The organism is Mucilaginibacter sp. SG538B, assembly GCF_013376065.1.
Taxonomy (GTDB): domain Bacteria; phylum Bacteroidota; class Bacteroidia; order Sphingobacteriales; family Sphingobacteriaceae; genus Mucilaginibacter; species Mucilaginibacter rubeus.
The window spans coordinates 115,344-230,686 of sequence record NZ_JABMJI010000005.1; the positions used below are offsets into that span (position 1 = coordinate 115,344).

At 45.3% G+C, this 115,343-nt stretch carries 111 protein-coding genes and 2 pseudogenes (2 of these 113 cut by a window edge); 49 read left to right on the forward strand and 64 right to left on the reverse strand.

Annotated features, from left to right (window positions below; all coding sequences use genetic code 11):
- Nucleotides 1–52: the end of a retron system putative HNH endonuclease gene (locus FHW88_RS23990; RefSeq protein WP_176628190.1), read on the forward strand. Its footprint begins 815 nt before the window's first position; only the last 52 of its 867 coding nucleotides appear in the window; its start codon lies off the left edge, out of view; it ends in the stop codon at nt 50–52.
- Between the two features lie 438 nt (nt 53–490).
- On the opposite strand, the gene FHW88_RS23995 is transcribed toward FHW88_RS23990, so the two are convergent.
- Nucleotides 491–1,936 carry a hypothetical protein gene (locus tag FHW88_RS23995; protein ID WP_176628191.1) on the reverse strand — a complete coding sequence of 482 codons (1,446 nt, stop codon included), beginning with the start codon at nt 1,934–1,936 and terminating at the stop codon, nt 491–493.
- 11 nt (nt 1,937–1,947) lie between these two features.
- Entirely contained in the window at nt 1,948–3,003 is a 1,056-nt protein-coding gene (locus tag FHW88_RS24000) for a nucleoid-associated protein (protein WP_176628192.1), read from the reverse strand.
- A 200-nt stretch (nt 3,004–3,203) separates the two neighbouring features.
- On the opposite strand from FHW88_RS24000, the gene FHW88_RS24005 reads away from it, so the two are divergent.
- Complete coding sequence (locus FHW88_RS24005) at nt 3,204–5,393, forward strand: hypothetical protein (RefSeq protein ID WP_176628193.1); 2,190 nt, start codon at nt 3,204–3,206, stop codon at nt 5,391–5,393.
- Nucleotides 5,394–5,781: 388 nt separating this feature from the next.
- Here FHW88_RS24005 and FHW88_RS24010 read toward each other — a convergent pair whose 3' ends face one another.
- Complete coding sequence (locus FHW88_RS24010; protein ID WP_176628194.1) at nt 5,782–6,378, reverse strand: helix-turn-helix transcriptional regulator; 597 nt, start codon at nt 6,376–6,378, stop codon at nt 5,782–5,784.
- A gap of 664 nt (nt 6,379–7,042) precedes the next feature.
- Between FHW88_RS24010 and FHW88_RS24015 the strand changes: the two genes are divergently transcribed.
- Genes FHW88_RS24015 through FHW88_RS24030 form a run of 4 tightly spaced genes read left to right on the forward strand, consistent with a single transcriptional unit; the run spans nt 7,043 to nt 13,476 of the window.
- Nucleotides 7,043–7,378 (forward strand): hypothetical protein, encoded by a 336-nt coding sequence (locus tag FHW88_RS24015; protein WP_176628195.1) that lies wholly within the window; start codon nt 7,043–7,045, stop codon nt 7,376–7,378.
- Between the two features lie 60 nt (nt 7,379–7,438).
- The gene (locus FHW88_RS24020; protein WP_176628196.1) at nt 7,439–8,761 is read left to right on the forward strand and encodes a TlpA family protein disulfide reductase; all 1,323 of its coding nucleotides are present in this window, start codon (nt 7,439–7,441) and stop codon (nt 8,759–8,761) included.
- 25 nt (nt 8,762–8,786) lie between these two features.
- On the forward strand, nt 8,787–12,065 hold the full coding sequence (locus FHW88_RS24025; protein WP_176628197.1) for a SusC/RagA family TonB-linked outer membrane protein: 3,279 nt from the start codon (nt 8,787–8,789) through the stop codon (nt 12,063–12,065).
- A gap of 28 nt (nt 12,066–12,093) precedes the next feature.
- Nucleotides 12,094–13,476: a RagB/SusD family nutrient uptake outer membrane protein gene (locus FHW88_RS24030; protein WP_176628198.1), complete on the forward strand. Its 1,383-nt coding sequence runs from the start codon at nt 12,094–12,096 to the stop codon at nt 13,474–13,476.
- A gap of 37 nt (nt 13,477–13,513) precedes the next feature.
- Here the strand turns inward: FHW88_RS24030 and FHW88_RS24035 are convergent, their stop codons facing one another.
- The gene (locus tag FHW88_RS24035) at nt 13,514–13,762 is read right to left on the reverse strand and encodes a DUF6520 family protein (protein WP_176628199.1); all 249 of its coding nucleotides are present in this window, start codon (nt 13,760–13,762) and stop codon (nt 13,514–13,516) included.
- 102 nt (nt 13,763–13,864) lie between these two features.
- Nucleotides 13,865–14,299 (reverse strand): MauE/DoxX family redox-associated membrane protein, encoded by a 435-nt coding sequence (locus tag FHW88_RS24040; protein WP_176628200.1) that lies wholly within the window; start codon nt 14,297–14,299, stop codon nt 13,865–13,867.
- 107 nt (nt 14,300–14,406) lie between these two features.
- Here FHW88_RS24040 and FHW88_RS24045 point away from each other — a divergent pair, with 107 nt between their 5' ends.
- Nucleotides 14,407–17,334, forward strand: a complete 2,928-nt coding sequence (locus FHW88_RS24045; protein WP_176628201.1) for a lantibiotic dehydratase — start codon at nt 14,407–14,409, stop codon at nt 17,332–17,334.
- On the opposite strand, the gene FHW88_RS24050 is transcribed toward FHW88_RS24045, so the two are convergent.
- Together FHW88_RS24050 and FHW88_RS24055 are read right to left on the reverse strand one after the other, a co-directional pair.
- Nucleotides 17,318–18,022 (reverse strand): LytR/AlgR family response regulator transcription factor, encoded by a 705-nt coding sequence (locus tag FHW88_RS24050; protein ID WP_176628202.1) that lies wholly within the window; start codon nt 18,020–18,022, stop codon nt 17,318–17,320. The two genes, FHW88_RS24045 and FHW88_RS24050, sit on opposite strands and share 17 nt — an antisense overlap.
- Nucleotides 18,019–19,092: a sensor histidine kinase gene (locus FHW88_RS24055; protein ID WP_176628203.1), complete on the reverse strand. Its 1,074-nt coding sequence runs from the start codon at nt 19,090–19,092 to the stop codon at nt 18,019–18,021. The genes FHW88_RS24050 and FHW88_RS24055 overlap by 4 nt, the downstream gene beginning before the upstream one ends.
- Before the next feature lie 257 nt (nt 19,093–19,349).
- On the opposite strand from FHW88_RS24055, the gene FHW88_RS24060 reads away from it, so the two are divergent.
- Complete coding sequence (locus tag FHW88_RS24060; RefSeq protein WP_176628204.1) at nt 19,350–20,444, forward strand: hypothetical protein; 1,095 nt, start codon at nt 19,350–19,352, stop codon at nt 20,442–20,444.
- Here FHW88_RS24060 and FHW88_RS24065 read toward each other — a convergent pair.
- Nucleotides 20,419–20,655, reverse strand: a complete 237-nt coding sequence (locus FHW88_RS24065; RefSeq protein WP_176628205.1) for a hypothetical protein — start codon at nt 20,653–20,655, stop codon at nt 20,419–20,421. The genes FHW88_RS24060 and FHW88_RS24065 overlap by 26 nt on opposite strands.
- Before the next feature lie 111 nt (nt 20,656–20,766).
- Here FHW88_RS24065 and FHW88_RS24070 point away from each other — a divergent pair, with 111 nt between their 5' ends.
- The 3 genes and pseudogenes from FHW88_RS24070 to FHW88_RS24080 all read left to right on the forward strand — a co-directional run.
- Nucleotides 20,767–21,036 carry a helix-turn-helix domain-containing protein gene (locus FHW88_RS24070; RefSeq protein WP_176628206.1) on the forward strand — a complete coding sequence of 90 codons (270 nt, stop codon included), beginning with the start codon at nt 20,767–20,769 and terminating at the stop codon, nt 21,034–21,036.
- A 294-nt stretch (nt 21,037–21,330) separates the two neighbouring features.
- A complete protein-coding gene (locus FHW88_RS24075) occupies nt 21,331–21,480 on the forward strand; it encodes a hypothetical protein (RefSeq protein ID WP_176628207.1) in 150 nt (49 codons plus the stop codon).
- A gap of 352 nt (nt 21,481–21,832) precedes the next feature.
- Nucleotides 21,833–22,024 (forward strand): annotated as a pseudogene (locus tag FHW88_RS24080) (helix-turn-helix domain-containing protein); the annotation flags it as partial.
- A gap of 42 nt (nt 22,025–22,066) precedes the next feature.
- On the opposite strand, the gene FHW88_RS24085 reads toward FHW88_RS24080, so the two are convergent.
- The 7 genes from FHW88_RS24085 to FHW88_RS24115 all read right to left on the reverse strand — a co-directional run bounded on the left by FHW88_RS24085 (nt 22,067) and on the right by FHW88_RS24115 (nt 25,811).
- Nucleotides 22,067–22,642 (reverse strand): Crp/Fnr family transcriptional regulator, encoded by a 576-nt coding sequence (locus FHW88_RS24085; protein WP_176628208.1) that lies wholly within the window; start codon nt 22,640–22,642, stop codon nt 22,067–22,069.
- A gap of 16 nt (nt 22,643–22,658) precedes the next feature.
- Complete coding sequence (locus tag FHW88_RS24090) at nt 22,659–23,015, reverse strand: DUF1330 domain-containing protein (RefSeq protein WP_176628209.1); 357 nt, start codon at nt 23,013–23,015, stop codon at nt 22,659–22,661.
- Nucleotides 23,016–23,077: 62 nt separating this feature from the next.
- Nucleotides 23,078–23,986 (reverse strand): helix-turn-helix domain-containing protein, encoded by a 909-nt coding sequence (locus FHW88_RS24095; RefSeq protein ID WP_176628210.1) that lies wholly within the window; start codon nt 23,984–23,986, stop codon nt 23,078–23,080.
- 13 nt (nt 23,987–23,999) lie between these two features.
- The gene (locus FHW88_RS24100; RefSeq protein WP_176628211.1) at nt 24,000–24,353 is read right to left on the reverse strand and encodes a hypothetical protein; all 354 of its coding nucleotides are present in this window, start codon (nt 24,351–24,353) and stop codon (nt 24,000–24,002) included.
- A 2-nt stretch (nt 24,354–24,355) separates the two neighbouring features.
- On the reverse strand, nt 24,356–24,556 hold the full coding sequence (locus FHW88_RS24105) for a hypothetical protein (RefSeq protein ID WP_176628212.1): 201 nt from the start codon (nt 24,554–24,556) through the stop codon (nt 24,356–24,358).
- A gap of 20 nt (nt 24,557–24,576) precedes the next feature.
- The gene (locus tag FHW88_RS24110; protein WP_176628213.1) at nt 24,577–25,011 is read right to left on the reverse strand and encodes a DUF2147 domain-containing protein; all 435 of its coding nucleotides are present in this window, start codon (nt 25,009–25,011) and stop codon (nt 24,577–24,579) included.
- The gene (locus FHW88_RS24115) at nt 25,008–25,811 is read right to left on the reverse strand and encodes an SDR family oxidoreductase (RefSeq protein ID WP_176628214.1); all 804 of its coding nucleotides are present in this window, start codon (nt 25,809–25,811) and stop codon (nt 25,008–25,010) included. The genes FHW88_RS24110 and FHW88_RS24115 overlap by 4 nt, the downstream gene beginning before the upstream one ends.
- Nucleotides 25,812–26,232: 421 nt before the next feature.
- Here FHW88_RS24115 and FHW88_RS30450 point away from each other — a divergent pair, with 421 nt between their 5' ends.
- The 4 genes from FHW88_RS30450 (at nt 26,233) to FHW88_RS24135 (ending at nt 28,688) form a co-directional block, all read left to right on the forward strand.
- Complete coding sequence (locus tag FHW88_RS30450) at nt 26,233–26,490, forward strand: AraC family ligand binding domain-containing protein (protein WP_176628215.1); 258 nt, start codon at nt 26,233–26,235, stop codon at nt 26,488–26,490.
- 158 nt (nt 26,491–26,648) lie between these two features.
- Nucleotides 26,649–26,903: a hypothetical protein gene (locus FHW88_RS24125; protein ID WP_176628216.1), complete on the forward strand. Its 255-nt coding sequence runs from the start codon at nt 26,649–26,651 to the stop codon at nt 26,901–26,903.
- 277 nt (nt 26,904–27,180) lie between these two features.
- Nucleotides 27,181–27,750 (forward strand): Crp/Fnr family transcriptional regulator, encoded by a 570-nt coding sequence (locus FHW88_RS24130; RefSeq protein WP_176628217.1) that lies wholly within the window; start codon nt 27,181–27,183, stop codon nt 27,748–27,750.
- Nucleotides 27,751–27,827: 77 nt separating this feature from the next.
- Nucleotides 27,828–28,688, forward strand: coding sequence for an SDR family oxidoreductase (locus tag FHW88_RS24135; protein WP_176628218.1), 861 nt, complete (start codon nt 27,828–27,830; stop codon nt 28,686–28,688).
- Between the two features lie 135 nt (nt 28,689–28,823).
- On the opposite strand, the gene FHW88_RS24140 is transcribed toward FHW88_RS24135, so the two are convergent.
- A complete protein-coding gene (locus FHW88_RS24140) occupies nt 28,824–29,090 on the reverse strand; it encodes a hypothetical protein (protein WP_176628219.1) in 267 nt (88 codons plus the stop codon).
- Nucleotides 29,091–29,119: 29 nt separating this feature from the next.
- Entirely contained in the window at nt 29,120–29,671 is a 552-nt protein-coding gene (locus tag FHW88_RS24145) for a hypothetical protein (RefSeq protein WP_176628220.1), read from the reverse strand.
- A 187-nt stretch (nt 29,672–29,858) separates the two neighbouring features.
- Here FHW88_RS24145 and FHW88_RS24150 point away from each other — a divergent pair, with 187 nt between their 5' ends.
- The 4 genes from FHW88_RS24150 (at nt 29,859) to FHW88_RS24165 (ending at nt 33,686) form a co-directional block, all read left to right on the forward strand.
- Complete coding sequence (locus FHW88_RS24150) at nt 29,859–30,710, forward strand: helix-turn-helix domain-containing protein (protein WP_176628221.1); 852 nt, start codon at nt 29,859–29,861, stop codon at nt 30,708–30,710.
- Between the two features lie 63 nt (nt 30,711–30,773).
- Nucleotides 30,774–31,610: an NAD-dependent epimerase/dehydratase family protein gene (locus FHW88_RS24155; protein ID WP_176628222.1), complete on the forward strand. Its 837-nt coding sequence runs from the start codon at nt 30,774–30,776 to the stop codon at nt 31,608–31,610.
- A 175-nt stretch (nt 31,611–31,785) separates the two neighbouring features.
- A complete protein-coding gene (locus FHW88_RS24160; RefSeq protein ID WP_176628223.1) occupies nt 31,786–32,790 on the forward strand; it encodes an aldo/keto reductase in 1,005 nt (334 codons plus the stop codon).
- Nucleotides 32,791–32,798: 8 nt separating this feature from the next.
- Complete coding sequence (locus FHW88_RS24165; RefSeq protein WP_176628224.1) at nt 32,799–33,686, forward strand: helix-turn-helix domain-containing protein; 888 nt, start codon at nt 32,799–32,801, stop codon at nt 33,684–33,686.
- A 12-nt stretch (nt 33,687–33,698) separates the two neighbouring features.
- On the opposite strand, the gene FHW88_RS24170 is transcribed toward FHW88_RS24165, so the two are convergent.
- Both FHW88_RS24170 and FHW88_RS24175 read right to left on the reverse strand, forming a co-directional pair.
- Nucleotides 33,699–34,664 carry an alpha/beta hydrolase family esterase gene (locus FHW88_RS24170; RefSeq protein WP_176628225.1) on the reverse strand — a complete coding sequence of 322 codons (966 nt, stop codon included), beginning with the start codon at nt 34,662–34,664 and terminating at the stop codon, nt 33,699–33,701.
- A 338-nt stretch (nt 34,665–35,002) separates the two neighbouring features.
- Nucleotides 35,003–36,214, reverse strand: coding sequence for an epoxide hydrolase family protein (locus FHW88_RS24175; RefSeq protein ID WP_176628226.1), 1,212 nt, complete (start codon nt 36,212–36,214; stop codon nt 35,003–35,005).
- Between the two features lie 267 nt (nt 36,215–36,481).
- On the opposite strand from FHW88_RS24175, the gene FHW88_RS24180 reads away from it, so the two are divergent.
- Nucleotides 36,482–37,231 carry a sulfite exporter TauE/SafE family protein gene (locus tag FHW88_RS24180; RefSeq protein ID WP_317171383.1) on the forward strand — a complete coding sequence of 250 codons (750 nt, stop codon included), beginning with the start codon at nt 36,482–36,484 and terminating at the stop codon, nt 37,229–37,231.
- Between the two features lie 479 nt (nt 37,232–37,710).
- Nucleotides 37,711–38,196 (forward strand): DoxX family protein, encoded by a 486-nt coding sequence (locus FHW88_RS24185; protein WP_176628227.1) that lies wholly within the window; start codon nt 37,711–37,713, stop codon nt 38,194–38,196.
- A 256-nt stretch (nt 38,197–38,452) separates the two neighbouring features.
- On the opposite strand, the gene FHW88_RS24190 is transcribed toward FHW88_RS24185, so the two are convergent.
- Nucleotides 38,453–38,668, reverse strand: coding sequence for a hypothetical protein (locus tag FHW88_RS24190; RefSeq protein ID WP_176628228.1), 216 nt, complete (start codon nt 38,666–38,668; stop codon nt 38,453–38,455).
- A gap of 23 nt (nt 38,669–38,691) precedes the next feature.
- The gene (locus FHW88_RS24195; protein WP_176628229.1) at nt 38,692–39,339 is read right to left on the reverse strand and encodes an NAD(P)H-binding protein; all 648 of its coding nucleotides are present in this window, start codon (nt 39,337–39,339) and stop codon (nt 38,692–38,694) included.
- Between the two features lie 6 nt (nt 39,340–39,345).
- Between FHW88_RS24195 and FHW88_RS24200 the strand changes: the two genes are divergently transcribed.
- Both FHW88_RS24200 and FHW88_RS24205 read left to right on the forward strand, forming a co-directional pair.
- Nucleotides 39,346–39,798 (forward strand): winged helix-turn-helix transcriptional regulator, encoded by a 453-nt coding sequence (locus tag FHW88_RS24200; protein ID WP_218117290.1) that lies wholly within the window; start codon nt 39,346–39,348, stop codon nt 39,796–39,798.
- A gap of 205 nt (nt 39,799–40,003) precedes the next feature.
- Nucleotides 40,004–41,308 carry a spondin domain-containing protein gene (locus FHW88_RS24205; RefSeq protein ID WP_176628230.1) on the forward strand — a complete coding sequence of 435 codons (1,305 nt, stop codon included), beginning with the start codon at nt 40,004–40,006 and terminating at the stop codon, nt 41,306–41,308.
- Nucleotides 41,309–41,449: 141 nt separating this feature from the next.
- On the opposite strand, the gene FHW88_RS24210 is transcribed toward FHW88_RS24205, so the two are convergent.
- The gene (locus FHW88_RS24210; protein WP_176628231.1) at nt 41,450–41,743 is read right to left on the reverse strand and encodes a putative quinol monooxygenase; all 294 of its coding nucleotides are present in this window, start codon (nt 41,741–41,743) and stop codon (nt 41,450–41,452) included.
- A gap of 182 nt (nt 41,744–41,925) precedes the next feature.
- Here FHW88_RS24210 and FHW88_RS24215 point away from each other — a divergent pair, with 182 nt between their 5' ends.
- From FHW88_RS24215 to FHW88_RS24225, 3 genes are read left to right on the forward strand one after another with little or no spacing between them, the layout of a single operon-like run.
- A complete protein-coding gene (locus tag FHW88_RS24215) occupies nt 41,926–42,120 on the forward strand; it encodes a hypothetical protein (protein ID WP_176628232.1) in 195 nt (64 codons plus the stop codon).
- 60 nt (nt 42,121–42,180) lie between these two features.
- The gene (locus FHW88_RS24220) at nt 42,181–42,861 is read left to right on the forward strand and encodes a peroxiredoxin-like family protein (protein ID WP_176628233.1); all 681 of its coding nucleotides are present in this window, start codon (nt 42,181–42,183) and stop codon (nt 42,859–42,861) included.
- A complete protein-coding gene (locus tag FHW88_RS24225) occupies nt 42,842–43,303 on the forward strand; it encodes a thioredoxin family protein (RefSeq protein WP_176628234.1) in 462 nt (153 codons plus the stop codon). The genes FHW88_RS24220 and FHW88_RS24225 overlap by 20 nt, the downstream gene beginning before the upstream one ends.
- A 54-nt stretch (nt 43,304–43,357) precedes the next feature.
- On the opposite strand, the gene FHW88_RS24230 is transcribed toward FHW88_RS24225, so the two are convergent.
- Entirely contained in the window at nt 43,358–46,351 is a 2,994-nt protein-coding gene (locus FHW88_RS24230; RefSeq protein WP_176628235.1) for a glycosyl hydrolase 115 family protein, read from the reverse strand.
- Between the two features lie 852 nt (nt 46,352–47,203).
- Here FHW88_RS24230 and FHW88_RS24235 point away from each other — a divergent pair.
- Nucleotides 47,204–47,863 (forward strand): family 43 glycosylhydrolase, encoded by a 660-nt coding sequence (locus FHW88_RS24235; protein ID WP_176628236.1) that lies wholly within the window; start codon nt 47,204–47,206, stop codon nt 47,861–47,863.
- A gap of 831 nt (nt 47,864–48,694) precedes the next feature.
- Here the strand turns inward: FHW88_RS24235 and FHW88_RS24240 are convergent.
- Nucleotides 48,695–50,155, reverse strand: coding sequence for a sensor histidine kinase (locus FHW88_RS24240; protein ID WP_176628237.1), 1,461 nt, complete (start codon nt 50,153–50,155; stop codon nt 48,695–48,697).
- A 321-nt stretch (nt 50,156–50,476) separates the two neighbouring features.
- Here FHW88_RS24240 and FHW88_RS24245 point away from each other — a divergent pair, with 321 nt between their 5' ends.
- Nucleotides 50,477–50,758 carry a hypothetical protein gene (locus FHW88_RS24245; RefSeq protein WP_176628238.1) on the forward strand — a complete coding sequence of 94 codons (282 nt, stop codon included), beginning with the start codon at nt 50,477–50,479 and terminating at the stop codon, nt 50,756–50,758.
- Nucleotides 50,759–50,961: 203 nt separating this feature from the next.
- A complete protein-coding gene (locus FHW88_RS30455) occupies nt 50,962–51,069 on the forward strand; it encodes a hypothetical protein (RefSeq protein WP_410505726.1) in 108 nt (35 codons plus the stop codon).
- Nucleotides 51,070–51,521: 452 nt separating this feature from the next.
- On the opposite strand, the gene FHW88_RS24255 is transcribed toward FHW88_RS30455, so the two are convergent.
- The gene (locus FHW88_RS24255) at nt 51,522–51,806 is read right to left on the reverse strand and encodes a hypothetical protein (RefSeq protein ID WP_176628239.1); all 285 of its coding nucleotides are present in this window, start codon (nt 51,804–51,806) and stop codon (nt 51,522–51,524) included.
- A 934-nt stretch (nt 51,807–52,740) separates the two neighbouring features.
- Nucleotides 52,741–53,646 carry a helix-turn-helix domain-containing protein gene (locus tag FHW88_RS24260; RefSeq protein ID WP_176628240.1) on the reverse strand — a complete coding sequence of 302 codons (906 nt, stop codon included), beginning with the start codon at nt 53,644–53,646 and terminating at the stop codon, nt 52,741–52,743.
- Nucleotides 53,647–53,787: 141 nt separating this feature from the next.
- Here FHW88_RS24260 and FHW88_RS24265 point away from each other — a divergent pair, with 141 nt between their 5' ends.
- Complete coding sequence (locus FHW88_RS24265) at nt 53,788–55,350, forward strand: DHA2 family efflux MFS transporter permease subunit (protein ID WP_176628241.1); 1,563 nt, start codon at nt 53,788–53,790, stop codon at nt 55,348–55,350.
- A 477-nt stretch (nt 55,351–55,827) separates the two neighbouring features.
- Here the strand turns inward: FHW88_RS24265 and FHW88_RS30230 are convergent, their stop codons facing one another.
- The 7 genes from FHW88_RS30230 to FHW88_RS24295 form a co-directional block, all read right to left on the reverse strand.
- The gene (locus tag FHW88_RS30230) at nt 55,828–56,208 is read right to left on the reverse strand and encodes a LytR/AlgR family response regulator transcription factor (protein WP_255485419.1); all 381 of its coding nucleotides are present in this window, start codon (nt 56,206–56,208) and stop codon (nt 55,828–55,830) included.
- Nucleotides 56,209–56,278: 70 nt separating this feature from the next.
- Nucleotides 56,279–56,560 (reverse strand): LytR/AlgR family response regulator transcription factor, encoded by a 282-nt coding sequence (locus FHW88_RS30235; protein WP_255485420.1) that lies wholly within the window; start codon nt 56,558–56,560, stop codon nt 56,279–56,281.
- On the reverse strand, nt 56,523–56,900 hold the full coding sequence (locus tag FHW88_RS24275) for a hypothetical protein (RefSeq protein ID WP_176628242.1): 378 nt from the start codon (nt 56,898–56,900) through the stop codon (nt 56,523–56,525). Before FHW88_RS24275 ends, FHW88_RS30235 begins: the two co-directional genes overlap by 38 nt.
- 338 nt (nt 56,901–57,238) lie before the next feature.
- The gene (locus FHW88_RS24280) at nt 57,239–59,182 is read right to left on the reverse strand and encodes a hypothetical protein (protein WP_176628243.1); all 1,944 of its coding nucleotides are present in this window, start codon (nt 59,180–59,182) and stop codon (nt 57,239–57,241) included.
- An 11-nt stretch (nt 59,183–59,193) separates the two neighbouring features.
- Entirely contained in the window at nt 59,194–60,228 is a 1,035-nt protein-coding gene (locus FHW88_RS24285) for a S8/S53 family peptidase (protein ID WP_176628244.1), read from the reverse strand.
- A complete protein-coding gene (locus FHW88_RS24290) occupies nt 60,228–61,466 on the reverse strand; it encodes a hypothetical protein (RefSeq protein WP_176628245.1) in 1,239 nt (412 codons plus the stop codon). Before FHW88_RS24290 ends, FHW88_RS24285 begins: the two co-directional genes overlap by 1 nt.
- Nucleotides 61,467–61,511: 45 nt before the next feature.
- Nucleotides 61,512–62,531, reverse strand: coding sequence for a hypothetical protein (locus FHW88_RS24295; RefSeq protein ID WP_176628246.1), 1,020 nt, complete (start codon nt 62,529–62,531; stop codon nt 61,512–61,514).
- A 1,338-nt stretch (nt 62,532–63,869) separates the two neighbouring features.
- Here FHW88_RS24295 and FHW88_RS24300 point away from each other — a divergent pair.
- Together FHW88_RS24300 and FHW88_RS24305 are read left to right on the forward strand one after the other, a co-directional pair.
- On the forward strand, nt 63,870–64,322 hold the full coding sequence (locus FHW88_RS24300) for a DinB family protein (RefSeq protein WP_176628247.1): 453 nt from the start codon (nt 63,870–63,872) through the stop codon (nt 64,320–64,322).
- A 199-nt stretch (nt 64,323–64,521) separates the two neighbouring features.
- Nucleotides 64,522–64,677 carry a hypothetical protein gene (locus FHW88_RS24305; RefSeq protein WP_176628248.1) on the forward strand — a complete coding sequence of 52 codons (156 nt, stop codon included), beginning with the start codon at nt 64,522–64,524 and terminating at the stop codon, nt 64,675–64,677.
- A gap of 64 nt (nt 64,678–64,741) precedes the next feature.
- Here FHW88_RS24305 and FHW88_RS24310 read toward each other — a convergent pair whose 3' ends face one another.
- The 13 genes and pseudogenes from FHW88_RS24310 to FHW88_RS30345 form a co-directional block, all read right to left on the reverse strand.
- A complete protein-coding gene (locus tag FHW88_RS24310; RefSeq protein ID WP_176628249.1) occupies nt 64,742–65,062 on the reverse strand; it encodes a hypothetical protein in 321 nt (106 codons plus the stop codon).
- Nucleotides 65,063–65,075: 13 nt separating this feature from the next.
- Nucleotides 65,076–66,110, reverse strand: a complete 1,035-nt coding sequence (locus tag FHW88_RS24315) for a hypothetical protein (RefSeq protein WP_176628250.1) — start codon at nt 66,108–66,110, stop codon at nt 65,076–65,078.
- 316 nt (nt 66,111–66,426) lie between these two features.
- Nucleotides 66,427–67,026 carry a Crp/Fnr family transcriptional regulator gene (locus FHW88_RS24320; protein WP_255485421.1) on the reverse strand — a complete coding sequence of 200 codons (600 nt, stop codon included), beginning with the start codon at nt 67,024–67,026 and terminating at the stop codon, nt 66,427–66,429.
- A 219-nt stretch (nt 67,027–67,245) separates the two neighbouring features.
- Nucleotides 67,246–67,773, reverse strand: coding sequence for a GNAT family N-acetyltransferase (locus FHW88_RS24325; RefSeq protein ID WP_176628251.1), 528 nt, complete (start codon nt 67,771–67,773; stop codon nt 67,246–67,248).
- A gap of 15 nt (nt 67,774–67,788) precedes the next feature.
- Entirely contained in the window at nt 67,789–67,998 is a 210-nt protein-coding gene (locus FHW88_RS24330; RefSeq protein ID WP_176628252.1) for a hypothetical protein, read from the reverse strand.
- Between the two features lie 269 nt (nt 67,999–68,267).
- Nucleotides 68,268–68,957, reverse strand: a complete 690-nt coding sequence (locus tag FHW88_RS24335) for a hypothetical protein (protein WP_176628253.1) — start codon at nt 68,955–68,957, stop codon at nt 68,268–68,270.
- 319 nt (nt 68,958–69,276) lie between these two features.
- Entirely contained in the window at nt 69,277–69,519 is a 243-nt protein-coding gene (locus FHW88_RS24340; protein ID WP_176628254.1) for a hypothetical protein, read from the reverse strand.
- 112 nt (nt 69,520–69,631) lie between these two features.
- Entirely contained in the window at nt 69,632–69,775 is a 144-nt protein-coding gene (locus FHW88_RS30460; RefSeq protein WP_176628255.1) for a DUF1810 family protein, read from the reverse strand.
- A complete protein-coding gene (locus FHW88_RS24350) occupies nt 69,772–69,972 on the reverse strand; it encodes a hypothetical protein (protein WP_176628256.1) in 201 nt (66 codons plus the stop codon). Before FHW88_RS24350 ends, FHW88_RS30460 begins: the two co-directional genes overlap by 4 nt.
- Nucleotides 69,973–70,070: 98 nt before the next feature.
- A complete protein-coding gene (locus FHW88_RS30240) occupies nt 70,071–70,274 on the reverse strand; it encodes an HAD hydrolase-like protein (protein WP_255485422.1) in 204 nt (67 codons plus the stop codon).
- Nucleotides 70,258–70,851: a hypothetical protein gene (locus FHW88_RS24355; RefSeq protein WP_255485423.1), complete on the reverse strand. Its 594-nt coding sequence runs from the start codon at nt 70,849–70,851 to the stop codon at nt 70,258–70,260. Before FHW88_RS24355 ends, FHW88_RS30240 begins: the two co-directional genes overlap by 17 nt.
- Nucleotides 70,852–70,899: 48 nt before the next feature.
- Nucleotides 70,900–71,928, reverse strand: a complete 1,029-nt coding sequence (locus FHW88_RS24360) for an amidohydrolase family protein (RefSeq protein WP_218117291.1) — start codon at nt 71,926–71,928, stop codon at nt 70,900–70,902.
- Nucleotides 71,929–72,260: 332 nt separating this feature from the next.
- Nucleotides 72,261–72,356 (reverse strand): annotated as a pseudogene (locus FHW88_RS30345) (hypothetical protein); the annotation flags it as partial.
- 51 nt (nt 72,357–72,407) lie between these two features.
- Between FHW88_RS30345 and FHW88_RS24370 the strand changes: the two are divergent.
- Together FHW88_RS24370 and FHW88_RS24375 are read left to right on the forward strand one after the other, a co-directional pair.
- Nucleotides 72,408–72,647: a hypothetical protein gene (locus tag FHW88_RS24370; RefSeq protein ID WP_176628257.1), complete on the forward strand. Its 240-nt coding sequence runs from the start codon at nt 72,408–72,410 to the stop codon at nt 72,645–72,647.
- An 11-nt stretch (nt 72,648–72,658) separates the two neighbouring features.
- On the forward strand, nt 72,659–73,147 hold the full coding sequence (locus tag FHW88_RS24375; RefSeq protein ID WP_176628258.1) for a hypothetical protein: 489 nt from the start codon (nt 72,659–72,661) through the stop codon (nt 73,145–73,147).
- Nucleotides 73,148–73,216: 69 nt separating this feature from the next.
- On the opposite strand, the gene FHW88_RS24380 is transcribed toward FHW88_RS24375, so the two are convergent.
- Nucleotides 73,217–73,639 carry a hypothetical protein gene (locus FHW88_RS24380; protein ID WP_176628259.1) on the reverse strand — a complete coding sequence of 141 codons (423 nt, stop codon included), beginning with the start codon at nt 73,637–73,639 and terminating at the stop codon, nt 73,217–73,219.
- 102 nt (nt 73,640–73,741) lie between these two features.
- On the opposite strand from FHW88_RS24380, the gene FHW88_RS24385 reads away from it, so the two are divergent.
- Together FHW88_RS24385 and FHW88_RS24390 are read left to right on the forward strand one after the other, a co-directional pair.
- Complete coding sequence (locus FHW88_RS24385; RefSeq protein WP_176628260.1) at nt 73,742–74,338, forward strand: UPF0758 domain-containing protein; 597 nt, start codon at nt 73,742–73,744, stop codon at nt 74,336–74,338.
- 118 nt (nt 74,339–74,456) lie between these two features.
- Nucleotides 74,457–75,053, forward strand: a complete 597-nt coding sequence (locus tag FHW88_RS24390; protein ID WP_176628261.1) for a hypothetical protein — start codon at nt 74,457–74,459, stop codon at nt 75,051–75,053.
- A gap of 124 nt (nt 75,054–75,177) precedes the next feature.
- On the opposite strand, the gene FHW88_RS24395 is transcribed toward FHW88_RS24390, so the two are convergent.
- Nucleotides 75,178–75,447, reverse strand: a complete 270-nt coding sequence (locus tag FHW88_RS24395) for a hypothetical protein (RefSeq protein WP_176628262.1) — start codon at nt 75,445–75,447, stop codon at nt 75,178–75,180.
- Nucleotides 75,448–75,531: 84 nt separating this feature from the next.
- Here FHW88_RS24395 and FHW88_RS30350 point away from each other — a divergent pair, with 84 nt between their 5' ends.
- The 9 genes from FHW88_RS30350 (at nt 75,532) to FHW88_RS24440 (ending at nt 86,198) form a co-directional block, all read left to right on the forward strand.
- The gene (locus FHW88_RS30350) at nt 75,532–76,491 is read left to right on the forward strand and encodes a toprim domain-containing protein (protein WP_176628263.1); all 960 of its coding nucleotides are present in this window, start codon (nt 75,532–75,534) and stop codon (nt 76,489–76,491) included.
- 189 nt (nt 76,492–76,680) lie between these two features.
- A complete protein-coding gene (locus tag FHW88_RS24405; RefSeq protein ID WP_255485424.1) occupies nt 76,681–77,085 on the forward strand; it encodes a plasmid mobilization protein in 405 nt (134 codons plus the stop codon).
- 17 nt (nt 77,086–77,102) lie between these two features.
- Complete coding sequence (locus FHW88_RS24410; RefSeq protein ID WP_176628264.1) at nt 77,103–78,362, forward strand: relaxase/mobilization nuclease domain-containing protein; 1,260 nt, start codon at nt 77,103–77,105, stop codon at nt 78,360–78,362.
- A 118-nt stretch (nt 78,363–78,480) separates the two neighbouring features.
- Nucleotides 78,481–80,463 (forward strand): conjugal transfer protein MobC, encoded by a 1,983-nt coding sequence (mobC, locus tag FHW88_RS24415; RefSeq protein WP_176628265.1) that lies wholly within the window; start codon nt 78,481–78,483, stop codon nt 80,461–80,463.
- A gap of 178 nt (nt 80,464–80,641) precedes the next feature.
- Entirely contained in the window at nt 80,642–80,893 is a 252-nt protein-coding gene (locus tag FHW88_RS24420; protein ID WP_176628266.1) for a hypothetical protein, read from the forward strand.
- Nucleotides 80,894–81,347: 454 nt separating this feature from the next.
- Nucleotides 81,348–82,304 carry an MBL fold metallo-hydrolase gene (locus tag FHW88_RS24425; protein ID WP_176628267.1) on the forward strand — a complete coding sequence of 319 codons (957 nt, stop codon included), beginning with the start codon at nt 81,348–81,350 and terminating at the stop codon, nt 82,302–82,304.
- Between the two features lie 444 nt (nt 82,305–82,748).
- Nucleotides 82,749–83,111 (forward strand): hypothetical protein, encoded by a 363-nt coding sequence (locus tag FHW88_RS24430; RefSeq protein ID WP_176628268.1) that lies wholly within the window; start codon nt 82,749–82,751, stop codon nt 83,109–83,111.
- 570 nt (nt 83,112–83,681) lie between these two features.
- Complete coding sequence (locus FHW88_RS24435) at nt 83,682–84,449, forward strand: alpha/beta hydrolase (protein ID WP_176628269.1); 768 nt, start codon at nt 83,682–83,684, stop codon at nt 84,447–84,449.
- 297 nt (nt 84,450–84,746) lie between these two features.
- The gene (locus tag FHW88_RS24440) at nt 84,747–86,198 is read left to right on the forward strand and encodes a porin (RefSeq protein WP_176628270.1); all 1,452 of its coding nucleotides are present in this window, start codon (nt 84,747–84,749) and stop codon (nt 86,196–86,198) included.
- Nucleotides 86,199–86,868: 670 nt separating this feature from the next.
- Here the strand turns inward: FHW88_RS24440 and FHW88_RS24445 are convergent.
- Nucleotides 86,869–87,882, reverse strand: coding sequence for a sigma-54 interaction domain-containing protein (locus tag FHW88_RS24445; protein ID WP_176628271.1), 1,014 nt, complete (start codon nt 87,880–87,882; stop codon nt 86,869–86,871).
- Between the two features lie 501 nt (nt 87,883–88,383).
- Here FHW88_RS24445 and FHW88_RS24450 point away from each other — a divergent pair.
- The gene (locus tag FHW88_RS24450; protein WP_176628272.1) at nt 88,384–88,563 is read left to right on the forward strand and encodes a hypothetical protein; all 180 of its coding nucleotides are present in this window, start codon (nt 88,384–88,386) and stop codon (nt 88,561–88,563) included.
- Nucleotides 88,564–88,610: 47 nt separating this feature from the next.
- On the opposite strand, the gene FHW88_RS24455 is transcribed toward FHW88_RS24450, so the two are convergent.
- The 7 genes from FHW88_RS24455 to FHW88_RS24485 form a co-directional block, all read right to left on the reverse strand.
- Nucleotides 88,611–90,887 (reverse strand): sensor histidine kinase, encoded by a 2,277-nt coding sequence (locus tag FHW88_RS24455; protein WP_176628273.1) that lies wholly within the window; start codon nt 90,885–90,887, stop codon nt 88,611–88,613.
- Between the two features lie 1,361 nt (nt 90,888–92,248).
- On the reverse strand, nt 92,249–92,959 hold the full coding sequence (locus tag FHW88_RS24460) for a response regulator transcription factor (protein WP_176628274.1): 711 nt from the start codon (nt 92,957–92,959) through the stop codon (nt 92,249–92,251).
- A 272-nt stretch (nt 92,960–93,231) separates the two neighbouring features.
- Nucleotides 93,232–94,158 carry a LysR family transcriptional regulator gene (locus FHW88_RS24465; RefSeq protein WP_176628275.1) on the reverse strand — a complete coding sequence of 309 codons (927 nt, stop codon included), beginning with the start codon at nt 94,156–94,158 and terminating at the stop codon, nt 93,232–93,234.
- Between the two features lie 169 nt (nt 94,159–94,327).
- Complete coding sequence (locus FHW88_RS24470) at nt 94,328–94,579, reverse strand: hypothetical protein (protein ID WP_176628276.1); 252 nt, start codon at nt 94,577–94,579, stop codon at nt 94,328–94,330.
- Nucleotides 94,580–94,802: 223 nt separating this feature from the next.
- Nucleotides 94,803–96,755 carry a sigma 54-interacting response regulator gene (locus FHW88_RS24475; RefSeq protein ID WP_176628277.1) on the reverse strand — a complete coding sequence of 651 codons (1,953 nt, stop codon included), beginning with the start codon at nt 96,753–96,755 and terminating at the stop codon, nt 94,803–94,805.
- 40 nt (nt 96,756–96,795) lie between these two features.
- The gene (locus tag FHW88_RS24480) at nt 96,796–99,273 is read right to left on the reverse strand and encodes a histidine kinase dimerization/phosphoacceptor domain -containing protein (protein WP_176628278.1); all 2,478 of its coding nucleotides are present in this window, start codon (nt 99,271–99,273) and stop codon (nt 96,796–96,798) included.
- Between the two features lie 614 nt (nt 99,274–99,887).
- Nucleotides 99,888–100,631 carry an SDR family oxidoreductase gene (locus FHW88_RS24485; RefSeq protein ID WP_176628279.1) on the reverse strand — a complete coding sequence of 248 codons (744 nt, stop codon included), beginning with the start codon at nt 100,629–100,631 and terminating at the stop codon, nt 99,888–99,890.
- A gap of 323 nt (nt 100,632–100,954) precedes the next feature.
- Here FHW88_RS24485 and FHW88_RS24490 point away from each other — a divergent pair, with 323 nt between their 5' ends.
- Both FHW88_RS24490 and FHW88_RS24495 read left to right on the forward strand, forming a co-directional pair.
- Nucleotides 100,955–101,968, forward strand: a complete 1,014-nt coding sequence (locus FHW88_RS24490) for a proline iminopeptidase-family hydrolase (RefSeq protein WP_176628280.1) — start codon at nt 100,955–100,957, stop codon at nt 101,966–101,968.
- A gap of 426 nt (nt 101,969–102,394) precedes the next feature.
- Nucleotides 102,395–103,120, forward strand: a complete 726-nt coding sequence (locus tag FHW88_RS24495; protein WP_176628281.1) for an alpha/beta fold hydrolase — start codon at nt 102,395–102,397, stop codon at nt 103,118–103,120.
- 583 nt (nt 103,121–103,703) lie between these two features.
- Here the strand turns inward: FHW88_RS24495 and FHW88_RS24500 are convergent.
- The 8 genes from FHW88_RS24500 to FHW88_RS24535 form a co-directional block, all read right to left on the reverse strand.
- On the reverse strand, nt 103,704–104,753 hold the full coding sequence (locus tag FHW88_RS24500; RefSeq protein WP_176628282.1) for an aldo/keto reductase: 1,050 nt from the start codon (nt 104,751–104,753) through the stop codon (nt 103,704–103,706).
- 919 nt (nt 104,754–105,672) lie between these two features.
- Nucleotides 105,673–106,077, reverse strand: a complete 405-nt coding sequence (locus FHW88_RS24505) for a GlcG/HbpS family heme-binding protein (RefSeq protein WP_176628283.1) — start codon at nt 106,075–106,077, stop codon at nt 105,673–105,675.
- Between the two features lie 23 nt (nt 106,078–106,100).
- The gene (locus FHW88_RS24510) at nt 106,101–106,406 is read right to left on the reverse strand and encodes a putative quinol monooxygenase (RefSeq protein WP_176628284.1); all 306 of its coding nucleotides are present in this window, start codon (nt 106,404–106,406) and stop codon (nt 106,101–106,103) included.
- A 112-nt stretch (nt 106,407–106,518) separates the two neighbouring features.
- The gene (locus FHW88_RS24515; RefSeq protein ID WP_176628285.1) at nt 106,519–107,196 is read right to left on the reverse strand and encodes a type 1 glutamine amidotransferase domain-containing protein; all 678 of its coding nucleotides are present in this window, start codon (nt 107,194–107,196) and stop codon (nt 106,519–106,521) included.
- Nucleotides 107,197–107,339: 143 nt separating this feature from the next.
- Complete coding sequence (locus FHW88_RS24520; RefSeq protein WP_176628286.1) at nt 107,340–108,407, reverse strand: NADH:flavin oxidoreductase/NADH oxidase; 1,068 nt, start codon at nt 108,405–108,407, stop codon at nt 107,340–107,342.
- 628 nt (nt 108,408–109,035) lie between these two features.
- Nucleotides 109,036–111,534 carry a histidine kinase dimerization/phosphoacceptor domain -containing protein gene (locus tag FHW88_RS24525; RefSeq protein WP_176628287.1) on the reverse strand — a complete coding sequence of 833 codons (2,499 nt, stop codon included), beginning with the start codon at nt 111,532–111,534 and terminating at the stop codon, nt 109,036–109,038.
- A 389-nt stretch (nt 111,535–111,923) separates the two neighbouring features.
- Nucleotides 111,924–113,291 (reverse strand): NAD-dependent succinate-semialdehyde dehydrogenase, encoded by a 1,368-nt coding sequence (locus FHW88_RS24530; protein WP_176628288.1) that lies wholly within the window; start codon nt 113,289–113,291, stop codon nt 111,924–111,926.
- Between the two features lie 394 nt (nt 113,292–113,685).
- Nucleotides 113,686–113,988, reverse strand: coding sequence for a putative quinol monooxygenase (locus FHW88_RS24535; protein WP_176628289.1), 303 nt, complete (start codon nt 113,986–113,988; stop codon nt 113,686–113,688).
- Nucleotides 113,989–115,132: 1,144 nt separating this feature from the next.
- Here FHW88_RS24535 and moaA point away from each other — a divergent pair.
- Nucleotides 115,133–115,343, forward strand: partial view of a GTP 3',8-cyclase MoaA gene (gene moaA, locus FHW88_RS24540; RefSeq protein WP_176628495.1) — the 5' portion only. The gene runs 785 nt beyond the window's last position; only the first 211 of its 996 coding nucleotides appear in the window; the start codon lies at nt 115,133–115,135; its stop codon lies off the right edge, out of view.

Consider the following 115,343-nt stretch of genomic DNA (forward strand, 5'->3'; position numbering starts at 1 on the left):
CAGACAATTTATTGGCCCTTTCCTATTTAAAGTTATTGGTATTCGAGTTTAAAATTGTGACAGCTAACTATCATCATTTTGCACCGCGCATGGCGTTGCAGTTGCGGTTGTAATGCGTTCGCTAAAGTGCCTTTAACGACTTTGTTGCGCTATATTTTGCAGCCTACAAGTTTTGGGTGGGCTTAGCGATGTTCATCAAGGTGCTGAAGTGTAGGTCTTCGGTAGCCTGCCATTCGTCGGCACTGGTGTAATCGCTGTTATGCATACCCCCTTTGGCGAGACCGCAGAGACTGATTCCATAAAATTGGTTAGCTGCATGCAGATAGGTAACAACGCAAGCTTGATTTCGGGTTTGCGGTCATCTCCCAAGAAAAACAGCATGAGTCAATGTAACCAAAGTTTGATCATAGTGCGTCCATTTCCCTTTTTCGAAAGCTTGTCTATCAGTAGTTGCAGCAATGGCAACGATTGCTAAGAATATCGAGTTGTGTTACTTCTTGGGATTGAAAAGTAATAGAGAATCTATAACAGAAGGATACTTAAAACATAAGTATGCGATGGCAAAATAGCAAACCGCAATTAGTGGATAAATAATCCATATACTTGTCTTGCGCGCCTCAAGTGAGATTTTGTAATGCGTGTTGAATTCGTTTTCCGAAATTAGTTCTTTGGCCGCCTTTTTCCAATAGAGTAGCTCAGTGGTCGTAATACGCAAATCCGTGATATCTACTGCTGCCTGAAAAATGATCGACAAAATAAAATAGATGCCCAAGCCGTCGAATACATAGTAGAGCAACTGGTGTTTATCTAAACCGATGTTGTCTGTGAACTTGGTGAAGATGGTAAAACCAATAAGCACCAGCGTTGCGAGTAAATCCCGTAAAAAATTGCTAAGTAAGGTGCGGATTTTTGTTGAGTATAGATCGGACTGTGTGCGCAGATCTTTCAAGAGCTCTTTAAGCTCTTTTACATAGGCGTCTTTCCGGTCAAGAATGACAAAATTGTAACGCTCTTTGGCTTGTTCCCAAGCGCCGTCCGCATGCTGACGTAAAGCTTGAAGTAGCGTAACAGATTCATCAATTTCCAGCGTTAAGCGTTCATTAAACAGTTTTTTCCGGGTGTTAACACGATCTTCATATAACCAGGCCACCAAACGGATCATTTTATCGATGTGCGCATGATTGGTAGCTTGCAGCTGTTCTCCAACTTTAAGTGGCAAACGCTTCAAACCATTTAAAATAACTTTGTCAAAGCTGTAAAACTCATCGACGACGCTGACACTTAAACCAATTTCTGCCAGCTTGAGCAAGGACTCACCCAGAGGAGTAGTGTAAATGCCAGGCCCGAAAGCATACGCATTCGGATTGTAAGAAACCGGAAAATCCGCAATAAAGTGAATGCTTTCCTGCAATCTTCCAAACGTTGGCAGGCGTTCAGCGGAAGCTTGTAATTGTGTATTAGCAGCTAAGGGCCGTAATTGAAAGGTATCACTGCCCATTTGCTCCGTCAAATCATGAACGTAAATCACCAATGGTGAATACTTATTGATCGGATTTCGACCGTCCACTGGGTTCAGCCCATCGAGCCAATCTTTGCAAACAGCAGCAGTCAGAAAAAAATTATGATACTGCGCCTCGCGTTGAAAGTTACTTTCCAGAAAGCCCTGTTTATTAAACAACAAGGTCGACTGATAAAAAGAATTTGGACTTTGTTCGTAATCGTCAATATCCGCAACAGTGACCTCATCATTGTCTAAGAGAAGTCTTAAAAAATGAATTTGCCCCTGACCTGTCAATAAACCAGACAACTCGTGGTACAACTGAAATATAGAATGATCATACTGCCCCTTTAGCGAAAGACTAGCCCAGTCTTCCACGTAATGATCGGAGATGGCTTTGATCCCGACCAGCTTATCGATCAATTGCGCAGTGAACATTTGATTAAGATTTAACGATCTAAAACATCCAGTCGGCTGGTCCTTATTAAAATATGGAATAAATTATCGTTAGGATCTTTAGTATTGGGGATGCTGATTAAATTGTCCTCAGGATTACCTTCCCATTCAATTTTTACACCTTCGGCGGTCTGTCGCACGTTCTTTTTAACGTTCCGGGTCAAACTGTTCTTGTTGGGCTTAAAAGATTGGCCGGTCAACCCTTTTTCGTCACAGAAATCCTGCAGGAGTTGCGACAGTTTTTCCATACGCATTTCGTCATCATCTACAACGACCGAATTAATAAAATCCTCGGTCTTAAATGTAGGTGTTGCAGATAAATAAGCGATAGCCCGGTTTTTATAACTGGATATATCTTCGCCCGGGTCTAATTCAGCCTTGTTGGCAATCGCCCATTGACGCACCGTACTAACCGCCTTTTCTGTTAGCTTGGACGGGGTATCTTTTTCGACTACATCCAGAAATTTGGAAAAATACTCCCTGATCCCTTTTTGCAAACCGGGCGTCCGCTCTTTAGCGAGCACATCCCAGGCATAATAGTCCGAAATATCTATCAAGGCCGATTTTTGGATCGCCTTTTTATCTTCCACGAAGGTGTCCTTAATCTCTTCCAATGCGGCTTTAGATTTATTGATCTTGTATTGATAAACCTTACGGTTGTCCAATTTTAATAAGAATATGAGTTGCCGTGAACCTTCAACCTTAACTAAAGCAGTAATGAAAACGCCATCGGCGGTGCTTTTTGAATGTTCCCTTTTAAAGGACGCCGACAAGATTTTAGATATTCGAACAAACTGCCCGTTAGGATCATCCACCAATTGCTGGCAGTATTCTTTAAACTGTGAGTCAGCGCTGTTTTTAAATACGTGCTGGATTCCTTCCGAGATCTCCTTAAATCTAAATTGAAAAAACTTGATCTGTTCTTCGTTAAGCTCGACCTCATCGAGATAAATCGGCGCCGGATCGGATTGGATAATGATGTGGAAGATGAACCGCTCGATTTCAAACGACTCTTTTTCTGCAGCTGTTAAGACACTTTCTTTTGCCATTTGTGTAAAGTTAGGATGATTATAGGTTAAACCAAAGCTTAATGCTAATTATTTTAGTATTAAGCTTTGGCAAGCAATATAGGAATATTAAATCATTCGCGACGGCACAATAACGCATCCTTTCTTTTAGTTGACGGGAAAGAATTTTTATACTATTTCATAATTTTACTAATTTTAACAAAACCTTAACGCAATTTTTTATGCCGTCTTATGATTTTTCTACGCTTAGCAGTTCGGACCTGGAAATGTTGGTCTGCGATCTTTTAAACGCTGCACAGGATGATAGCGGCGTTCCATACTACCGGTTATTTAAAGACGGAAAGGACAAGGGTGTTGACTTTTTACGTTCGACAGATACCGTGCCTTATGCCGAGATTGGACAAGTCAAGCATTATTATCGTACTGGTTTTGACGGTTTGTTTCGTCACCTGCGTGTTTCTGAAAGGCCCAAAATCGTTAAACTTAACCCCGGAAAGTATCTGTTAGCTACCTCTGTTGACCTAACAGTTGGTCAAACACAGCAAATTCAAACTTTACTTGCGCCGCATTTGAAAGGCCTGCAGGATATTTACGGCAAACAAGGCATCAATCAATTGCTGACCATTCACGAAACTGTGTTAAGTAAACATTTTAAATTATGGTTTTCTGATACAGCTGTGCTGTCCAAAGTATTGGCGGCAGAGATGTATTATCGTACAGCAGACTTCGTCGAACATGAATTAACGCACAGACTGCGCCTTTTTGTGACCACACCCGTGTTAGAGGCGGCAAGGAGATGCCTGGAAGAGAATCTTTTCGTGATTATCACCGGAGACCCGGGTGTTGGTAAATCAACATTGGCTGAAATGCTAATTTATGAAAAATTAAAGGACGACTACGAACTGCTTTATATTCACGATAATATCCATGAGGCAGAAAAGTTTATTCGCCCCGATGATAGCAAGCAGCTTATTTACTTTGATGACTTCCTTGGTAGTAACTCAGAAGAGATTAATCGTGCGCAAGGTAGTGAATCAGCCTTAATATCGATTCTACGTCGAATTAAACATCGCCCGAATAAACGGTTGATTTTCACAACACGCATTCATATCTTAAATAAAGTTGTGGATGAGTCTGAAAAGCTGGAACGCTTTCATATAAGGGATGGTGAAACGGTCTTTAATTTGGAAGAATACGATTCCAGCATTAAGGAGCAACTATTGCGCAATCACGTAGACGAATCCGAATTGCCAGACGATTTGAAGTCAGTTTTCGAAGAACCCGATACGGTCGCCTTTGTAGTAAAACATCAGGGATTTAATCCCCGGTCGGTGGAATACATCACTACGGTTAAAAATATCGAGGCGACGACACCGGACGAATACCGGCAATTTATCATAGAAAACTTCAATGACCCCATCAAAATCTGGCGCAATGCCTATCGTCGACAGATCGGCGATGTTGAGCGATGGTTACTCAATACGTTGTTGACATTTGAGGGACCTGTGGAAATCAAAACCCTAGAGCAAGCCTTTAATCAACGTCTGGATCGGGAACCCGCCCAAGAAATTAATGCATTTAAAACGGCCTTGATCCGGCTTGATGGTGGCTTTATTACTGTTAAAGGCGGAAAAGTGAACCTGCGCAATCCCTCAATCAAGGATTTTCTCTTGCAATTTTTAGGTACCGACAAGCAGGAGATCAGCAGGATATTGAATGCCGTACGGTTCATTCAGCAAATCTCTACCTCACTGGAAACACTGGCGAATGGACAACAATTAGCAGTGCCACAAGAGATCGCAGGCGATATGATGATCAATTTCATGAATTATACCCGTGCAGGCTACCGCGACCATGATATTATTCGGTTGGCTTCTTTCGTTCAAAAGTATGTACAGGATAAAGATAAAGACGATTACCTGGTAGAAATGATCGACTCTATCAGTCATTGGGAATCACTATTCGACTATGCCCTTAATAAATCTTTTACTGAGTTCTTAGAGAGTACGCGTATGAACTACCGCGTTCAGGAAGCTTTGAATATCCGAACAACTGAGATCGTCGACGACTTGGTGCTGGGCGAGAATGACTTGTTTAAAGCTGTCGATCTGCTGGAGAAATTGGCCGGCCAATTTCAGCTTGATTTTAATACATATGATACAACAAAGACCACCGCTCATTTCGACGAATTATTTAGCGAACATATTTCCAATGAAGTTGACTGGTTGGAAGATTATGCCTTGGACCCCTATGAAATTTCGGAAAAAATCGATGAGGTCAATAAACTTGAGGAGCGTCTAGGCATAATCGGTTATGAGTATGAAGTAAGTAAAAGCGATTTCGAGAGCCGTGATTGGGATGAAATCACGCGTCACAATGAATTTAGACGTCAAATGGAGAAAGATGATTGATTATGAAAATTACAGCTGATCATTATCGGTTGCTTAAGCCTGTTACCACAACATTTTCTCGAGGACTTTCCGCCGGATTTGATCAATGATTATAGTAGTTTTACTCCGATTTCCAATTGGGTGGTTCTTATTCTAGTATCCAAATAGTAGAGGATTTCGCTGATATTGATATAGTCAATAATGGATAACTGAACATTATCATAAGTTTGAATTCATTAGAAGACATGGCAAGCATTTAATAAATTAGCGAACCAATAAAGGATAACTAATAATTATCAATGAGTGAACTAGCCTATAAAAATCATTTTATCGATAACGGAAATTCTGGTAGAAGTAGCGAAAATTTTCAAAATCAACCAACTTTGCAATTTCCGAAATTAAGCTGAGTTCAAATCTTCGGCTTCTCTTCAGCGTTTTTCGAAAAAAAAAGATCGACCTTTCTTGTCCCAAGCTCGCCATTTTTTTTCTTAATGAGGTCTCGGCTCTTTGATAACTTATTTTGTGATACCAAATAATTTAAAATTTTTGAAAGTTCATTGCTGTCAAATGGATCAATCTCGATGCCTTCATTTATTTTGTTTCGTATTTCCGATAAATATGCCGGCCTATTAAACGGAAAATTTGGAATCACTTTTTTCTCTATATATATTGATCTTTTGCGATTAATCAATGTATTGAGAAAATATTCTCGATTAAGTTTGTATTTGGTCTTGAAATTATTCAATTCTGACGCAGTTTTTATTCTTTCCGGTATTTTATAATTAAGGTTAAATAATTTTTCACCATCGAATTCCAATAATTCGCCAATCAACTTGGCAAGGGATAATGATAAGTTACGATTGCCGTTTAGAATTGCGTAAATATGTCCTTCTGATTGTCCAGTGAACTCTGCAAAACCCAATTCTTCTAAACCAATCATTTCTAATAATTCCTTTAATCTACGTTGTAGTAAAAGTTGATATTGGTAATCTTCGTTCTTACTCATCCCATAAAGGGAGGAAAGAATTTACGCTAAAAATTATTCATATTATTTGCATATTTATTTTTTAATATGTAGATTTACTTTATCAATGATTTATTAAAAACATTTTTATCAGAAATAAGAGTTTAAATTAAAATTTGTACTTCCAATAAGGAAGTGGCATTAATCGAGGAGTCTCGTCGCACCAAAGTTTGACAGCCAAGACGCGAGGCAGTAAGAATAAATGCCCATATCTCCTTAAGTGCTTAACTTTGCACTTGAGAATAGGAGTATGGGCCTTACTGTGCCATTGTCTTGGCTGTCAATCAAGGTGCAATGGCCATAAGGCCCTGCCTATTTTTAGAGATTCCTTAATTCATTAATGAATAATGAAAGTGAGGAAAGACGCGTATTTTAAGAAAGCTTTAATTGCATTTCACGGCGAAAAATCGTTTGTTCTGCTTTTGAATAGATATACCATTCCATACGCCGAGATCACTTACCCCCTTCAAAACCCCATCAAGAACGTCATTAAAAGCCCTACGTAAATATCGAAAACGGCAGCTACGTTAATAGTTAATTAAAACCGGCTGCCGTTTTCTTTCTTTTGCCTGACCGTGAAACCACTGGTTTTTCACCGGAAGGGTTGTGCTGTGTCGTTAGTTTATGATTTATTTTCTGGTCGTATATGGGTGCTATAGTAGTAGACCTGAATGATATGGGTGTTAGAACACCCGAGCAGGCCGTCCGCGTATTTTTTGAAAGTTTCGATCCTGAGGAAGTGAGGGTGGGGTTGTGGGAGGCCTTTCGCGGTTTTGCCCTGGCAACGGAGACCATAACGGACAAAGAGCTGCCTGATATCGGGGATGTAGCCAATCTTTTCGATGGCCTGATCAGCCTGGTCAATGGCATCTGCGAGCTGCAGATTAAGACAAACGGGCGCTGTGTCATCTGCGGGAGAAGCGATGATGCTTCCGGCAGGACCGGCGGCAACAATGATGACGACCTGGTTACCGCGGGTTAGTATTTCCGGCAGGTGCCGGGTTGTTCTGGTTCAATAATTTATTGTTTAATGTGATTTAAAATGAAGCGATTTTTTTGCTTCCTGGCTTTGCTTTGCTTTTTTTTCGGAGCGGGGGCACAGGAAAATACGGATATAAAGGCGGGTGTCGGTTCGGTAGTTCCGCTAAAGATAGGGGACAGGGTGCCGCCGGTGGTGCTGTCCGGTTTAATCAATGGTGCGGGCTTATCGGGGAAAGGTTTGTCTGTTTTCAAAAGTAAACTGCTGATCCTTGACTTTTGGGCCACCTGGTGTACACCCTGTGTGGAAATGATCCCGAAAATAAATGCCATACAAGAGACCTATAAGGGTAAAGTACAGATCGTTCCCGTTGCTTATCAGGGTACCAATGAAGTGGCGACTTTCCTCGCGCGCCTCGAAAAGGAGCGGGGTATTAAGGATAACCTGCCGATGGTGGTGGGGGATACGGAGCTCGGCAAACTTTTTCCGCATTCGGAACTGCCGCACCTGGTCTGGATCGGTCCGGATGGTATCGTAAAGGCTATCACGGACCAAAGGGCGTTCAGTAATGAGGTGATCGACCGTTTCTTGGCCGGACAGGATGCGGGTGTCAAATTGAAAAAGGACGAGATTAAAGTTTACGATCCTGAGCATAATCTTTTGATCAACCGCCAGGAGGATGATCCCGGTATCGCTTTCGCGGTAACAGGTTACCTGGAAGGTGTCGGCCGGGGGTATTACAATAACACGATGATCCCGGGAGAAGGGGAGGACCGTCGCATGACCGCCCGGAACCAGACGATCCCTGAACTCTATTTACTGGCTTACTCCAAATGGCCGAAAGAGGTGCTGATCGAAGCGGCCGATACTTCCGCGCTTACGGCAAGGAACCTGAACAGCGACGATTTCCGGGAATGGCTGAAACAGGGCCATGGCTATTGTATGGAGCTGATCATGCCCGACACCGCCAGGAACAGGGCCTATGCTATTTTGAAAGAAAAGCTCGGCGGATATTTTACGAAGTACCACGCTTCCCTCGAAATGCGGAAAGTGAAGTGCCTGGTATTGGTGCGGACTTCGGGGGCTGACAAGATCCGGTCGGCAGGGGAGACGCCCGCGGTGGAGCAGGATGCCTTCGGTGCCAGGTTTACCAATTGTTACCTGCGTGTTTTTATAAAACGGATGCAGCTGCCGCTGCAATATCATCCGCTTCCGCTCAAGGACGAAACGGGTTACGCCGGTAAAGCAGATCTGACATTAAAGGGTAACCTGACTGACCTCGCGGAGGTAAACCGGGAACTTGCCAGATATGACCTGCGTTTCGAGGAACGGCCCGCCGACATGGAGATGCTGGTGATCCGTGACGCGGTTGCCGCGAAACCTTAAGATTTTATCACCTAAACTATTGACTATGACTATCCGAATTTTACAAAATATCCAGGCAGACCGAAATTATCCCGGGCACATGGGGGGCTTTTACAAAATGGTCTGCTTATTTTTTTGGGGCATATGCCTGGTATTGTTGCCGCAAACCGGTTTTGGCCAGGAGGGGATCATCCGGGGGCATGTGACAACAGACGCCGGTTTACCATTACATGGGGCTACCGTGAGGGTCAAAGGCGGGGACAGGAGCACGCTGACCGATAGTGCCGGTAATTTCTCCGTCAGCATTTCCGGTAAGGTAACCTTAGAAATTACGTTTGTCGGGTATACGCCTTCGGAAATCAATGTTTTATCCCGCACCGGCACTGCTGTAAATATTGTATTGAATGCTATGGCGGCTGAATTGAAAGAGGTCGTTGTTTCTACGGGCTATCAGTCCATACCGGCAGAACGCGCCACGGGTTCCTTTGTACAGGTGGATAATAAGCTGCTTAACCGTCGTGTAAGCACAGGCGTATTGGACCGGCTGGAGGATGTGACACCCGGCCTGCTCTTTAACAAAGGCAAATCGGCCAATGCCAACCCGCTCAGTATCCGGGGGCAGAATACCATTTACGGAAATGCGAATCCCCTGATTGTGATCGATAACTTTCCTTATGACGGGAATATCAATAATATTAACCCCAATGACGTGGAAAGCATGACGGTCCTGAAGGATGCAGCCGCGGCCTCGATATGGGGTTCACGCGCGGGAAATGGCGTCATTGTAATCACCACAAAAAAAGCAGCCTATAAACAGCCTTTGCGGGTTTCGTTCAATGCAAATACCACGGTTGGCGAAAAACCTGACGCCTTTTACCAGCCCCGGATGTCAACCACGGATTTCATCGACATGGAAAAAATGTTGTTCGCCAAAGGCTTTTATAAGAATCAGGAGAACGGCTATAACCATCCGGCGCTGACGCCCGTTGTAGAGCTCCTGATTGCAGGACGCGACGGCAAAATCAGCGCGGATGATATGAACCGGCAGATTGATGCCTTCCGGGCTGTTGATGTCCGTAACCAGTTTGACCGGTATTTTTATCAGAAAAGTATCAGCCAGCAGTATGCGCTGAACCTGAGTGGCGGCAGTGAAAACCAGCGTTTTTTCATTGGAGGTGGCTATGACCATAACCGGGATAACCTGACCTATAACGGTTTTGAGCGTTATACGCTCAATGCCAGCCAGACAGTTTCCATGCTGAAGCGAAAGCTGGAGCTGACCACCGCATTTTACCTGACGGAAAGTAACAGGCAGCAGGGTAACGCAGGAACCGGGCTGATCGGCCTGAAAACCGGTGCCGGGAACACCTTATACCCTTATGCGCAGCTGGCGGACGCGGCCGGCAACCCGCTCCCAATCGCCCATGACCACCGACAGGTATTTATTCATAACGCAGAAAATGCCGGTTTGCTTGACTGGAGCTATCGCCCCCTCGAAGAGCTCAGGTCTGCGGATAACACTTTAGGCGTGACCGATTACAGGGTCAATACTACCCTTAGCTACAAGTTGACCGAAGCATTGTCGGCATCGGTGCTGTACCAATACGGTCATACCCTGACGACCGGCAGGAATTTACAGGGGGAAAGTACTTATTATGCCCGTGATCTGGTGAACAGTTATACCCAGGCAGGCGATGACGGCAGCCTGACTTATGGCATTCCGAAAGGGGGGATCCTCGACATGACGCATACGGAGGTCAGCAGCCAGAGTTTTCGGGGGCAGCTGAGTTTTAATAAAACCTGGCGGGACAGGCACGCATTTAATGCGATCGCGGGTTACGAACTGCGTAACCTGCATACCGTGTCAGATAACAACCGGGCCTACGGTTATGACGATGCACATGCTACGGTGCTGCCGGTTAATTACATCACACCGGTTCCGCAGTACGCGGCGCCGGGCAACGAACTTCCGGTACCCTATGATGACAGTTTTTCAGACCTGACGGACCGCAACATTTCCTATTATGCCAATGCCGCTTATACCTATGGATATAAATATACCTTATCCGCCAGCGCCAGGCGCGACCGCAGTAACCTGTTCGGGGTGAATGCAAACAGGCAGGGGGTGCCATTGTACTCTGCGGGCTTGAGCTGGAATGTGGACCGGGAGGATTTTTATAAGATGGCATGGTTGCCTTACCTGAAGCTTCGGCTGACCTACGGTTTTAACGGAAATATCAATAAAACGCTTTCGGCTTATACCACCGCACAATATCTGGACGGGAATGCGATCAATACCATTTACGCCCAGGTACGAAACCCGCCGAATCCTGATCTGCGCTGGGAGCGCGTCCGGGTGATCAACGCCGGCGTTGATTTTGAGACGGCGGGCAACCGGATCAGCGGTACAGTTGAACCTTACTGGAAGCGGGGGATCGACCTGATCGGGGATATCGCGTTCGCGCCTTCGACAGGTATCAGCACGTTCCGGGGGAATACCGCGAACACCAGTGGGAAGGGTATCGACCTGACCATCAACAGCCGTAACCTGACGGGGGAATTCAAGTGGCAAACCACCTTATTGTTCAGCCATGTGACCGATGAGGTAACCGGTTACGCGTTTAAACAGGATGCAGCAAGCACCCTCAGCTTCGGGGAAAGCCAGGTTTATCCCATGCAGGGCAGGCCGTTCTATGCCTTATATGGTTATAAATGGGCGGGGCTTGATCCGCAAACCGGTGATCCGAGGGGATACCTGAACGGCCAGGTCAGCAAAAATTATGCGCAGATCATCAATGCCGCGACGGCCGACAGTCTCCAGTTTATCGGACCGGCAAGGCCGACCACTTATGGGGCGCTGCGAAATACTTTTGCTTACAGGCAGTTTTCCTTGTCGGCTAATATCAGCTATCGTTTCGGGTACTATTTCAGGCAGCCGGGTATCGCTTACAATGCCATACTGACCGGGCAGGGTTATTACGCCGGTTTATACAGTCAGCGCTGGCAGCACCCGGGTGATGAACTGCATACCAATGTACCCTCCCTGCCTGCGGGACTGAACGGAAGCCGGGACAATTTCTATAATTACTCGGCCGCTCTTGCGGAAAAAGGGGATAATATCCGGCTGCAGGATATCTCCTTATCCTACACCCTGAGTAAGGCGGCCTTGAAGTCTCTTCCAATACGGCAACTGTCCATTTATGGGTATGCGAATAACCTGGGGATCCTTTGGAAAGCCACTAAAACAAAGTTTGACCCGGATTATTCCTCGGCTGCATACCCGCCCGTGAAGACCTTCGCCCTCGGACTAAAAGCCGATTTCTAACCGAAATGAAAAATTAACACATGATGAGATGAAGAAAAAACACAACCCATATGCTTATCCCGTCCTGTTAGGTGCAGTATGCCTGTTCATGCTGGTGTCCTGCCAGAACGGATATCTTGGAAAGAAGCCGGACAAGTCCCTGCTGGTTCCGGCAACGCCGACGGACTTTCAATCTTTACTGGACAATTTTACAGTATTTAATCAAAGTCCCGGTTTGCCGGTGATATCAGCCGATGAAGTGCAGATCCCGGATGATATATTGGAAACCTTTGGCAGCCCCGTGGAAAAAAATGCCTACCTATGGGAGAACGATGTCTATGCAGGCCAGTCGGTACTGGATTGGAACGTTTCCTACCAGCAGGTGTTCTACGCCAATATCGTTTTGGAAGGCCTGGCGGCCAATCCGGGAAACGGATCGGCGGAATCGAGGAACAACACCAAAGGGGAGGCGTTGTTCTGGCGGTCTTTTGCGTTCTATAATCTGGTGAACCTGTTTGGTAAACCTTATGACCCACACGCTTCGTCAACTGATCCTGGTATACCGTTGCGGCTCGTGTCTGATGTAAATCAGAAAGTTGGCAGGGGGACTGTGCAGCAGGTATACGATCAGGTGCTTAAAGATCTGAAGGAAGCGGGTAGTTTGCTTCCGGTCAGCGCCCCATACCAAAGCAGGCCGACCAGCGCGGCGGCCAGCGCCTTGCTGGCCAGGATCTGTCTGTCTATGGGATCGTTCGATGAGGCTCTGGCTGATGCCACGGCGGCACTGAAACTGCATCCGGCCTTACTGGATTATAACGGGCTCGACGCGGCCGCAGACAGTCCCTTTCCGTCGTCGCCGGCGGTCAGTAACCCGGAAATGATCCTCTATGATCATCTTAATTCGTATGAAATGTTCCTGGCCCAGAACTTAACGGTGAATCCGGAATTGTACCGGCTTTATGAGCCCAACGATCTGCGAAAAGATATATTCTACAGCAGCGATATTCTTCCCTATTTCAAGGGCAGGTATACCGGGTTCAGTCTCGAATTGTTCGGAGGACTGGCGACAGATGAGCTGTATCTCATCCGGGCGGAATGCCTTGCCCGGAGAGGTGACCGGGCAGCGGCACTGGATGATTTGAATACACTATTGCTGACCCGCTGGAAGAAAGGTTCTTATGTTCCCCTTACAGTGGGGAATACGCCGGATGTATTGCAAACAGTTTTAATGGAACGACAGAAAGAGCTCGCGTTCCGGGGATTGCGCTGGGACGATCTGAAACGTTTGAACAAGGAACCGCGTTTTGCCAAAACGTTAACGAGGGAATCCGGTGGGCAAACGCTCAGCCTGCCGCCGGGCGATAAACGTTATGTGATGCCGATACCGGCTGATGAGATAAAAGGAAGTGGAATTGCTCAAAATGACAGGTGAAGAAAGGCGGTCGGCGGGTCGCCGGCCGCCATAGTAATTAATGGAAGGTGCCGGCTTCCTGTGATACAGGGTTACTGTTATCGATGTTAGGATCCTGTCCTGCCGGGTAGCTGATGGTACAAAGGTTAGTTGTACCGGTACAGGTGTAAGCTCCTGTAACCTGCTGGTAAGCGCCGGTAGATAACAGGCGCCATTTCACATTGGCCGGTTTAGCAGATGTGGCAAATGCGGCACCGGTGCCTAATAATACCGCGATGGCGGCGAGGTTCAATTTCATGCCTTTCATGATGTGGGAACGCTTTATTGGATCAAAAAACGCTCAGAAAAACTTTGATGAATAAATGTTTGCCTACTCTTTTCGCAGGTTTTCGGCTTTCCCCTGTTTGGATCAGTCAGTTAATAGGAGTGGTTGTTTTCTTTCAGCGTAATAGAAGTATATGGCGATCAGGTTCAGGATCAGGAAGAACCAGTTGAAAATGAGGTGTGTTGTCCAGGACATATGGTTCAGGATGCCGCCGCAGGAGCAGGGTACGCGGTCCCAGTAATGCAGCATGACCAGGGAAATATAGCCGGTGAAAGCGACAAGCAGTATTGCCGAGAGAATTAGCCCGGTAAGTACCGTCCGCTTAAAGGAAAGAAGGCCCGCGGTTATGATCTCGGCAACAGGCAGGAAATAAGTTAGTAATGCGGCGAAACCGTGTGAAAAGTTCTGATTGTATAACTGCTGCCTGAAGTCTGAAAAGGTTAGCAGTTTACTTAAGGCTGCATAGATAAACAGCATGATCAGCAGTGAAATGAGCAAGGTTTGAATAGTTGTTTTCATGTTCCGGTGATTGTCTGGAACAAAGTACGGTGGGATGAAAACCGTAAAACAGTGGTAAATGGGTGGTAAACCCTCTTTTTGTTAGTGATATGATTGATAGCAAGCGAATGGTATTTGGGGACCGCGTATTTGTCAGGCGGCCGTTTTTTAGTCCGTCGGCATACCGGGTAGAAAAATTGCGCGAGGTCCTGAATCTGACTGTCTTTAAAAATGCACTTTGGCTGGCGTCTCCCGAGTTCTATGTGCAACTTGAAAAAAAGGATTTCAATTATGAGCTGCTCGGCAGGCGTGAAAAGTTTACTGCCCTGAAGTTCTTTAACCGGATGAGCTTCCGATCGGTGCCGTTTGGCGCTTTTGCTGGTTTTTACCTGGCGCCATGGGCGAAAAGCGGGGTGAGGAAAGCAGTTGTCGGCCAGTCAGCGCGCTTATTGATGCTGCCTTCGGTTGAAAGGCGGATGGAGATCAAGGCTACAGCATCCTTCGATGACCATACGATACTCGCCCTTAATCCGACCCTGTACGGCATAACATCGGGCTGGCGTTATATACGGTTTGTGACAGAAAAGAATGCGAAGCTGTCTTTTTTTGCTTACCAGCTTCAGTACGATGAAGTGGACGCGCGGTTGCTGGAACATCTTTCGGCCACGCCTTTAAGTACCGCCGATCTTGTAGCCTTTCTGGAAGAACTAACGGGTTGTACGGCGGAGGAGGGGCGGATGCACCTTTGGGAACTGTTGACGGAACAGGTGCTTTTAAGCAAGGACACTTTATCGCTCCTGGAAGAAGACGAATGCCAGGATTCGTTTTGTGTTGATTACCGGGAAGAAGCCCCCTTGTTGGCAGATCTGTTTAGTAGGGAAGGGAGATTTAACGGCCGGTCATTTTATGCTGGTCTTGAAATAAAAGATATTAACCGGGGCATAGAAGAACACTGGCAGCAGGAGATCAGTGAGGCCATCGGCGTGCTCGCGAAGCTTTCCGGGAGCCGAACCATTGTTCCCCTGGAGAAATTCAGGGACGGGTTTGTGCAAAAGTTTGGAGAACGCCGGGTACCCTTGCTGGAAGCGCTTGACCCTGATCTCGGTCTCGCTTATGACGGGTTGCTGGAAATGGATGTCCATGAATTGTTGAACGGTCTGGATTTCGAGCGGAACGGGCAGAGTGCCGATCCACTGGAATGGACCCCTGCCCACCGTCTGCTGATGAAGTTATGGATGCAGAATGCGAACAGGAATGCTACGGAGCCCGTAGAGATCAGTGCGCATGATCTGTCGGACTTCCAAACCCCGGCTACAGCGATGCCCCCATCCATTAGCGTCATGTGCACCCCGGCGGATACGCAGCTCATTTTAAATAGTGCCGGAGGAGCGGGGGCCAATGCCCTGACTGGCCGTTTTTCTGTATTTGGGAAAGTTTTCAGGGATTATTGTCAAGTGATCACAAAGCAGGAATCCATAGCAAACCCGGATATTGTTTTTGCCGAAATTTTACAGGTCAGCCACCGGAAAATCGATAATATCAACAGGCGCTGCCTGCTTTATGAAAATGTGATCCCGCTCAATCATTTTCCGCCGGAAGGTAGTTTGCTGCCGCGGGACCTGGAACTTTTCGTGAAGGCAGGAGAGATCATTTTATTACACAGGCCAACCGGGCGCCGGATAATCCCGCGTCTGTCAACCGCTTTTAATTACCGGCATAACGATATGCCCCTTTTTCGTTTTCTTTGCGACCTGCAATACCAATCTGTGCTGGGAAGTCTTGATTTTGACCCGGAAAGGCTGTTCCCGGGGCTGGATTTTTATCCCAGGATCACTTATGGTAAGGTCGTGCTGAGCCTGGGACGCTGGCACCTGCGCAGGGAAGAGGTCGATCACCTGCTCCTGGAACCGCTTTCTATCGGCCGGCTCCATTTGTTTTGCAGGGAAAGACATATGCCGGTCAGGATCGCCGCGGGCAGGGGTGACCAGCAGCTCGTATTTGATCTTTCAAACGACAGCGAGGCTTTGTTTTTTTTGGAATCGCTCCGTGATCCGGTGATCCCGGTCATTACCGAATTTATCGAAGGCCCGGCCCGCGTGCAGGGGGCCGGAGGGGACTTTTCTTGCCAGTTTGTTATTGCGCTCTTTAACCCGGACCGGGTATATCTCCCGGTACCCCCACCTGATGCCGGACAGCAGGGCATCCGCGATTTTCCGCCGGGATCGGAATGGATCTACATTAAAGTATACACAACGACCCGGAGCGCCGAAACGGTATTGCTGAACATCCTGTTACCATGGGTGGAACAAAACCGGCGAAGGATCGAACAATGGTTTTTTGTACGCTATTTCGACCCGGAGAGCCATCTCCGGGTCCGCTTCCGGGCAAATGCAGCTGATGTAAAGGATTTACAGTTCGGGCTGCAGGAGTTACTGACGGGGGATCCGGCCTCGGGGATAGTGCAGAAAGCATATTATGACACCTACCAGCGCGAGCTAGAGCGGTATTCCGAAGCGCTCATTGGTACCGTAGAAAATGTTTTCTGCGAGGGCAGCGAAATGATATGCCGCTTCCTGTCCCGCGGTCCGGACCAAAACGAAATCGACGCCGAGCTTTGGCCTGTGCTTCATTGTTACCACATGATATCCACCTTTTTTGGCAGGAATCACGAACAGCTCATCGGGTTGTGCCAATGGGCTGCCGGTTCGTTCTTTGCAGAGCATGGGGGCGGGAAGAAATTGAAAAAAACAATGGATGACCGTTTCAGGGAATTAAGGCCGCGATTGACAGAACAGCTGCGCCACGGTCGAAGCGAAGTCAATGGCGCTGATGGATTTTGGAAGGCGTTGAAATCTCTTGCTCATATTTCCATGGCACTGGGTAGCAGAAAAAGGCAGAAACTGATAGCGGATATGGTACATATGCAGGTCAACCGCATCTTTCCGTCGGGCCAGCGCAGGTATGAGGCCTTTATCTGGCATTGTTTGTTGAAGATCTCGGTAACTGCAGCGAAAAACGGAACGCTCACCGGTGACGGTTTTATTGCCGGCTATTGACCAGCACTTTATTCATATTTTCAATAAAGGCCTCCCGGTATTGTCTGCCTACAGGAATAACCATCCCGTTGCTCATATGGACCTGTCCATGGTCAACGGCTTGAATTTCCGCCAGGTTAATGATAAAAGAACGGTGAATCCTTAGGAAATGATGGGCGGGCAGCCAGGCCTGAATATCAGAAAGTGTATGTAACGCGGTAACCAGGCCCGAGGTTTTTGAAATAATAACACTGTTATCCTTGCTTTCTAAAGAAATGACGTCCGGGATATTGATCCTCACGTATTTGCCGCGGCTTTCGGTGCGTACATAAAAAAAATCACCTGCGGGGAGGGGCCTGCCTTGCGCTGCGGAGACTTTATTTATTGATTGCTGGAACCGTTCGTATGAAAATGGCTTGAGCAGGTAGTCGCAGACCAGTAGTTCATAGGCTTCGGGACCATACTCCCGGAAGGATGTTGTCAGGACAATGCGTGTTTTTGAACCGATAATCCTGGCAAAATCGATACCATTGATACCCGGCATATCGATATCCAGAAAGGTGAGGTCCGGAAGGCTATGGTTAAATTGCACCAGCGCGTCAACAGGATCTGTAAAGGTGGCTTGTAAGGCGAGGCATGTTGTTCTTTGAACATAGGCTGAAAGCAGGGCAACAGCGGCAGGTTCGTCATCGATAATGGCTACCGTCATGTGTTTAAATTTATGGTTAGTTCCAGTTTAAATAATTCATCGTCTTCGGTCACCTGCAGGTTGTAATTCCCGGGATAGGCATAGTCCAGGCGGAGTTTCGTATTGGTAAGGCCGGTATTGCTCCGGCGCCCGGATGTACTGACCGGTTTGGGAATGTTCCTGGTTACAAACATCAGTTGTCCTCCGTCACTGATCTGTATGCTTATTGAGCGTGGGGGAAAGCGGAGGTCCCCGTGTTTGAACATGTTTTCTGTCAGGGTGATCAGCACCAGCGGGATGATTTTATGCCCCGATGGGTCGCCGCTAAGGCTATAGTCAATTTGTATAGTCTGCTGATATCTGTAGGTATTAAGCGCTATCAGTTTATTTAGCTGTAGTAGTTCCTCGCTCAGCAGTGCGCGTCCGTCCGGCTCTGGATCTTCAATACTGTACCGCATGATTTCAGAAAGCAACAGGATCGCATTTGCATCCTCTGCAGACTGGAGTGATGTATTGCTGTAAACGGTATTAAGGGTATTAAATAATAAATGAGGGTTGATCTGTTGTTTCAGAAATGCGTTCTGGGACTGTGCGAACTTGTATTGAAGTTCAGTGTTTGCTTTTTCCGACAGCGCCTTTTGGAGGTTCGTTTCTGCCATGCGGTGCTGGAACCGAGGATAATATCGAACAGCCCAAATAATAGTAGAGAAAAACAGGTAATAAATATTTCTGTAAAAATCCATGGCTAAAACCTGCCTGAACCTTTCCCTGTTTAAATCGCCCCAGCCGGCTGGTTTCATATACAGGAAATCGCGAAAGCCTTTGATAGCGAGAAATAAAATCAGTTCAGCTGTAACAAGCGCAGCCAAAAGAACATAGGCGGGCTGTAGTCTGTCAAGACATTTACCCAATACCCAGAAATTGGTATAAAAGAGCAATATGTTGCAACCATAAAAAAAGATAAAATCAGGTACCGTGGTTGGAATATGGAAGAAGAATATGGCAAAGAAGAGTTCATATCCGATATAACATGTCCAGCAAATCACATGGTAGCCTATGTTTCGATAATTCCTTGCCGGTTTTACATTCATATGGGATTTAAGTGTCGTTCATCCGCTGAAAACTGTCGTCTGCATTTAAATATAATGATAAGTGCTGAAATACATATTATAGAAAAAAAATAATTATGACAAGATTAAAATTAACACCACCAAAAACCACGAAGGTCTACAGCTATCGCAAAGCGGGCGCTGACAAAATGTTTGAAACCTCGACCAACACAGATCCGACCACGACCTGTACCACAGTGGCATCATCTACACATTTCTAAAGCGCTAATACGGATAAAATGCTGAAGAACGAACTTGGATTTCTGGCTGATAAACCTGAACTCGGAAAAAAAGAGCAGAAGGACAGCGCTGTAACCGGACGTGATTTCAGTAAACTTGTATCTGAATGCTGCGGCACGGTCAGGGAAGCCTGGGCGGCCGCGGCTTTTTCTGTAAAAAACGATACTTCAATACGCCGCTATTTTGATTTTCACTTTAAATTTCTTTCCGGTTTGATTTCACAGCACGGCGCGGATGCCGACAGCCTGAAACATCTTAACCTTCTGATGGATGATCTCCTGTTGTTCTACGGTGATTTTATCCAACATCAACAGCTCGTGGCGTTGGAATATTACAATTACAGGCTTCAGAAGGTCCGGCCGGACTACGAATTATTTATGGCGCTGCTTGAAAGTTCGGAAATAAACGATCATTTGCGTCGTTGTTTGTGCCATTGCCTGCCGCCGCTTTATACGGAGATAGCGGAGGGCACGGGGACGTTGGGCGACCTTTTTTACAGGGAAAAGTTAATTGGTGAACTTAATCATCGGGAGTTAAATTTCTTCGGAATGACGGAACAGGGACTGGTCAACAGGCTCATGGCAGTTAACTTCAATCATTTCCTGTTTTTTCAATATTTACAGGAGCAGGCTACAAGGGATATGCAAAAGATAGAAGCCGTTTTTCGCGGCAAATATTTACTCGATCAAAGTATAAACATTCCTTTAGCCAAAACCGGTAACCCGCTGTGTTTCGATAAGCGCTGGACGGGCATCTGTGATCTTTACAAAACCTGGCTCTATGAACAGGGCACTTTCCTTTCACTGGGTTCAGTTCCCGGAGAAGCCTGCCCGAAGATCCCGCTGAATATATCAGTTGCTTACCTGGCATGCCTGATCAGGGCATTTTATGATCAGGGCATTTATGGTGCTGTCAGCCTTACGGCGATTTTCGAGCATGCTGCGAAAGTCTTTACAACGAAGCGCCAGGAACATATTTCTGCAGACAGCCTGAGCAATGCCTATTACAATATCAGTCAGCAGACTGCTGCGCGTATGATCGGTATTTTTAATAATGCATCCGCAGCACTCAAACTTCGCTATTTCCCCGTATAGGCTGCAGCAGGTGCAATAATTCATTTTTGATTAGTACATCGATGAGCTCGCCCAGCCAGGTGTAGCTGAATCCCTTTTTTTCCCGGATCTGCTCCGGCTTTTCGCTCAGGATTGCTTCCAGTGTCGGGTAGCCCATTTTTTCACACGTCGCTGCAAACGAGGTGCTGACACGGAGCTCTTTTATCTGTTTTTTCAAGATAGATGCCGTCATTTTACTTACTCCAATAATGTTAAAGTTAGTGATTTTTATATAGAAAACACTATATATAGTGGGTTTTAAAAGGCGTACCAGTCTGTTTTTCTTTTGCTTTATTTTGAGGTCATGGGTGCCCGAAAGAAAGCTAAACCGGTTACAGAAACGGAAAAGGAATATTTCAAACGTATGGGTGCGCGTCTGAAGTTTTACCGCTTGTTGCGCGGGTATACAAATTACGAGGCTTTCGCGAACGAGTTTGATTTTCCACGGTCGACCTATGGGAAATATGAGCGGGGGGCCAATATTACACTGTTGACGCTAAACCGGATTCTGAAAGCGCTCGAAGTAGAATACGACGAGTTCCACAGCGGTTTAAATAGCGATTCCTCTGATTGAGCATCGCATACGGATTGTATCAACCCGGAGTTCTTTATAGGATAAGGCAGTTAACAGATAATGATTGCCAAATAAAAAGGAGAGTTGGTTGACTCTCCTTTTTTATAAATGACTCTTCGGCTTCCATGGTTTCCTTTATTACACAGAAGCCTTCTAAAGAATACATGGGAGCCGTGCTCAAGACAGAACTGCTGTATATGGACAGGACGGATTTTTGGTAGATACGCTCCCTGTATAGGAAAAATTCTACCGCCATCAGCTGAATATGCTTATGTGGTCAACATGAACAGGCTGATGAGTTTTATCACCAATGATGCCACAGAACGTTACCTTGCCTTGCTGAAGGAAAACCCGGAAATCGTCAGACGGTTGCCTAACCGGCTGGTGGCTAATTACCTGAACATAACGCAGGAAGGGCTGAGCAGGCTGAAGTCGAAATTGTAGTGTTCCAACGGACAAAAAGACTTTTCAAACAGCTCAAAAACGGGAGAAGAGTTATCGTATAAAAGCGCAGCCTTATCCTGTTTTGAACCGAGTAAGATATCATGCCGTTTAACAGAAACTTTAAGAAATGGATGATTGCGGGCTTCGCTGACAATTCAGACGACCCCTTTTATTGAAATACGCGGATTTTTACGTTTGTTGATATACATCAACGTCCGTTAAAAGTTTGAGGGTAAATTTGTATCGAAAATCTCAGCCATTATCGGGACAATCCTGGAACTGGCCACAAGTCTGACTTGCATGTTTTTTAAAGCAGGAAGCTTATGCAAAAGTTTACCGGCAGCATTACCTTTCCGCTATGCTTAAGTCTCTGACCGGAAAAACCACACAGCAGCACATTCATTTAGCATTGACCGATAAAGCAAAAGTGCTGTTGAACCAAACCGGCCTTACTACGGCCGAGATCGCTTACCGGCTGGGTTTTGAACATCCACAATCGTTCAATAGACTTTTTAAGCAGCGCACCAATCTATCGCCGGTACAATACCGGGACCGATTACGGGGAATTGAATTGTCCATAGATATCTTAGAGGTCTTTTTCCTTCCGCATCATACTGAGGAAGGCGGCGGTGATCCCCAGATAGCTGGCAATATGTTTTTGATTGATCCGCTGCTCAAGCCCGGGATAATGCCTGCGAAATTCAAGGTATCGCTGTTCGGCTGTCAGTGAAAGACTGGACGTGAGCCGTCGCTGGAACATGTCAAACCCGTTCTGGATCAGAATCCGGAAGAACCGCTCCAGTTTTGGAACGCGGTTGAAAAGATCTTCCAGATCTGGCAAGGTAAAATAACATAGCGCTGAATCTTCCAGCGCTTGTATGGTATGGGTTGCAGGTTTCCTCTTGAAAAAGCTTACGTTATCGCAAGCCCACCAATTCTCCGGATAAAAGCAAAGGTTATGTTCCTGGCCATCCGTATCAGTATGAAACATCCGCAAGCACCCTTCCTCAACAAAGTAAATGTGCCGTTCTGTTTCCCCGGGAGAGACTAACAGCTCCCGCTTCCTGGCGGTTTTATGATGCATCAACGCAAGTACCTGCTCCTCTTCCTCAGGAGCAAGTACGACGTGCAACGCGAAATTACGCAGGATAAGTGGAGACATTGCGCAAGTATAACTTTTAAAAGTCAATTTGCCGGGTCATGATCAGTTTAAGTTCCGCGGTGCCGGCCAAGCGGAGCGGGTTTGCTATAGTTTGGTAAACCCCGCTTTGCGCAATGGTCATGAACGCTTCGGCACTTGGATATTCAACAAGTACAACCTCGTCCCATTGTTCATCCTCATCGGCAACTATGTTTGCTATCACTTCGCTTACAAACCTCACATTAACACCTTCAATACCCAACTGCTGTACTACTTGCCCAAAGGCTGGGATGTAGTCTTCGAAATAGACTTTCTTGTCTTTAAACTTTATCAGGTTCAGCATTACCACAGGTCCCTGACCTGGTTTGATATCGGGAAATTTGATCTCTTCCATAACACAAAGGTCGCAAGTCATTGCCGGAATAAAGTTCAGGTAGTTGAAGAGTTTTTTTGATCTCAGTTGAACGAAGCCCTGAACTCCAGCGGCGATTGCTTGGTTTTGCTTTTGAACAACTTGCTGAAGGACTGGGAATGTTCGAATCCGAGACTATAGGCGATCTCACTTACCGATAACATCGTGGTCGATAATTGCTCTTTGGCTTTCTCGATCATTTTCTCGTGGATGACCTGCTGGGTAGTCTGCCCCGTGAGCTGTTTTAACAGGCTGCTCAGGTATTTTGGTGAAACGTTCAGCGTGTCAGCGAGGTATTGCACGGTCGGTGCGCTTTTGGATAGCAAAGCTTCATCGCTAAGGTAGTCCCTTAACAGGTTCTCAACCTTCTCCAGTATCTTATGATTGGTGATCTTACGGGTAATAAACTGGCGCTGGTAAAAGCGTTCCGCATAGTTCAGCAGCGTTTCCAGGTTGGCAATAATAATATCCTGGCTGAATTTGTCAATGTTGGAATGATATTCGTTCCTGATATTTCTGACCAGGTCATTGATAACCGATTCTTCTTTGTCAGACAGGAATAAAGCTTCATGGGTAGCATACCCGAAGTAATCGTATCTCTTGATTTTGGATGCAAGCGATGTGTTCCATAAAAAATCCGGGTGAACGAAAAGCATCCAGCCTTCCAGGCTGGCAGGTATCCCGTTCTCATCTCCCCGCAAGAGCTGACCGGGTGATAAAAAGGCCATTAAACCTTCGTCAAAATCATATTTCTGCTGCCCGTAGATGAGGTTGTCGCAGCCTCTTTTCATCGAGATCACGTACAGGTCAAATACAACAGCATTAATGTCGTGATCATTTTTCAGGCCTTTCAGGTCAACGATACTGATCAGCGGATGTTGCGGTTTGGGCAGTGCCATGAGCCGGTGTATCTCGGTGATAGAACTGATCCTGTATGGCTGAGCGTTTGGCATATGGCAAGTTAGTTTAATTTTTGAAAGGATATTTCAACCATATCATTATTAATGGCATGAACAGGAACGGAATCTCGATCAGGGTCATCCTGATATTTCCTGCTCGTAATGCCAGCCCTATGACCAGGATGATGGTCATCGCGTTGAGCATGTTTCCAATAAAAAATGTTTTTGGGAGCAGCAAAAGTATGCCTGTCATAACGGCCAAAATTACGAAGACCGGGATCATGGATATGCTAATGCCCAGGCTTTCCATCATTTTGAAAGATTCCGGGTTGCCTTGGTAATGCGCCGTATCCCAGGCATGTTTAAAGCTTAATGATACGGACACAATGAGCAACAATAAAGAGATAAGGTTTTTGATCATGATTATTTTAATAGGTGTGTATTGATAATATAGCTCATCACCAGTGCCATAGGCACGCCGATCATCGCACTGGTCAATGCCCTGTTGGCTTTTTTTGGATGGTTTTTTCTGTGTTTAAAGTATAGGAATACACCTACCGGAGGTATGGCATTGGAAACCATGAACCAGAACCTCGACAATTCGTCTTTTTGCATGTCTTTCATGTTTGTTAATTTATAATGAACTATTGAACCCGTTTCCATTTAAAGGTTTTACCCAACATTGGCACGCCTTTATAGCCGCGTGTTTCCAGGTCATTGATGCCGTTCAATTTGCCTTTCAGACTATACGTATTACCATCTTGTACGCTATACAACTTACCATCTGCATACCCGCTGTCCTTGAATACCAGCGCTGTGATGTGGGTAAGCCCTTGTACCGGCCTGTCCCTAAGTTTTACATCAGGATTCTTACTATCCTTCTTTGATGTTTTGCCGTCAGCCTCGAACATATCTTTTGACCAGAGCAGCTTTGCGGAATAAGTATTCCCGGATCTATATACTCCTATTTTATAATCGCTGCATTGCCAGGTGCCCAGTATCTGGTCGGCCGGAAGCTTTTGGGCGAATGATGTTATCGCTGCGAACAGCAGGATGACCGCTAAAATTGTTCTCTTCATTTTGCTGATCGGTTTGATTGAACATTTAGTTGCTTGAATTTTTCGAATTGTTGATGGCCGAAATTGATCAGGGCGCCTGGGATGATCCTGCTTAGCCACTTGATCACCGTGATCAGAAATGGCTTAAGTTCCGGCCTATCCTGTTGAATGCCTTTGATCGTTACTTCCACCATCTTGTCCACCTCCATCGTCATGGATGATTTCGTATCCGTTGAGATCACCCAATCTTTTTGCAGGTTGGTTTTTATGCCCGGAGGGATCATTTCAAAGACTTTAACGTTCGTGCCTTTAAGCTGTAAGCGTAAAGCCTGCGTGTAAGCCCGTACACCTGCTTTGGAAGCGCTGTAAACCGGTGCAACCGAAAAAGGCATGAAAGCAATTCCGGAGGAAACATTGACGATGGCTGCTGAATGCTGTTTTATCAAATGCGGCAGAAACTGGTGAACCATCTGTATCGTCCCGGAAAGATTGATATCGATCTCACGGGTCATGTTCTCTAAACTATTGCTGGTATCCTGCAGGTCAAGCAACCGCATTTCACCGGCGTTATTGATCAGGATATTTAGTTCGGGAAATTGCCGGGTGACATCAGCATATAACTCGGCTATATTTTGCGAATTGCTGACATCATTCTGAAATATATGGATCGCTGGAAATTGCTTTTTGGTCTCTTTGAGTTTATCCGGATCCCGACCCGTGATAATGATGTTCGCCCCAATTTGAGTGAGCTGTCTGACCATCTCTAAACCGATACCGCTGCTGCCTCCGGTGATCAGTACCGTACTATGTTGTAAATCCATATTGCTGTAATTTTATACAGCAAAGTTGCCGGATCACGAGTGACAGAATGTGTTCAAAATTCGCAACATTGTAGCCAAAAGTCACCATATGATATTTACAACTTCAGACAAAAGAAAGTTCGCTGCTGCAACAACCAACTCCGTCGGCCAATTTGCTGCCTCGCCAGGCTCTTTTCGAATACCATGACCAATTCTGTGGAGGGGCCTCAAACGCTCAAAGACTGGTACATCGTGAGCGTACCAGTAAGCGGGCAATTAGATCCGGCCACGCGGCACTTAGCGGGGGACGGCTGGGCGCTGGACCTGGCAGACGGCTGACACCTTTTCAAGAACGACGACCTACATTATTCACTTGGTTAAAACTGATAAACCGCAAGCCGTTGGGTAAACATAATTTGAGAAGCCAAAAATTGTAAAAGATATGGCATCGATCCCCCCAATTAAAACATATTATTTTCTACCTTATAAATATGGGTTAGAATTGTTATTAGATATCGGGTATATTGAAACGTTGAAACATTATGTGTTAGACAGCACATTACATCAAGTTAATTTTTACGAGATTATTTTTATCCACAAGGGATCAGGAACGTTTGCGTTGGATGAAAACAAAATGCCGATAAGCCCGAAAATCATTATTTTCATCAGCCCCGGACAAGTTCACCCGCCAGCCGGATGATCAAAAACAAATAACCGCCTTAGGCGCCAAAGCCGCCATTGGCTCTGTTTAAGATGCGGGGTTTTAAAGGAAGTTTTTACCGGTGCGGACGCGGTCTATGCCATGACGCCGCCCAACTTTGGAGCGGTCGACACGATCGATTATTACCGTAAACGGCCGTGGCGTACGCCGAAGCGATACAAAGTTCAGGCGTTAAGAAAGTCGTTTACCTCAGCAGCTATGGCGCCGGCCTGGACAAAAGAACCGGCGTCATCGTGGGATCACACCTGTCCGAAGGGATATTGAATAAGCATAAACCGGTCCTGGGCAAAGCCGAACTGCAGGAATTTCATGGAGGAGTTTGCAGCGGTTTACCGATCAAAATCGTAAATTCAACCGGCTATGGAACCGTACCGTATCAAGACCATCAGTGAATTTCACCAGTTCATGCAGCTGCCCAGCCCGGCGCACCCGCCGGTCAGCGTTGTGCGTTTCGAGGATTTCAATCGTGAGTGGTTTCGAACATCCTCAGTCGTTCAATAAATTATTTAAAAGCAAGACCAATCAAAGCCCATTGGATTTCCGGCAGCCCTTCAACTGAAATGGCCAGGCAACCTATCTGTAACACGTTTTTTTGAATCCATGTCCGGCTTATTTCATTTTTTACCATATGGTAAGTGAGCGCTTTGCGCGGTACACTATCTTTACGTGATGGAAGAGCTAATCAATCTTATCCTGCAATTTGGTGACCTCAATAAACAGCAGATCGAGTTTTTGCTAAGTAAGGCTGAAATGCTCGAATTCAAAAAAGAGGACTATCTGTCGGAAGCCGGGAAGGTGCCGAGGTATGTGGCGTTCGTGCTGGAAGGTGTATTCCGCTTTTGTTATTATAATAACCGGGGCGAAGAGATTACCAACTATTTTGTGGACGAAGGCAATTTTGTAGTGGATAATGAAAAGTTCGAATCGCAGATTATGGCCTCCGAGTATGTACAGGCTGTTACCGACTGCAAGGTCCTTGTTTTTAGCAAAAAGAACTGGGATGAGATATCCAACACCATTGTAGGATGGGATATGATGAAGGCTAATATGGTCAAAAAATGCCTTACGCTGGCTATGGAGCGGCGCAGCCCGCTGGTTTCGGAAGATGCCACCACGCGTTACCTGTCGTTCATCGAAAGCTTCCCCAGCCTCATCAACCGCATCCCGCTTTCGTATGTAGCCTCGTACCTGGGCATCACCCGGCAGTCGCTGAGCCGCATAAGGAGAAATGTCCGTTAACGGCGCTTTTTACCATATGGTAAATGTTTTTTCGCTGCCATTGTCAACATTTGCTTATTCATTTAAACAACAAAAAGATGAGCAAAAAGATCGTACTGATAACCGGAACAAATAGTGGTTTTGGCTGGCTTACCGCCCACAGCGCAGCCGCCTTGGGGCACCAGGTATACGCCACGATGCGCGATACCAAGAACCGTAACGCCGATAAGGCCCTGGCATTAGCCGCTGTAGAAAATGTGACCGTTTTGGACGTCACCCTGACCGACGACGACAGCGTGAAGCAGGCCGTTGATACCATTTTAGCCCGGGAAGGCACTATTGATGTGCTGGTGAACAACGCCGGTTACGCCATGGGTGGGGTCGCCGAGAGCTTTACCACAGCCGATGTGCACGCCACGTTTGATATCAACGTTTATGCACCCTGGCGGCTGATCAAACGGGTGTTGCCCGCGATGCGCAAACAGGCCGAGGGACTGATCATTAACGTGACCAGCGGCTTTGGGCGGGTATCGTTTCCGTTCGCTACCATTTATGCGGCCTCGAAATTTGCGCTGGAAGGAATAAGCGAGGGCCTGCATTACGAGGTCAGGCGTTTAGGCATTGATGTGGCCCTTGTGGAGCCGGGCGCTTTCCCTACCGAAATGCAGCAAAAGAACAACCCGGCATCTGACCAGGGGGTATTTGAAGGTTACAGCGCCATAGCTGATATACCCAACAAAATGATAGCCGCATTGGGCGGCGAGATGCAGGCTAAAAAACCTAACCCGCAGGACGTTGCCGATGCCATTATAAAACTGATCGGCACCCCGAAAGGCACCCGGCCGTTACGCACCGTGGTTGACCCGATAACCGGTCAGTACATTGAAGCCGCCAACCAGGCCGTAGCCGAACAATTTGCCAAAGGATTGACGGTGTTTGGGATGGGTGAGCTGCTGTAAACGAAACAGGAATTAATGGGAATGGCAGTGGTACGCTACTGCCAATTTTAATCTCTTTAATTGACGGCTGTGATCTGAAACCGCCATCAATTCTTTAAGCGGAAATAAGAATGCTTACCTGAACGTGCCGGAGTTTTACTCAGATTGGTTTTCAGCAATATCGGGAAAAAGATGCAGTGATCTGATCTTACCATTTGCTGTTGCCGCAATATCCATTCCTGTAGCCAGGGGTGGTTGGCCGGATATACGGGGACGTGTCAGCTCAAACCTAAATTCAAGGGGCCATTGCTCCTGCAGTTTGGCGATCAGCTCAATGATTGACTCGTAAAACACGATGTCATCTGTGTAAACCGCTTTCATTGCCGCCAGCCTGCTTTCGACTTGCCTGTCATTCCATATCATTGCAGGGGGATTGCGGGTAGGTTGTTGTGCTAACCGACCTTTTCGAATACGGTTTTCCAGGCGCGCGCTTTACTGTATAGGCCTGACCGGGCATTTGCCTGCACCGTAATCGACTTACCATTGGGACTCAGGTTCCAAACCTCTGTAACGTATACTTCTGTTGGCTTTTGATCGATGATCATGCGCACCGTCGAGTTCACCGTCAGCGTTCGTCCATCAGCTGACCACTTGACGGTAAACTTTTTTCCTCTTCCCCGGCCATGGGCAATTTCGCTGGCTTTACTGTCGAAGGACATTTTTTCCATTCCGGCCGCCGGCGCTGTACCCGGAAACCCGCTGGACACCGCTACGGTCAGCCCACCTTCCGCCGCTGCTATTTTCATCGTTTGCGCGAGCAGGCGGTCACCTGGGTCAAAACAGCAAACGATATTGCCACCCATCGCTATCGATGTTTTGGCGCGCCATTCGCCTGAAAAGTCAGCGCGTTGCGCACCATTTTTTTGCCCGGCTCGTACCGGAACATACATCATGACAGCCAGTACCATCGCCAGGCTGTACCAAACATTGCTTTTATTTTTCATGTCTTTTGAAATTGATTCAGCGAATCTAAGTGGCCATTTTCAGGCATGACGAATTTGGATTGTAAATAAAAATGTAAACTTTGTAAATAAAATCTTGACATGATGCCTTTTTAGCCGAAATCATGGCGTTATACCAATTCCAGTTGTCACATTACATTTCAAGGTTTGATTTTGTTAACTTTGCCGGATGACAGAGGAAATTCCGGGCGTGAATATGGCAGACTTGCGGCTGAAAGGCTTCCGGGTACATGCCCTGCAGGCCTCGCAGGAACTCCCGCTTCGCCGAGGCCGCCGCGACTTTTATAAAATGGGCCTGGTCAACGGCGACATGACCGTCCAATATGGCGGGAAACTGCTGGAGCTCAAGGGCACCGTGCTCTTCTTTGTGAACCCCAAAGTGCCGCATTCGGTGGTCAGCCGAGTGAACCGGACCAGCGGCTATGCCTGCCTGTTCACCGAAGCTTTTATGAACAGCCGCGAACTGCACGATTCGCCGCTGTTCCGTGCCGGCGACAACCCCGTGATCCCGCTCGACAGCGCACAGGCCGCTTTTATGGACGGCATTTTCCGCGAAATGCTGTCGGTGTACCAGGAAGACTATCCTTATAAAAGTGACCTGATCCGCAACTGCATTTCCGTGGTCTTGCATGAAGCGTTGCGCATCCAGCCGCCGAAACAGGCCGCGGCTTTTCAAAACGGCGCGGGGAGGGTGACGCATTTGTTCCTGGACCTCCTGGAAAGACAGTTCCCGATCGAACGGCCGAATGAGCCGCTGCGGTTGCGCAATCCACAGCAATTTGCGAACAGGCTTTCCCTGCATGTCAATTACCTGAACCGGGCGGTCAAATCGGTCACCGGTAAACCGACCTCAGTTCATATCGCCGCGCGCATAGCTGCCGAAGCCAGGGCGCTTTTGCTGTATACCGACTGGAGCGTAGCCGACATTGCCTATGCGCTGGGTTTTGAATACCCCGCCTATTTTAATAATTATTTCAAGCGCCTGACCGGCACCACGCCCAATACCTTCCGGAAGGTTTGAAATTCATAGTTTTTGGTTTGATTATCGATTGTGGACGTGCGTCTTTCCGGTCAACTTTGTGCCATGAAAATATTAGTTACAGGAGCTACAGGAAAAGTTGGCAGCCGTTTGGTGCCACGCCTTTTAGCCAAAGGGTATGATGTCACTATTTTGGTACGCGATGCCGCTCAGGTAATACCCGGTACCCGGGCAGTCGCCGGCGATCTTTTTGACCCGGACACCTTGCATGCAGCCGTAGCGGGTATGGATGTGGTCATCCATCTGGCGGCCTTATTCCGGACTTTTACCGATAACGAAGGCATTGTCAAAACCAATCATTCGGGTACCGTCGCTTTAGCCCGGGCGGCGCTGGCCGCCGGCGTAAAGCGCTTTGTCTTTACGAGCACCAGCAATGTTTACCATGCCGGCTACGGCCATCCGGCCAAAGAGACCGATCCGGTGGATATCAATGATCCGCGGGCCTATGCGGCCAGCAAGATCGCCGCCGAACAGGAATTATTAATTCTCCATCCCGATGTAAGGATCTTACGCCTGGGCTTTGTCTATGGCGACCGCGACCCGCATATCGAAGAGATCATGCCGGTCCTTAAGCAGTGGAGGCGCCATCCCGGGTACCGCATGCATATGGTTCACCACCTGGATGTGGCCCAGGCGCTGCTGATCCTGCTTCAGCACGACGGACTAAACGGCGAGATCTTCAATATCGCAGATGACGCCCCGATCAGCCTGTACGAACTGGCCGACTCGGTCGGAAAGGCAGCGGAAACGTTCGATACTGAGCCCGGCCCACTCAGCGACCCCTTCGAAGGCGTCCTGGACAGTTCCAAGCTGCGCAGCCGGACCGGTTTCCGTCCGCTGGTGCCCAGCTATTACGTGGCGCGGGATATGGACCTGCTATAAGGAAACTATAAGACGGTACGGTTTCCCGCCCAGCCTGCTTTAACAGCCGGCACATCGCATCGTAAGATCATCACAAACCAATCATGAAGCTCAGGCGAAAAATATTCCTTGATTTGCTTACAAGCCTCAGGGGTTTGCATACATTGGCCTGTTTGAGTTTATCGAATTTTGCGTCATGGAATTGAAACAAATAGCACTGGGCAGCCAGGGATTGGTGGTGCCGGTGATCGGATTGGGCTGTATGGGTATGACCGGTTTTGAAGAAGGGCATATGTACGGCCCTGCCGATGAGCAGGAAGCCGTCGCGACGATCCATCGTTCGCTGGAGCTGGGTGGTAATTTTTTGGACACGGCCGATCTGTACGGGCCGCTAAAAAATGAGCAGTTGATTGCCAGAGCTATTAGCGGCAAACGTGATCAGTTTATCCTGGCCACGAAGTTTGGCTGGGAGATCGATGATAACAAAAAAGTAACCTGGGCCATCAATGGTAAAAAAGACTATGTAAAGAAATCGATAGAACGATCGCTCAAAAATCTTAATACCGATTACATAGATCTTTATTATATGCACCGTTTGGATAAAAGCACGCCGATAGAAGAAACGGTTGGAGCCATGGCAGAACTGGTTAAGGAAGGTAAGGTAGGTTATATCGGTCTGTCGGAAGTCTCTTCTGAGACCGTTAAGCGGGCAAACGCGGTTCATCCCCTTACTGCTGTACAAAGCGAATATTCCTTGTTTGAGCGGACGGTGGAAGAACGCGGGGTTTTGGCCACCTTAGCGGAACTGGGTATAGGCTTTGTCGCTTACTCGCCGCTGGGCCGGGGTTTTTTGTCAGGTCAGATCAAAAGTGAGGCCGACCTGCCGGATAATGATTTCCGCCGGGGCATGCCGCGTTTCCAGGGGGAACACTTCGCCAAAAACATTGAACTGGTCAAGGCCATTGAAGCGATGGCGGCAGCAAAGGACGTTACTTCCTCACAACTGGCTTTGGCCTGGATCATGGCCAAGGGGATCGTGCCGATCCCGGGAACGAAACGGAGGACATACCTGGAACAAAACTTGGCGGCGGCTACGATTGCGTTAACAGACGCTGATCTGTCACAACTGGAAAGCATAGTGCCTTTAGGTACGGATACCGGTGCACCTTATGATGAGTTTGGGATGGGATTAAATGATTAAATTTGTTTATGAATGCCATCAATTCCATATCCGAGTTTCATCGCTTGCTATCCTTACCCGGGCCCCGTCACCCGCTGGTGAGTGTGATCAACCTGGCGGAAAGTGTTTTCCTGGAGGACGAGGTATGGAAAGGTTTTGTGAACCGCTTTTATTGCGTGGCGCTCAAACGCGAAGCCAAAGGTAAGATCAGGTATGGGCAGCAGCATTATGATTACGATAAAGGCGTTTTAAGTTTTACTGCACCTAACCAGGTGCAACAACTGGACCTGCAAAATATGGAATGCGGGTCCGGTTATCTCCTGATCTTTCATCCGGACTTCCTGTTACATCATGCGCTGACGGGCAACATTCACCACTACGGATTTTTCGATTACGCGGTGAATGAGGCGCTGCACCTTTCAGCCCAGGAAGAAAATGACCTGATCGTTATTCTCCATAAGATCGATCAGGAATGCCGGCATATCGACCGGCATACACAGGAAATCATCTTAACCCAAATTGAACTACTGCTTAATTATTCCAAACGCTTTTATGAAAGACAGTTCATAACACGTAAGTACAACAATTCCGACTTGCTGGTCAAATTCGAAAAGATCGTGGACGAATATTTTATGGGAGAGGTAGCTGGTTTGCTTACCGTGCAATATCTGGCTACGCAAATGAATCTGTCGCCGAACTACCTGAGCGACCTGCTTCGGGTCCATACCGGGCGGAATACGCAGCAACATATCCATGAAAAACTGATCGCGAAGGCCAAAGAAAAACTGTCTACGACCAGTCTGTCCGTCAGCGAGATCGCTTACGCGCTGGGCTTTGAGCATGCGCAATCCTTCAGCACGCTTTTTAAAAAGAAAACGGATTTATCACCGATGGAATTCCGGCAATCTTTTAACTGACCGTTCTGTCAACTATCGTTGGTCCAATCCCCAGAATGCGATGGCTTTACGGGCGGCGCTGAAATCTCTGTTCACTTTTCCCATCAGTCTTGGGAATTTGGCTGTCGTTTGTGGAATGACATGGCCGCCCCCATAAACCGTGTATAATTCAACGACCTTTTGTTCGCCCTGTGACCAGGTCTTGCGTTCAACACTTGTCGGATCATGTGGATCTAAGTGGGGCAGGCGTTCAATCTGTATGGTCTTCGGCCCTGCATGGGTTTCGGCAATTGCTTCGGCAGTAGCTGATGCGCTGAGGACATTGCCAAGATCCTTGCCAAAGAACCTGACCCGGCCGCCGTCATATGGAATAATTGGATCTTTGGTGCCATGGATCATCATCACCCGGGGCATGGGTGCCTGAATATCGTCTGTGCGGTTATCGGGTGTCGGCAGGTTGGCACCCACGATAGCAATGCCGGCCAGCAAGCCAGGTACCGATGCCGCCAGCCGGAGCGCCATCATACCGCCATTGGAGTAGCCGAACACATAGACCTGCTGCAGGGCTATGTTGTGGGAGACCTGGAAACTTTCAATGAGCGACCGGATAAAACCGGCGTCATCGATATTTTTCTGCTTAGCGGGAAAGGGCACGTTCTTACGGATATCGTTCCAGCTGCGCTGATAACCATCCGGATAAGCCACCGCGAAACCATATTGATCCGCCAGTTGGTCAAACGCATAACCGGTCCAGGCCCGTATTTTGACCCCATTGATACCAGAGCCGTGCAAAACAATGACCAGCGGCACCTTTTGTTTTCCCAGAGCGCCGGGAGCGTATTTCCAACAGGTACGTTTTTCGGCGCCGACCGTCAATGCTTCACGGGATAGTTTTGCCGATAAGCTAGGCACTTTTGGCGTAGGTGCATAAGCCCAATACCAGAATAAAATGGATGCAGTGAGGGCTAACAAGCCGGAAATGGCTACCACAATCATCATGGCTGCTAAATTTTAATTTCGGTCAAAGATAGCTACCTTTACTTACCAAAATCCAGTAGTTTACAAAAGGTAACTACTAACCTTAAGGTAAGCAGTATGTCAAAGGAAGAAGAAATCAGGGTACGGGAACTCGGCTGCGCCGAAAAGTTACAGGCCGTTGGCGACTCCTTGTATGCGATCGGCGGCAAGTGGAAGCTCCGGGGCATCATTGCGCTTTCACAGGGACACAAGCGGTGTACTTACAGTCGCAGGTGACAGCTTTCGACGTGCAGTTTTTCCATTCTCCTGGTGCCGTTGATTTGCTCCCGCCATCATTGTCTTTTTACATACCCTTGTATTTAAAAAGTTAAATCGCGGAAAGTTGCCCTGAGATCATGAACGACTGCTTCGGTGTTTTCATAATAGCCAAAATGACCGCCTTTTTCATGAGCATTCAAATAATGGACATTGTATAGCTGATATTTTGGGCCTTTCTTGAACGCACTCACACGCTGGTCTGTCGTAACACCTGCCGGGTTTTCACCACCCAGAAAGGTAATACCGACCGGAGCCTCTATAATTGGCGTACGACCATGAGCCGGCTGCCAGGGATACTTTGCGCCGTCCGCGTAGAAACGCATCGAAGATGCTACGGTCCCGGTTATCCAATAGAGCATTGTGTTCGTAATCATATGTTCTTTGGGAAACACAGTTTCAATATTTCCATTTCCAGTTTGCGCCCAACTTCTCCAGCGTTCAAGCAACCAGGCAAGCAATCCTACAGGTGAATCCTGCAAGCCATAGGCCAGCGTTTGAGGGTCAAGCATATGTACTGCATAATGGCTCACAAAGATCTTCATCCTTTCCAGGCTCTGCTGCCTGATGTGGGCAGGTGTCGTCTCGGCAGTTTTATGGCCTGCAAATACATCCCACGGCCTTTCCTTATTGAATTGATCCAGATCCATGGTATGCATTAAATGTATGCCGTACAAACTATCTGCATATTTATGGCCAAGCTGAGAAGTAATTAACGCTCCCCAGTCGCCGCCACTTGCTGCATATTTCTGATAACCTAATGTTTCGGTCATTAACGTATGCCATAAATCTGCTGTCTTCCAGAAGTTAATGCCGGCTGGCGTCGGGGTCGAAAATCCATACCCTGGCACCGATGGTACAATCACATCGAACGCGTCTTTCTCATCACCGCCAAAAGCTTTTGGGTTAGTCAGCGGCCCGATTATCTTATGCATGTCCCAAAATGACCAGGGCCATCCGTGGGTTAGGATCAACGCTTTACAGTTTTTACCAACTCCCCGTTGATAAATAAAATGAACCGGCACGCCATTGACGGGAATACGATATTGCGGGTATGAATTGATGCGCTGTTCTGCCAGACGCCAATCATAATCATTCGCCCAGTAACTAACTAAGCTTTCAAGATACTTTCTATTTACGCCATATTTCCAGTCGGCATTATCAACATCCGTCGGCCACTTAACATGTGTTAAACGATATTTTAAATCAATAAGGTCACTTTCCGATATGTGTATCTTAAATGAGTATTCTTCCATGCGTAGAAATCTGCTTAAGTAAATGATCAATGTAATAGCTTAAATCCTTATGGATTTTAGTCGAAAGACAAGCGATACCCTTACGAACAATAATTATTTAAGCTAAAAAATGTCAATTCTAATTTATTTCAAAATTTTTGTAAGGATTAGTAAAGCTATCCGTCAAAAATACCATAAGCTTTATAAACTATTATTAGGGGTTCGTTGTCGATGCTTAATTTGTAAAAAATGAATATTTAATTTGTAATAAACTAAAGCCGGAAAATAGTGGGTTTGATCAATGCGACCGTTATAAAAATAGACATCATCATTTTTTTTGCTACGATATTCCGTTCCGCCTTTGGGTTTGGCGAATCTATCATAGCGGTACCACTGCTCGCCTTATTTATGCCGCTTGAGGTTGCCGTTCCGCTGTCGGTATTTATATCTGTTACGATCGCAGGCTTCGTAGTTGTTCAGGACCGGAAAAAAATACATTTTAAAAGTGCGGGCTGGCTGATCGTATATGCGATAATCGGCATACCCCTCGGCTTATGGTTGTTAACCCATGTGAGTGAAGCCTGGGTGAAATGTATTTTGGGGACGGTGATCATCGCATTTTCTATTTATTTGTTGACTGGCACCAGACTTAAAGCACTAAAGCAAGATGATGGTCGTTGGCTGTTTGGATGCGGGCTACTGTCTGGTATTTTAGGCGGCGCTTATGGTATAAACGGCCCTCCGCTGGTTATTTATGGTGCGAAACGTGGGTGGACCGCGCAGCATTTCCGGGCAACTCTGCAGGCCTATTTTCTTGCTGCAAGTTTGGCGGGCGTGTTGGGCTATTGGTACAGTAATTTAATCACCCGGGAGTTAATGTGCTATTTTTTGTTCGCCTTACCAGTGCTTGTACCTGCCATTCTTATCGGTCGTTACATTAACTCTAAAATGCAGGGAAGCCAGTTTTTTAGATACAGTTATATTGTTCTGTTACTGCTGGGGACTATGCTCTTGGTGAATGTGTTCGTTTCGAAATAAAAATTTATAAGGAAATGGCAAGAAGTAAAAGACGTATTTACGGGAAAAACAAGTTTATGGGCATAGCGTTGATCGCAATGTTTTTAAGCCTGAGTTTCTGCCCATTGCGGAATACGCTGTTTGCAGTGATTGCTCATTCCATAAATTCAGTACCCAAAACAAGTGGTGCGCACCTGCTAAACGCCCAGGATGATTGCAAAGCGACTGCCTTAAATGTTATAACAAACGCACAACGTTCAAATAGCTGGCATCCGCCTTTACCGTGTTGTGTCGTTTCCGTTTATTTATTCATCGCGGCAATCCTATTTTTGAAATGCCGGGATACTTCGCTCAACGCTGTTGATCGTCGCCCGCAGACAGTGCCGCTGTACACTCTTAATTGTACGTTTCTAATCTGATGATATGTTGTCATTGGTATAAACAACTGATAATGGATATGCTGTTGTCGGCAAATCTCAAACAACTTAAAATCAAATGCAATGAACAACAATATTTTTTCTATAACTGGTAAAAATTACCAGCAATTTGCGCCTTTGCTTTTGCGCCTTATTATCGGATTCGGATTCTTAGCCCATGGATGGGCAAAGCTCATGCGTGGTCCTGAAGCTTTTTCCCATTTGCTCACCCAACTGCATGTACCCGCCCCGGAGCTGATGGCATGGATATCTATGCTCACGGAGGTCTTCGGCGGCATAATGATTATGGCCGGCCTTTTTACCAGTATAATGGCATTGCCTCTTATTGGGACCATGCTGGTAGCTATGTTCACGATTCATATCCATTATGGCTTCAGTGCCGTGAAGACTATCGGCCTGACTCCTCAAGGTCCGGTATTCGGACCGCCGGGATATGAAATAAATTTAGTTTACATAGCTGGCTTACTGGCTTTAATTTTACTCGGAGCGGGACGTTATTCATTAGACGCGTTGTTAGCCAACCGATTGATTGCGAAACGAGATCAATAATTTAATAAAAAAGCCGTCTCATAAGTGAATTACGAGGCGGCTTTTTTATTTCAAGTGATTGAGATAAGCTAACTGATCAGGGTAATATTTCTTAAAGACAACTTTTTCGCTTATGTCTTTAAGATACTTCAAATTTTCGTAAGAGTAACGCGGCCGCCTCACTTTGAGACAACCTCGTTTAGTTTGAGCTGTTTTTTGTGTGTTAATTTATACCGCATAAGTAACTGATTATCAAAAAGTATGAACCTAATTTAGGTTACGCCTGATGATATACTTTTGCAAATTCTATGGCAAACTCTTCAAATTTTCTTTTGCTTAAAACTGGTTTATTCTTGTAGAACTCTTCTGTAATCCTCCCGTTTCCTAAGGCTATTCCCATTTCTGCTAAACCTTCCGCCGCATGCTTCGAAAGATGCCCGCTCTGCAGCAAGCCGCCAATAAATTGCTCATTGGTAAATTCAACCCATTTCAAATCTGGTTTGCCAATGGCATTTCCTAAAATGCGGGCAACTTCTGTTCCGGTTTTTTCGTCGCTGGCAACGAAACGAATTTTGTTACTGGAAAAGGGGCCGTAATTTCTTCAAATGCCGCGTCAGCAATATCCAGCGGGTGTGTTAATAGCAACTTTGTAGTGCCCGGATAATTAGAGCCCATCATTCCTGTATTCCTGATCAGGGGTATACTGTTATAATAATTGATGTAAAATGAGGCGGGGCGGAGATGCTTTACTACTAAACCGTCCATGTTATTAAAAATAGCCTCGTCATAGAACATGGATGAAATCGGTCCGGCACCTTCTTTCAGGTGAGCACCATTACTACTTAAATTAACAAGTTGTGATACGCCGGCAGCTGCAAGTGCATTTGCATATGTTTGGGCAATTTGCGTTATGTAGTCTGTATAATTTGATACCTGAAGGTTATCGGGTATCATGGTATACACCACATCAGCGCCTTTAAAAGTTGCTGCTAAAAATGCTTCATCCATTATCGAACCTATAGCCGCATTTGCGCCTATTTTTTGGATTGCTTCTTTTTTATTTTCATTGCTGCTTATAACCGTTACGTTATGCCCGGCTTTTACAAGCCGCCCGGTTAGTGACCGGCCGATATTTCCTAATGATCCTATAATTATGATTTTCATGATAATATGATTTTATTTGGCAGCAAATCTATATTTGCAGCTAACGTTGCACAAGAACTTACCCCAAGGTATGCCCGTATGACTAAAGTAAAAGAAACCTCGACACGTCAACATAACAAGGCCAAAAGGAAGATTACCTGTCCGCTTACCTATGCCGTGAATAAGATTGCGGGCCATTGGAAATTAATCATTATAAAAGAGTTAAGAGGCGGCCCGCTACGTTACTATGCGTTAAGGAAAAGCATGCCAAACATTAGCGAGAAGGTATTAATTCAGCAATTAAAACAATTACAGACAGATGAAATTGTGATTAGACGTGCTGTGGAGGTAATACCCCCTGAAGTGAGTTATGAACTCAGTGATTCGGGAAAAGAATTGACTGAAGTGTGGGATGTAATGGCTGCCTGGGGTCGCCGAGAAAGCAAACGGCAAAATGACAAAGAACATACAATGGGTTAATAACATTACCTAATAATCATCATAATCAAATAGCAATTAAAAACCTGGCTAGATAAATAAGCCACGTTAAAGCTGACTTATGACACGGCCTCATTCTTTTCGACATTTATTCGAAGCGTCATGATAATGTCAGCGTTCGCTTTTTTTTGAAAAAGCATTGTAAGAAATTTCCAGACCGAGCGACAAACCTGGAAAATCTTATAATATGAATCTACTTAAAAACCCCAAATCAATTTTACTGGCAGCAATTGCTCCATTAGCATTAACAGCCTGCAAAAAAGACAACAACAATGGATCAGTAACAACTCAACAAAGCACAATCACTGTCGAAAACGTGCTTCAGTCCCAACCGCTGGTAGAATCGGGCACTTTCCAGGGCACAGGGACACCGGCATTAATTCAACCAGGGCAGTCGACGACAATCACATTCTCAGCCGCAAAGGGTGAGGCCTTGTCTTTCGCCACCATGTACGGCGCCTCAAACGACCTTTTCTTTGCCCCGGACAACCCAGGTATCCAGGTTTATGATAACAACGGCAACCCGATTGAAGGTGACGTTTCAACACAGGTCAAGCTTTGGGACAACGGAACCAGAGTTAATCAAAAACCAGGTGCAGGGGTGACTCACCCCGGCGTCGCGGAAACAAAAAATATCTCTGAAGTAACCGGCACAGATGCACAGGGAAATACCTACCTCGCTGCATCTAAGCTGGTTAAAGCAACACTGAAGTACAATGGTAATTCGACCTTTGCATTGACGCTGCAAAACACCTCCGGAGGTACGGCCAACGAGACACCGCTAAGCCCGGGCGTATGGAGCGTTTCTTACATCGTTGGTGGAACGCTGCAAGCTCCAAAGCCGCTTTACACATCCGGTCAGCCGACAGCGAATGGGTTAACGAACATCGCCGAAGCCGGTGATAACACGGCGCTAAGCGCATACGTTAAATCAATTACAGGCATTTTCACCCCGCTGTCTCCAATCCTCGTAGTAGTTTATAACGGAATCGACAACCCAATATATAAAGCGGGCACAATCGATGCTGGTAAAGGGCTTACGCCATTGGCCCAGAAGGGTAATGCAGATACGCTGGCGGCTTATTTAAAAACAGTTAAAGGAGTTAAGGCAGTTTATGTTTTACCTGCGCCGAATACCAAGGTGTTACTGCCAAGTATAGCCGGTAAGCAAGGAGGCGTCGTATCACAGCAGCTTAACGTTGCCGCAGGAGACCGTTTGGCCATTGCCACCATGTACGGCTTTTCAAACGACTGGTTCTTTGCTTCTGCCGATAACGGTGTAGATGCTACTCAAAAGGGTGACATATCAGGTACCATTAAATTATTTGATGATGGGACGGCTATCAATCAATTTCCCGGTGCCGGCTTAACCCAGTTCAATCTTGCTGGAACGCCATTAAAGGAGAGTCAACCAATTGCTGCGGTTCCAAATCCAAATGCATTTACCACACTGCCGCCAGTTACCGGTATTATCAAAGTAACCCTTAAATAATCTAATTACGGGCTGCCTGTTTAGGCAGCCTTACATTGTTTTATAATAGGTGTTACTGGTTGCCAGTTGATTTTCCACCTGCTCCGGTGATTTAATACGTAAATTAGATAAAGAAGTGCGGCCAAGGCCGCACTTCTTGTTTTACTTCGCAGTTAGTATATCGGCCTTCTCAATGACAGGGCTGGCAGACAGCAATTCTGGAGCTTTAGCCATTAACGCTGCAGCAATCGGTCCGTTTAAGTGTGCGTCGCGCGCTGCTTCCGTTTCGAACGAATCAAAAATACCGAAAGTTGAAGGCCCTATTTGAAGGGCATACCAGGTAACCGTTCCGGTTTCCTGTTGAGCTAATGGCAATGCGCTTTTAAGGAAGTCACTTAATTCTCGTTCTTTTCCTGCTTTTGCTTCAAGCCCGACCAATAATGAAAATTTTACCATGGTGGATGTTTGTTATTTAATAATGTAAGTTGACAAATTAAGCCGCGTGTATGCCACTTAATGCAATGGTTAGTCGTAATTACGACAAGATCCTTACAATGAACATTTGAAATTTTTATCAGAAATATTGTAAGGTATCGCATAGTATTCCTACTAACAGGAAAAACTAAACTAAAAACAAAATGAAAGCATTAAAATTAAAAGCTCTTCCGGTAATGGCAGTTGCCGCAATCTGTTTAACATTAAGCGTGAATGCGCAGGATAAAATGGCTCCAATGAAAAAAGACACCATGAAAATGTCCAAAATGAGCCATCAGAAAATGAGCAAAAAATCGGGCAAGATGTCGAAAGTGAAAAAAGACACGACCAAAATGTAATGTCATTCGCCTGCAGAGAAAGCTCTGCTGGCAATTTTTAATCCTATTAATTCAATCTAAATGAAACCACAGGTCAACCGCAATTTTTTTTATTTAACCATCTTTACCACGGTATTGTTAGGTTTTACAGCTTTTAATGCTGCTGCCATATCATCAAATGTGCGCGATACGACAGCCATGCAGCAATACCCGAAGCAATCAACGGATATCAGTCCGCTTCTAATCGGCGAAAAAATCCCTTTGGTGAACATTCCGGCTGCCAACGGCAAGCCCTTTGATCTGAATGCACATGTTGCGGACAAGCCAACCATTTTAATTTTCTATCGTGGAGGCTGGTGCCCGTTCTGCAATAAGGAATTAGCAGGCTTACAAGGCATCCAGGCGCAGTTGGTAAAAATGGGCTATCAAATCATTGCCATAAGCACCGATAGCCCTGAAAATTTGAACAAGAGCATTGACAAACACCAGTTATCTTATACTTTGCTTTCCGACGCTGACCTTGCGGCATCCAAGCAGTTCGGCATCGCATTTAAAGCACCGGCCGCTTACGATAAGACAATCGCTGAAGGCTCGGCAGGCAAGGATGTAGATAAATTATTGCCTGTACCATCCGTTTTTATTTTAGACAAAGGCGGCATTATTCAATTTGAATACATCAATCCTGACTATAAGCGGCGCATTAGTCCAACGCTTTTGGAAGCTGTAGCCACGGCATTGAAAAATGAAAATCCTATTAGGTAACTTTATAATGATTTTTAATAAAAAACATCCAGGGCTTATTTGCGCCTTGATACTACTGCTGAGCGGACATAGTTACGCGCAGCAGCCTAATAAAAAAAGCGGCGTTAGCTTTAAAGACGGAAATCTCGATGCTGCGCTATCGGAGGCGAAACGGCAGCATAAGTCAGTTTTTGTAGATGCCTACGCGGTATGGTGTGCGCCATGCCAACAGCTTAAAAAGACGACCTTCCAGGATAAGACATTGTCTGCCTACTTTAATTCACATTTTGTGAACCTTTCTATTGATGTAGAAAAAGGAGACGGTGAAAAGTTTGCTGAACGCTACGATGTTAATAGTTACCCTACATTGTTGTTTGTCGATGAAGACGGGAAAACGATTACCAAAATTGAAGGATTTGTTGAAGCCAAATCATTGCTAAAGACCGCAACATCCCTCAAATGATGATTCAGGATTTCGCCAAATTTGCCTTATTTAGACGCATTCAAACAGGCTTAACTAAGGTTCAGATGTTACACCACTCGCCGCCTTGTGCTGAATGTCCGGCGCACCGAAATAGCTTGGATACCTATTATCTGGATTAATAACTATTCGTTCCAAAACAATCTCAGGATCTACCATGTATACCTTGAGGGTGTGCATACCCGGTTTTTTCACATTTACGTCTACGTCCAGCCAACGCAGGTTGTCAAAAATCTCATTCCGCCTGGGTTGTCTGCGTGAAACCAGCGCATAATCCGGCCCCAAAGGAGGTAGAGCCTTTAACACAAGAGAATGCGAAAGATTAGCCGGGGTGTATTCGTTAAAGGTGTCAACATAGCCTTTACGGGCATCTAATATAACAGGTTTTCCACCGTCAATAGCGACACCAATTCTTAAACCCCGGGCGGGGTTTACATCCTGCGAGGGTAATACACCCAGGCAAACCCTGGTACCACCTCTCCGGGGCAGGAATATGTTATATTCTAATCGCGGAGCTTTATCCGGTGTCGCGCTTGGAGCAGTAACAGGGTAAATTCCCATGCAGGCTTCAGTCCGGCCAAGGCCGGGCAGTAATATCCACTTTGCGCCCTTTCCTGCAATTTTGGCATTGTACTTTCCTGCCGGAATAGAGAACTCTCCCGAAAAGCCGCCATAATATGCTTGCTTGGTAACAGGACCTGCCTTTTTAAGAATATTCACAAGTATCGGGACTTTTGTATCGCCCTGAGCAATTTCAATAATCCCATTTGCAGCGCCTTCCGGTGCGGTCTTCCAGTCAATAGTTACCGAAATACGTTGCTCCTTTGCTACAACTCCTTCAAACGAACTTACTTTTATCCAGGGTTTATCAGTTTTGGCAGTATACTGAACAATACCCATCCCCCGGTTGAATATATCAATATAATAAGACTGTTTATCAAGCATATCAAATTGTGGCAACTCGGCTTTAGTTATTGCGCCAGGCCAGGCATCTGTACTGCCTTCTACAGCTACGCCCAAAGTAGGTTCTGTTAATGGCGTAACTAGGGATAAAGAAGGTAAAGTGTTTTGACGCGGCATGGACCATTGTTTGTAACCAATATGCACATCGCTCATCATATTCTGCCATTTTCCGCCAGCGATAGAATCGTTATAACGATTACTTAACCGTTGGTCAAGTTCAAATAAATCATTCGCTTGCTTGGCGTAGTCGTTAGCGCTTGTTCTTCCTTGTTTGGCAAATAAATTATTGCGCCCGGCAGCTATATAAATCCCGGCAACTCCCGCTGATGCTCTGGCGGGATAAAGAACCAATTGATAATAAGCATCTTTGGCATCAGCTGGCATCTTTTTTTCAAGCGACTCAGCTTTTGCAACCAGATCCCTCCACTGTTTGAGTACCCTGTCTGCCTCATTATAATTTACGAAGCTAAAGATTCGGGGGGCTTCCACTTCTGGTTTACGCATTAGATTGTACTTGGAATAGTTGGATACGATATCTGCAATTTCTCTGGCATGTTCTTGCCCAAAAATCCCCGTAGCCCAATCTGTTAAATAATTGAAGGTTTGATTAGCTGATAGTGTAGTAGGGTTCCAGGCATACCGCATGATAAAGTCAATCGGCATCTCCTTCGGTTTCAGATCACCTACATTCACAATCCAAATCCGGTCAATACCGGTTTGATATGCCAAATTAAGTTGTTCACGTAACTTGGGAATAGTAGTCGTGTTGATCCAACGATCATTCCAAGGACCGCCATTCATATCAATGTGATAATACATACCAAGGCCTCCTTTGCGCTTGAGTTCCTTTGCTGGCCCTGTGCGACGTATGTAGCCCCAATTGTTATCACAAAATAGAAGGGTAACATCGTCAGGGACATTCAATCCAGCATCATAATAACGCTGTACCTCGGTGAAAATGGCCCATAGTTGTGGTACTTCAGACGGATCTTTATGGTATACATTTTTGATGATAGTACGCTGATCTGCAATCACCTTTTTTAGCGTATTTATATTTTCGGCATCATCTCCTTTGCCCATAGCTACATCGCCGTCCCCGCGCATTCCGATGGTAATTAAGTTGTCATAGGCTTTATTACGTTCCAATCCGTCTGTCCAGAATTTCTTCAAATTGTCTGCATTGGCGACATAATCCCAGGGACCTACTTCTTTTTTTCGATTAGTATACTCTTTTTGGGCGCGCATCATGGGCTCATGATGTGATGTCCCCATTACAATGCCATATTCATTGGCAAGAACGGGGCTCATTGGGTCATCCTCATTAAAGGCATTACCCCACATGGCGGGCCAAAGGTAATTTGCCTTTAAACGTAATAGCAGTTCAAATATATGGACATAAGCTTTAGAGTTGATTCCTCCAAACTTAGCATGTGCCCAGCCAGAAAATGAGGGGCTTTCATCATTAATAAATATGCCGCGATATTTTACCTTTGGCGAATTCTGAACGTATGTACCGCTTTTAACGTACAAATTCTTGCTTTTTTTTACAGGTGCATCTGTCCACCAGTACCACGGAGAAACCCCTATCTTTTCAGAGATGTCATAAATGCCGTAAATTGTGCCTCGCTTATCGCTTCCTGCAACAACAAGATCATCTCCCACCGTTTGTATGATAAAGGATTCCCATTTCCCTTTGATCTTGCTTACATCAATTTTTTTCTCAGCAATAAGCTGATCTATGATATGGCTTTTACCAATGGTGCCTACAAGGATGGCATTCTTGCTAATAGTATTACTTTCCAGAACCTGGGCCGCGTTTCCAGTTACTTTTCTTACGTCATCGCCCAAATCACCCGCTGCGCGAATCACACCTTTCCAGTCCTCCGGATCTACATAAATGGTTGCCGCTTTTCCTCCGTCTGCAATGGTAAATTGCTTTGTGTTTGATTTAACAGTAATATATTGTGGTAGCGTCCACAAAAGGTCAGAACGCGTTGTCTGACTAAAAGCCGGGTTAAAAAAAGTTATAATTGCAAAAACGCTGAACTTGATCTTTTTCCTAAACATATCCTAACTGTTAACCTATTAATCCGCAAGTCAAAAAATATTTTATCTATTTAAGATGCCTCCATGATTTTATTTCATCGGTGCACAATTCAGACAAACTTTATTCAAACCCGGACGGTGAAAATAACGGATCAAAACTATTTAACCCGGGTCAGAGCCACTATCACGAATTGATATATTGATAGGACAAATGTAATTTACACTGTCTTGCTCTCTGGTTAATAAAATTGACATCACAGTATGATGGCCCTGTGTATTTAGCAATCTGCACTATCGAAATCTCTATTTATCCGGTAGCGAACTCATGACAGGTTTTTTAAACAAAATACAATTTCACTTATACTGTTAATAATTTCGACGATAATCAGCGTGACGTTGAGGCTATTGAATCCAAACATCGATCTGGAATGTTTCGTTCTTACTTAAATATGACCAACGACGTAACGCTATGCCACATTTGTGCTATACAAATAAACAAACGTCATACTGATCGACTTTAATTGGTCGTAACTTAGAACGTTGAAAAATCAGATACGCCTGTTTCGATCGGATGCACTTGGCTGCCTTCAACCATCTGAATTATTATATGGGACTATCAGACCATAACGGGAATAATGTCAGAAGTATCATCAATCTTGCGCAACGGCATCGCCCGCCCGATCCGCAGGACGGCGGCTTCGGGTAAGGGACGGCCACTGCTAATCCGGCTAATCACAGCGTTCGTAAAATATTCATTGTCATTTAATCAAAACCCTTTGCGCAAGCAGATATACTGGGTTATCAATTTAAAGTATAAGCGAAACAGATAATAATAATCATGAATTTAATATTTGGAATGTCGTTCGATAAGTCGTGTTATTCCTGCTACTCGTATTTACCGGCCAAAAACTTGCTGCTCAAACGGTGACCTCAGATGAACGGCCAGCCTTTATCAAGGGAACTCTAAGAGGCCCTGAATATGTAAAATCCGGTGTTTTCAAATATATTAATCCGGTTATAAGCGACTCAGCGATTGCCATGAGGGATCATTTTATCTTAAAGGTTGGGCATAAGTGGTATTGCACAGGAACTTCCTTGCCGGTTTGGTCTGGTCCAAATCCCGGCGTCAGGCTGTTAGTTTCTGATGACCTGGTTCACTGGAAACAACATTCCTGGATTATTGATGCTCGCAAATTACCTGCAGATTATCCCTATAATGGTCGTTTTTGGGCGCCGGAAATTCATTATATTAAAAATAAATTTTGGTTGACAGTTAGCAGCGGGAAAGTTACAATAATGGATCCTAAAGGTATGTCAAACCATAGTATATGGCTGTTTGTGACAGACCGTGTAACCGGCCCTTATAAATTGGTTAATGGACCGCTGACTCCGCAATATAACAATGATGCTACGTTATTTGAGGACGAGTATGGCCAGAGCTACCTGTATTGCAGCGGTAATGGTTTGTTTCAAGTAAGGTCATTTTCCGGCTGTATTCATTATCTCGTAAAGAGCAATGAAACTAGTCTTTAATCCTTGTCAATTTGCGCAAAACAGTTCCTTGCGGTTTCCTTTCAGGGAAGACCTTAAAAAAGACTTTCTGTTGATCGGTGTATGCCTGCACCGATCAGCAGATGGTGAACTTTTTCTTCTTTAATGGAGGCTATTCCGCGATTCCCTTACCTGAGTTTGTCAATGTTTATGCTATGGAGCGTATTATGATGAAAAATACGAGGAAATACGGTGTAATAAATTTCTCTATCCTTGCTCCTGTAAATGAATTATTGCCGATAGCAAAGATAATACCGTGACGAGGCGAGGGACCCTTTTCACGAATTTAGTCGGCCCTTTTGGTGTTGCTGCCGGACTGGCCCTTTCCGGAACCTTGCAAAATTTTGCCAGCGGGAAGTCATCTAATTGTAAGCTGCATTTAAAAAGATGTGCTGATCGTTAGATTATTACTATTGGTTAGCCGGATAGACCAGTCGGCGTTGTCGCTTTTCCTGATGTCCATCAGCATGTCATCCAGGTAGTTTTTGCCATTATAATCACAGCTGACGTTGGCATGGCCGAGACTATTGTTAGCGCTGTCATGAGACCGGTAGGAGCGGCTGCTGTGACTGGAGGTAACGCAGTCTGAACTGGAGCAGTTGCTGCGATATCGCTATGATCAAAGAAGCGTACAGTACCATTTAAACGCAAACCGTTCCATTAAAAGTAATGGTCACATCCTAATACATTATTTTTCCCTGTCCCGATTTTTCGAAGGGTCATGCTGAAAAGCGATGGAGTCGTTTAGGTTATGCACCTATCGATATTCCTTTATAGGCCCGCCATTAGTAAATATCGTAGTGGTGGCAAAAACTACAAAATTAAAGTAAAGGTTGTCCCCTTGCCGACTTCACTATCTACCGATATATCACCTTCGAGCGCTGTGACGTGGCTTTTTACGAGAAACAATCCAAGTCCTTTTCCTTCTCTGCTAAAATCAAATCGCTTGTAAGGTTTAAACAGGTCTCCACCATGTTTATCGATGTCGATCCCTATCCCGTTATCACCAATCTTGATGATGGCCTTGTTGCCGTTTATTTGTATATTCACCATTATCTCCGGCGTTTGCGTCGACCTGTATTTTAAAGCATTGCTGATGATGTTAAAAAAGATGCTGTAGAGATAAGCTTTATGCGATGGAATGATAAACGAACCTTCTGGAAGATGAAGCAGAGCACCCGATTTGTCGATATTATTTGTTAAATCCGCTTTCACATTTTGTAAGATTTCAAGCAGATCGACCGGCTCCCTGCTAATCTCTGCCGAACCATCACTTACGGATAAAATTTTACTTAGGTCCACTATTATCTGGTCCAGCCGATTAACGGAGGTCTTGAGATTTTCAATACAATGTTCCATTACCTCAGGGTTGTCTTTTTCCATTCCCATCAGGTCACTGATGCCTATAATATTTGCTACCGGAGACCGAAGGTTGTGTGATACCACGTAGGCAAACTGCTGCAGTTCACGGTTGCGGACAAAAAGATCGTCAGCAAATTGCTTCATTTCTTTGAGCGACTTCTTCCGCTCGGAAATATCATGCATTGCACCGACCATCCTCACCGCTTTCCCATCAACGCCCCTGATTACGAAGCCACGGTCAACTACATCAGCATATGTTCCATCTGCCCGCTGGTAGCGGTATTCGTCTTTCCAATTAGTTTCAGTACCGTAAATCACCGCGTAAACACTGGCGACTACGCGGTCAAGGTCTTCAGGATGTATATGATTGGTCCAAGAATGTAGATCCGGGATTACTTGATTTTTAGGATAACCGAATATTGCCTCGAAGCCCTCGCCCCAAAATAAGGTGTTTTTTTTCAGGTCCCAATCCCATATGGCATCTGATGTGGCCTTTGTCACATATTCATAGCGCTGGTTACTTTCCTGAAGCGAAAGTCGGAGTAATTCCCCCTGGCGTTTAACCGTGCCGTCACGCGCGATACAATGCAGTTCTTTTTCTTCGTCATCCCAACTGGCAGACCATAACATCGGTATGTGCTTTCCCGCTCTATGTATACAACGGTTCTCAAACCTGTTTGAGGAACCTTCATTCATTATATCAGCTATAGATGCTCGGGTTAATTCTAAATCATCAGGATGGATAAGTTCGAGATAAGTTGTAGCAGTAAGTTCTGAAGGGCTATAGCCTAGTAAAGTGTTAACGGCGGAACTCACTCTTAAAAAGCGCCCATGCTGGTCAATCGTACAAATAATATCGAGTGAAAACTCAAATATCTTATCAAGTTCCCGTTGGGTCTTCTCTAATGGCATGCAGTGTTACTTTTGTTGGTGTAAACCGACTCGTTTATTTGGTTAGTTACTGTCTTTGTACGGAGTGTCACCCTAAAAGGATTTGTATATTAACTATTCGCCTGTGACCTAATTGATCGTACTGCCGGTTGGACTGGAGCATCGCTGTCGGCACTCAAAGCAACCTCTTGCTAAGGATTTACATGCTGAGGCTTTTAGTACTCACACATTTCATCTTGTAGATTATTATTCTGCGCAAATAGATCACGCAACAAGTTTTTTTACGATCTAACACCAAATTATGGCAAATCAAACGATTCCGTAAAGTATGGGGCAACTGTCATGTTAGCTATCATTATTGGCTTAGTGTTAGGCTACCTAAAAAGAGAGAATGGCGGACCAGTTCGTGAACTGCAAACCCGTTTCAGCGATAGACATCAAAAGGAGGTCCATAAAATGATGGCAGAAAAACTCCAAGTACCCAAGTCGCCATTTATCAATAAAGTACTCGATACGAAAGGCGCCAAAATTCACTATGTGAAACCGGAATTAGTAGCCAACTTTGAATTCGCTACCTGGACAAAGACCGGTCGCATCCGCAAGCCGGCCACCTTCCTCGGTTAGCCTGATTAACTTCGCTTTCACTTAACGAAAAGTTTCCTGGACGAAAGCAAGGATAGCCAAACCGTGAAAGTAGATGGCTGCCCATTAACGTTTAACCACCTGGGTAAAGTTTATTGGCCGGAGGATACCATTACTAAACGGGATATGTTTAATTATTATGATCGGTCGCCGAGTATATGGTGCCTTATCTGAAAGACCGCCCCATGTCGCTCAACCGTTTTTCCAAGGGTATCCATGGTCCGGGTTTTAATCAAAAGAACGTAAAAGATAAAGTGCCGGATTGTATGGCAACGATGCCACATATCCCCTGAGACGGCCTTCCCATTCCAGCCATTTACCGTGGTTAAGGGCTTAACGGAGAGTTATTTGCTTACAAGGGTAATACTTGTATTGTTAGATGGACTAACCGATCCATGAATGCCGATGCTTATGTGAGCTTTTTTGAAGATGAGAATGGAAAAGTAACGGGTTTTAAAATGAAAGCGATTTCCCCTGAGACAGATTTTAGCTACGACTTTCAGGATTTGGATTATCATCGGAAATGATAAATCTTGACAAATTCTGCGGAATGAACCGAAGGGTATCATCGTCTGAGAGCAGTTGATAGATTTCTTTGACCCGGTCGTCATAATGAGCGAGGTCCTCAAGACCGATGGGACGAAGCAGGCATTCGTTCTCCAGGGAGAATGTAGTTAGCATATAGCCGGCGAAATATTAATCTTTAGTGTTGACTGCAAGTTTCATCGTAAATTTCCAATAAAATTCAACCCGCGGATTTCCAGATTTTGAAGCTGTTTTTATAGATACCCTCTGCATCACGGATGATCAGGGAAAGGTTTTCCTGCCTTATGGGTATATGCTGGTCTACAAGCCGGTAGATCTGTTGCAATATATTACCCAGCCGGTTCTCTACCTCGAAACGTGACAGGGAAACAATGACCTGGTTCGCGACTGAGGTGACATGCCCGGATACGCCTAATTCTGATTTGATCAGGCCTGTAACTGCGTTGCAGAGTTCTGCCAGATGGGTTATTTCAAGAGGGTTCATATACTGCTCCTTTAACCGTAAAATGAATTCCTTGTTTTCGGAAATTCCGAATCATGTGATTTCACCGTCTAAAATAACATAAAACCGACATTTATGCTATCAGGGAGGAGTACTAACCGAAATTTTACAGGCAGAAAAATCACCAAAGTATGGCAAGCTGGGAACGTGAAGGTGCTTTGATTTCCTCTTTAAGCCTCGCTGATGCCGTTACCTCCGGTCCGGGCTTTTCTTTGCAATCGTTTTAAAAGAATTTTCGCCGCGATCCCAAACGGATTATTGGTTTGAGGTTAAAAAAACAAGCTAAAGTATTCGGAGCGATGTTTAAATTTAAGCTTACCGGCAGTCGGCTGTAACGTATATTAGCGGTTAGCTATAAGATAATGATTGCCGCAAAAAAGGAGAGTTGGTTGACTCTCCTTTTTTATACAGATTTACAGCTTTGGTGTTTTAACGAAAACTTTTCCTTCGGAAACTTAATTATCTCCTTTATACGGTAGCCGATAGCGTACACTGATTAGCATTTTCGACCATTTCCAAAAACGCAGGGCTTAATGGTATCGGGGGAAAGGGCGATGATTTCGCCGCCTCCAAGGTCGACATAAGAAGTTGAACAGATCTGCTCAGCATAGATGCCGGCGTTGCCGGCGCCGTTGACATAACCATTTATTTATTGCGTAAAATTGGCCCTGCACTTTTACCCGGCCTTAAAAGTACTATCCGAACGCGTATAATTAGATAACAAATTATATTCATCAGATTATTTAACTACTGGTGAAAGAAAATATACAGCAGAGGATTCAGAAAGGATTATATCGGGACGAGTTATCCAGAAGCTATTGCAGGCTTTCTTTTAAAAGCTTTAAGGGCCTGTTTTGTGGGGAATCTACGCCATTTAAAAAGCGTTCTACGATGAAAGGTTCGCTCCTATTTGTTGTCAGGCGGAAACCCGGGTGCGTGCAGGTGCTGTTCCGGTGTATTTTTTAAAGAAATTGGTAAAGTATGCTGGTTCTTCGAAACCAAGTCCCCCGGCAATTTGCGCAACGCTCCAGTCGGTATGCTGTAGCAGCGCCTGGGCTTCTTTGATCATACGGTCTGAGATCACGCGGCTGGTGGTGCGCCCGGTGATCATTTTAACTGAACGGTTCAAATGATTGGTATGAACAGCCAATCCCTGGGCAAACGCTGCCGGGGTGCGTAAGGCCATCGACTGTCCGGGCGAATCGATGGGGAACTGCCGCTCCAGCAAAGCCAGAAACTGCGCGGTGATACGCGCCGCGGCTCCAGCATGGCTGTCTGCCGGAACAACCGGAAGCATGTTGAGTGATTCGTGCATGAGTATACGCAGATAACTGCGCAGCATATCATATTTAGCGCGGTAATCGGATGCCATGACGGCACGCATACGGTTCAACAGGCCGGAGATCAGCGCTAATTGCGGCTCGTCAAGTTCCAGCACATGCCCTTTATCTGCCTGGAATAACGGAAACTCCGGTAAACGCCCCTTGTAATCGACAGATTCGATAAAGGCCTGCGTAAATAAGCAAAAGTATCCGCTTTGCGGGCCACCGCCTGATTCCCAGGCTGAGGGCACTGCCGGGCTCGAGAACACCAAGGCCTGGCGGTCGATGACAACCTGCTTATCCGCGTAGATCATTTTACCCTTGCCGATAACCAGCGCCACCTTGTAAAAATCGCGGCGGCCAAAAGGTGAGCGGTTTAAACACGGCTCCCGCAGAAAAACATTAAAATGTCCCTGGCCGGTATTATTTTCCGGAAATTCGGTTTTATCGCCAACCGGGTGCCGGCGGTAGAAATCAGCGAGGGTTTCGATCGGTTCCATGATTCAAAGATAAATACTATTTGATTATTATAATTCAATATGACAAATAAATGATTTAAAACACCATTTGTGTTTGATAGTTATAATTTGTTGTTTGATAGTTATAAGTCGCCGTTCGATAGTCCGGATTAATTTTGGGGCATGGAAACCGGATTCAGAAAATGGATCATCGTTATTACGATCATCACCTCGACTATCATAGAACTTATCGACACCACCATCGTTAATGTATCGATTAATACGATGAGTGGCAACCTGGGCGCTTCATTGGAAGATACGGCCTGGGTTATTACTTCTTATGCCATCGCAAATGTGATCATTATCCCCATGACCAGTTTTTTGGCAGAGAAAATAGGACGGAAGCAATACTATATTGGTTCTATCTTATTATTTACGCTGGCCTCGGCGATGTGCGGCTTTTCCACGAACCTATGGGAATTAGTGGCCTTTCGTTTTATCCAGGGGGTTGGAGGCGGGGCTTTATTGTCAACCTCCCAGGCCATTTTGTTTGAGACTTTCCCGCCCAAAGAGCGTGGTATGGCAAGCGGGATTTTCAGTCTGGGCATAATTATCGGCCCTTCTATAGGCCCTGTTATGGGTGGTTATATTGTAGACAATTTAAGCTGGCAGTGGATCTTCTATGTGAATATTCCAATAGGCCTGATGGCCGCCTTACTTTCATTGATATATCTGCGCCCGACCAAAGGTGCTGCAGCTGGCCGGCGCATCGATTGGCGCGGCATCTTTTTGCTGGCCGTTGGCGTGGGTGCTTTGCAGGTCGTTTTAGAACGCGGTGAAACTGATGACTGGTTCGCGGCAACATATATCGTCATACTCAGCATGGTGTCAGCGATCGCTTTGATACTATTAGTTTGGTGGGAGTTAACCACAGCATATCCGGTGATCAATTTCCGGGTGCTTAAAAGTGCCACGCTGTCGATCTCGGCGGTGATGACTTTCGTTCTGGGCTTTGGCCTGTTCAGTGCGGTTTTCGTATTCCCGCTATATGCGCAGCGTATTATCGGTTATTCGGCGTTCCAGACGGGCACGATGTTATTGCCCGGTACACTGATGGCAGCTATGATCTCGCCGTTTTTGGGGCGTATGCTTCAAAGCGGTTTACGTCCGCAGTATCTGATCATTACGGGATTTTTGTTTTCGGCCATTTTTGGATTTTTCATGTCAAAATCGAACCTGTCCACCGGAAGTGCATATTTTTTTATCCCGCTTATATTCCGGGGGCTGGGTGCAGCCTTGCTTATCGTACCGTTAACCGCTTTGGCAGTGTCCGAATTGAAACCGCAAGACATCCCGCAGGGGGCAGCGCTTAACAATATGATGCGTCAGATGGGTGGCTCGTTCGGTATTGCGCTGATCAATACCTATATCGCCAATCGGGCTGCGGTTAACCGGACGGCACTGGTCGCACATGTTACGGCTGCTGATCCGGCGACGCAAATGCGGCTGCAAGGCTTTGTGGGAAATTTAATGGCGCATGGTGCGACTTATTTGCGGGCGATGCAGCAAGCGATCGGTGGACTGGAAAATACGGTGGTTCGGCAAACCTTCTTATTGAGTTATATGGACGCTTTTTTGTTGCTGGCTTTGATGAACGCGTTTTGTATACCGCTGGTGATCCTAACGATCAAAAAGCGTAGAGCTGGCGCTGCGCCGCAAAAGCCGGTGGTCGTTTCCGATCATTGATTTCCAGTCAGTCTTTGAAAAGTTTGGCAACCAAAAGGCTCGGAAAATTCCCAATTATTTCTCGATCAATCCAACAAAAGAATTTGTTTAACAGCTAAGTCCCTTGATTAAGCGAATAATAGAAGCGTAGCATAAAAATACGCTTTTTAAAGCAAAAAGGTCATTTTCGCTCGAAAATAGCCTTTTTTATGCTGTGGCCCGTACTTTACAAATTTCGAACTATTTTCTTGCTCATTTGCGTTTACTTGCCGATCTCGACCAATAGATTTTAATACAACCTACAAACATTGAGTTCCCACTGGAGCACTAAATTTTTAAAACTTTTTTTTTAAGCTTGATTGATCGGGCTTGATTATGTTACTATATAGTAAATTTGCCATTTATAGCTTTCTGATAATAAATATTCATTGGATTTCTGGACGCATAATTAAGCTACAGCAATTGATTTCCATGAAGGATTGATGCAAATTAATGAAGTTAACTATTAGATTGAGTCAAAATTCCCAATACTTGCATTCGGTACATTTTACCGATAGGCATTATAATGTTAGCAATACTTATTTCATCCTGGGTATAAGAATCGATCTTATCAAGCGATACAAGGTATGACCGGTGCACTCTTATGAATGATAATGATGGCAGCACGGCTTCAAGTGATGTTATCGCGTACTTAGTAATGACGGGGCCTTTGGTTGTATTTATCCTGACGTAATCTTTTAAGCTCTCGATGTATTGAATATCGTTGAGCATGACTTTAACCATTTTGCGATCATATCTGAAATACAGAAAAGAAAGATCCATGCTGTCGGAAATCGTGACTGCTGTTTGGTTCTCCTGCCGGAGTTCCTGCTCAGGCAAGGCTTTTATGACCGCTTTCAGGAAACGATCAAATCGTATTGGTTTGACCAGATAGTCGGTTACATCCAGTTCAAATACCTTTACGGTATTGTTCGAACGCCGTCGTCAGGACTATTTTTGGAGCATTGACGAGCGTACCTATCAAATCCAACCCTGTAATCTGCGGCATTTGGATATTCAAGAACAGCAGGTCGATATGTTGTTGTTTGAGAATGCTGATGGCCTGCACCGCATTGCCGCATTCCCCAATAAGATTAAGCATCGGTATCTGGTTGATATAACGCCGCAATACCTCCCTCGCAAGCGGCTCATCATCAACGATGAGGCAATTGTAATTCTTTGTTGTTTCCATTGTGAGCAGTTTTTGTTGCCTCCACCCGGCCGGTTGCCAGAGCGATCTTTAAATTAACAATATACATTTCTTCTTCATCATTGATCACCAGTTCATGCTGACCGGGATACAATAGTTCCAAACGTTTGCGAACATTGGCGATGCCAATCCCGGAGAGCTGACCATTGGTAGTCGCCGGTTTGCCATTGATCATTTTCATCGATAGTTCATTGTTACTCACCAAAAGGGTAAGGCTGATCCAGGGATGCTCCATAACCTGACTTGGCCCATGTTTAAAAGCATTTTCGATGAATGGCAAAAGCATAAGCGGCGCGATCCATTGTTCGGAGACCTTTGGCATTTGGACCGATTAATCTAAACCGTCATCATAACGGGCAGATTCCAGCGCGAAATAATCCTGTACCATTTTCAGTTCCTTTTCCAATAGCGATTCAATTCTCGGGGCAGATTAGATGCGCCTAATTTCATTTTAACATCCGATTTGATTTGGCATAGGCTGCCAATAACCACATTCATTTTCTCCCGCTGCTTTACCATTTCTTCATAGGTTATACCGGTGAAACTTTCTTCAATTGGCACTTTCTTTTATTTGGAAAACGTTTAAATGCACTCCATTTTAGATGATTGATCGATAAATTGCGGCTGCATCGCTATGGCAACGCAGCCGAAATCCCCGGTTTATTTATAAGGGTTGTTATGCAGCGTAAAGATAGGTATGTCGATTAAGATACTCACGGTGAATACGCCTTTAGCCGGTACAGGGTTAAATGTTCCGTCCGATTTGGTATAAAATAATTTTGGCGTCCGGCGATACCCGCCGCCGAAGCAGATCGGTGTTCGGCCGATCTCAAAGAAGACCTGTGCGGAAGGAGAGAATATGCTTTCCAGGCGGATCTCCTGTTTTTGCGTTCCGGTGTTTCCGCTGTAAAGGTTATAGGACACCAGTGATCCTACATCGATCAGTCCGGCGAACCCGGTAAGCGCCCAGCCGCTCTTACCGGCCCATCCGTGGCTGAAGGAAAATCCCACGGGCGCATAGATGCCGCTGGCGTAATCAAGGTCAAAGGTATACCCGAGGTAGCCATTTAATGAAATGTTGAAGTCAGATTTCTGTTTGATCGTATAGCTGCCGGCAGGTAGCGCTACCGACTCGATCGCGGCTTTGGCTTCTTCAGGAGTTTTAGCTTCGACGAAATTGGCGGCGAAAGAGGCATATTTCAGGAAGTCCTGGCGGAAAACGGCCAGTTCCTTGTGATCAGCGGCGGGGTCATAGCGTTGAGCCGCGGTGTTGATCAGCGTCAGCGTACCCATTATGGCAGCGCTGTAGTTTACATTTAAGATCTGCCCGGAAATTTCCAGGATACTGTTCGTCTGGTCAAAAAAATAATTGGCTTCATCGGGGATCACCAGACGGCTATCGATGATCGCGGTTGTGCGAAGCGCCTGGATCAGTTGTTGCACTGACTGCGTTAAAGCAATCAGGTCAGGCGACAGTTCTTTTTTGCCGTCCAGGCGATCCTTTTTAAGATTGTCATAGGCTGTTTGAAGATTTTTGGTTTGATTGTACAGGTTAGCCAAGTAACTATTAATCCCGTCTAAATTGTCTTTAGTAAAAATGTCGGTTGTTACATTGACTTTGTGGGTATCGTCGATCGTAAAAACCAAACCTTTATAGTTGTTCGCAACCGCCATCTGACCCCATATGAGGCCTAAAAACAGGTCCTGAAGGGTCTTATCGGACTTCAACTGGTCAAATTGCTCGCTGGTCAAGTAGCTTTTTCCCGTTTCATTACTTTCCATACTTTTATTGAGGATATTCAGCATTTGCAATCCGCTACGGGTGTTTTCCGAAAATCCAACGGTGTCATTCAATAAATAAGCAGGCTTGACAACGGGGTCGATAATGTCAGGTATTTTATTCCCCTGGATAAATCCGTCTCCCAATTTACAGGCGGCGAGTAGCAGGCGTCCGTCCTTACTTTTTAAAAAATCCTGAATGGCAGCAAGGCGCGTCGAGCAGGCGGTGCGATCGCCACTGTCGCTGACGGACGTGCAGACGGTCCCTTTCAATTTAATAATATCTGCGGGAAGCGCCTTAATGTCTTTATTGAAGGCCTCTTTCAGCGTGTTCAACAGGTTGGCGTATTCCCAAGACTTAAAATTGGAAAGGAAGACCCGAGTATTGGGGAAAAGCGTCGCAAATTCAGGGTATTTGGCCAGAAAATCGTTCAGGCGAACGAAGAAAGCTTCGTCGATCTCCCCTTTGGCGCGGTCAATCAAAAATAGGGCGATACCATTAGCCATGTTGGTGACGTTAAAGCCGCCGATGCCCGATGACAGCGCGTTCAATCCACCACTGCCGCCGTCATTGTCCGTAAAATTTGAATAGGCCGAAATAAATTTGTCCCTGGTAAAAAATATGCTTTTGATATTACTTTTCGGGCAATAATTGGCCAGGATATCCATGACCTGGGGTTTGACGGGTTCCTGCCATTTCCCGCCTGCGTCCAGCAGTTTCTTTAGCGCCAACGCATCGTAATAGGGTGTCTGGGCATGCGCATTTTTCAGAAAGCCCGCCGAAAGCAGTAGGCCTAATAGCAGTGTTTTTGTCAGGGTTTTCATCGTGGAGGTTTTTAGGTGATTTGATATTGAAAGTTGTCGAGCGCGCCATATTTAAAGGTCTGGCGGTCGCTTTGGTATTTTTTAAGGAGCGCCAGCAGGTCGGCTCGGGAGATGACGGCAGGTAGGCGGCTGGAAATGATGCAGCTGCAAAGGGCAGTGATAACGGCGGTCACAAAACTTGACCCCCTGGATTCCACCGTCTGAAAATCAACACCAAATGATTTGTAGGTCGTCATCGCCGACAGCACCTGAAGCGGTACGGTAATTTCAAGATCGGTGCTATATTCGTCGATGGAACCGATGCTAATACATTCCGGCATACCGGATGGAAATAGCTGATCGTTAATGGACATATTGTCGCCCATGGCGCACAGTACGAATTTATTGGGGGCGGCATGGAGCTGCTTGATCAGCGTAGCGATCTGGCTTTGCTGCGCCTGGCAGCCTTTCAAGATATCATCGGTAAAGGCCTGGCTGAGATTGACGACGGTCGGACCTGGATTATTGAGCGCCGATCGCAGTGCGGAAGCCAAATTATCCAGGAATTGTGCGGAGGTCAGGCGGTCGGATTTATACTTCAGTGATATCACCCTGGCCTTCGGCGCCAGGCCGATAACGCCTGCCTTGCCGGCGATGATACCCCCAATGAAATTACCGTGCTGGTTATTGATCGGATCCGTATTCAGCGGCAGCGCAGACATGTGGCTGAGATCGAAGAAACTGCCGTTCTGCACAATCCCTTCGTCGATCACCATAATTGTCGTGCCGGCACCCTGCGTGCTTAAGATTTGCTGATCGAACTGCTTAAGGAAGCGGTTGTAATAGACGGCTGTAGCGGGATCTCCGAGGGTTGTTCGTCCGCTCCAATAGAAGTTACCTGCATCATCGCCATGCCAGTCGTCTATGCCTTCATAACTGTCGCCTTTGTAGAGGTGATCATGCACCTCGATCGTGTCGCCCGGCGACAGGTATACGTTAGCCGGGGCGTTCAGGCTGGGTGCCCCGATCCTTACATTGAGGAAATTACCCGTTACTGTTACTTTCATCAGCCATCGATCTTTTTAGGTTTTGGCCCTCCGTCTGCTTTCGGTTTTTGAGCGGCATCCTCTTTGGGCGCCAGTGAGCTGCGGAGCTGCATCAGTTTGTTAAGCAGGTCGAACCAAAAGGATGCACCCATCGATATCGCAAGGGCCGTGAATAGCCAGCCGAAAACCGAATACCATTCAAAATTAGGCCCGAAACCTCCGGCATAACCAATGCCCAGCGTATGGGCTGCATCCGGTAAATAATCCCCGAGCACTTTGCTTTCCTCGTCCTGAAGCTTTTTTACGGGATTTTGATTGACCAGGCGCTGCAAAGAATCTCTTTTACGGCTGTATCTTTTATTGCCGGCCTGATCGTTAGACGCTGGCCTGGTCAGGTCGCTGTACTGCTGCTGTAGATCGGCCAGGTTCCTGGCAAGGTCCGGGTTTTTCTGGGTGAAGCTGCTGACCTGGCTGACGATCTGTTTACGCAGCTCCGGTTTGGCCTCCAGCAAGCGGGCGATCTTGATAGTGTCGACATTTAGCAAGGCGGCGATCACAAAACCGATAGCGAGCAGCATCAGCTGCGTATATTTTTTATACCAACCGGTGGTGCGGTCCATCATTTCATTGAACCAGTCGACGATAAAACCCCGGAATTTGCTGACATCTCCCTGGGCGTCTACCCAGACGGATTCGAGATACATACAGGTATCGTCTTCGAGTTTGGCAAAAGGGGCTTGCTGATGATGCTTATCGTCTGCTTTCAGATAGCGTCCCCCAACCAGTTTTTCATTGACCACCTTCCAGGCGATCTGCCCATCTTTTAAACTTCTTTCGATCAGGTGACGGTCTGTCCCGCCGGCCGTGGCTTCCGGGCCGCGCAGCAGGTCGATCAGCACTTTAGTGAATGTGTCGGGGTCGATATAAGATGGCTTTTTCTTGACAAAGATGGTGTCGGCGCGCAGATATTTGATCAGGGGATGTGCAAAGAAAGCGGCGCTTACTTTTGGCGGCGCGCCCGGCGCACGCTGTGCCGCCTTTTTTTCTTGCTTCACCTCATCCGCCCCTTCTGACTCCGGATCATCTTTTTGAGACGTGGCTCCGTCATCCAGCATCCTTTCGATGGCTTTTTGCAATAGCCAGCCCCGGAAACCCGTATAACTGGAGATGATCTCGACAATAATGGTGCAAAGCAGGCTGTAAAGTAAATAGACGAACACCAGTCCGATGACCACGTCTAAAGCGGCGTTATTGAACATATTGTGATAATTTTAGGACCGAACTCACGAGCGGCCAGGTGTTTATTATTTTTCCTTTTGGACCAGATTGATGTAGGCGGCCAGTTTAAACGGATTGACCCCCGCATGGTCGATGCGCTGTAGCACGAGGCTGTAAGACTTGCCGTCGTATTCAAAATCCAGCGTCTTTTGCAGGCTGAAACGGCCTTCGTCGGGCACGCTGACCGGGTTGCAGGTGCTGCCCATTTGGTAGCACACATTTACCTGCGCGATACCGGCATCACTTTTCAGGTCACTCAAAGCTACCTTGAATTGATCAAAAAGGATATAATACCCTTTTTTGACCCAAAAGATGGGATAGGTTTTGATGCCTGACGCGGTCGTTTTATTGGTGGTCACTGCGGCCTGATCCGTTACCGAACTGCTGATGTCGGCGGATGACTGCACTGCCGGCCTGAGATCAGGCGGCGCGGCAGCGGTAGAAGCTTTGGTCACCTGTTCGATCTGTTGCTGGGCCTGCTGCTGGACGGATGCGCTTTTATTGTTCAACTGCGCCTGTAGCCTGATCAGCTTCGCGTCGTCATCGTCCAGTTTTCGCGTTACGGCACGGGCTTGAGGATCGTTTTGATCATAATGTTTGTCTGCTTGACGGATGGTTTTCTGATTTTTGTAGATATCGTAGTTCAAAGTTTGCGTTTGGTCACATATTCGCTGAAAACTGTCAACGGCCGCCTGTAGCCGGCGGTTCTGGTCGGGCACTTCAACGGAGCCCATCAGGCAGGCAATGGAATCTTTTTTGCGCAGGATATGGTTGGAGGCGTATTCGCCCCGTAACTGCGCTAACCGGCTTCTGGCGTTGTCCGATTGCGCGGTAGCATGATCGTAGGTTTTCATCAGGTAGGTCGAACCCAAGGATAGAGCGGCTGCGAAAACAGCCATGATTACCAGGCGGACGGTTTCCCCCCAGGACTTGCGCCGGGCCGTTCTGCGATCTTCCTCGTAGCTCGAAATCTCCAGGGCAAGTTTGATCCGCTCCAGTTCTTCTTTCGGCGTCTTCAATAATTCGTCGTCATCGGGCAGTTTCATGATAATAAGGCGGTTATGAAAGTTAAATATACAAAATATTTTATTTCATAATTATTAATAGGCTAAAAAACAGCTAAATACGCGGATCTGGTAGCAGATAAGTATTTTAGGCGCCCCTGTTGGACAGCGTTGTTCCGGAAAGCAGCTCGCTTACCGAGCATAACCGGCCAGGCGTCCCAAGCAATGCCATGGAATTTTCGTTATACATGATATGACCGCTTGGCGCTTCGAACTCCAGCAGGGGCTGGTTAATGTGGATGAGCCGGTAAATTTCGGCCTGTTTACTTTTTTTTTCGTCTGCCCAAAAGCTACACCACCAAAAGATATGAGATCGGGCTCACCATCAATAACGTGTTTGGCGTAAAATGGAAGGAAACCCAGTTTGAAACAGTAACCCGTTTAAAAGGTCAGAAGCCAGTAGATGGCATTGCCTCTACGCGGGGACAAAGTTTTTGGCTTTGGGACATTTTGCTTACAATTTCTAATTATGAATCTATTAGGCTGATAATGAAAAGTAATCCTTAGGATAAGAAAATTACCCGCATCCTTGGTGTCAGAAAAGGGGCAATAATGACCTAAAAGAATTTTTTAAAAAAACATCCTAATTTGGCGCCGAAATCTCATAACCGACTGATGAGCAATGACTAATTGCAATCTGTATCGAAGTTTACAATTGCGCACTTTAAAAATTGTTTTCTATGCAACGATACCACAATCAAAGTTAACAACTTGCCTAAACCGTGGTATTAGTTAATTTTATCTTATTAAGCGAGATTCAATATAAAATCGACCTTTCAGTATACATAGTTTTTACATAAGTATCTTTAAATAACGACAACATCAGGCTCACAAAAGCGCCATTAAAAAAGTTGCCAATAAGGATTGACAAGTTGCCTAAAAGTGAACCCTGATTGGATCGAACCTGTATAAAAAAACGTTAAACAACTATTATGAACTTTTCTGCGTTGGCTAAAAGTGATCATCAAATTGAACGACGTTTTCAGGTTCGACATAAAACGGGTTAGATATTCCGAAACCGGCATTAATCATCAAATAAGGCCACAAACTTGTTAAGGTCATCTATAAATTGGTTCGTGGGGACGACGGGTTTGAGTGCTATTTTAGGCAAGTTGTCAATCCTTATCGACAACTTTTTTATGGATTGAGTAATTGTGGATAACCGACTCTACCTCTTGAGATAGTCACTATATGGAGCGATAGAATGACAGATCATGCATCGCATCCCCCGATCACCACATTCGTACGCCAGAGAACCCGATAACCTGCAATGCCCTTGTTGATACCGGTTGCTATTGCTACCTTGTAAAAAAAACAAATATGCTTACCGATATTTTGCAATCGCTCTTATGCCGCGACCTGAATAAACTGAAAGAAGAATTGGAACTTTACCGGGATGAAGCCAACATCTGGCATATAGACGGCAGCATTCTGAATTCAGCGGGTAACCTGTGCCTGCATCTGGTTGGCAACCTCAATACTTATATCGGCGCAATTCTCGGCGACTCCGGCTACGTCCGTAACCGACCGGAAGAGTTTTCATTGAAATATATACCCAGAGATGAGCTTGTTCTTAAGATTGAGCAAACGATCGTCGTTATCGAGGCAACACTACCGCTTGTCACTGATGCTCAAATGCAAAGCGAATACCCGCAGGAAATAAACGGTGGCAAACAAACTACCGGTTATTTTCTTGTTCACCTCGCTACGCACCTCAGCTATCACCTGGGGCAGGTCAATTATCACAGGCGGCTTCTTGACCGTAAAGAATGATACTTAGTAAATAAGTCAGAACAATTTCGCTTCCCCGCTGCGTTTTCAATATCTCGCGGGAACTTAGCTTGAAGTTTGACTTTGCTTTCCCATGGCCCGTACTTTTTCAATATGGGGCCGGTATTCATAGTGTGTGAAGACGACCTGATAGGCGGCGCTTGTTTCAGTAAGGCCTCAGCCAGGTGCAGCCGCACGCGGTATGGACAACGCCCGGCCTGAAAGTGGCCGGCGAAGCGCAGTAAGCGGCATCACCAACCAGCACTGGCACTCCGTTCAGCCGCCCGGCGTATTGGGATATGCGATACTGGCCTCAAGAATTGCGTCGTCTTCGCTATCCTCATTAAATAGCACCTGACGGAGAGGCAGGATATGGTCTATTACCATTTGCGTAAAACCTGGTGAAACAGTTACTTTTTATACTATTTGTTGGTTTTTTCTTTATAGGGCAGGCGATAGCGTTCACTGAACAACATTTGGGACCATTCCCAGAAGCGCCAGGGCTTGATGGTAAAGCTGCGGTAAAGCCGGTTGTCACCCTGGTCTTTTTCGGGGTGTTTACATAGAAAATGTCCATAAGACCTAACACAGCCTATAAAAGATTTTCCTTTTCCAGACTCTTCTGCATACGTAAATGAAGAATCAAAATTCTGGTATTCATAATTTTCTTGAAAGAAGAAATTGAAGATCGGTAAATTGCTGATAAATACGATTGCTATGATGATAATTAATGCTTTTTTCATTTCAATTCATTATTTAATTACATGGCCCTTTACTAAAAGGAGTAGTTCCACCCGTAGTATTGACATTTGGATCGCCTTTTTGTTGCGCGATACTGCTACCGAGCGCTGCGGGCGCGGGTACCGGGTGGGCGGGGTATAGGGATGAATAAGCAAAAGGGTTGGGGATTATGACGTTGCCAGCCAGGCAGGCACTGTTAACAAAACTGGTGCAGTTGAATTCAGTGATGTCGTACGTGGCGGGCGGGTTACTGATGTAATTGACGATCCTGTTGAAGTTTTCGGCCGTGACCTGGTAAGTGATGCTCACATTGTATTCGAGGTCGCCGCCGTTGTCGACGATTTTGGATGGGGCATGCATTTTATCGAGGCCGCTGGCGTCGGGGTAAAAGCCGACGGTCTGAGTAATGCTTGTACGGCCATTGCTTTTGGTCAGGCTGATGGCGGTATGGCCCACGCTGTTTGGGCCTACATTGAAGGTGGTGCCGGGCCAGGGTTCCTGAACGTATATGGTGATTTTCATGATCGCACCGTTGTCCGGCATATTTTGAAAGCATTTCATGAAATCTTTGGGATTGATCCCATTTTTATTTTCGTCCGGGAGATTGGAGGGCTCCGGTGCGGAAGCCGGGGCGGCGCCTCCGCCGGCCGTTGGCGCGGCCGGCTGTCCGCTGAATGGATCTGGGCTCCCCGGGCCGTCACCGCTTCCCATGTCCAGGAAGTTGACTGCGCAGAGCCTTTCGGAATAAATGACCGCGTTTCCATCGCCGTCGACATAATTATTATCCGTCCAGCCGCAGGTGACTACGGGTTCGAGCCTGTCGGCTTTGAGGGGCTTTGCTGCGGGGGGGAGCGGTTTGATCTCTCCGGCGAGTTTGCCGGTAACGTAGATCCTGCCGTACAACAAATGGTAGGTGGGATCATAGGTAAACACCCTCCCGGTGAAATCTGCCTGGCTGATCTGCTTTTTACGCTGGAGATAGATCACATCGGGGATGATCTCCAGGATCCGGCTGTTTATTTTTCCGTCTTTGTTTTTATAAAATATCATGGACCGGTAGCCAAGGCCGAGGGAGTCGAAGCGGGGCCTTCCGGGGAAACCGACCAGCCAGTAGGGGTTAGGCTTGGCAGCGATATAGATGGCTTTATCCCAATAGAGATGACGCCTGGTATCAGTTTGACTTGCTTTGACTTGCTCAAGGCTGAGGCTTGCCGTTGCTGTGGTTGTTTCCTCCGGTCGCCGGGTTTCTTTCCGGCAGGCTAATAAGAGGAACAGCAACAAGGTGAAGTAGCTTGTTTTTGTTTTCATATTGCGGTGGTGTCTGAACAAAATTGGGGTATTGTTCCGGAGAATAATTTGATTTAAATCAAATATCTCTCCTGGCCCGGATCCGGCTAAGGGTCTCTAGCGTGATGCCGAGAAAGGAAGCGATCTGGCCCAAAGAGGCGTGCTGGGTGATATCGGGCTGTTTTTGCAGCAGCAGTTTATAGCGTTCGGCGGGTTGTTTGTTACGCAGTAAAATGGCGCGCTCCTCGGCCATGATGTAATACTTTTCGGTAACGAGCCGGCCATGGAAATTATATTCGGGGAACTCGGCATATATGATCTGCAGCTGGTCCCAAGTCATCGACAAAAGCGTGGAATCTTCGAGGAGTTCGATATACTCGGCAGCGGGTTGCTGGGTATAGAAGCTATAAACTGAGATCATCAGGTCATATTTGCTCATGAACCAGGTCGTATGTTCCCGACCTTCGCGGTCCAGGTGATAGGCGCGGGCGGAACCTTCGGCGATAAAATAGATCCGCCGGGAAATCTCGCCTTCACGCAGGAGCAGGTGTTTTTTCTTGTATTGCCTGGTGATGATAAAATCTTCAAACCGTTTCCGCAGTGCACCCGATAAGGGCGCGATCATGGTCAGGATCTGGAAAAGCATGTCAAGTGCTGTCGGCTGGTCAATATTATCCATAATAATTTGATTAAGATCAAACCGTCGGATATTACAGGATTTAGCTTTTGATTAACAGATAATAAGTTGAAGTTAATAAATTATATTTTATAATAAATAATTATTATAAAAATAAGTGAAATGATACGGTGCCCGGGGCGTATCTATCATATATCATGTGGCAGGTAATTTGCCATCCAGGCTCCCCGGGGGAAAAAGTACTTCAAGTTGCCGGGCAATTTAAAACAGGTAAATATCCTGGAGCGCATCAAACTTTCCCTGAAGCCGGAAGCCCGAACGTTTCAGTACTTTATGCGCCGCCAGGTTTTGCCTGTTGACCACCGCGGCAAGCTCGTCTATGCCCTCGTTTCGGAGATGCGCTGCGACCTTTGGCAATAAACGCGACATCAATGCATTGCCCCTGGCGCTGCTTTTTAGATAAAATTCAATAAAATACGGATATTTTGTTAAGCGGTAATGGTCCCGGGCTACACACGGCGGTATCAGGTCAATAATACCCATAAGGGTGCCGGTCCCTTTTGACCGGATCAGATGTACCTGGTTGCGGCCGGAATGAAAGTTCAGGAGGGCGGTGTTCAGCCAGCTTTTTGCCGCTGCTACGGAACCCAGCTTTTTTTCTGGCAGGAATTGCAGGGTAAGTTCATCAGAAAGCAACTGATAGATTTCCCCGGCCAGCTCCTCATATTGTTGCAGGTCGCTTGCCCCCAGCGGGGCGATACGATAGCTCTCGTTTTCTATAGTGGTCATATACTCATTGCAGCATTACAACTGAGTTAGGGCGGTAACCGGCCCGCGGGATACCCCATCATTCTGCGCCCCCGGTAAGCTGCATTGGCTGTCTTTGATCATGGAGTGAGTCATGCTTTTTAACAACAGGATAATCAACCCGGTTTTGCAGCGGTCTGAGGCGTCGTTCGGGGTTCCGAAGGTGTGATCATTACATTCAAGGCTGTTGCATAAAAGGTGTACCATAACAAGCGGCTTAAATTATGGGTTTTTTTTTAACCGCTCAAACAAATTTATCGGCGTTATCGTGCAGACTGGGGCAAGCGCCTACGGATACTTCTTAGCTTCAGCAAGTTGCGCGGATGCAGGCATGTCAGTATTTGTTTGCCCTTGACGTTTCTTCCTGCGCTATCGCCCGGTCGGCTGGTGCGGGAAAAGCGTAAGACAAGGAATGTAAATGATATGATCTTCAACAGTGCTGTCGCAGAAAAGAAACCAGCCGCTTTATGGCGCTCTCAATAGTTTTTGATTCGTTTGATCAGTTGCTCCAGCGCGGCCGTGGCCACCTGTTTGTCCCTGTCTTCCATTTTCATCGTGCTGCTCCTGGCGCTTTTCCAGGAGAAATCCTGCATCCTTTCGGTGGAAAGATACGGCGTTATACTGCGCAGTACGAGACTGAAGGACCTTGCGGTCAGCAGCCTGGTATCATCTGCCGCCTTGAGTATAATGGCGATTTGATCTACGCTAAGCCTGCATGTCACTTTGTAAACGGGGGGTGTTCTTTCGGTTGTACAGGCATGCCGGACGGAGTTAGTTGGAGGACAATCAGTAAGATAACGGGCGTATCGCCGTTGGAATTGCGTTTGTAACTGCCCGAGCTCAATAAGGACCTGCCCGCAAAAGGCATTGAGCGGATCGTCTTCCGGGTAAGCGGCCATGTTGACCATGGCCTGCCGTTTGAGTTCCTCTAAGCAGTCCTGGTAATGCGTCAACATGGTACTTACCTTTTTGGAACTGAGTAAAGAAAAAGCTTGTGATTTCAGGTTTTTCCAGACGCTGCTGGTTTCTGACCGGAGTCGGTGCTGCCAGCCTGTTAGTTCCTCCTGTTTAATCCGGGATCCAGCCGGATGTTGCGGGTTGAGGTCTTTGCCGATTACTTCATCAAGCCAGTCAAAGGGGTAATGTGCCAGGTCCTTGTTTTCCATATCCATATTTTAAAAGATGGTCGCGGAGGTTTCCTAATTTTTTCCTGATTTTTATAAGATTGTCGTAGCGCCGGTACTGTTCGCCGGCGCTTGCTGCTATCAAAGTTAGGCAGGGTGGGGGTAGTGTCGGTTGATCGAGATCAAATTTTGATATAACCGGTTTTGCATTCGTTATTAGTGCCCTGATCGTTTGTAACAGGTGTTTTTTGCCCCTGGGAATGCTGGTTTCCAAGTGTGCAATAACACTGTCGCTACCTCTTGAATAAACGTGCGGCGGGTCATAGAGATTTCGGGCTGGTACGCCTGATCGCGCTTCACACTACGGCATTTGATTTCGATCAAGAATAAGCTCAGCGCTGCTATGGTTATTTCGCAGCCGCGGCGTCAGCACCTCTTTGTCATACATATTTTGTACTGTCTGTTTCGAGGGTGCCGTTGCCATGAACTTTTGCAGGAGGTCATCACGCTCCCCGGGCTGAACAAACCCGGAAAATATTCCAAAAAATTGGTGGGCAGGCCCCTTGCTTTGTCCCGCCTCCGCAAATAATGCCGGTTGTTCCATTATTCCCCCAGTGGTTTTTACGTAAGGTAATCTTCAGGTTTTCTGAAGACAGGGATGGTTGCGAAGGAAATTTACTCACTTCGGTCCGTCGGGGTCTGGATTGATCCCGTGCTTAATGTGCGCGCGTTTCAAGACCGGCGACCTGCGGAAAGATATGCCACATCCAGTGCCTGCATTTCCGGCCGCGACGGGGCCCGGCTAATGCGGTCGCGTAATTTCGCTGCTGCGCGTCCGGAAACCAGTGCAGACCGTTCATTGTTTTGCTTCTTCTTTGGGCACTTCTTCCGGGTGTTCCTCAAAATGTTTGCGCGCATGCGACAGCCCGGTGGCGATAGCCTCGCCTTCGTTACCGGTAGACTTTAACACTTCGTTCGCGATCTCGACCGCTTTATCGCGCAGGTATTTGGGTTGGTTCTTATAAGATGGCGGGTAGTCGCCGTTATACCAGGGCATAGCTCCTCCTTTTTAAAAGGACAACAACAGGAATAAAGATTGGTTTCCCGTCGCCGGAATGATTGATCCGGGAAGGCGCCGATCAGCGATTAGTTGCATTACTTCCACCAGTCGAGCGGGAACCGGATATCCTTGACCGCATCCACCACGAGGCTTGGTTTGTAGCCATAATGGTTGAGCTGATCTTTATCCGCAATGCCTGACAAAACCAATATGGTTTTATAGCCCATATAGATGCCTGCTTTGATATCGGTTTCCATGGTATCACCCAGCACGGTGGTCTGTTCAGGGGAGAGTCCCATGTAAGCGCTGGCATAGCGCATCATGACGGGGCTGGGTTTCCCGATCACAAATGCATGACGGCCGCTGCCTTCCTCGATCATGGCGGCCGTAGCTGCGATACCGAGGTTGTTCCAGCCTTCCCCTGCGCGGTGAGGGATCTCGGTTTGTGGTGATGAACCTTGCACCGGCGATAATCATATCCACGGCTTTATGCACCATCTTCAGATCGAATTGATATCCCTCGCCCAAAATGACAAAGTCGGGTTGTCTGTCGACCAGCCTGATCCCGGCATGTTCCAGGCTTTTGAGCAGGCCGCCCTCGCCCAGCACATAGGCGCTGCAGCCGGGAAATTCGTCTTTCAGGAAGGCGGCGGTTGCCATGGCGCTGGTATAAATGTGATCTTCAGTGATTCCTTTGACGCCCACGTTTTCCAGTTTTTCGACGGCTTCCCGGCGGGATCGCGAACTGTTGTTCGACAGGAAAATAAAATCGATCTTTTCTTTGAGCATCCGCGCGACAAAGCGGTCCGCATCTTTGATGAGTTCTTCGCCGGCGTAGATCACGCCGTCCATATCGATCATGAGTCCTTGTTTCATTTTCTTGATGATTTGGTGTTTGGGCAAGAGGTATACACGATCGCTGGCTCAGGTGTTTAATTTTAATAACCTGTCGGCATTGCCGTGGGCGAGTTTGGACAGGTCGGCATCGGGCAGATCGATCCGGCGAAAAAATTCCATACCTTGCTCGTTGGTACTGAAGGGGTAATCTATGGAAAACATCAGGTTGTCGATGCCGAAAGTATCCAGCGCGATTTGTAGGGGTGGCAGGGTAAAGAAGCCGCTGGTGGTGATATGAACCTGCTGGCGCAGGGTATCACTTAGCTTGCGCTGGTTGGCGCCGCCCGCGCCTGGCTGAAAGGCCCGCTCTGACCTGGCCATCTGGAAAGGCAGCATTTCACCCATATGACCGATGATGATTTGCAATTTGGGGTATTGATCGAAGATGCCGGCATAAACCAGGCGCAGGATGTGGAGCGCGGTTTCAGCATGCCAGCCCCAGCCATAGGCAGCGAGGGCTTCCGCTATGCCAGCATGATTGGGCAGGCCGCTGTAATAAATATCTGCGACGCCTTTAGGCGGCAGGCCGGGATGCAGATAGATAGGCACATCCAATTTTTCTGCACGCTCCAGTATAAGGCCAAATCCGGGATGATCCAGGAACTGGTCTTCTGTCAGTCCACGGATCATAGCACCCCGAAAATGATGTTCTTTTACTGTTCGCTCCAGTTCATCGGCGGCGGCAGCCGGCGCAGTCATCGGCAAATGGGCAAACGCGTTGAACCGCGTTTCATAACCCCTGATCCTTTCTGCGATCAAATCATTATACTGCATGGCAAATGCCGGGCCTGTATCTTCGGCCAGCAGGTTGGCGCCCGAACTGTCCACCGATAATATCTGCATGCTGATGCCATTGGCATCCATGGATGTTAAACGGTCCCCGGTGATATCCGCCAGTTTGGGTACCAGCTGTTTCATTCTTTCGTTTTGACCAAACCCACCTAGTTTTTCCGTAGGTATCTGGCCGGCCATTTCCGGAAACGAGAGGTGTTCTTCAAGTGTAACGATACGCATGTCCAATAAACCAAGACCAGGAGCTGATTGTTTGAGGGGCATCAGTACGTTCTTGAAAGCGACCAGACTTGGCTGATCTTATACAATGCGTCGGCCATTGACGGCCATTTCCATAAACCGTCCAGCGGTGTACAATCTGACCGGTCTGGCCAATGAGGCTGTGGAACCCGAAGCCGAACCCGTTTACGACATAACAAATGGAGAAATTCCCGAGCCTGTTGTACCTCGTTATAAGATGGCTTTATGACCACACAGCGTTACAATGCCGGTGTGCTGTTGTTCAACACTTTCCAGATGGCCTTGCCCGGCATTGGGAAGCTGACACCCTTCGTGCTGCCTTTAACACCGGCATCCTGACCAAAATAATACAGCGGATGACCGTTGTATGCTAATTGAATCTTGCCGCTTGCCTTGGTTGTGGTGAACAGCGTCTTATCAATTAGGCTCGGAATACTGCCAATAGTTGGTATTTAAACGGATAAATATTGATATGCCTGTTATATTTTGCACCGCTTTCATTGATGAATAAGGTCATGCGGCTGGAACTTCGTAAAGGCATGAATTTGGAAAACCAACTCTTGAAGCGTCTTGATCCACAATACGGACAGTTTGAAGTAATCTGGGGATATATGAAACAATTGACCGATCATATTAAACCTTACCGGAATCATTTGGCGCATAACGGATCAGTCCAACATACAGATCTTACCTTATTGAATGTGCATTATACTTACGGGATAGGGAAGCCTCAAAAAGGTTGATGCGCTTCGTTATGAGGCGGCAGCAATGGTTTTTGAATAGCATTTTGGCTGACCGGAAGAAGGATATAGAAAACCGGCAAACGGTTTTCTGGACTTTTGCCAATAAAAAAGTGTTAAAGTCGGATTTTGAGGATTACCAGCTTCCTTACCTGGAACGTGTTATCGCAGATGGCTTTCTTCAGGTTAACGATATGGGGGTAGTCGAAATGGTTGATCCGGTGAAGATTTTTATTGCGGGGAAAGTCCGTGAAAACGGGGATATCAGCTACTGGCATGTTGCTGAACCTTTCCGCAAGGTATTGGATCGGCTGATCGCCGAGGGTTTACTCGAAGTATCGGACAAGCTGTTTACCAGGGATGAGGTTAGTTATCTCAATTTTCATCTGAATATGAAGGGGGTCAGCAACAGCAAGGATGTGCGTAATAAATACATGCATGGCTCCTATGAGCAGGACGCGAAGAATCAGCAAGTCGATTATTTATATTTTCTGCGGACGTAGATCCTGATCCTCATCAAGCTTCGTGACAATGCTGTTTTGAAGCGTAGGTGGTTTTCGGATTGATTTTAATCAGCAGAAGATTTCCTGTACGTTTTCCTCGATGTAAACCCTGCCGGTGGAGGTGATATGATACCCATAGTCGAAGCAGAAGTTAAAGGTGCCGACTTCTGGCATTTCGTACTGGCTGGTAAAATATTTCAGGTTAAGGCCTTTGCCGAGCAGGTCGCGGAGCATGTAGGGTTCGTCTTTGTAAAGACTGTGCATCATCAGTAGCTCCCGGTTGCTTAATAATATTTCATAGATCTTCCGGAAGTTGGGGCTGTCCCGGTGGTCTGCTTCGGGTTCCTTTTGGTTGCCCTTGCGCCTGCGGTTGTTATAGGCGGTCCGGCAAATGTCATTGCAGAATTTGCGGTCGTCACGGCCTGCGCCAAGCGGCTGGCCGCATTCAAGACATGTTTTCTCATTTATGCTATGGGGGGCATCAAGTGTCATTGATCGCTGGGTTTGAAATGTTTATAATCGTTTAAATAACAGTGTTGTGTCTTTTTTGATTGATTTACTGTGGAGTTTTGTGCTTTACTAATTCAAACGGTCATGGAAAAAGCACAGCACGCAACAAGTTATCCCAACCTGGCGAGTGAAAATTTCGCTCATGGGAAGAAGCGTTATTTTATCGATGTGAAGAAGGCGGCGAATGACAGTCATTTTTTGCTGATCACCTCCAGTGAGCAGTATGGAGAAGGTGAATATCACCGGCAGACGGTCCAGCTCTGGGAAGAGGATCTGGGGATGTTTGTAGAAGGTTTGACGATGGTGCTGCGCCGGTTGGCACATGGCGACCTGGCTACTGCGGAACCGGCGATGAAGCTGGTCAAAGATGTTACGGGTATGGAGGCCATGGCGCTGGAAGACCGGCCACGGGAGAAGCTGCATGCTTTTGGGGCAGCTGCGCTAAGTAATACGGAGTTGCTGGCGATCTTGTTTTGTACGGGCAGTTCAGAACTGTCGGTGCTGGATTTGTGCGGACAGGTGATGGCATCTATCAGTGATGAGGCGGCGGCTTTGAGGACGATGGCGACGGAGCAGCTGTGCGCATTTAAAGGCGTTGGTGCGGCAAAAGCGGCCACGTTGCTGGCGGCGCTGGAGTTGGGACGCCGGGCGTTCACTTCGTCCATCAGCCAAAGTTTTTAGGGCAGGCAAGGGTCGCGCGGGCACAACCTGTCCGTCAAGGGTCTATGAACCGGGGCTTTGCCCCGGCCCTTGACAGACAGGCCGTGCCGCGCGGTTGGGCCTTAAAAAACTTTAGCTTATGGAAAAGTTCGCATTGATCCTGCAATCCCGGCCCGACATCGATGAGCGGCTCGCCGGGCGCCTGGTGCCTTATGAGTATGAAATATTGAATGAAATTGCGGCTGCTATCCATGCGGGCAACCTGGAAACATTGCAATGGTTCGCAGGTTTTGGCGATAGCCTCAGGGCGATATTGATGAATGTTCATGCTTACCGGAAGGGGGCGGAATTCGGTTTTACGGAGATCGCGTTTGATCAATATGGCTGGTTTGTCCGCCCGCGGTTTTTGGATTATGAAGTCGTAAAGTTAGGGAACACCGCCCTTTATGGCGAGTATAGCGAGATCCGAATTGGTCGCGGTGTTAACGGGATCTGGTCGTTTGCTTTGAGTTACCGCTTTGGCTGCGCAGGCGGCGGATCTGCCTTATCTGTTTATGATCCGCCGTTTGCGAGCCGCGAGGCTGCGCTGACCACTGCGCTTAGTAAGCTGAAAGTGATGTTTACTGAAAAGATTGGTGCAACAGATACGACTAATTACAAACAGGATGTGATCTTAAAAACTTTGAAAGCCATTGAAGGGGCACAGGTTAACATGGTACAATTGAGCCTCTTTTAGGGGCTTGATTTTTTATTCTTCTTTCGTCAATAAGGTGATCCGGCAGATTAATGAACGGATATTGGCTATCCGTTGGCAAGGCTGATTGATGGTAATTAAAAGGGGTGGTTGCCCACCCCTGATTTTAAAATAATTTGATCTTTTCGCTCAATTCTTTGAGCCCGGCCTTTTTCAGGCATTCATCAGAAAAGTTCCTGAGTTCTTCTGCATCTGCCGGAGGAACCAGGGCCAGCAGGTTGGCTTTTGCCTGATCGGGTTGCAGGCCGTTTTCGATCACGCTGCTGAATAGTAATACAACCTTTCGACTAACCTTAAGATCGATTTTTACGCCTTCATTCATCCCCGGTGTACATAACAGGGTTTCGTACACCGTTCCCAACACATCTTTTGCCATGTCGTAAAATTTAAATGGTTAAATAATGGGACAAAGCTAAGGGGTAGCATCGAAACGATCCTGTTCAAAATTTAGTCGGGATGTGTGGATGTCGTTTGGCCGCTTTACTTTTGGTTGTTCGTGATGATGGAGGAGATGGATATGGAAGCGGAACGGATGTCATTGGATCAGATCAGGGCACTGGATATAGTGGCCTGGCTGGCGGGTCTGGGCTTTGAGCCGGAAGTGGTGAAAAAGGGTTATGAGTACTGGTACCGGTCGCCTTTACGGGAGGAGGCGGACGCGAGTTTTAAGGTTAACCAGCGGCTGAACCGCTGGTATGATTTCGGGCTGGCTGCGGGTGGCAACCTGGTGGATCTGGGGTTGCGTTATTTTGGCTGCACGGTTAGTGAATTGCTGGTGCGGTTTAATAATGGCGAGGGCGCTGGCGGGCAGGTGTTGCACATCAGGAAGCCGGTGGTTGCGGAGCCGCAATTGGTGGTTAATGATGTACGGCCGATCTTTTCTTTTCCGCTCAAAAATTACCTGCATGAGCGGGGTATCCCGGTGGCGGTTGCGGATGAGTTTTGTATGGAGGTTCGCTATAAGGTGGGCGGTCACGAATTGTATGGCATCGGGTTTAAAAATGATGCCGGGGGGTATGAGATCCGGAGCAAGATCGCTAAGTGCTGTTGCTCGCCAAAAACGATCACAACTTACAATTTCGGGGCACCTTCGGTGCAGGTTTTCGAGGGCTTTTTTGATTTGCTTTCCTGGCGGGTATTGCACCCTTATGACGATCCCCGGGCGACGAACCTGGTGGTGCTGAACAGTGCGGCTTTGTTCGGGCGGGCGCTGCCTTTCCTGGAATCGCATGAGCGGGTGCATTTATGGCTGGACAATGATGCGACGGGCAAGCGTTACCGGAACGAGGCCCTGGCTTTGGGAAAGCGTTATTGGGATGAGAGCGGTTTTTACAGCCAGTTTAAGGATTTAAACGAGTGGCTCTGCCGTAAGGGGTTGGTGCCGGAACAGCGTCAACGCCTGAAGGTCGGCGGTTTGTGAAGCGGACAGGTGGTTTATTCTTTTTCCCCTCGTCTGCCCATGGGTTGAGTTTGCCTTGTGCGCAAACGGCAAGATGTATAGTTGTCTTACAACTATTTCCTGCCGCCCTCGGAACTCGGGCGCCTTCGCGTGGAGAAATTGAGCTGTTATAGGGTGTTTAGACTGATTTTGGGCTGTTTTTGATTGGATATGATGGATGAAGTAAACGCGCAGAAAAAGACGGGCCGGTGGCGGGTGATCAATTTTCGGCTAACGACCGAGGAGTATGATTTGCTGTCTGGGCGCTGGAAGCAAACGACGCTGAAAAAGCTGAGTGCTTATGTCCGGCAGGTATTGTTCGGTCGGAAGCTGACGGTGAAAACGCGCAATGTTTCGGCGGATGAGCTGGTGGCGGAATTGGTGCTGCTGAAGAAAGAGCTGAATGCTATCGGCGTGAATTTTAACCAGGCGGTACACCGGCTGCATACGCTCGATCATGCGCCGCAGATGCAGGATTGGCTGCAGCGCTGGGATGTGGATAAGGTGGTTTTATTTAAGCAGTTGTCGGCCATATATGCGCGGATGGCGGTGATCGAATCGGCATGGTTGCAGTGATCCATAACAGCACTTCGATGGCCCGGGTGATCAGCTATAATGAGCATAAAGTTAAAACGGATCAGGCCGACCGGCTGGAGGCTTCGGGCTTTCTGAAACATCCTTCTTTATTGGGTTTTACGGAGTTGCTGCGGCGCTTTGAAAAGCTGACGGAATTGAACCAGCGGACGAAGGTAAACAGCCTGCATATCTCGCTGAATTTCGATCCTTCGGAGCAGCTTTCGGAAGACAAATTGCTGGCGATTGCGCGCGACTACCTGGAGCAGATCGGCTTTGGCGAACAGCCGTTTTTAGTCTACCGGCACCGGGATGCAGGGCATCCGCACCTGCATTTGGTGACAACGAATATCCGGCCGGATGGCAGTGCGATTACGCTGCATAAATTGGGTGTGAATAAGTCGGAGCCGGCGAGGCTGGCAATGGAGGAAAAGTATGGCTTGGTGCCGGCGGAAAGTAAACAAAGACGGGCCGTGTTGAAGCCCGAGGTTGTCGATGCCGCGCGGGTATTGTATGGGAAGTCGGAGACGAAAAAAGCCATTGGTAGGGTGCTGAGTTTTGTGCTGAAGGAGTACAAGTTCGCGTCTCTGCCGGAATTGAATGCGGTGCTGGGTTTGTATAACGTGGTGGCCGATCCGGGTGCAGTGGATAGCCGGGTCAGGCGGCATGAGGGGCTGGTGTTCCGCGTGCTGGATGCGGAAGGGAATAAAGTGGGTACAGCGGTTAAGGCGAGCCTTTTTGCGGGTAAGCCTGTTTTGAAAGACCTGCGGGCTATGTTTGAATGGAATAAGGTTAAACCGGTTGAGGGGCAACGGCATTTGCGGACCGTTATCGACCTGGCTTTGTCGGGTAGAGAGCTGGAATTGGATGCGTTAAAAGCGGTTTTGAAAAAAGAGGGTATTGACCTGGTTTTGCGGCAGAATGAGGCAGGGCTGGTTTACGGGATCACGTATGTGGATCATGTTCATCGGGTGGTGATGAATGGTAGTGAGCTGGGAAAAAACTATAGTGCCAAAGCGATGCTGGAGCGCTGCAAAGGTCTGGTTGCGAGCGAGGGGGAAAAACAAAGCGGCGAGGCGCAGCGGCCGGGTGGCGGGGCATGGCGGGTCGGCGAACCGGGGCGCGGGCATGGTGGATATGTGGGGGCTGGCGAGGGGAAAAAAGAACCTGCGGCCGGGTTGGTGGAGGTATTGCTGGATACCGGTTACCAGCCGGAGGCGATGGACTGGGAGTTGAGGCGCAGAAAGCGTAAGAAAAAAAGGCGTTTGTCGCCGGGGTAGTTCGGGAGTTTTTTGGGTTTTGAAGAGGCCGTTTTTCCGGTGAGGAAAAGCTGGCAGGCTATTGTTGTGCCCAAATTTTCGGGTGAGAGTTGAGGATTGATCAGGTGAGGAGGATAAGATGCAGACGGGAGAGAATGATCAGGCCATGCGCCAGATCCTGGATATGACGCGGCTGATTGCAATTGTGCTGTTGGCTTTACACTTTTATGTGGTTTGTTATGGGGCGTTTGCCGGATGGCGGCTGACGGCGCCATTAGTGGACCGCATACTCGAAAATGTGGGGCGAACGGGTTTGCTGGATGGGTTTAACCGGCCTAAGTTTTTCGCGCTGGGGTTCCTGGTGATCGCGCTGATCGGGGTGCGGGGGAAGAAGGATGAAAAGCAGACCTGGAAGACGGCGGCGCTTTTTCTGGCGGTTGGGCTGGTGCTGTTTTTTGGGAGTGAGCTGGTCTTGCTGATCAGAGGTAGTTTGGAGTTGGTAGCCGCTGGCTATATGGGGCTTTGCGGGTTGGGGTTCCTGCTGTTTTTGAGCGGTGGGACGATGCTGTCCCGGATCATCCGGGACAGGCTTTCGGGGGATATTTTTAACCGGGACAACGAGACTTTTCCGCAGGAGGAGCGGCTGCTGGAAAATGAGTATTCGGTGAACCTGCCGACGCGTTACCGGTTGCGGGGGAAATGGCGGGTTGGCTGGCTGAATATTATCAACCCCTTCCGTTCGACGGCGGTGATTGGCAGTCCGGGGGCGGGTAAGAGTTATTTCCTGATCCGGCATTTTATTACGCAGCATATTCGCAAGGGCTTTGCGATGTTCGTGTATGATTTCAAGATGCCCGACCTCTCGGTCATCGCTTATAATACCTGGCTGAAATATAAGGGTGGGTATAAGGTCACGCCGGATTTCTACAGTATCAATTTTGATGACCTGGCGCACAGCCATCGCTGCAACCCGCTGGATCCTTCGGCGATGCACGATATCACGGACGCGGTGGAATCTGCGCGGACGATCCTGCTGGGGCTGAACCGGGAATGGGTGAAAAAGCAGGGGGACTTTTTTGTGGAATCACCGATTAACTTTTTGACAGCGATTATCTGGTTTTTGCGGCGTTACCAGGGCGGTGAATTTTGCACGCTGCCGCATGTGGTCGAGCTGATGCAGGCGGAATATGATAAGCTTTTTACGGTATTGCGGACGGAGCAGGAGATCGATGTGCTGATCAATCCTTTTGTCAGCGCTTACCTGCGGGACGCGGTGGAGCAACTGGAGGGGCAGATCGCTTCGGCGAAGATCACCATGTCGCGTATCGCTTCACCGCAGTTGTATTATATCCTGTCGGGCAACGAGTTTACGCTGGATATCAATGACCCGGCCAAGCCAAAGATCGTTTGTATGGGGAATAACCCGCAGAAAATACAGATCTATGGGGCGGTGTTGTCGCTTTTTGTGAACCGCTTGCTGAAGATCATCAACCAGAAAAACCGGTTGAAGTGCAGTTTAATTTTAGATGAGTACCCCAGCCTGGTGGCTGATGTGATCGCTACGATTGCGACCGGGCGAAGTAACCTGATCAGTACCTGTTTGGGGATACAGGATGCCAGTCAGTTGCGCAAGGAGTATGGCCGTGAAGCGGCGGATGTGATCATGAACATCGTGGGCAATATGGCGGTTGGCCAGGTGGCGGGTGATACGGCCAAAATGGTTTCCGAAAAGATCGGGCGCATTATGCAGGACAGGGAAAGTTTATCCATCAACAGGAGCGATACGTCGATCAGCCGGTCGAAGCAGCTGGAGGCTGCGGTGCCGGCCTCACGGATCTCGGCGTTGAGTTCCGGTGAATTCGTTGGTTTGGTGGCGGATAACCCGGATGAGAAGATCGAACTGAAGGGTTTTCATTGCGAGATCGTCAACGATCATGAGGCCTTGAAAAAAGAAGCGGATGCATATCAGCCGATACCGGCTGTTCGGGTGATCAATGCGGGTATTGTCCAGCGCAATTATTTGCAGATCAAACAGGATGTTCGCGAAATTATAGAGGAGATATTTGAGCGGTTGTTGAATGACCCGGCAAAGGTGCATCTGGTGATCAGGAAGGCTAAATAATATCTAAATTTCGATGCCTTATTGGATAAACCAATAGCACAGATCCCTCTTCGTTCATTTGCTTTCTTTTCCTAATGGCTTGAAATCAAGCACTAAAAGTGGTCATTTTTAAATTGGCCGAACGGGCTAAATCAGGTGTGGTTTAGCCAATTATGTCACTAAGCAACAGATAAAAATATTGGTATTTTCGGAAGGGATTACTTTTAATAAAAAAGAAGACGTTCGAACCCCGAGAAAAAATTTACTTTTTTTAAATCTCGCTTATTTTCAGAAAATTACAAGCAATAAAAAAAGCGGCATTCCTGAATTAAACCTGGATTTTGCCGCTTTCGCCTATGTAGTAGAGGGAAACGGCAAAAGTTCGGACATCCATGCGGATATTGAAGCGATTATCGACGCTAAGAATTCAATTGAAAATATTTGTAATTAGGGCGGTGTAATTAATTCAAATTGTAGAATAACACATGTTTAAATATTAAGATGATTACGCTTAAAGGACATTTGGTTCCCAGAAAGCACCTAGTATTTTCGTAGGATATATTGCTAGGTGGGTTGGGTAATGTAGGAAATATTTTATTAGTTAGTCCGAGGCTTGGATCAAATCAGCTTATCAATACGGATAAAAGCTTAATAATGATCGCGGAATAGTTTGAGATTAATCTTGTTTGAGCTCGGATGCCGATGATTGGGGATTGGAATAGGCTAAAAGATTTATAAATTATTTAATAGCTGATATAATTAATGTGATTAGAATTAAGGTAATCGCCAGATTAAATTTGATGTGTTAGCCGATCGTATATAAGGAATCGAATGGCTAGTTAAAAATGATTAACCGGCAGCGTTTTAAACCATAAAAAAGCGAAGGTTTTACTTAACAAAGATTTATGAATAGTCAATATTTAATCAAGATCAACCGTCGCAAATTCATAAGTAATGCGAGTCTGATCACCGCAGGTTCTTTAATGTTTCCAAAGTCGATTTTTGCACAGCAGCAGAACCCTGTGGTTGCTATAACAAATGCTGCGAAAACAGCAAGAATCACAGTGACAAAATTGCGTGGAAATATTTCCATGCTTGACGGTTCGGGCGGAAATATCGCCGTATTATCAGCTGCGGAGGGAAAATTATTAGTAGACACAGGGATAGCAGTTTCACAGCCACATATCCTATCCGCTTTAAACAGCATAAGCAAGCATCCAATTCAATATGTGATCAACAGCCACTGGCATTTCGACCATGCTGATGGCAACGAATGGCTCCATGAAACTGGCGCAACAATTATTGCTCAGGACGTTACAAAGAAGCATCTATCGAAGACAACCCGTGTGGAAGACTGGGATTTTACCTTTCCGCCACATTCTGCCGCAGGCTTGCCATCAATAGTTTATGACAATGAATATCATCTTCAGTTTAACGGCGAAAAAGTATCTGTTAAAACTTATCCGCACGCCCATACTGACGGAGACAGCTCCATATTTTTCGCGAATGCCAATGTTTTGCATACTGCGGACACATTCTGGAATGGCTATTATCCATTTATTGATTATTCGACCGGCGGAAATATAAGTGGCATGATTGCAGCAGCTAAAATCAACATAGACCGGACAACAAACGAAACGCTTATCATTCCCGGACATGGTCCGATAGCCAAAAGACAACATTTGATTGAATTTCATGACATGCTTACCGCCATATTTTCAAAAATTCAAACGTTAAAAAAACAGGGAAAGTCCCTTCCGGAGGTTTTAGCATTAAAACCAACTGCGGCATTTGACGCAAAATTTGGCGGATTTGCTATAAACGGTCAATTTTTCACACGTCTCGTTTACAAAGGTGCGTGAGCTGGCAATGCATCTATTATTGTAATGATCGCAGGCCATACAGCGCCCTTTATTAATCATTTGTGATATCGTTTTGGGTTAACGGATCGGTAAATCTTTGTAGAGCCATAAACGGGCAGGTCTATAACAATTTTCTGAACGCTTGTTGAATTTAAAGTTACCCCCCGCAAACCTGATCAATAAATGTTACAACTCGTTTATCGGAGTACTTTCTATTAGCAGGTTTTATTATTCGATATTGACTTTGGTGCTGAAGTATGAGATGCGGTTCTCCCAAACCTGAATGATCTGGAGAATGAACCATTGCCGGGAAAATGCTGTCGGGAAATAAGTTAAAACTGATTGAAATTGATGTCGCTGACTTAGTTTGTTTAAACTAATTTGTTTTTAATTGCCTGGTTGCGAACAAGACAGAGGGCGTTTAAAGCATAACAATGTAATGTCGTGATTAGAGCATATTTACTATATACGGGTGATGATGGTCATTCACACGTAAAAACAGGTAGTATTAGCAACAATGCTACTGTACGAGCGGAATATACGCAGTTTAAAGAAACTGAGCCTCATTCGTCCTGGGATTGGCATACAGACCCCGTGCCAAGATATGTGATAAGCATAGCGGGTATCCTGAAGTTTGAAACATTCGTGGGTGAAACTTTTATACTTCAACCGGGAGAAGTACTTATCGCAACCGACAACAATGGTACCGGCCATAAATGGGATATCATGAATGATGAGCCATGGAAACGTGTTTACGTCGTTTTTAAAGAGGGCGAAAACTTACATTTTTTTCCAGATGAGGAATAATTAGTCTGATTTTATGCAGAGGCGTTTCAATAAATAATTAAACAACCAATCGGTATATTCCGAACTAGCTACCGAGAAGAAAAATGGTTGCTCGTTATTAATTACTTAAATGACAATTGTTATCATTTAAATAATATAAAAAATCACCTGAACAGCCAGAACTTTGGTTAAGAAAATGTTAGCTAAAATAACCGGATATGATCAGCATTCCTGCAATCCAAACTTGGTGTAAGCCATTGGTATACTGTGAAATGAAAGTGGGGAAAACTGTCAAAATAAGGTGTGCGGTTTTTACGAAACTCAGGGTGCAGTGAGCATAGTTGATCTCGTTGTGACCGACCAAATTGTCTCCATTTGAAATCAGGTTTCAGCATAGAAGGTCACATTTAGGTTCGTTATTGGCTGGTAAATAAGCATCTGTTAACTTACAAATGGCTACATGAACAATTTTGTTTTTGCATGCCCCTTCGCAATAAAAGAGCGTCGAGAATTGCTAACCAGTCCCGAGCGGAAAGGCTGTCCACGACCGAACCGAATTTATTCATATCAATATAAATTAATCTTAATGCCATGAAAACTATCAAATTTTATTCTATTCTAATTTTAGTGCTACTATCAACAATGACAACAATGGGACAAACTACGAACAACACCAAACCAACAATCGTTTTTGTACACGGGATTTGGGCCGATGGCTCCTGCTTCAGTAACCAGATAAAAGAGTTACAAGCTAAAGGTTATCCCGTTATGTCCGTACAAAACTCAGTCACTTCACTTGCCGATGACGTAAACGCAACAAAAAAAGCGATAGCGCTGGCTAAAGGAAAAGTCATCCTTGTCGGACACTCCTGGGGTGGCATGGTGATTACCCAAGCCGGTAATGACCCGAAGGTACAGGGTATAGTTTATCTTGCGGCTTACGGGCCTGAAGCTGATGAATCGTTATCCGACGTTTCAAAGAATGCCCCTGCAACTGAACTTATCAAATACCTTATCCCAACGGATGGCACCGTTTTTATTTCAGAAGAAGGCGTGAAGAAAGTATTTGCGCCTGACCTGAATCCACAATTACAATCAATCCTTTACGCAACGCAAACACCTGCTTTCCATACTGTTTTTGACGATAAAAGCGGTGCTCCAGCTTGGAAAAATAAGCCCTGCTGGTTTATCGTTGCCAAAAACGATAAGACTATTCACCCAGACCTTGAACGTTTTATGGCAAAAAGAATGAAGGCTAAAACAATTGAAATTTCTTCTTCCCATGTTATGATGCTATCCCACCCGGATGAGGTTTTAAAGGTAATCGAAGAGGCTGCAACGTATACGTACAACCAATAAACTTTCTTAGATGTTCCGCTTTCTATCATCGGGCGCTGGGAATGTTCAGCTTTGTCAATTATACGGCAAAGCTGAACATCCGTTTGCGTTTTATTTAATTACTTTGAGGTGGGGGATTCATCGAAAGACGCGTTTATTTGTTGCTTGTCCGGCGATTTGCCTGTTGGCACCTCATCCGCCCACCCGGAAAGCTGGCGAATGAGCCAAATAACTTTGATTTAAATTTTGCTTGTTAATTTGGAATGTAATAAACACCGGATTTTTACTAAATATTATGTTCTATAACAGTAGATTGTTATGATCAAGAGCCCAATTACCTGCTTCACCCTTCTTTTTGCGGTATTAATATCCATTTCATTCGATGCTCTCGGACAAGGGGAATCAAGTGACTATAATGAAGGAATGACAGTAAAATTCGACAGCACCGGAAGGAAATACATCCGCTTCATTACATCTGCAACATTTTGGGCAAGACATACTGAGGCAAACCCCGGAACGCTTGTAAATGGTGTCCCTAAACATAGTTGGACTGATTTCAGTCTGAGGCAATTCCGGTTCATAACGATCGGGCAATTGGGACCCCGATTTCTGATCCTTACCGATATCGGGATGGACAATCAAACTTTTTCCTCTGGAGGAACGCCAGGAGGGGGCAGTACCGGCAATGGAGGAAACACATTTAACGGAACATTAGGAAAAAAGCCTGGCATCTATCTACACGGACTAACCAATGAGTTTACACTGATCGCTGATAAAGATATGAAAACAGGTAAATCCAGGTCTTTTTCGCTATATATCGGTTCAGGGCTTCATTATTGGATGGGCCTGAGCCGGATGACCTCTGCAAGTTCCTCCAATTACCTGGCCTTGGACGCTCCCATCTATAACTGGCCAACAGTTGAGCTATCCGACCAATTTGCACGCGCCTTAGGCATTTACTTCAAGGGTAATGCCGGGCCGGTAGTATACAGATGGTCGCTCAATAAACCATTTACAGTACTCTCCAATCCAATTAACTATCCTGTAGGTTCGCCTGAGATCAAATATGCTGTTGACAACAACGCAACGGGTAAACTGGCCACAACCGGGTATGCAGCTTGGCAGTTATTTGACAGGGAAGGCAACCCAATGCCATATACAACGGGGACATATGTTGGAACAAAGAAGATTTTTAATATTGGTGCCGGCTATTACCATGCGGGCGAAGGTACGGTTACACAAGCCGGAAATAGCGCCTCGTCACCGCTTATCCGCCATAATATCAATCTATGGGCGATCGACAGTTTTGCTGACTTGCCTTTTGGAGGCCGTAAAAACTGGGCACTTACAGCATATAGTGTTTACTATCATTATAATTTTGGTCCTAACTATTTAAGGAACGGGGCTATTATGAATGCGAATGTCAGTGAGGATTTTGGCTATACCGGCCACGTTTCCCAGGCAGGGCCTGGAAATAATGCCCCCCTGATCGGGACAGGTTGGAGCTGGTTCACACAGGCCGGCTTATTATTACCTAAAAGTCTGACCAACTCCAATACGCGCATCCAACCTTTCGGCGAATTCAGTCTGCAAAAATTCCAGCGTTATGGTAATGCCAACTTTACATACTGGAGTGCGGGCGGTAATATATTCCTGGACGGACATTACGCCAAGTTAACTATCAAATATCAGACTAGGCCGATCGTGGAAAACAACGTGCAGGCTGCATCAAAAGGCACGTTCATTATCGCTACTCAGATCACTTTATGATCTATATACCTGACCGGTTTCGTTAATTCGCCCAAGGGGCATTACCAGAAATTCGACACTATTTAATAGCAATTCTTAATGATGGGTTGTCTGAAGTAAATTAGATCAAAACATGAAGGTTGAAAATAACGATGGTAACAGAATAGAAACTTATGGTGGCATAGAAAGCCTCAATAGGGAGGACCTGAAAATATATCATTCTGTTTCGAAAAAGCTAACCGCCAGATTTGCGGAATAAATGGAGTAGCCTAAGTACCAGCTTAAAACGAACCGCTTCAGAGTTGGAAATCTCCACATCTGGCGTCGTCCCAGAAGAGTTTATAAATTGAGTGGACAACTACTCCGTTCCTGAATTTTAAAATGCGGACTTATCGGCGACCCAAAAAGAGGATAGCGTCCATGATTGAAATGGCGTGGAAAGAACATGGATGATTACCATTAATTGCTAAGGTAAAATACTGGTATATCGAGAAGTCATTGCTTTTTGTTTCGATTTTGCTGTACCGGTGCTTCGTTTCATGCCTGTTTTTTTTCGCCATTAATCCTGATGTTTACCAATTTGCGCGTTTCGACAACGCTATGACTTTAGCCTGCGTTATGCCATTCGATTTTTCGATATTTAGCTTAACCGGCACCAAACTCAGCTGATAGACGCCTTACCGGAAATCTATTAGTGTCCTGAGTCGAACTTATCAATACCTAACCGTTTTAGTTTTGAATGTAAAGTGGTTGATGGTACTCCCAGCAAATGTGCTGCCCCATTTATACCCGAAATTCTTCCCCGGCAATATTCAAGTATCAGCGTGATGTGATCGCGTTCATTTTCGGCAATTGTTTTAATAAAAGTCCGATCTTGCCCGGATTTTGCCATCAATTTTCTTTTCTTAACCGGTATGCAGAATCGTCTTATAGTTTTATCTTCAGCCAACAAAATGCTTCGCTCAACAGTATGTTCCAACTCTCTGATGTTGCCGGGCCAATCATAATCTAATAAGTCCTGAAAAGCCCAATGTGTTACCATATTAATTTTCTTTGCTAACCTTTCTGAAATTTTCTCAATAAAATGATTAGCTAATGGAATAATGTCGTCTCTTCTTTCTCTCAGCGAGGGCAATTCAATGGGGAATATATTTAATCTATAGTAAAGATCGGCCCTAAAGCGACCTTCTTCTACCTCCAATTCTAGGTTGCGGTTTGTAGCAGCAATGATTCTAACGTCTATTGTAATGGTGTTTTTGCTGCCGATACGATATATTACTCGATCCTGAAGTACACTAAGCAATTTTGCCTGCAGCTCCAGTGGCATCTCCCCAATCTCATCCAAAAATAGTGTGTTATTATTTGCCATCTCAAATTTGCCGATATGTCGTTCATAGGCCCCTGTAAAGCTTCCACGTTCGTGACCAAATAATTCTGATTCGATCAAGTTCGCTGGCAGGGTTGCACAATTAACCTTTATCATAGATTTATTTTTTCGGGGTGAATTATTGTGAATTGCTCTTGCTACCAGTTCTTTCCCCGTACCTGTTTCCCCTGTAATTAAAACTGTACAGGAAGTATAAGCTATTTTATCAAGTAAAGTCAACGAATTTTTAATCGCCGTACTTTCACCGATTATTTCGGAATGTCGTGCCTTAGTTTCGACATTTTTTTCTAAGAAAATTCGCTGTTTTTGTAATCCCATCGTAGTACTATTAATTAGTTTGATTTTAAGTTTGCATAGACGTTAACTAGTAGGTTATTTAGATTTGTTAGACAGAAATTGTTTTTCGCACTGCGTAATATCTGATCCAGTTATTAATTCTATCAATCACCGCATCCTTTCCTTCTGCGCGTCTTTTCTCCATCAGCAATGTTCAGGCAACAATTTGGTAAATTGCCTTTGCCATCTGTTTACTATCAATGAGCTGTTTAATGTAGTCAAATATAGGTCTGTATAACTTATTGCGAAATCATCTAATTGATTAATGATATTAAATTTCTGATAATGGTAACAGCAATTTCTAACACTGTTTGACAGCTTGTACCTGTCAATAAACTGAACCTTTATTTTCGCAATCCCTGAAGGCCGTAATAGCAGTCAACAATAAAAACAGATTAAAAAAAAACGATTGTAAATCTAAGGAACCAAATTCGCGCATGTCCATTGCTTGCGAATAAGCACAAGAAAATAATCTTCATATTGATGAAAGAAATTATATTCCAAGGAGCAGCCTTCAATGAAAAGACGGGGAGATCAATTGGGGGGCCATCAAAAGGGGGTAGATTACGTGGGGATGATATTTCACAAATTAACATCGCAGGAGGTAATCAATTGTTAATTTCTCAGAAGCTGTTTAAATTTGATTTAATAAAAATGTTATAGCGGATTTTGGCGGATAATTAAGCGACTTACAGCGATTTTGATTCTCATTAAGTCAGCGATTGTTTCTGGCTGTCGATGGTCTTCACTGGGAATTTTAAGAAAACGGTCAGGCCATTCTTATTTTCAATACTAAGCGAACCTTCAAGTTGCTCTGTTAAGCCTTCCAAAAGTGTAATACCGAGAGATTCTGCACCTGAAAGATTGAAACCTTCAGGCAATCCTACACCATTATCACTAACTTGAACTTCCAAAAATTTTCCTGCACGTTTAACCCGGATCGCGATACTTCCCGGCTGGTCATTGGGGAATGCGTATTTTATCGCATTGGTCACCATCTCATTTAAGATGATACCTACAGGTATGGCCTGGGATACATCAAGCGTGATATCGTCGACATCATAGTCTATTACAATTTTATTGATTCTGTGATTTAGGGAATTGTCTAACGACTGAATTAATTCTTTAATGTATATCAAAAGATTGATCTCTGTAACATTGTCCGTTTTGTACAATTGGTCATGGATCAGTGCGATCGAGCGTACCCTGTTCTGGCTTTCCAAAATTGCCTGATGCGCACTTTCCACAGAAAGATATACAGATTGTGAGGCCAACAAGCTCATGACAATCTGCAGGTTATTTTTAACCCGGTGGTTCACCTCTTTTAAAAGAAGATCTTTTTCTCCGAGAAGCAAATTTTTATCCGCTATCAGGTGTTTAAGGGATAAATTTTGATGGTCAATCTCCAACTTCTGTTGTAATAGTTGCGCATTACTGCGTTGCTTGAGCCGGTATTGATTATAGACCAATGCTGTAATAATCATTAATAACACTGTTCCACCGACTGTCACCTTCTGGATGAGTTGATTACGCTTTAATTTGGCATCGCTTAACAATGCCTCTCTGGTGAGCGAGTCGATATGTTTGTTTTTTTCGAGTGCTTCGTTTTCAATATGTAGTAGGGAGATCTGGTAAGTTTTTGCTATATTATCGATCGAATCTTTAATCTTCTTTTCTTTAAGAAAGTGTGCCATGGCGGATTTTTTATCGCCTTTTAACGAAAGCAATTCATAATAACGATATTCTGCTGTCCTGACACCCGCCGCAAAATTTTGTTTATGCGCCATGGTGGCATACAACTCTGTATAACGATAAGCGTGTTTCACATCCCCCGTTGCAGAATAATAAGACGCAAGAGCGTTGTAAGCATCCATCAGTTCCTGGATATTAACCGCAGCAATCTTCGGTAATAAACTCTTCAGATTCTCAACATACCGGGCAGCTTCGCTGAAATGTTTGGCATCGACCAGATTGTTTATAAAAGCCATTGCCACAGATAAGTTGTCCAAATCACCAACTGCGTGGCTTTTCATGTCATTAAGAACGGCGAAAGCCTTGTCGGCCTGGTTAGTACGAAGGTATTCCAGGGCGAGTGCCGGCGATTCCATCATTACAACACGATGGTCATGATAACGCTTTGCCATCGATAATACATCAATGGAAAATGGTATCGCCCTGCTATAGTCCTCCATTTTAATATAAGTGGAAGCAATAATATGATTTATACCAGTGAGTTGTATGGTTGTATCACTGACTTCTTTGGCCGTCTCGAGCGCTAATAAACTATATTTTAGCGAATTAGTGTAATCACCCAATTTAAATGATATCCTGCTAATGTTCAGATATATGCCTTCAACAGTGCGACGGCTTACAGCTTTCCCGAGGTCTAAAGCTTCAAATAATGACCTAAGACCTTCTGTAACCCGGTCAGCCCGGAATAACAGGTCTGAGTTGCCTGTCAGCAAATAGGATAGCCAAAGGTAGTTCCGATTCCTCCTAAATATTTCTATCGCTTTGTTAATGTACATGATTCTTTGTTGAAGGGAAACTGGATCTGAAATAGGGTAGTACTGAGCTATCTGATGATATGATCTTGCTTCGCCGTCGCTATTTTTGCGCATTTGGGCAAAGGCCAGAGCATTTTGAGCGATCTTTAGACCCGTTTGCCGATCATTCCGATTATAAAAGCTTTCTGCGCTAAGGAGCATGGAATTAATTATTCCAAAATCATACTTTAGACGATAGCTAAGGGTAGATGCTTGCTCGGCAAATTTGGCTGCCGAATCAATATCCTTTATCTCTTTGGTAGGTTTAAAAAACATTAAATGACCTAACGCAAGTTGCAATTTGACCCTATTGGTATCATTTTTACTCGTGGCCAGCTTGTGTCTTAGTATAGGTAATGGAAGTTCATCCAAGTCGCTGGATTGCGCAAATGTTGTTATCGCTTGTTGAATCAGGAATATGCATAACATTGCAGTCCTCATCACCTTTTTAATTAAAATCATGCAGAAATTTCACCTACTAAGATACGATAATACAGGCTCGGAAAAAAGGTGCAAACGGTAGGCCGACAACATCTTTTCGTCTCCTTTTCGTCCCCCAGGCCTAAGCTGCAAGCCGCCAACTGATTGATCTGAAAAATGGTTGCGGCGAACTTGTTATAAGCTACGCTTTATCCAATGATCCTCGAAAATAAAATTAACTGCCTTTAAAGCTCCGAGAACTTATCAAATCTAACGATCTGCTGACCGGATCGGTAATTTTTTTGCCATAATTGATTCGATGTGGTATGTGATAGCAAGCCACTCCAAGGCAATCATTGCGATTCAAGTTTTATCTATTACTATTTCCTGATAATAATTACGCCCTATACTAGCTGCATTTGAGGGAAATTGCAGGTATTCCCATTTTGATTATTTCACTAACTGAAATGTAGATAGCATGATTGCGGTGGTTAAGATCAATGCAGACCGGACAACAAACGAAACACTGATCATTCCCGGACATGGGCTGATAGGCAAAATACAGCGTCTGATTGACTTTGATGCTATGATTATTACTGCATGTCAAAAATTTAACTGCTAAAAAACAGGGAAAATCCCTTCTGGAAGTTTCCGCATTTCATACTCGACCGATTGAAATGGTATTATATAGACGGTCTGGCTGATTCTTCGGTGAACATCCCGGATAACTCGGAAATTGACCTCTCTATCTTGAAAGACATGAAACCGGGCAAATACAATTGGGTTGTTCTATGATTACCGCACCAATAAGCGTGTGCATTAGGAATGGCAATAACCTTTTCGCAACTAGAACCGAAAATATTGATCGGATACGGAAAACGACTTTCGTCTCAAATAAAAGCCCGGACATAAAACGTGGCTATTACTACTCCTTGATTTTTATTTTTTACCAAATTGTTGATACAGCGTCAAGTCTACGTTATCGGTAGCACCATATCATTAATACACAGATAAGAACAGTTATCAGTAAGACTATCATACGGTAGCGAGCGAATAGAAAGCCAATTGATTTCGAAATAAATAGTACCCGGATCGCCTTCTGAAAATGGTTAACAATTTGTTTACGACCGAACTTAAGCTTAAGTCCCTTCCGTATGGGAACAGGCAAGATTTCAGTCCCTCTTTGTTGTGGGCGAAGATAAGCCTGGCCCTTTCTTGCTCCAAGTGCAGCATTTACAGGCGTATCTGTTTTGAATTGAAAGTGTTCGGTCATAGGATTGCGATTAATATGCCTTTGTTTTTTCAGCCTGGCAAATTCTAAACTATTGTTATTAGATCAATTATTTAAATCAATTACCTGATATCTGTCATCAGCAGGATAATCACAGGTTAGATTCGCTGACTTGATCATACTTAAGTATAAACCCCCGACCGCGGACATTCATAATTTTTATTGCCGGATCGGCCATCAAAAGCTTACGCAAGCGGGTTATAAAAACGTCCATACTCCTGGAATTTGAATGATCATACCCACCCCAAAGTTTCAGGAGGGCCACACGCCGTTCGAGCAGTTCGTTCTTTTGCTTTACCAGTAATAATAAGAGATCCGCTTCCTGCTCCGAGAGGGAAATGACCGCCGAGCCATGGAGCAATTCCCTGAACTGATGCCGAAAACGGTAACTTCCAACCCGGTATTCCCTCATAGCTGAAGTGTCAGGAGGCTGAATTCGCCTTTTGACAAGCCCCTTCAATCTCAAATACAGTTCTTCCAAGCTGAATGGCTTTCTCAAATAATCATCTGCCCCCAACTCAAGTCCCTTTAAAACATCTCCAATCTGTGTCCTCGCGCTCAAAAAAATGATCGGGACTTGCTCATCTACCAAACGGATCTCCGAGACAAGAGTATACCCATCTTTCCGAGGCATCAAAACATCGACAACACAAATATCCGGTTTGATAGATCTGTACATTGACCAGCCCTCAACCCCGTCTTTGGCAAGGTGCAAGATAAATTCCCGTTGTTCCAGGCTCTCGCGGATAAGGCTCGCGAGTACCTGGTCGTCTTCAACCAGTAAAATGTCGAACTTTTTCATCTTGGTTAATATGCTAACGACCGGCATTGACTTCCGAACAGTGGTTACAAGGCCTGCTTCAAATCAAAAGGTCAATGGATGTCGCTCCTTTATATCACACCGCTGTCCAGATGGACACTCTGCACGATCAGCGTTGGGCAAGTCTTTTTATTGCCCATTAATGGGGCCTACTAGTTTTCTTTTAATGTACATTCGAAAGCTGTGTCAACACTTGACTAAACGTATCGCCTTTGTAAATCCTATTGTGAATGTGATAACAATTTGTCGATGGATTAGCTGCTCGCTAAGATTTTATCTTCATTTAACGGCCAGTTTTTGGACAAAATTACTTCCAGTTGTTTAATTTCTCCGGGAAAAGCAGTTATCTTTCTCTTACCAAAATACAAAGTATCTTCAACCGGCGGGCTGCCTTCCCAGGCTAATTTGATTAAGTTTTTTTCGATTTCTTGCCGGCACAGGAAATCAGGTACTACTGCGAATCCTTTATTGTTTGAAAGGCACCGCAAAATGGCCCCGTAATATGGTACGATATAGTTAGGGCGAAAGGCAGGCAGGGTATTGAAACTGGCTGACCAAAACCTTTTCAGCGGCTCCATATCGGCAGCTGTGGAATACCACAATTGAGTTGTCAGCCAGTCTTTTACTGCTTCCCGATCCTCCTTGAGGATCAAGCTATCCAACTCGGTAGTGTCAGTTTTTCCCCCGCAGATCAAAATGATTCTTTCTTTACTGAATGGTGTATACTCAAGGTTATGTTGGGTACCTTTTTGCGGAGTTAAAATCAGGTCTAACGTGCCATTGTTCAATTCATGTAACATTTGCGAATAATCGCCAAAGCGGGTAGTCAGATTGAATGGAAGCTCCGGAACATGAGATTCGAGTATATACTGAAAAACCTCCATCGACATCCCAACACTAACGGTTGGCTTTTCGAGTTTCCATTTTTTATTGAAGATATTCTCGGCTTCCTCGAGTTTGTTCATATGTTCGATGATAAAATTGTAAAGAAAGGTTCCCCTGTCCGTCGCAATCATCTTTCGGGTATCCCTGTCGAAAAGACGGTATCCCGTGAAAGCTTCCAGCGAACTTAAATGCAGACTTACGCCGGGTTGGGATATAAACAATGCTTGTGCAGCCGCAGATAAAGTACCTGCCTCGTAAATAACTTTAAAAGTTCTGAACCATTCTAAATTTATCATTGTGTGTGTCGTTAAGGTAGTTATTTTCGTACTTCAGCATTTAATCACGGGAGTTTTGCAACCATCGTCTTGAAAGTCTTTCGTTCAGCCACCTCAGTTTCTCCCGGAGGATTATCTCATTCTATTTATCTTTTAACGGATCGTGTTAATGGCCTTAATATACCCTAAGTTACTTATCGCGTGAAGCAGTTTGCTCCATGAAATAATCTCTGCTCCGGGGCGTAGTAGCCCACAGTGTATACACCTCATAGCCATTTCCATGGAGTTGGTTTGCGAAGCTATGGGAATACTCGCTACTGGAGTTCAGCCCGTGAACATCAACAGCAATGCTTTTCGGCTTACTGCCAGCTATCCGGTTCCCGAAGAAGATTTTTTCTCCTTGTTGGTTCCTGAACGTTGATGTTATTTGTGTCTCCGTCATATCCATGCAAATGAGTAAGTCATTTGCATGCCAATGGACGGATAAAATAGATGGATTAATGCAAGGTAATGATAGTCAGATATTTAATAAAAAAAGGCATTGCCAAAAACTGGGATAATTATTTGAGTATTCTCCAATCTTTCGGAGGTAAAGATCATCGACTCCAATTTTTCGTATTTTTAGCTGTCACCAACAAAAGTATCAGTAAAATTTCGGGAGTAAGCTAAGAATAATTTTCGCGGGTGATCCCGAACCGGGCCATTTTGGATTCAAGCGTCGTGGGTTTGATATTTAACAATTCAGCGGCCCCCTTTGCGCCACGTATCCGCCCTTCCGTTTGTTTCAGGATAGCAATAATATATTCCCGCTCCGTTTCCCGTTGAGCGTATCTGATATCGTCATAACTGGTGAGCCGGACAGGTTCAACAATCGCAACGGTATTTTCTTTAAGGGGCTGCTTTAACGCCAATTTGGAAATTCCGTCATTCAGAATTACTGAGCGCTCTATTACGTTTTCCAATTCACGTATGTTCCCAGGCCAGTCATAAGTTTCCATTTCTTTCAGCATCGGATCGGAAATACCTGTGAACTCCTTATTAAATTCCTTGCAAAACTTATAAGCGAAATGGGAGGCCAGGGCTTCAATGTCACTTTTCCGCTCCCGCAGCGCAGGTAAAGTAATCGGAAAAATATTAAGCCTGTAATATAAATCGAGCCGGAAATTTCCGCCAGCAATTTCTTTTTCAAGGTTTCGGTTCGTCGCTGCGACTACGCGTATGTCAATCTTTTTGGTATGACTTCCACCGACGTATGTAATCTCCTTTTCCTGTAAAACACGAAGTAGCTTAGCCTGCATATCAAGTGGCAACTCCCCAACCTCATCCAAAAAAATGGTCCCTCCGGAAGCTTGCTCAAACTTTCCTATCCTTTTTTCGGTAGCACCCGTAAATGCTCCTTTTTCATGACCGAAAAGTTCAGATTCCACTAAGGTTGCGGGGATCGTGGCACAGTTCACTTTTACAAACGGCGCTTTTCTTCTGCCTGAAAGCAAATGGATACATTCTGCGATCCGCTCCTTGCCGGTTCCGCTCTCACCCAGTATCAGTACGGAGGAGGTATATGGAGCCACCTGTTTTACGAGATCGAGAGCTGCCATAAGCTGTGGGTGCCTGCCAACGACATTGTCAAACTCCGGCACCTCCGATACCGGCAGGATCGTCTGGTCCCGCTTTGCAGCTATCCCCAACACGCGCTGTGCTTTCTCTCCAAAAAATTTTTCCGAGATATCTTTAAGGTGGACTTTCAAACGTTGAAGCAAGGCGATGTGCTCCTGATTATAAATACCACATTGACGGCTATAAAATGAAAAATTCACCCGTGTGCCGTTATTCAGCAATAAAGTAAAAATAAGATTAGACTCTATCTTAAAATGATCGAACAATTTCCGCTCCATTTCACTCAGTTTATCAAAGCTACTGTGAGTACTTGCTGTATAACTCAAGGCATTCGATTCGTCTTTAAAGGTTTCGTTCTCAAAAAAATAGCTGGGTTTCAGCCCAGAGATGGCAACCAGCTCATCATTTCCAATGACCTGATATTCTTCAAGTCCAGTTCGTAAGAATCCGAATCCTGTACAATTTTCTTCCTGAAGTGGTTTACGTTCAAGCAGGATCAGGTTATTCGGTACGTACGGCTGCAGCAAATGTGTGATCTTTAAAAAACCTTGCACGGGATCAGATTCCCTGTTACTTATTTCAATCAACTGGTCCTGCAGCAGCTGCTCCCGCAGTAATTTAGATTCAAGGCTGTTTTTAGAGCGGTAGGATGCGATATCAAGCGCGACCAGCACATCTTTCTCACGAAAAGGTTTGACCAGAAAGCCATAAGGCTCCGTGGCTTTAGCCTCTTCCAATACTTTCTGGCTGGAGTTTGCCGAAAGATAAATAAATGGAATTAGATCTGCCTTTAGTTTTTTGGCTAGGTCAATCCCATTTCGCTTGCCGCTTAAATGGATGTCCAGCAGGACGATGTCCGGTTTAACTTTTTGAATGGCAATTTCTGCATTTTCAGCGGATGTAGCGACCCCACAAACATGGTACCCCGCCTGTTTGATGACCAGACGTAAGGCATTTGCTACTATAAATTCATCTTCAACGATGAGTATTTTGCAATTCATATTAAATTTTTTATAGGTTTATTCTGATGTCCCGCAATCATTAATTTGTTAACATTTTGAATTTAAGGGTAATATGAACGCCGTTGTCTGTTTTTATATCCAGTTCGCCGTTTAGCTGGTTAGCTAAACCCTGCATCAGGTCAAGTCCGAGCGAATTATGCTCCAAGGCATCGAAATCTGCCGGAAGACCGACCCCGTTATCTGATATTTTAAGCTGTAATCGCCCGGGCCCGTCTTCCAGCAAGACGATCTTAACAAGACCTTCCTGCTCATTCAAAAATGCATATTTCAGCGCATTTACAATACTTTCCGTGACAATTAAACCCAGCGGAATTGCTTGCGATACATCGAGGAGAAGTTCTTCGATTTGTTGCTTAAACACTATATTGTTTCCAGCATCTAAACTATCATGCAAGTACCGCACCAGGTCATTGATATAGTCCTTTATGGCAATGAAAGATGTATTTTGGTCCTGGTAAAGCTTTTGATGAATGAGTGACATTGCCTGCATCCTTCTAAGGCTGTCATTGACGGCCAATTTGGCTGCACCGTCTTCGAGATAAACAGCCTGGGAATAAAGCAGGCTTGTCACCATCTGAAGATTGTTCTTGACGCGATGGTGCACCTCTTTAAGCAGCCATTCTTTTTCTTTTAATAGTTTATCCTTGTCCGAATTAACCTTTTCCAGGAAGGTGTTTTTTTGGTCCAGCTCTTTCCGATTAGCTTCAAGTTTAAGGTTTACGCCCTGTTTATTGAAATACAGCTTGATCAGCAGCGCAACAATGGTGGCAAGCAACGCTAAGCCTCCTAATACTATGTTTATTGTCCGGTTTGCTTCCCTGGCCCTTATCTGGGCCATCTGCTTTTGACTGTTCAATAACTTGATATTTTTATCTTTTTTTTCAGTTTCGTATTTAACTAACAGCTCCCGCGCCTTTTTGACCTGATCGTCGCTAAAAGCCGAATCGAAATAGGTATGCGCTTTCTGAAGATCTGTGACTGCCTGGAAATAACGCTTCTCAGTAGAGTCGATCTTAAAAAGTTGCTGGTAATATAATCCTAATCCCTGCAAATCCTCAGCGGTTGTAAATCCTCTTGCTTGTTCCAGCAGTTCTCTTGCTTTTTTCGTATTGCGCCGTTCCCGGTAAAAAGTAGTTATCTGATATAAAGCTAGTGGAAGCTCATCGTGCACATATTCAATCGGAAAAGCTTTCGCCATAATCAGAAATTGTTGGTAGTTCGTTTCTGCAAGCTTGAAATTATGGAGTTTGTCGTAGGTCAACCCCTGCAAGTAAGCGTAGTGCATCTGCTCAAAGTAAGTTGAAATTACATATCTCTTTGGATAGGTTTTCAGTATTTTTATGGCCTCTAGAGGCCTGTTAAAGCTGATAAGCAACTCTACTTTGCCGGCCATGGCCCTGAACCAATACAACTTAAGTTGATCGCTTTGTGCATTCAGTGCCTTATCAAACCAAAGCATAGCCTCCTGGTTTTTTAACAAGCGCTCTAATACAGCACCCCGGCGACAATAAAAATAACCTATAAAAGCAGAATCAATTCCAGAATGAATCGCTTCCAGGCTTTGATTAGAATATTCTAAAGATTTTGTTAACTGCCCCTTTCTATTATTGATATAGGAGAGCGCGTCGAAGGAATATTGCTGGCAGTGGAAACCAATTTCTTTTTCGCGTTGAATGATATCGGTAGATAATCTTTCGGCATTATCATATCTTTTGGCCGCAAAATTCTCAATGATGATTTGCGAGATAGTTTCGATCACTTTTTCTTTATTGCCAAGGACTCTAAAAACGTCGAGCGCTTTTTCGAAGTCAGCAAGCCGCTCAGGATCTCCATAATGAAGGGCACCGCCGGCTTTAAGCAATGCCCGGCCCTGCGCTGATTTATCATTTAACTGCTCAGTAATTCTGATCACTTCACGGAAAACGTTCCGGCTTTCCTCTGATTGTCCGGACTGCTGTAACAATTCACCTTTAAGACTCATGATTTCAATTTGCCACTTCACCGCAACCGAGCTGCTGCCTGATAAGGCCTCATTAATATATTTTGCGGCTTCCTTAAGATCTATTGGAGCATTGCCCGGCTTAAAAAGAAAGTGAGTTGCCAGTTCGACCAATAGTCTCAGGCGGGTTTCACCCTTACTTTTGGCTAACTCCATTATAGCTTCGCTCACTTTCCCGGCATCTAACAGTATTGTTCCGGTCGAACGTTCTCCATTGCTGTAGCCTTCATTGTAGGCAAGAAAAGGGCTGAGTTTGTACAATTTGCTCGGGATGAGTATGGCACTGTCCATATCGATCTGCCCTTGGCTTACGGTATGAAGGTATTGTGCGGTAATACGGAGCAGTAAGCGCTGTTTGGACACTTCTCGATAGCCGCTCAGGTTGGCCTGGCCATTTGCACTCGACCCGAAAAACAATGCACCTAACACTGCGCAAGCAAGTCGCGCCGTTAGCTTGCCCCTTTGACTCAAACGCTTCAGCGGATCACGATGTTCCATAAGAAATATACCTAAAAAGGTTTATAAACTGTGCTCATAGTTCCATCTCCCATAAACGAATATAAACATTCAGCAGTTAAACAAATAAAATTCAGGCCAGCTGTCATATAAAAAAGTTGACAGGAAGCAATCATTTGCGTGACGGCTTAAACATTTTACGGCTAGGCTTTTAGGAAAAAGAATCGTAAACAGACCAGTCTGAACAAGAGCTTAAGATTACACTAATAAACATTACCGTTGTTATCCAGATTTTTTGACTGAACAAGCCCAATACCAGACCGATGATGTAACCCGGGATATTTAATATGATCAGGTAGGGAGCGGGTTAGTTTAGCCATCATCTATCTTGAAAAATCGTTGACCATATCTAATTCAATCAAACTTGTAGCCTGTGCTATCACCACCGAATATAAATGATGCCAAGGAGAGTTGTCAAGGCGGTCCTTAGCAATTCCGAAAATTTAACAATAACAAGCGGTAAGGGAAACTTTATTGTACATAGAAAGTTCTAATATTTAAAATTCATGAATGCGAAATCACTTAACTCCCGTCGTTAACCATACGTCTCAATGGATTCAAACGGTAATCTCCAATCTGATAAAACCCGCTCCCGGTCAAAAATCCTGAGCAGTTGGCCTAATGACAATTTCATTAATATCCACATCCGCAGGTTGTTCTATGGCATATGCAATGGCTTTAGCTATCGTCAACGCCGGAATAGCCTTTTCGTAAAACTGTTTGACATTGATCGCACTTTCCGCATGCTTGGTACTGAATTTTAATTCCGATTCAATTGCCCCGGGTTCGATCGTGGTAGTCCGTATATTTCCGCCTACTTCCTGCCTGAGCCCGTCGCTTATTGCACGAACAGCATATTTGGTACCGCTGTAGACAGTTCCACCCGGGCTGAAAACCTTGATGCCTGCCACAGAACCCAAATTAATGAAATGGCCGTTCCCTTGCTTTTGAAAAATGGGTAAGGCAGCTGCAATACCATAAAGTACCCCCTTTATATTGATATCAATCATTTTGTCCCATTCATCGGTCCTGACCTCAGACATCGGAGCGATCGGCATCAGTCCCGCATTATTGATAATGACATCGATTTTGCCGTAGGCTGCCACCGCACTATTTACTAACGAAGCCACCTGCTCTTTTACCGTGACATCTGTTTTCAGATAGATCGCTGTTCCGCCATTGGCGGTGATACTTTGAACCACCTTTTCCAACAGATCAGCCCGCCGTGCGCCGAGCACTACAATAGCGCCTTTTTCAGCCAGGTATTTAGCTGTTGCCTCACCAAGACCGCTGCTTGCACCGGTGATCACGATGACTTTTTTTTCAATGTTGTTTTTCATTTCCTTCGTCTTTGATTGTTAACAATTGGCTGAATACAGCTCCGTTAATAGTACGAAAGTATTGGATTAAACCAAGTTAATGACACATTCAGTCATAACAGGGATGATAACTGCTATTATCAAAATTATAAACATAGATCAATGTTTATCAATTCCTTAACAACAAGCCAATAAGCATTCATTTTTGTCCTGACATAGCGCATTGATCGGCCTGCGACTTCACGGTAAAGTGTTAATAAAGTTTAACACTTCGGATCTCCTGATTTAACATATTAATGAGGTTACTCCCTTATTTTTGAACTTTTTAAATATTACCTGATAGCATGAAAAACACTTTGATATGGATAATGATGATTGCCTGCATGGCATGTAGACAACCGCAATCCCCGTCTGCTGCAATTGATGGGCCGAAGAAGGACAGCATAAAAACCGGCGGAAGCAGATTGATCGGCGTCGGCGGAGGGCACCGCGTATGGACCAAAAAGATTGGAGAAGGTAAAATTAAAGTACTTTTATTACATGGTGGACCTGGGTTTTCCCATGACTATATGGAATGTTTTGAGGATTTTTTGCCAAAAGAAGGTATGGAAATCTATTATTATGACCAGTTAGGCTGCGGAAACTCGGATACACCTACAGATACCTCCCTTTGGACCATACCACGGTACGTGGAAGAAGTGGAACAGGTGAGGAAGGGTTTGAATTTAGACCATTTTTATATTGTAGGGCACTCCTGGGGCAGTCTGCTGGAGATGGAATATCTGAAAAAATATCAATCACATGTTAAAGGTGCGGTCTTCTCTAACATGACCGCCAGCCTTAAAGACTTTACGGATTATTCTGCTGAACTTAAATCAAGGATATTCTCCAATTCAGATAAGGCCCGCTATGATTCACTCGATAAACTCAAGGCATATACATCACCGTTATATTCAGATCTGCTGATGAATAAATTATACACGCAGGTGATATGTCGTTTGCCATTAGCACAGTGGCCCGAGCCGTTGCTTCGCGCTTTCAAGAAAGCGAACCAGCAGATTTATATGCAAATGCAGGGTGTGGATGAGTTCCACGTCACGGGAAATTTCAAGGACTGGGATTTCTGGGAACAATTGCCTGGCATCCATATACCGGTGTTAGTCCTTGGGGCCAGGCACGACGAGATGAATCCTCAAAGCATATTAAGGGAAGGTCGGCTGCTGCCGAACAGTCGGACCTATCTCTGTCCGGAAGGAAGCCACATGGCGATGTATGACGACCAGCAGCGTTATTTCAATACCCTGACCACCTTTTTAAAAGATGTTGAACAAGGTTCATTCAAACCTGATACTAAGTAGATTCTGCCATCCTTACTTAAATCGGAGTAGTCAGGATTTACGATTTGTCCAGCATTACTCGCTCATGCAGTTTCGATAATGGGATAAGTACTATCCCCAATAAATGCCCCCAAAAACTGTGTTTTACTAACTAAACTAACCGCTACAGTGAGGCTATCGAACTTCTGGACTATGCACCGGATATGAATGCATCTCGTGCATCCCTTACCGACGAGGACTGAAGTTTTGCACGAGCCGGCAAAGTACAGGCCAGGGTTCCTTGTATGTAATTATTATAAAAACTATAAGTGATACAATTCAAATAATAGCATAGAACCACTAAACTCAAACCAATCGCATTATTTTTGAAATAAAAATAGGAAAAGCATTCGGGATGCAACACCAATAGTCAAATCATCTAAGGTCAACTTTAAATGGTCAAAAGTCATGGAAATAGAAAAAGACAATCCGTATAACCTAATACGTTACCATAGCATAACGATAGCCGGTACTCAGCTATTCTACCGCGAAGCAGGAGACCCGGGCAAACCAGCGATTCTCCTTTTGCATGGCTTTCCATCTTCTTCTCACATGTTCAGAGATCTGATGAACTGGCTCTCGCCAGATTTTCACCTGATCGCGCCTGATTATCCCGGCTTTGGCTATAGTGGTTGCCCGGACGCCTCCACGTTTGAATATACCTTCGACCATCTTGCTGAAATTGTTGAAGAATTAATAGACTACCTAAAACTTGGTGATATAAGTTTTTATATGCAGGATTACGGTGGACCGATCGGTTTCCGGATCATTAATAAACGACCGGAATTGGTTAAAAGCCTGATCGTACAGAACGCCAATGTATATCTGGAAGGTCTCGGACCAACTGTTCAAAAAGTCGCCGCGTTGACGGCAGCAAACGATGTATCCGGCCTGGAGGCTACAGCTAACTTCATGATGTCAGCGGAAGGAATTAAAGAGCAATACATATCTGGCTCCATAAATCAAGACTTCATCAGCCCGGATAGTTATACCATGGATCATTATTTCATGGAACTGCCGGGCAGAAAGGCAATACAAAAGATCCTTTTCCAAAATTACAATACCAATTTTCCTAAGTATCCCGAGTGGCAGCAGTATCTTCGAGACCATCAGCCCCGGATGTTAATCGTATGAGGGAAGAATGATAAGATATTTCACGGTCCGGGCGCATTGGCTTATCAAAAAGACGTACCAAACGCCCAAATCCACTTATTCGAAGGCGGGCATTTCCTTTTGGAAGAATTTGGTAAAACGGTATCTGATCTCATTCGTGATTTTTTAAATACCTGATACTCCATTTAGAACACCAGGCGACAGAATATTTCCGAAAGACATTACATACGCCCGGATCATTTGACTTATATCTTGGTAATTTATATAACCTATCAATATACTAATCTTTATAATCGGCGGTTAATCCCAAATTGGCCGTATTGTTGGATAATTACTTTTACCTTATTTATGGCTAATGTCAATCGATGGTGAATTGCAATTATCCGTTTACGCCTGTTTTCTCCTAAAGAAAATTATTTTTTGAATATAAGATTAGAAAAACTCAGATCAACTTATCAGCCGGGATCCTTGATATATAATACAATATGGTTTTTACCGGCAGCACAAAAAGCCGGGTAATTCTAAAAATATTAGGCTGGAAATGAAAATCCTTCGATCGTCGTGATCACTAACTTTCCAATTAATGATGGGTTGATCAAACAATTTATGCCCAAATGGCAATGCCGTCAGATCCCCATTTAACCTGACGCTTTCCATAATTGACTGGTTCAATTATTCTCGCAACTTCGTCATCTATAAGCGCAAGATCATCAGCATCTAACATTATCGTCATGGCAAGCGCATTTTCGACGGCTTGTTCCGCATTTCTGGCTCCTGCCAAAACAGTCGAAATGCCCGGTTTCATTGTAGCCCAGCGCAATACCAATTGTGCTAAACTTGCGCTTTTTTCCCGCGCTAACGGCTCGATCCTGTCTAATAAGGATTTAACTTTGGAAAGTTCGAAGTGACTAAAATAATCGTTACGATGGTCATTCAATTTCAGGCGGGCGCCTGCAAAATATTTCCCAGTGAGTAGTCCTCTTTCCATTGGTGTATATGCAATAATTCCTAAGTCTTGCTTAAGCGCATATGGAATGATTTCTCTTTCAACTTCCCTGGTCAGCAAGCTGAAAGGAACTTGGTTTGACGCAAGCCTTATGCTGCCCTGAGCTTCCTTCATCTGGTCCACATTATAATTACAAACACCTGCAGCTCGGATTTTACCCTGATCAATCAACTTTTGCAAGGCCTCCATCGTTTCTGCGATTGGGGTGGTCGAGTCATTCCAGTGGATTTGGAACAGGTCGATGTAATCGGTCTTTAACCGCCTCAAACACTCCTCGGCTTCCTTTATGACATTTTCTTTGGAGGCATATCTGTATATCGGATAGGTTTTCCCATTGTGATCTAAATGAAACATAAAATCTCCTCTGCCATCATTACTTCCATCCCAAACCATTCCAAACTTGGTTAACAGTTGAATCTTACTTCGATCCCTGCCTTTTATGGCCAGGCCAATAATCTCCTCACTTAACCCCATGCCGTAAAAAGGTGCGGTATCAATGGTTGTTACTCCATGTTCAAGTGATGCTTGAATGGCGTCTTTAGCTTTTCCTAAATCAGTTCCGCCCCACAATATTCCTCCAATAGCAAAGGTACCGCAAGCAATCGCCGATAAAGTCAAATCTGTATTTCCTAATTTTCTTATTTCCATTGTTTGATGATATTCGGACTGGCCGCGCAGATAACAATTTCCTGAGCTTGCCATATTTTGAATAGTCATTAGCGTCCGTAGACCATTCTGATAAACGTTTCTTAACTATGGTTGCAACTTCTCGTCCGACGTATTGACCCTATAAAGGGTTCGATAAATCAACTCGCGGAATACTCTGCTTTGTTACAGTATAAATCCTTTTATAGTAACCGCCATTTCTTCATGCTGAGTTGTACGCTAACACTAAAAGTACTGTCTAAAGCTGTCTATACCATTCAATGATTCTGAAGCCCATTAAACTTCGGCAGCGTAGCCTTTTTGTTTTGATAAAGTTAAGGGATAGAATGAGAAAAAGGGAAACTATACGAATCATAAGTATTATTAGTTTTATGATCGTCATATTGGTTTAGATAAATAGGGGGGGCCACTGCAGTCAAGCCGCGATAAAAAAGATCTTTATAGGATAGGCTGTGCCAATCAAGAGTAAGCTTAGAGGATTGTATACAAATTAAAATTGTAAGCGGCGGGACCTAACTTTTAAGGCTTTGCAAGATAGTTTATAAACAACTCAAGCTCTCGGCAAATCGATGCCGATTAACACGTGGGGATCGAGGGCCTTCAATCTAAATCAAAACTCTAAAACAATATGTTATCCGTATCCTATCCATTTTGGATTGGTTCTGCTCCCAGCTATCGCCTTAAAGATTCGCAACCAGGTTTGACCATTTGCGAAAATGTCTGACAACGGTGCAAAAGCATTAGCGTCGGTACATCTTAAAGCCTTGCTTCCAGATCGAAAATAATTGTTTCGAATATGCCAAAGAACTGATAGTTGTTTGGATTTTCACTGTTGATGATCATGTAGCGTACTGATGCATTAATTCTTTGCCGGCTTTTGCGGAGAACGTATCATTATGGTTTAATCTTTATAAGCTGCAGCTCCGGCTGAAGCGACCTGGAAATCCTGTTCGACAGTACCGCCGGAAACCCCGATAGCACCTATCACTTTTCCGGTATCGTCCCTGATGACAATCCCGCCCGGAAAAGACACCAAGCCCCCGTTGGTCTGCTCTATATCATGCAAAGGGCCTCCCGGCTGCGAAAGTTTACCTATATCTCCTGAATCGCGATTGAATAGACTGGAGGTTCGTGCTTTCTTTAAAGCGATATCAGCAGAACCTAACATCGCGTTATCCATACGGACAAAAAATTTGATGTTAGCCCCTTCATCCACAATAGCTATATTCATCGGGATACCAATCTCTACCGCTTTGGCTATTGCAGCTTCGGCGGTTTGCCGGCACTGAATTAAATTGATGCTCATTGGATGAAATTTCTATTGAAACACTAAGCAAATGTCAGCGGAGTAGTCACATTGAGTTCCCGTGACTCCAGTAAGGGAACTATTTTTCCTACTACTATAGTTTGGAAATGAACGGAGTTGCGATGTTCAGCTGCAGCCGCTTCGTCACGGTATCCCTCGAATAGCAACAGGGTGTCCGGATCGGCGTTATCCTGCTGTATTTTATAAAATAAATTGCCTTTCTCTTCTGAACTTGCCTTAACAACTTCTGGTAACAGAGCAAGAACAGTTGCTAACTCGCCAGGTTTAACTTTCCATTTGGCGATAACATGAATTGGTGAACTTTTCATTCGATTGGATTATTGGTGAAGTTTTCTGAAGTAACCTCGATGTAATCGATTGTTAATTGATAAAGCTAGGACTGTCGCCTTTAAAAAGCAACAGTCATATGCATAATCTTTTTTAGGATTTTCCAAGTAACGCAACAATCTTTTCGCCAACGCCCTTCCCCGACGCAGGGTTTTGCCCGGTTACCAGATTGCCATCAGTAATACTGAATGGCTGCCAGTTTTCGACAGTATGGTATATTGCGCCTTGCTTGGTTAGTTCTGTTTGCAGATCAAAAGGGACATCAGCCCTTGCATAGCTGTCTTCTTCCTTAGTTGTAAAAGAAGAAATGTTTTTGCCATTTACAAGGTAACTGCCATCGCTGAGTTTAACATTCAGTAACGAAACCGGCCCGTGACAAACAGCGCCGACGACTGCCCCGCGCTCATAGGTTTCTTTAATCACCTTTTTGATCAATTCGTCGTCTGGCATATCAACCAGGGGGGCAAGTCCGCCGGGAATAAACACAGCATCATATTGACTTACGTCGACCGTAGAAAGTTTTGCGCTATTGTTACGCATATCGTTCCAACCTTTTCCGGTCAGGAAAGCAAGATTATCAGGGTCCGCCGCAGATTCAAGATCATCGAGATAGGGACTTTCGCCCGTTAGCGTGGCAAAATCAATTTGATAATTCGCCCTTGAAAATTCGGCATATGGATGTGCCACTTCTGGTAAAAAATTACCTGTCCTTCTTTTGTGCGGCCCAATAGTATTGGCGTTCGATGCAATGATCAGAACTTTCTTTTTCATGATGGTTTAATTTAGATGATAAATAATATACTATTTCTTATTTAGACTACATTACAAGTTTGGCTGTTCGGAGGGGAAAGAATGCAAATCATAACTAATAGGCGATCCGCGTCAGGCCAACCAAGATTTTCTGTAACTTAACTTTAAGTTGGTTTTGCCCTTTCATATTGATGTGGCCATATTATATCGGCATGCACGACAGCTGCTGCTCTCATAGGGAAATAAGGGTCGCGTAACATTTCCCAAGCCATCATAACCATATCGGCATCACCATTAGCCAAAATGGTTTCTGCCTGGGCCGCCTCTGTAATGAGACCCACTGTACCGGTTAGCACGCCTGTCTGTTTTTTTATATTGGACGCAAATGGTAACTGATATCCGAACCCAACAGGTATCTCTTGCTGGGATACCAGGCCACCGGTGGTTACATCCACTAAATCCACACCGTTGTATTTAAGTACCTCAGATATTTTTATAGCATCTTCCATAGCTAAACCGCCGTCGACCCAGTCTGTACCAGTGATTCTTACAAAAAGCGGGCGATCTTGCGGCCAGACCGAGCGTATGCCGTCAATGACTTCCAGCAACAACCGGATACGCCCGTTGAAGCCACGGCCATATTGATCAGTTCGATGGTTGGTCAGCGGGGATAAGAACTGGTGCAACAGGTAACCGTGAGCTGCATGTATTTCGATCACATCAAAGCCAGCACTTGAGGCGCGTTTAGCTGCAGCGGTAAAGTCACCGATTACTTTTTCTATGTCGGATAGATCCATCGCGACCGGATTGGGGTAATCGTCAGAGTATGGGATAGGCGAGGGGGCAAGGGCTTGCCATCCACCTGCGCTTTCAGGTAGCTTCCCGCGACCGCGCTGTGGTGCCAGGGTGCTGGCTTTCCGGCCGGCGTGAGACAATTGCACACCCGCTACACATTGCTGCGACGCAAGGAACGAAGTGATATGCTGCAGAGGAGGAATATGTTCATCCTTCCAGATGCCAAGGTCGTCCGGAGATATCCTGCCCTCCGGAGATACGGCTGTGGATTCAGTGATGATCAAAGCCGCTCCACCTACCGCACGGCTGCCCAGATGTATCAAATGCCAGTCATTAGCAAATCCATCCATGGCCGAATACTGACACATCGGCGATACAGCGATCCTGTTTTTAAGAGTCACATTTTTTATCTTAAGCGGTTCAAAAAGCTTGGCCATAATTATTTTGTCTGCCCCGGGAATAACCGGAAGGTTTTAATATTCAATGAATAACAGTTCTTTAACTTTCAGGGGTTATATTCGTGTTTTCCGATTTTTAATTATTTTTCCGTTGTCCCAGAGAACTTAGGATAGACCATCTTTCTACTGTTTCGCATGATTAGCGACCTGATCGAAAGCAACGGTCATAGCCTTGATTTTCTTTATAATCCAATAGACGGTATCTGTTCCGAAACCATGTGCTCCGGGAGAACCCATTTCAAATGCGCCTTAAACCAGCAAAACTTTTGGCTTTTAGACACTCATTATAGCATTCTTTTATCCTGTTCGCTTTTAGCTGACATCAGTGATAGAAAAATGATAGAAGCAATACCACTAATCGAGGGGGAAGTCGTAACAGTAGTTTTCTTATATAAAATTTTAATCCCTTAGTTTGCGTTGGAGTGAGATGCTCCAGTTCTATTTCAAACTTTCCTCAACAGTGGTTCTACTATGACAAATCTCCGAACAGATCTTAAATTTTTTATATCAGTGAAATGATATGAGTTATCAAATTCATAATATATAACTTTTGTTTAATGTGATGCGTCAGAGATCATAGACTGTGGGATCAAACAGGATAAATCTCTCAATCGTTTGCGATAAGAAAGCTGATTGTTATATTTAAGCCGTTTTCATTTTCGATGATAAAGCTACCATTCAGTTGCCTGGACAGCCCGAGTATCAGTTCCAGCCCAAGCGAATTGGATTGAGCTGGGTCAAAGTCCGTCGGCAGGCCAATACCGTCGTCGCATATTTTTAATACAAGTAGTTCCGCACCTTCTTTAAACAGCGTAATACTAACGGTGCCATTTCGACCATCAGGAAAAGCATGTTTAATTACGTTGACAACACATTCAGTTATAATCAGACCCAACGGTATTGCCTGTGTGGCGCCGAGATCCACTGGTTCAATGTCTTTTAAAAAAATAATTTCCTTTTCGGCTTCAAAGCTATCACTTAAATAAAGTATTAAATCGTTGATATATTCCTGCAAGGGTATCTTTGAAGAATTTTCATCCTGATAGAGTTTTTGATGGATCATTGATATAGCCTGCATTCGCCGCAGGCTATCTTTAACGGCCACCAGGGCAGCCTGATCTTTAATATAAAAAGACTGCGTATACAGCAAGCCGGTTACCAATTGAAGATTGTTTTTGACCCTGTGATGAACCTCCTCCAACAGCCAGTTTTTTTCCTTAAGTAGTTTGCTTTTATCTTTGAGTAACCTGTCCTTATCTGTATTTGCCCGCTCTAAAAACATATTTTTCTGATCCAGTTCCTTCTGATTTGCCTCAAGCAAAAGGTTATTCCGCTGCTTAATGCGATAACTATTATACAGTAATCCGATAATTAGTAATAGCAGTACAATTCCGGCATCAGTTATATGCTCTTTCATGGTAGCTTCGGCAACTCGTATCCGCTGCAGCTGATTTTCACTGTTCAGCAATTTTATATCCTTATTTTTTTTATCATCTTCATACTTCACCAAGAGCTCCTGAACGTGTTTTACCTGTTCATAACTGAATGCCGAATCCATGTACTTCTGACATAGGCTTAGATCTCCGACAGCCTCAAGGTACTTTTTTTCGGTCGAGTCAATCTTAAACAGATTATAATAATATGTCCCTTTTCTTTCAATCTCTATTGTTGGCGTATAAGCCCGCCCGCGGTTCAACAACTCCCTTGCTTTCTTAGTCTGCCCTATCCGGCGATAGAATTCGGCTACCTGAAAAAAAGCTGACGGCATTTCATCATGTACAAATGCTCCCGGGAATGTATCCGCAATGGCCAGAAAAGCTTTATAGTTTTTATCTGCCAAGTCATATCGCCTTAAACTTTGATAGGTTTCTCCAAGCAAATAGCTAAAGTTCATCCTTTCAAAAGCGGTTATCGGGGGGTAGCGGCGGCTAATCCTGTTAATCAGCGCTAGAGCTTCCCCCGGGTTTTTGGTTACGATTAAAAGATCTGCCTTTGCCAAGAATGATTTATACCAGTATAACCGGTTTGAGGATGAAATATTTGTCAGTGCTTTGTCGATCCATTTTAAAGCTTCCTGGTATTTCATAAGATGTTCGGACAAAAAAGACCTGCGGGAATAAAAATAGCTGGCAAAAACCGAATCCTGTTTTGTAACCAGCTCTTCAAGGCTTTTATCTGAGAATAGTATTGCCCCAGCTATGTCCCCTTTACGATTAGCGATATAAGCAAGTGCATCGTCAACGTATTGTTGCTGACGAAAATCTAATTCTTTTTGTAGGTTGCGAATTCTGAACATAACCTGTTCCGCCAGATTATATTTTTTCAGCACAAAATATTCTATGTTAATGTCTGACAACGTCTCTATTTCCTTTTCCTTATCATGCAGCTTCTGATAAATGGCAAGTGCTTTCTCATAATCAATGAGCCTCCCTGGCGCACCATACGCTAATAATTTCCCTTCAGTAACAAGTGCAAGGGCCATTGTTTCAGGGTTTCCATTTTTTTGGCTTAACCGTTTGATTTCGCTGCAAACCTTCAAACTTTCGGCTACACGTCCGTATTGATTAAGCACATTAGCATGAATAATCAAACTCGCTATCTTCCATTTAGCAGGTCCACCGGCACTCAACGCAATAGCCTCCTTAATATAATAGGAGGCCGCATTTAAGTCGGCCTTTTTCGAACCGGGCTTAAAAACGAAATAGCTCCCCAGTTCGATCAGCAGCCTCATTTTAAGCTCCCCGTTCAAACGGGTTAACAAAAGTTTGGCATCATCAATTTTTCCATGATCTATAAGGGTTGTGGCTAATGTTGAAGCCCCGTCGCTGTAGCTCTCATTATAAATTAAAAAGGGACTTAAACCATAGATTTTACAAGGAATAAGTACGGCGCTATCCATATCTATTTGGCCTTGGCTAACGGTAAACATGTAGTGTGCTATGACCCGTACCAACAACCTTTGCCTCGAAAAATCGTTATAGCCGCTAACGTTCGTCTGGCCATAAAGACCAAGACAATAAAATGAGAGGATGAAAACCTGGCTCAACCTCCAAAAATGCTTAATAAAGATTTTAATTCGAAGTTTTGTCAGATAGAAATATTTCATGACATTGGTTAGTAGGCTGAAAAATATTTATCCGAAATGCCGTTCAGTAATAGAGTGCCGGATATATTGAATAAATATCTCGGTTAAAAACTATTTCCTAATCACCTAACGGGGTGACAATTTCCGTCCAAAGACTAGGATGCATGAAAGCATAACTTAATATGAAACCGAGCATAAGGGAAGCGGTTTAGCCCGCTTCCCTTATGCGAAACATATCATATTGTCTATTCCTTTTGGGTTTATCATCATCAAGCAATTGAATCCCGGCGGGGTTGCCGGATAGTTACAATCAAGTCCAAGCGATCTCGCAGTATTGTTGCATCTCAAGCGATTGGCAGCTCGCCGAATGCAAGGCATTAGTTAAGCAACCTGATCGATAACAAATTGTGCTATTTTATGTAAACCGTTTTTATGTTTACAAATTCATGAATACCGAAATCAGCCAGTTCCCTACCATAGCCGGAGGTCTTAACACCGCCGAATGGCAACCGCGGGTCAGATACCGTACGGCTGTTTACGCAGCTCGTTCCAGCCTCCAACTGTGTTGCAGCTATACGCTCGCCCTTTACCAGATCCTGGGTAAACACGGCGGAGCCTAGACCAAAAACACTATCGTTAGCTATACGTATGGCATCGGCCTCATCTGACGCTTCAATAATAGAGGCCACCGGTCCGAAAAACTCTTCGCTGTAAGCGGCCATTCCTGGTTTTACATTAGTAAGTATAGTTGCCGGATAAAAAGCATGATCTCCAGGAGGCACTTCACCCCCCAGAATGCATACCGCCCCTTTTTCTATTGATCGTTTTACCTGATCATGCAATTCATCACGTAAATCAGCTCTTGCTTGAGGGCCAATGTCGGTTTCAGGATCTAACGGGTCGCCCATTTTTTTGGCTCTCATCTTTTCCAGGAACAGACGTGTGAATTCATCAATTACCGATTTTTCAACGATGAACCTTTTAGCCGCTATACAGCTTTGACCGCTATTGATGAGCCTTGCATCGACACAGGTTTGCGCAGCAAGTTCCAGGTCTGCATCTGCCAGCACCACATAAGCGTCGCTGCCACCAAGTTCCAGCACCACCTTTTTTAACACCGAACCTGCCTTAGTTGCAACCTGAATACCAGCGCTGGTGCTACCTGTAATTGTAACCGCCTTAATTAACGGGTTCTCAATAATTGCTGCAACTTTACTGCTGCCGATCAGCAATGTCTGGAATACATTGTCCGGAAATCCGGCCTCCTTTACAATAGATTCGATAGCCAGCGCCGATCCAGGTACGTTAGAAGCATGTTTTAACACCCCACAATTACCTGCAGCCATTGCAGGCGCCAAAAACCTGAACACTTGCCATAATGGAAAGTTCCAGGGCATTACAGCTAAAACAACACCAATAGGTTGAAATGTGACAAAACTTTTGCTTGCTTCAGTTTCTATCAACCGATCAGCTAAATATTTGCTACCATTTTCTGCATAATATTCACAGCAATACGCACACTTTTCTATTTCGTAATATCCCTGTGTAATAGGTTTACCCATTTCGCTGGCTAATAAAATGGCTAACTCTTTTTTGCGTTTTCTTAGTACAGATGCCATGTTCAACAGCAACTTACCGCGCGTTTCATGGGTTGAGGTCTTCCATCTGTTCCAAGCCTGGTGTGTGTCCTGGATTTTTTTTTCTACCTCTTCGGTACTTAGTTCGGCGTAGGCTTTGATGGTTACGCCATTAGCAGGATTGATTGATACAATACTCATGACTTTGCTTTTTTTTGTTATTGCTTATTCTTTGATAAGTTCATATTCAGAGCTGTCTTTTAAGAGTTCATCGCTGTAGGCGTACAAAAATTTCATTGATACCTAAGTGAGCTGGTTGCTCGATAGCATAGGAGATGGCCCGGGCTATCATTAAAGCCGTTACAGCTATCTTGTAAAACACGTTCACATCGCCCGGGCTTTGTTTAGATGTGGTTGTGAATTTTAAATCCGGTTCGATTGCTCCAGGTTCTGTTTTAGTGGGACATAGGTCACAGACACCGCCATAAAGCCATCAATTATAACCCTTGTTTTCAATATTATAGCCCATCTCTCTTTGTTGTTAATGTTTCTTTGTTAAGATTGACCTGTGTCTGCTGAATGCCTTTAAAAACGATCAGGTGAATAACGGTGTCACCTGTACCACTTCGCGCCATTCGAGCAGCGGTACTATTTTACCAACAACCAGTTGCCGGAAATGTACCGACGACTGATGGAGTTGCTGAGCCTCTATATCCCGGTAGCCCTCAAACAGCACCAGGGTATTGATATCGTTATTGCTTTGGCTTACTTTGTAACAGAGATTACCCTCTTCCTCAACACTTGCCCTCATTACCTTTTTCAGCAAACTGAGTACGGTGTCGAGCTCGCCGTCTTTTACATGCCATTTTGCGTAGACGAATAATCGTTTTTCATCCATAACTTTTATTTTACTTGCTTTTTAATCTCAAGATAGCCATCGTCCCCAATTAAGCCTAGAGAAGATGCCGAGTTCTGACCGGTTATAAATCTTATTTAGTTATACTTTAAGCTGCTGCCATGGCGCTACGATGGCATAAAAATTCGCACTATGGTTCTTGAGTAAGTCTCCCTGTTTAAACAAAACAAATATCATTTCCCCATACTACCTCTTCTTTGCTAGGCCGAAGCTTCGGAATGATAAATCGTGCAAGGCATTGGAAGCTTCTTGGTCAAAATAAATAACAACTAGTTAAAATGTATGTCGCATTGGTTTTATCGTTTACCTAAGTCAAACCAATTGTTATTTCGCTCTTAATACCGCGATGGCCACATTGTCTCTGACTTTAACTTGTATATTGTCTCAAACGGAAAAAGGGCTTTCGAAGTAAATCATTGGCTGTGATTTTCCTATCGGCTTGCGATTAGCAAAAATGTTCCTGCCTGATTTGCATTTTATCGTCAGCCAAGTTTCTGTTACCGTTTGCATTTTCAAATCTCGCTTGGCTCGACTGTTTTTCTAAATCATTTGATTTATAAGTATTATCATGAAAATGATAGAGTCCATTGATTTTTTTTGAACATCGAACAGTAAGCTCCTGTCGTTATTCTTGTGTAGTGGTAATTTATTCGTAAAACTTTAGAGATTAAAGCACTAATAACGACACTGTTTTTTTTGACTTTAGTCAATGAATGGGTAATTATACTTTGGTAAAATTGCTGATATCAAATATATTGTTGTTTGGATCGCCTGAAAACGGAGGCTAATTGTGTTTATCCAGCGAACCACGCTAGAAACTTCCGGATAACTGCCTCTTTAAGTTTGTTTTTTGGTGCGAATGGCTTATATAGAATTCTTAAGATTCGCTGATCCGGCCAATGAGTGACGATGAAAATTTGATGCAAAAAACTTTATGACAATTTTTAAGAAAATTGTTTCCCGATTAAAAGTTACATCGCTGTTGATTATACCTTCCGCTGGTTTGTTAGCGCAGGCAGGTGTGGTTAGCGATACCGCTAAAAAAAAGGATACGGTAAAAAAGCGTTCTCTGAAGGAGGTTCATATTATACTACGTTGACTTACAAATTTTGATTAGCCTGACATGATGAAACAACAGCAATTGATCGACAAATACGGAAGAACGTTGGATTACCTCAGGCTGTCCGTGACAGATCGGTGTAATTTCAGGTGCTATTACTGTATGCCGGAAGAAGGAGTGAACTTTGCACCGCGTAAAGAGCTTCTTACCTTTGACGAGATGTATGAAATCTCCAGCCTTTTTGTAGGGTGGGGCATCCGTAAAATTCGCATAACTG

Bases quoted from the DNA above. Each gene is read 5' to 3' on its own strand.
- FHW88_RS23995 (WP_176628191.1), bottom strand. From the start codon at position 1,936: ATGTTCACTGCGCAATTGATCGATAAGCTGGTCGGGATCAAAGCCATC.
- FHW88_RS24000 (WP_176628192.1), bottom strand. From the start codon at position 3,003: ATGGCAAAAGAAAGTGTCTTAACAGCTGCAGAAAAAGAGTCGTTTGAA.
- FHW88_RS24005 (WP_176628193.1), top strand. From the start codon at position 3,204: ATGCCGTCTTATGATTTTTCTACGCTTAGCAGTTCGGACCTGGAAATG.
- FHW88_RS24010 (WP_176628194.1), bottom strand. From the start codon at position 6,378: ATGAGTAAGAACGAAGATTACCAATATCAACTTTTACTACAACGTAGA.
- FHW88_RS24015 (WP_176628195.1), top strand. From the start codon at position 7,043: ATGGGTGCTATAGTAGTAGACCTGAATGATATGGGTGTTAGAACACCC.
- FHW88_RS24020 (WP_176628196.1), top strand. From the start codon at position 7,439: ATGAAGCGATTTTTTTGCTTCCTGGCTTTGCTTTGCTTTTTTTTCGGA.
- FHW88_RS24025 (WP_176628197.1), top strand. From the start codon at position 8,787: ATGACTATCCGAATTTTACAAAATATCCAGGCAGACCGAAATTATCCC.
- FHW88_RS24030 (WP_176628198.1), top strand. From the start codon at position 12,094: ATGAAGAAAAAACACAACCCATATGCTTATCCCGTCCTGTTAGGTGCA.
- FHW88_RS24035 (WP_176628199.1), bottom strand. From the start codon at position 13,762: ATGAAAGGCATGAAATTGAACCTCGCCGCCATCGCGGTATTATTAGGC.
- FHW88_RS24040 (WP_176628200.1), bottom strand. From the start codon at position 14,299: ATGAAAACAACTATTCAAACCTTGCTCATTTCACTGCTGATCATGCTG.
- FHW88_RS24045 (WP_176628201.1), top strand. From the start codon at position 14,407: ATGGTATTTGGGGACCGCGTATTTGTCAGGCGGCCGTTTTTTAGTCCG.
- FHW88_RS24050 (WP_176628202.1), bottom strand. From the start codon at position 18,022: ATGACGGTAGCCATTATCGATGACGAACCTGCCGCTGTTGCCCTGCTT.
- FHW88_RS24055 (WP_176628203.1), bottom strand. From the start codon at position 19,092: ATGAATGTAAAACCGGCAAGGAATTATCGAAACATAGGCTACCATGTG.
- FHW88_RS24060 (WP_176628204.1), top strand. From the start codon at position 19,350: ATGCTGAAGAACGAACTTGGATTTCTGGCTGATAAACCTGAACTCGGA.
- FHW88_RS24065 (WP_176628205.1), bottom strand. From the start codon at position 20,655: ATGACGGCATCTATCTTGAAAAAACAGATAAAAGAGCTCCGTGTCAGC.
- FHW88_RS24070 (WP_176628206.1), top strand. From the start codon at position 20,767: ATGGGTGCCCGAAAGAAAGCTAAACCGGTTACAGAAACGGAAAAGGAA.
- FHW88_RS24075 (WP_176628207.1), top strand. From the start codon at position 21,331: ATGAGTTTTATCACCAATGATGCCACAGAACGTTACCTTGCCTTGCTG.
- FHW88_RS24085 (WP_176628208.1), bottom strand. From the start codon at position 22,642: ATGTCTCCACTTATCCTGCGTAATTTCGCGTTGCACGTCGTACTTGCT.
- FHW88_RS24090 (WP_176628209.1), bottom strand. From the start codon at position 23,015: ATGGAAGAGATCAAATTTCCCGATATCAAACCAGGTCAGGGACCTGTG.
- FHW88_RS24095 (WP_176628210.1), bottom strand. From the start codon at position 23,986: ATGCCAAACGCTCAGCCATACAGGATCAGTTCTATCACCGAGATACAC.
- FHW88_RS24100 (WP_176628211.1), bottom strand. From the start codon at position 24,353: ATGATCAAAAACCTTATCTCTTTATTGTTGCTCATTGTGTCCGTATCA.
- FHW88_RS24105 (WP_176628212.1), bottom strand. From the start codon at position 24,556: ATGAAAGACATGCAAAAAGACGAATTGTCGAGGTTCTGGTTCATGGTT.
- FHW88_RS24110 (WP_176628213.1), bottom strand. From the start codon at position 25,011: ATGAAGAGAACAATTTTAGCGGTCATCCTGCTGTTCGCAGCGATAACA.
- FHW88_RS24115 (WP_176628214.1), bottom strand. From the start codon at position 25,811: ATGGATTTACAACATAGTACGGTACTGATCACCGGAGGCAGCAGCGGT.
- FHW88_RS30450 (WP_176628215.1), top strand. From the start codon at position 26,233: ATGGCATCGATCCCCCCAATTAAAACATATTATTTTCTACCTTATAAA.
- FHW88_RS24130 (WP_176628217.1), top strand. From the start codon at position 27,181: ATGGAAGAGCTAATCAATCTTATCCTGCAATTTGGTGACCTCAATAAA.
- FHW88_RS24135 (WP_176628218.1), top strand. From the start codon at position 27,828: ATGAGCAAAAAGATCGTACTGATAACCGGAACAAATAGTGGTTTTGGC.
- FHW88_RS24140 (WP_176628219.1), bottom strand. From the start codon at position 29,090: ATGATATGGAATGACAGGCAAGTCGAAAGCAGGCTGGCGGCAATGAAA.
- FHW88_RS24145 (WP_176628220.1), bottom strand. From the start codon at position 29,671: ATGAAAAATAAAAGCAATGTTTGGTACAGCCTGGCGATGGTACTGGCT.
- FHW88_RS24150 (WP_176628221.1), top strand. From the start codon at position 29,859: ATGACAGAGGAAATTCCGGGCGTGAATATGGCAGACTTGCGGCTGAAA.
- FHW88_RS24155 (WP_176628222.1), top strand. From the start codon at position 30,774: ATGAAAATATTAGTTACAGGAGCTACAGGAAAAGTTGGCAGCCGTTTG.
- FHW88_RS24160 (WP_176628223.1), top strand. From the start codon at position 31,786: ATGGAATTGAAACAAATAGCACTGGGCAGCCAGGGATTGGTGGTGCCG.
- FHW88_RS24165 (WP_176628224.1), top strand. From the start codon at position 32,799: ATGAATGCCATCAATTCCATATCCGAGTTTCATCGCTTGCTATCCTTA.
- FHW88_RS24170 (WP_176628225.1), bottom strand. From the start codon at position 34,664: ATGATGATTGTGGTAGCCATTTCCGGCTTGTTAGCCCTCACTGCATCC.
- FHW88_RS24175 (WP_176628226.1), bottom strand. From the start codon at position 36,214: ATGGAAGAATACTCATTTAAGATACACATATCGGAAAGTGACCTTATT.
- FHW88_RS24185 (WP_176628227.1), top strand. From the start codon at position 37,711: ATGAACAACAATATTTTTTCTATAACTGGTAAAAATTACCAGCAATTT.
- FHW88_RS24195 (WP_176628229.1), bottom strand. From the start codon at position 39,339: ATGAAAATCATAATTATAGGATCATTAGGAAATATCGGCCGGTCACTA.
- FHW88_RS24200 (WP_218117290.1), top strand. From the start codon at position 39,346: ATGATTTTATTTGGCAGCAAATCTATATTTGCAGCTAACGTTGCACAA.
- FHW88_RS24205 (WP_176628230.1), top strand. From the start codon at position 40,004: ATGAATCTACTTAAAAACCCCAAATCAATTTTACTGGCAGCAATTGCT.
- FHW88_RS24210 (WP_176628231.1), bottom strand. From the start codon at position 41,743: ATGGTAAAATTTTCATTATTGGTCGGGCTTGAAGCAAAAGCAGGAAAA.
- FHW88_RS24215 (WP_176628232.1), top strand. From the start codon at position 41,926: ATGAAAGCATTAAAATTAAAAGCTCTTCCGGTAATGGCAGTTGCCGCA.
- FHW88_RS24220 (WP_176628233.1), top strand. From the start codon at position 42,181: ATGAAACCACAGGTCAACCGCAATTTTTTTTATTTAACCATCTTTACC.
- FHW88_RS24225 (WP_176628234.1), top strand. From the start codon at position 42,842: ATGAAAATCCTATTAGGTAACTTTATAATGATTTTTAATAAAAAACAT.
- FHW88_RS24230 (WP_176628235.1), bottom strand. From the start codon at position 46,351: ATGTTTAGGAAAAAGATCAAGTTCAGCGTTTTTGCAATTATAACTTTT.
- FHW88_RS24240 (WP_176628237.1), bottom strand. From the start codon at position 50,155: ATGCCATTAGAGAAGACCCAACGGGAACTTGATAAGATATTTGAGTTT.
- FHW88_RS24245 (WP_176628238.1), top strand. From the start codon at position 50,477: ATGTTAGCTATCATTATTGGCTTAGTGTTAGGCTACCTAAAAAGAGAG.
- FHW88_RS30455 (WP_410505726.1), top strand. From the start codon at position 50,962: ATGTCGCTCAACCGTTTTTCCAAGGGTATCCATGGTCCGGGTTTTAAT.
- FHW88_RS24255 (WP_176628239.1), bottom strand. From the start codon at position 51,806: ATGAACCCTCTTGAAATAACCCATCTGGCAGAACTCTGCAACGCAGTT.
- FHW88_RS24260 (WP_176628240.1), bottom strand. From the start codon at position 53,646: ATGGAACCGATCGAAACCCTCGCTGATTTCTACCGCCGGCACCCGGTT.
- FHW88_RS24265 (WP_176628241.1), top strand. From the start codon at position 53,788: ATGGAAACCGGATTCAGAAAATGGATCATCGTTATTACGATCATCACC.
- FHW88_RS30235 (WP_255485420.1), bottom strand. From the start codon at position 56,560: ATGGAAACAACAAAGAATTACAATTGCCTCATCGTTGATGATGAGCCG.
- FHW88_RS24275 (WP_176628242.1), bottom strand. From the start codon at position 56,900: ATGCCAAAGGTCTCCGAACAATGGATCGCGCCGCTTATGCTTTTGCCA.
- FHW88_RS24280 (WP_176628243.1), bottom strand. From the start codon at position 59,182: ATGAAAACCCTGACAAAAACACTGCTATTAGGCCTACTGCTTTCGGCG.
- FHW88_RS24285 (WP_176628244.1), bottom strand. From the start codon at position 60,228: ATGAAAGTAACAGTAACGGGTAATTTCCTCAATGTAAGGATCGGGGCA.
- FHW88_RS24290 (WP_176628245.1), bottom strand. From the start codon at position 61,466: ATGTTCAATAACGCCGCTTTAGACGTGGTCATCGGACTGGTGTTCGTC.
- FHW88_RS24295 (WP_176628246.1), bottom strand. From the start codon at position 62,531: ATGAAACTGCCCGATGACGACGAATTATTGAAGACGCCGAAAGAAGAA.
- FHW88_RS24300 (WP_176628247.1), top strand. From the start codon at position 63,870: ATGCTTACCGATATTTTGCAATCGCTCTTATGCCGCGACCTGAATAAA.
- FHW88_RS24305 (WP_176628248.1), top strand. From the start codon at position 64,522: ATGGACAACGCCCGGCCTGAAAGTGGCCGGCGAAGCGCAGTAAGCGGC.
- FHW88_RS24310 (WP_176628249.1), bottom strand. From the start codon at position 65,062: ATGAAAAAAGCATTAATTATCATCATAGCAATCGTATTTATCAGCAAT.
- FHW88_RS24315 (WP_176628250.1), bottom strand. From the start codon at position 66,110: ATGATATTTTATAAAAACAAAGACGGAAAAATAAACAGCCGGATCCTG.
- FHW88_RS24320 (WP_255485421.1), bottom strand. From the start codon at position 67,026: ATGGATAATATTGACCAGCCGACAGCACTTGACATGCTTTTCCAGATC.
- FHW88_RS24325 (WP_176628251.1), bottom strand. From the start codon at position 67,773: ATGACCACTATAGAAAACGAGAGCTATCGTATCGCCCCGCTGGGGGCA.
- FHW88_RS24330 (WP_176628252.1), bottom strand. From the start codon at position 67,998: ATGGTACACCTTTTATGCAACAGCCTTGAATGTAATGATCACACCTTC.
- FHW88_RS24335 (WP_176628253.1), bottom strand. From the start codon at position 68,957: ATGGAAAACAAGGACCTGGCACATTACCCCTTTGACTGGCTTGATGAA.
- FHW88_RS24340 (WP_176628254.1), bottom strand. From the start codon at position 69,519: ATGGAACAACCGGCATTATTTGCGGAGGCGGGACAAAGCAAGGGGCCT.
- FHW88_RS30460 (WP_176628255.1), bottom strand. From the start codon at position 69,775: ATGAACGGTCTGCACTGGTTTCCGGACGCGCAGCAGCGAAATTACGCG.
- FHW88_RS24350 (WP_176628256.1), bottom strand. From the start codon at position 69,972: ATGCCCTGGTATAACGGCGACTACCCGCCATCTTATAAGAACCAACCC.
- FHW88_RS30240 (WP_255485422.1), bottom strand. From the start codon at position 70,274: ATGGGACTCTCCCCTGAACAGACCACCGTGCTGGGTGATACCATGGAA.
- FHW88_RS24355 (WP_255485423.1), bottom strand. From the start codon at position 70,851: ATGAAACAAGGACTCATGATCGATATGGACGGCGTGATCTACGCCGGC.
- FHW88_RS24360 (WP_218117291.1), bottom strand. From the start codon at position 71,928: ATGCCCCTCAAACAATCAGCTCCTGGTCTTGGTTTATTGGACATGCGT.
- FHW88_RS24370 (WP_176628257.1), top strand. From the start codon at position 72,408: ATGAATAAGGTCATGCGGCTGGAACTTCGTAAAGGCATGAATTTGGAA.
- FHW88_RS24375 (WP_176628258.1), top strand. From the start codon at position 72,659: ATGAGGCGGCAGCAATGGTTTTTGAATAGCATTTTGGCTGACCGGAAG.
- FHW88_RS24380 (WP_176628259.1), bottom strand. From the start codon at position 73,639: ATGACACTTGATGCCCCCCATAGCATAAATGAGAAAACATGTCTTGAA.
- FHW88_RS24385 (WP_176628260.1), top strand. From the start codon at position 73,742: ATGGAAAAAGCACAGCACGCAACAAGTTATCCCAACCTGGCGAGTGAA.
- FHW88_RS24390 (WP_176628261.1), top strand. From the start codon at position 74,457: ATGGAAAAGTTCGCATTGATCCTGCAATCCCGGCCCGACATCGATGAG.
- FHW88_RS24395 (WP_176628262.1), bottom strand. From the start codon at position 75,447: ATGGCAAAAGATGTGTTGGGAACGGTGTACGAAACCCTGTTATGTACA.
- FHW88_RS24405 (WP_255485424.1), top strand. From the start codon at position 76,681: ATGATGGATGAAGTAAACGCGCAGAAAAAGACGGGCCGGTGGCGGGTG.
- FHW88_RS24410 (WP_176628264.1), top strand. From the start codon at position 77,103: ATGGCCCGGGTGATCAGCTATAATGAGCATAAAGTTAAAACGGATCAG.
- mobC (WP_176628265.1), top strand. From the start codon at position 78,481: ATGCAGACGGGAGAGAATGATCAGGCCATGCGCCAGATCCTGGATATG.
- FHW88_RS24425 (WP_176628267.1), top strand. From the start codon at position 81,348: ATGAATAGTCAATATTTAATCAAGATCAACCGTCGCAAATTCATAAGT.
- FHW88_RS24435 (WP_176628269.1), top strand. From the start codon at position 83,682: ATGAAAACTATCAAATTTTATTCTATTCTAATTTTAGTGCTACTATCA.
- FHW88_RS24440 (WP_176628270.1), top strand. From the start codon at position 84,747: ATGATCAAGAGCCCAATTACCTGCTTCACCCTTCTTTTTGCGGTATTA.
- FHW88_RS24445 (WP_176628271.1), bottom strand. From the start codon at position 87,882: ATGGGATTACAAAAACAGCGAATTTTCTTAGAAAAAAATGTCGAAACT.
- FHW88_RS24450 (WP_176628272.1), top strand. From the start codon at position 88,384: ATGAAAGAAATTATATTCCAAGGAGCAGCCTTCAATGAAAAGACGGGG.
- FHW88_RS24455 (WP_176628273.1), bottom strand. From the start codon at position 90,887: ATGAGGACTGCAATGTTATGCATATTCCTGATTCAACAAGCGATAACA.
- FHW88_RS24460 (WP_176628274.1), bottom strand. From the start codon at position 92,959: ATGAAAAAGTTCGACATTTTACTGGTTGAAGACGACCAGGTACTCGCG.
- FHW88_RS24465 (WP_176628275.1), bottom strand. From the start codon at position 94,158: ATGATAAATTTAGAATGGTTCAGAACTTTTAAAGTTATTTACGAGGCA.
- FHW88_RS24470 (WP_176628276.1), bottom strand. From the start codon at position 94,579: ATGACGGAGACACAAATAACATCAACGTTCAGGAACCAACAAGGAGAA.
- FHW88_RS24475 (WP_176628277.1), bottom strand. From the start codon at position 96,755: ATGAATTGCAAAATACTCATCGTTGAAGATGAATTTATAGTAGCAAAT.
- FHW88_RS24480 (WP_176628278.1), bottom strand. From the start codon at position 99,273: ATGGAACATCGTGATCCGCTGAAGCGTTTGAGTCAAAGGGGCAAGCTA.
- FHW88_RS24485 (WP_176628279.1), bottom strand. From the start codon at position 100,631: ATGAAAAACAACATTGAAAAAAAAGTCATCGTGATCACCGGTGCAAGC.
- FHW88_RS24490 (WP_176628280.1), top strand. From the start codon at position 100,955: ATGAAAAACACTTTGATATGGATAATGATGATTGCCTGCATGGCATGT.
- FHW88_RS24495 (WP_176628281.1), top strand. From the start codon at position 102,395: ATGGAAATAGAAAAAGACAATCCGTATAACCTAATACGTTACCATAGC.
- FHW88_RS24500 (WP_176628282.1), bottom strand. From the start codon at position 104,753: ATGGAAATAAGAAAATTAGGAAATACAGATTTGACTTTATCGGCGATT.
- FHW88_RS24505 (WP_176628283.1), bottom strand. From the start codon at position 106,077: ATGAGCATCAATTTAATTCAGTGCCGGCAAACCGCCGAAGCTGCAATA.
- FHW88_RS24510 (WP_176628284.1), bottom strand. From the start codon at position 106,406: ATGAAAAGTTCACCAATTCATGTTATCGCCAAATGGAAAGTTAAACCT.
- FHW88_RS24515 (WP_176628285.1), bottom strand. From the start codon at position 107,196: ATGAAAAAGAAAGTTCTGATCATTGCATCGAACGCCAATACTATTGGG.
- FHW88_RS24520 (WP_176628286.1), bottom strand. From the start codon at position 108,407: ATGGCCAAGCTTTTTGAACCGCTTAAGATAAAAAATGTGACTCTTAAA.
- FHW88_RS24525 (WP_176628287.1), bottom strand. From the start codon at position 111,534: ATGAAATATTTCTATCTGACAAAACTTCGAATTAAAATCTTTATTAAG.
- FHW88_RS24530 (WP_176628288.1), bottom strand. From the start codon at position 113,291: ATGAGTATTGTATCAATCAATCCTGCTAATGGCGTAACCATCAAAGCC.
- FHW88_RS24535 (WP_176628289.1), bottom strand. From the start codon at position 113,988: ATGGATGAAAAACGATTATTCGTCTACGCAAAATGGCATGTAAAAGAC.